Annotated in this window: 114 protein-coding genes and 8 pseudogenes; 64 read left to right on the top strand and 58 right to left on the bottom strand. The window is 53.9% G+C overall.

Annotated features, from left to right (window positions below; genetic code table 11):
* Positions 1–290 (bottom strand): annotated as a pseudogene (locus H7F11_RS11825) (ISAzo13 family transposase); the annotation flags it as partial.
* Between the two features lie 107 nt (positions 291–397).
* Between H7F11_RS11825 and H7F11_RS11820 the strand changes: the two are divergent.
* The 7 genes from H7F11_RS11820 (at position 398) to H7F11_RS11790 (ending at position 8,058) form a co-directional block, all read left to right on the top strand.
* Positions 398–1,435 carry a hypothetical protein gene (locus tag H7F11_RS11820; protein ID WP_193650875.1) on the top strand — a complete coding sequence of 346 codons (1,038 nt, stop codon included), beginning with the start codon at positions 398–400 and terminating at the stop codon, positions 1,433–1,435.
* Between the two features lie 25 nt (positions 1,436–1,460).
* Entirely contained in the window at positions 1,461–1,994 is a 534-nt protein-coding gene (locus H7F11_RS11815) for a hypothetical protein (protein ID WP_193650874.1), read from the top strand.
* A gap of 7 nt (positions 1,995–2,001) precedes the next feature.
* On the top strand, positions 2,002–3,303 hold the full coding sequence (locus H7F11_RS11810) for a PelD GGDEF domain-containing protein (protein WP_193650873.1): 1,302 nt from the start codon (positions 2,002–2,004) through the stop codon (positions 3,301–3,303).
* Positions 3,300–4,223 (top strand): hypothetical protein, encoded by a 924-nt coding sequence (locus H7F11_RS11805; protein WP_193650872.1) that lies wholly within the window; start codon positions 3,300–3,302, stop codon positions 4,221–4,223. The genes H7F11_RS11810 and H7F11_RS11805 overlap by 4 nt, the downstream gene beginning before the upstream one ends.
* Before the next feature lie 86 nt (positions 4,224–4,309).
* On the top strand, positions 4,310–5,650 hold the full coding sequence (gene pelF / locus H7F11_RS11800) for a GT4 family glycosyltransferase PelF (RefSeq protein ID WP_319803361.1): 1,341 nt from the start codon (positions 4,310–4,312) through the stop codon (positions 5,648–5,650).
* A 73-nt stretch (positions 5,651–5,723) separates the two neighbouring features.
* The gene (gene pelG, locus H7F11_RS11795; RefSeq protein ID WP_193650871.1) at positions 5,724–7,100 is read left to right on the top strand and encodes an exopolysaccharide Pel transporter PelG; all 1,377 of its coding nucleotides are present in this window, start codon (positions 5,724–5,726) and stop codon (positions 7,098–7,100) included.
* Positions 7,101–7,122: 22 nt separating this feature from the next.
* Complete coding sequence (locus tag H7F11_RS11790) at positions 7,123–8,058, top strand: NAD-dependent epimerase/dehydratase family protein (protein ID WP_193650870.1); 936 nt, start codon at positions 7,123–7,125, stop codon at positions 8,056–8,058.
* A gap of 116 nt (positions 8,059–8,174) precedes the next feature.
* Here H7F11_RS11790 and H7F11_RS11785 read toward each other — a convergent pair whose 3' ends face one another.
* The gene (locus H7F11_RS11785) at positions 8,175–8,378 is read right to left on the bottom strand and encodes a cold-shock protein (RefSeq protein ID WP_010642828.1); all 204 of its coding nucleotides are present in this window, start codon (positions 8,376–8,378) and stop codon (positions 8,175–8,177) included.
* 190 nt (positions 8,379–8,568) lie between these two features.
* On the opposite strand from H7F11_RS11785, the gene H7F11_RS11780 reads away from it, so the two are divergent.
* The 4 genes from H7F11_RS11780 (at position 8,569) to H7F11_RS11765 (ending at position 12,322) form a co-directional block, all read left to right on the top strand.
* The gene (locus H7F11_RS11780) at positions 8,569–8,844 is read left to right on the top strand and encodes an NAD(P)-binding domain-containing protein (RefSeq protein WP_193650869.1); all 276 of its coding nucleotides are present in this window, start codon (positions 8,569–8,571) and stop codon (positions 8,842–8,844) included.
* Positions 8,845–9,025: 181 nt separating this feature from the next.
* On the top strand, positions 9,026–10,135 hold the full coding sequence (locus H7F11_RS11775) for an S-(hydroxymethyl)glutathione dehydrogenase/class III alcohol dehydrogenase (RefSeq protein WP_193650868.1): 1,110 nt from the start codon (positions 9,026–9,028) through the stop codon (positions 10,133–10,135).
* A gap of 8 nt (positions 10,136–10,143) precedes the next feature.
* Entirely contained in the window at positions 10,144–11,013 is an 870-nt protein-coding gene (gene fghA / locus H7F11_RS11770; protein WP_300252758.1) for an S-formylglutathione hydrolase, read from the top strand.
* Positions 11,006–12,322, top strand: a complete 1,317-nt coding sequence (locus tag H7F11_RS11765) for an MFS transporter (protein WP_193650867.1) — start codon at positions 11,006–11,008, stop codon at positions 12,320–12,322. The genes fghA and H7F11_RS11765 overlap by 8 nt, the downstream gene beginning before the upstream one ends.
* Before the next feature lie 2 nt (positions 12,323–12,324).
* Here the strand turns inward: H7F11_RS11765 and H7F11_RS11760 are convergent, their stop codons facing one another.
* Genes H7F11_RS11760 through hemC form a run of 4 tightly spaced genes read right to left on the bottom strand, consistent with a single transcriptional unit; the run spans position 12,325 to position 15,716 of the window.
* Positions 12,325–13,032 carry an energy transducer TonB gene (locus H7F11_RS11760; protein WP_193650866.1) on the bottom strand — a complete coding sequence of 236 codons (708 nt, stop codon included), beginning with the start codon at positions 13,030–13,032 and terminating at the stop codon, positions 12,325–12,327.
* Positions 13,020–14,012, bottom strand: coding sequence for a porphobilinogen synthase (gene hemB, locus H7F11_RS11755; RefSeq protein ID WP_024893156.1), 993 nt, complete (start codon positions 14,010–14,012; stop codon positions 13,020–13,022). The genes H7F11_RS11760 and hemB overlap by 13 nt, the downstream gene beginning before the upstream one ends.
* Complete coding sequence (locus H7F11_RS11750) at positions 14,005–14,802, bottom strand: uroporphyrinogen-III synthase (protein WP_227485457.1); 798 nt, start codon at positions 14,800–14,802, stop codon at positions 14,005–14,007. Before H7F11_RS11750 ends, hemB begins: the two co-directional genes overlap by 8 nt.
* Positions 14,799–15,716, bottom strand: coding sequence for a hydroxymethylbilane synthase (gene hemC, locus H7F11_RS11745; protein ID WP_193650865.1), 918 nt, complete (start codon positions 15,714–15,716; stop codon positions 14,799–14,801). The genes H7F11_RS11750 and hemC overlap by 4 nt, the downstream gene beginning before the upstream one ends.
* Positions 15,717–15,883: 167 nt before the next feature.
* Here hemC and pal point away from each other — a divergent pair, with 167 nt between their 5' ends.
* Genes pal through queC form a run of 4 tightly spaced genes read left to right on the top strand, consistent with a single transcriptional unit; the run spans position 15,884 to position 18,633 of the window.
* Positions 15,884–16,462, top strand: a complete 579-nt coding sequence (gene pal, locus H7F11_RS11740; RefSeq protein ID WP_193650864.1) for a peptidoglycan-associated lipoprotein Pal — start codon at positions 15,884–15,886, stop codon at positions 16,460–16,462.
* A gap of 21 nt (positions 16,463–16,483) precedes the next feature.
* Complete coding sequence (gene ybgF / locus H7F11_RS11735; RefSeq protein WP_193650863.1) at positions 16,484–17,293, top strand: tol-pal system protein YbgF; 810 nt, start codon at positions 16,484–16,486, stop codon at positions 17,291–17,293.
* A gap of 2 nt (positions 17,294–17,295) precedes the next feature.
* Entirely contained in the window at positions 17,296–17,940 is a 645-nt protein-coding gene (gene queE / locus H7F11_RS11730; RefSeq protein ID WP_193650862.1) for a 7-carboxy-7-deazaguanine synthase QueE, read from the top strand.
* A 12-nt stretch (positions 17,941–17,952) separates the two neighbouring features.
* Positions 17,953–18,633, top strand: coding sequence for a 7-cyano-7-deazaguanine synthase QueC (gene queC, locus H7F11_RS11725; protein WP_227485456.1), 681 nt, complete (start codon positions 17,953–17,955; stop codon positions 18,631–18,633).
* A 107-nt stretch (positions 18,634–18,740) separates the two neighbouring features.
* On the opposite strand, the gene tolB is transcribed toward queC, so the two are convergent.
* From tolB to H7F11_RS11655, 14 genes are all read right to left on the bottom strand, one after another.
* Positions 18,741–20,009 carry a Tol-Pal system beta propeller repeat protein TolB gene (gene tolB / locus H7F11_RS11720; RefSeq protein WP_193650861.1) on the bottom strand — a complete coding sequence of 423 codons (1,269 nt, stop codon included), beginning with the start codon at positions 20,007–20,009 and terminating at the stop codon, positions 18,741–18,743.
* Entirely contained in the window at positions 20,002–21,012 is a 1,011-nt protein-coding gene (tolA, locus tag H7F11_RS11715; protein ID WP_193650860.1) for a cell envelope integrity protein TolA, read from the bottom strand. Before tolA ends, tolB begins: the two co-directional genes overlap by 8 nt.
* Entirely contained in the window at positions 21,009–21,419 is a 411-nt protein-coding gene (gene tolR / locus H7F11_RS11710) for a protein TolR (protein ID WP_193650859.1), read from the bottom strand. Before tolR ends, tolA begins: the two co-directional genes overlap by 4 nt.
* On the bottom strand, positions 21,416–22,117 hold the full coding sequence (tolQ, locus tag H7F11_RS11705; protein ID WP_010641044.1) for a protein TolQ: 702 nt from the start codon (positions 22,115–22,117) through the stop codon (positions 21,416–21,418). Before tolQ ends, tolR begins: the two co-directional genes overlap by 4 nt.
* Positions 22,118–22,123: 6 nt before the next feature.
* Positions 22,124–22,546, bottom strand: coding sequence for a tol-pal system-associated acyl-CoA thioesterase (gene ybgC, locus H7F11_RS11700; protein ID WP_193650858.1), 423 nt, complete (start codon positions 22,544–22,546; stop codon positions 22,124–22,126).
* Complete coding sequence (gene ruvB / locus H7F11_RS11695; RefSeq protein ID WP_193650857.1) at positions 22,536–23,561, bottom strand: Holliday junction branch migration DNA helicase RuvB; 1,026 nt, start codon at positions 23,559–23,561, stop codon at positions 22,536–22,538. The genes ybgC and ruvB overlap by 11 nt, the downstream gene beginning before the upstream one ends.
* Positions 23,562–23,600: 39 nt before the next feature.
* On the bottom strand, positions 23,601–24,182 hold the full coding sequence (gene ruvA / locus H7F11_RS11690) for a Holliday junction branch migration protein RuvA (RefSeq protein ID WP_193650856.1): 582 nt from the start codon (positions 24,180–24,182) through the stop codon (positions 23,601–23,603).
* Positions 24,183–24,203: 21 nt separating this feature from the next.
* A complete protein-coding gene (gene ruvC, locus H7F11_RS11685; protein WP_010641035.1) occupies positions 24,204–24,704 on the bottom strand; it encodes a crossover junction endodeoxyribonuclease RuvC in 501 nt (166 codons plus the stop codon).
* A 26-nt stretch (positions 24,705–24,730) separates the two neighbouring features.
* On the bottom strand, positions 24,731–25,483 hold the full coding sequence (locus H7F11_RS11680; RefSeq protein WP_193650855.1) for a YebC/PmpR family DNA-binding transcriptional regulator: 753 nt from the start codon (positions 25,481–25,483) through the stop codon (positions 24,731–24,733).
* A gap of 75 nt (positions 25,484–25,558) precedes the next feature.
* The gene (locus tag H7F11_RS11675; protein WP_193650854.1) at positions 25,559–26,173 is read right to left on the bottom strand and encodes a lysophospholipid acyltransferase family protein; all 615 of its coding nucleotides are present in this window, start codon (positions 26,171–26,173) and stop codon (positions 25,559–25,561) included.
* Between the two features lie 8 nt (positions 26,174–26,181).
* The gene (gene nadA / locus H7F11_RS11670) at positions 26,182–27,279 is read right to left on the bottom strand and encodes a quinolinate synthase NadA (RefSeq protein ID WP_193650853.1); all 1,098 of its coding nucleotides are present in this window, start codon (positions 27,277–27,279) and stop codon (positions 26,182–26,184) included.
* 45 nt (positions 27,280–27,324) lie between these two features.
* Entirely contained in the window at positions 27,325–27,774 is a 450-nt protein-coding gene (gene nudB, locus H7F11_RS11665) for a dihydroneopterin triphosphate diphosphatase (protein ID WP_193650852.1), read from the bottom strand.
* Positions 27,758–29,548: an aspartate--tRNA ligase gene (aspS, locus tag H7F11_RS11660; protein ID WP_193650851.1), complete on the bottom strand. Its 1,791-nt coding sequence runs from the start codon at positions 29,546–29,548 to the stop codon at positions 27,758–27,760. The genes nudB and aspS overlap by 17 nt, the downstream gene beginning before the upstream one ends.
* Positions 29,549–29,646: 98 nt before the next feature.
* Positions 29,647–29,907: an FmdB family zinc ribbon protein gene (locus H7F11_RS11655; RefSeq protein WP_193650850.1), complete on the bottom strand. Its 261-nt coding sequence runs from the start codon at positions 29,905–29,907 to the stop codon at positions 29,647–29,649.
* A 108-nt stretch (positions 29,908–30,015) separates the two neighbouring features.
* On the opposite strand from H7F11_RS11655, the gene H7F11_RS11650 reads away from it, so the two are divergent.
* Positions 30,016–30,672 (top strand): MarC family protein, encoded by a 657-nt coding sequence (locus H7F11_RS11650; RefSeq protein WP_193650849.1) that lies wholly within the window; start codon positions 30,016–30,018, stop codon positions 30,670–30,672.
* 154 nt (positions 30,673–30,826) lie between these two features.
* Here H7F11_RS11650 and H7F11_RS11645 read toward each other — a convergent pair whose 3' ends face one another.
* Positions 30,827–32,179, bottom strand: coding sequence for an IS1182 family transposase (locus tag H7F11_RS11645; RefSeq protein WP_193650848.1), 1,353 nt, complete (start codon positions 32,177–32,179; stop codon positions 30,827–30,829).
* 156 nt (positions 32,180–32,335) lie between these two features.
* Here H7F11_RS11645 and H7F11_RS11640 point away from each other — a divergent pair, with 156 nt between their 5' ends.
* Both H7F11_RS11640 and H7F11_RS11635 read left to right on the top strand, forming a co-directional pair.
* Positions 32,336–33,082 carry a TrbI/VirB10 family protein gene (locus H7F11_RS11640; protein ID WP_319803383.1) on the top strand — a complete coding sequence of 249 codons (747 nt, stop codon included), beginning with the start codon at positions 32,336–32,338 and terminating at the stop codon, positions 33,080–33,082.
* Positions 33,083–33,120: 38 nt separating this feature from the next.
* Positions 33,121–33,435 carry a hypothetical protein gene (locus tag H7F11_RS11635; RefSeq protein WP_193651759.1) on the top strand — a complete coding sequence of 105 codons (315 nt, stop codon included), beginning with the start codon at positions 33,121–33,123 and terminating at the stop codon, positions 33,433–33,435.
* A 33-nt stretch (positions 33,436–33,468) separates the two neighbouring features.
* Here H7F11_RS11635 and H7F11_RS16760 read toward each other — a convergent pair whose 3' ends face one another.
* On the bottom strand, positions 33,469–33,771 hold the full coding sequence (locus H7F11_RS16760; protein ID WP_227485455.1) for a hypothetical protein: 303 nt from the start codon (positions 33,769–33,771) through the stop codon (positions 33,469–33,471).
* Between the two features lie 767 nt (positions 33,772–34,538).
* Here H7F11_RS16760 and H7F11_RS11625 point away from each other — a divergent pair.
* From H7F11_RS11625 to tnpA (H7F11_RS17280), 11 genes and pseudogenes are all read left to right on the top strand, one after another.
* Positions 34,539–34,785 (top strand): annotated as a pseudogene (locus tag H7F11_RS11625) (transposase); the annotation flags it as partial.
* A 254-nt stretch (positions 34,786–35,039) separates the two neighbouring features.
* A complete protein-coding gene (gene maiA / locus H7F11_RS11620) occupies positions 35,040–35,720 on the top strand; it encodes a maleylacetoacetate isomerase (protein ID WP_193651757.1) in 681 nt (226 codons plus the stop codon).
* 60 nt (positions 35,721–35,780) lie between these two features.
* Positions 35,781–37,358, top strand: a complete 1,578-nt coding sequence (locus H7F11_RS11615; RefSeq protein WP_193651762.1) for a sigma 54-interacting transcriptional regulator — start codon at positions 35,781–35,783, stop codon at positions 37,356–37,358.
* Positions 37,359–37,545: 187 nt separating this feature from the next.
* The gene (locus tag H7F11_RS11610; RefSeq protein WP_193651756.1) at positions 37,546–38,094 is read left to right on the top strand and encodes an OsmC family protein; all 549 of its coding nucleotides are present in this window, start codon (positions 37,546–37,548) and stop codon (positions 38,092–38,094) included.
* A gap of 26 nt (positions 38,095–38,120) precedes the next feature.
* Positions 38,121–39,245, top strand: a complete 1,125-nt coding sequence (locus tag H7F11_RS11605; protein WP_193651755.1) for an acyl-CoA dehydrogenase family protein — start codon at positions 38,121–38,123, stop codon at positions 39,243–39,245.
* Between the two features lie 60 nt (positions 39,246–39,305).
* Entirely contained in the window at positions 39,306–40,691 is a 1,386-nt protein-coding gene (locus tag H7F11_RS11600; RefSeq protein ID WP_193651754.1) for an FAD-dependent oxidoreductase, read from the top strand.
* A 55-nt stretch (positions 40,692–40,746) separates the two neighbouring features.
* Positions 40,747–41,652, top strand: coding sequence for a formate/nitrite transporter family protein (locus tag H7F11_RS11595; RefSeq protein WP_193651753.1), 906 nt, complete (start codon positions 40,747–40,749; stop codon positions 41,650–41,652).
* Positions 41,653–41,701: 49 nt separating this feature from the next.
* The gene (locus tag H7F11_RS11590; protein ID WP_193651752.1) at positions 41,702–42,949 is read left to right on the top strand and encodes an alginate export family protein; all 1,248 of its coding nucleotides are present in this window, start codon (positions 41,702–41,704) and stop codon (positions 42,947–42,949) included.
* 60 nt (positions 42,950–43,009) lie between these two features.
* Entirely contained in the window at positions 43,010–43,453 is a 444-nt protein-coding gene (gene cynS / locus H7F11_RS11585; protein ID WP_193651751.1) for a cyanase, read from the top strand.
* 23 nt (positions 43,454–43,476) lie between these two features.
* Positions 43,477–44,322: a sulfurtransferase gene (locus tag H7F11_RS11580; protein ID WP_193651750.1), complete on the top strand. Its 846-nt coding sequence runs from the start codon at positions 43,477–43,479 to the stop codon at positions 44,320–44,322.
* Between the two features lie 114 nt (positions 44,323–44,436).
* The gene (gene tnpA / locus H7F11_RS17280; RefSeq protein ID WP_193651749.1) at positions 44,437–44,805 is read left to right on the top strand and encodes an IS200/IS605 family transposase; all 369 of its coding nucleotides are present in this window, start codon (positions 44,437–44,439) and stop codon (positions 44,803–44,805) included.
* A 192-nt stretch (positions 44,806–44,997) separates the two neighbouring features.
* Here tnpA (H7F11_RS17280) and H7F11_RS11570 read toward each other — a convergent pair whose 3' ends face one another.
* The 3 genes from H7F11_RS11570 to H7F11_RS11560 form a co-directional block, all read right to left on the bottom strand.
* Positions 44,998–46,074, bottom strand: coding sequence for a DUF3034 family protein (locus H7F11_RS11570; RefSeq protein ID WP_193651748.1), 1,077 nt, complete (start codon positions 46,072–46,074; stop codon positions 44,998–45,000).
* Positions 46,075–46,173: 99 nt separating this feature from the next.
* Positions 46,174–46,674 (bottom strand): group I truncated hemoglobin, encoded by a 501-nt coding sequence (locus H7F11_RS11565; protein ID WP_193651747.1) that lies wholly within the window; start codon positions 46,672–46,674, stop codon positions 46,174–46,176.
* Between the two features lie 20 nt (positions 46,675–46,694).
* The gene (locus H7F11_RS11560; protein ID WP_193651746.1) at positions 46,695–46,976 is read right to left on the bottom strand and encodes an iron oxidase; all 282 of its coding nucleotides are present in this window, start codon (positions 46,974–46,976) and stop codon (positions 46,695–46,697) included.
* A gap of 186 nt (positions 46,977–47,162) precedes the next feature.
* Here H7F11_RS11560 and H7F11_RS11555 point away from each other — a divergent pair, with 186 nt between their 5' ends.
* Positions 47,163–47,777 (top strand): cytochrome b/b6 domain-containing protein, encoded by a 615-nt coding sequence (locus H7F11_RS11555; RefSeq protein WP_193651745.1) that lies wholly within the window; start codon positions 47,163–47,165, stop codon positions 47,775–47,777.
* 39 nt (positions 47,778–47,816) lie between these two features.
* Positions 47,817–48,581, top strand: a pseudogene (locus tag H7F11_RS11550) (IS630 family transposase); the annotation flags it as partial.
* A gap of 174 nt (positions 48,582–48,755) precedes the next feature.
* On the opposite strand, the gene H7F11_RS11545 reads toward H7F11_RS11550, so the two are convergent.
* The 7 genes and pseudogenes from H7F11_RS11545 to H7F11_RS17275 form a co-directional block, all read right to left on the bottom strand.
* The gene (locus H7F11_RS11545) at positions 48,756–49,073 is read right to left on the bottom strand and encodes a hypothetical protein (protein ID WP_193651744.1); all 318 of its coding nucleotides are present in this window, start codon (positions 49,071–49,073) and stop codon (positions 48,756–48,758) included.
* A gap of 74 nt (positions 49,074–49,147) precedes the next feature.
* Positions 49,148–49,564 (bottom strand): lysophospholipid acyltransferase family protein, encoded by a 417-nt coding sequence (locus H7F11_RS11540; RefSeq protein ID WP_193651743.1) that lies wholly within the window; start codon positions 49,562–49,564, stop codon positions 49,148–49,150.
* Positions 49,564–49,911, bottom strand: coding sequence for a YbjQ family protein (locus tag H7F11_RS11535; RefSeq protein WP_193651742.1), 348 nt, complete (start codon positions 49,909–49,911; stop codon positions 49,564–49,566). Before H7F11_RS11535 ends, H7F11_RS11540 begins: the two co-directional genes overlap by 1 nt.
* 124 nt (positions 49,912–50,035) lie before the next feature.
* Positions 50,036–52,219 carry a DNA topoisomerase 3 gene (locus tag H7F11_RS11530; RefSeq protein ID WP_193651741.1) on the bottom strand — a complete coding sequence of 728 codons (2,184 nt, stop codon included), beginning with the start codon at positions 52,217–52,219 and terminating at the stop codon, positions 50,036–50,038.
* A gap of 9 nt (positions 52,220–52,228) precedes the next feature.
* Positions 52,229–52,417: a hypothetical protein gene (locus H7F11_RS11525; RefSeq protein ID WP_193651740.1), complete on the bottom strand. Its 189-nt coding sequence runs from the start codon at positions 52,415–52,417 to the stop codon at positions 52,229–52,231.
* Between the two features lie 193 nt (positions 52,418–52,610).
* On the bottom strand, positions 52,611–53,918 hold the full coding sequence (locus tag H7F11_RS11520) for a toprim domain-containing protein (RefSeq protein ID WP_193651739.1): 1,308 nt from the start codon (positions 53,916–53,918) through the stop codon (positions 52,611–52,613).
* Positions 53,919–54,062: 144 nt separating this feature from the next.
* A pseudogene (locus tag H7F11_RS17275) lies at positions 54,063–54,610 on the bottom strand (phage integrase N-terminal SAM-like domain-containing protein).
* A gap of 205 nt (positions 54,611–54,815) precedes the next feature.
* On the opposite strand from H7F11_RS17275, the gene H7F11_RS11505 reads away from it, so the two are divergent.
* The 4 genes and pseudogenes from H7F11_RS11505 to H7F11_RS11490 form a co-directional block, all read left to right on the top strand.
* On the top strand, positions 54,816–55,259 hold the full coding sequence (locus tag H7F11_RS11505) for a protein tyrosine phosphatase family protein (protein ID WP_193651737.1): 444 nt from the start codon (positions 54,816–54,818) through the stop codon (positions 55,257–55,259).
* A gap of 59 nt (positions 55,260–55,318) precedes the next feature.
* A pseudogene (locus H7F11_RS11500) lies at positions 55,319–56,265 on the top strand (transposase); the annotation flags it as partial.
* A 665-nt stretch (positions 56,266–56,930) separates the two neighbouring features.
* A complete protein-coding gene (gene ltrA, locus H7F11_RS11495) occupies positions 56,931–58,463 on the top strand; it encodes a group II intron reverse transcriptase/maturase (RefSeq protein WP_215880846.1) in 1,533 nt (510 codons plus the stop codon).
* A gap of 81 nt (positions 58,464–58,544) precedes the next feature.
* A pseudogene (locus H7F11_RS11490) lies at positions 58,545–59,153 on the top strand (transposase); the annotation flags it as partial.
* Positions 59,154–59,172: 19 nt separating this feature from the next.
* Here the strand turns inward: H7F11_RS11490 and H7F11_RS11485 are convergent.
* Entirely contained in the window at positions 59,173–59,331 is a 159-nt protein-coding gene (locus H7F11_RS11485; protein ID WP_193650994.1) for a type I restriction-modification system subunit M N-terminal domain-containing protein, read from the bottom strand.
* A 208-nt stretch (positions 59,332–59,539) separates the two neighbouring features.
* On the opposite strand from H7F11_RS11485, the gene H7F11_RS11480 reads away from it, so the two are divergent.
* The 4 genes from H7F11_RS11480 to H7F11_RS11465 all read left to right on the top strand — a co-directional run bounded on the left by H7F11_RS11480 (position 59,540) and on the right by H7F11_RS11465 (position 61,392).
* Positions 59,540–59,818, top strand: coding sequence for a BrnT family toxin (locus H7F11_RS11480; RefSeq protein WP_193650931.1), 279 nt, complete (start codon positions 59,540–59,542; stop codon positions 59,816–59,818).
* Positions 59,815–60,129 (top strand): CopG family antitoxin, encoded by a 315-nt coding sequence (locus H7F11_RS11475; protein WP_193650930.1) that lies wholly within the window; start codon positions 59,815–59,817, stop codon positions 60,127–60,129. The genes H7F11_RS11480 and H7F11_RS11475 overlap by 4 nt, the downstream gene beginning before the upstream one ends.
* 334 nt (positions 60,130–60,463) lie before the next feature.
* A complete protein-coding gene (locus tag H7F11_RS11470; protein WP_193650929.1) occupies positions 60,464–60,841 on the top strand; it encodes a type II toxin-antitoxin system VapC family toxin in 378 nt (125 codons plus the stop codon).
* Positions 60,842–60,924: 83 nt separating this feature from the next.
* Positions 60,925–61,392: a rhodanese-like domain-containing protein gene (locus tag H7F11_RS11465; protein WP_227485454.1), complete on the top strand. Its 468-nt coding sequence runs from the start codon at positions 60,925–60,927 to the stop codon at positions 61,390–61,392.
* Between the two features lie 36 nt (positions 61,393–61,428).
* Here H7F11_RS11465 and H7F11_RS11460 read toward each other — a convergent pair whose 3' ends face one another.
* Positions 61,429–62,232, bottom strand: a complete 804-nt coding sequence (locus H7F11_RS11460; protein ID WP_193650928.1) for a DNA-formamidopyrimidine glycosylase family protein — start codon at positions 62,230–62,232, stop codon at positions 61,429–61,431.
* A gap of 166 nt (positions 62,233–62,398) precedes the next feature.
* Between H7F11_RS11460 and leuS the strand changes: the two genes are divergently transcribed.
* The 19 genes from leuS to rfbB all read left to right on the top strand — a co-directional run bounded on the left by leuS (position 62,399) and on the right by rfbB (position 81,818).
* Positions 62,399–64,864, top strand: a complete 2,466-nt coding sequence (leuS, locus tag H7F11_RS11455) for a leucine--tRNA ligase (RefSeq protein WP_193650927.1) — start codon at positions 62,399–62,401, stop codon at positions 64,862–64,864.
* A complete protein-coding gene (lptE, locus tag H7F11_RS11450; RefSeq protein WP_193650926.1) occupies positions 64,861–65,379 on the top strand; it encodes an LPS assembly lipoprotein LptE in 519 nt (172 codons plus the stop codon). Before leuS ends, lptE begins: the two co-directional genes overlap by 4 nt.
* A gap of 1 nt (position 65,380) precedes the next feature.
* A complete protein-coding gene (gene holA, locus H7F11_RS11445) occupies positions 65,381–66,376 on the top strand; it encodes a DNA polymerase III subunit delta (RefSeq protein ID WP_031572519.1) in 996 nt (331 codons plus the stop codon).
* Positions 66,377–66,499: 123 nt separating this feature from the next.
* Positions 66,500–67,759, top strand: a complete 1,260-nt coding sequence (locus H7F11_RS11440; protein ID WP_227485453.1) for a glutamate-5-semialdehyde dehydrogenase — start codon at positions 66,500–66,502, stop codon at positions 67,757–67,759.
* On the top strand, positions 67,728–68,672 hold the full coding sequence (locus H7F11_RS11435) for a biotin--[acetyl-CoA-carboxylase] ligase (RefSeq protein ID WP_193650925.1): 945 nt from the start codon (positions 67,728–67,730) through the stop codon (positions 68,670–68,672). Before H7F11_RS11440 ends, H7F11_RS11435 begins: the two co-directional genes overlap by 32 nt.
* Complete coding sequence (locus H7F11_RS11430; protein ID WP_193650924.1) at positions 68,627–69,391, top strand: type III pantothenate kinase; 765 nt, start codon at positions 68,627–68,629, stop codon at positions 69,389–69,391. Before H7F11_RS11435 ends, H7F11_RS11430 begins: the two co-directional genes overlap by 46 nt.
* A 79-nt stretch (positions 69,392–69,470) precedes the next feature.
* Positions 69,471–70,358, top strand: coding sequence for an NAD(+)/NADH kinase (locus H7F11_RS11425; RefSeq protein WP_193650923.1), 888 nt, complete (start codon positions 69,471–69,473; stop codon positions 70,356–70,358).
* Positions 70,359–72,038, top strand: coding sequence for a DNA repair protein RecN (gene recN / locus H7F11_RS11420; protein ID WP_193650922.1), 1,680 nt, complete (start codon positions 70,359–70,361; stop codon positions 72,036–72,038).
* 127 nt (positions 72,039–72,165) lie between these two features.
* The gene (locus tag H7F11_RS11415) at positions 72,166–73,671 is read left to right on the top strand and encodes a sensor histidine kinase (RefSeq protein WP_193650921.1); all 1,506 of its coding nucleotides are present in this window, start codon (positions 72,166–72,168) and stop codon (positions 73,669–73,671) included.
* A gap of 71 nt (positions 73,672–73,742) precedes the next feature.
* Positions 73,743–74,195, top strand: a complete 453-nt coding sequence (locus H7F11_RS11410; protein ID WP_193650920.1) for a hypothetical protein — start codon at positions 73,743–73,745, stop codon at positions 74,193–74,195.
* Positions 74,176–75,585 carry a sigma-54-dependent transcriptional regulator gene (locus H7F11_RS11405; protein ID WP_227485452.1) on the top strand — a complete coding sequence of 470 codons (1,410 nt, stop codon included), beginning with the start codon at positions 74,176–74,178 and terminating at the stop codon, positions 75,583–75,585. Before H7F11_RS11410 ends, H7F11_RS11405 begins: the two co-directional genes overlap by 20 nt.
* A gap of 63 nt (positions 75,586–75,648) precedes the next feature.
* The gene (locus tag H7F11_RS11400) at positions 75,649–76,338 is read left to right on the top strand and encodes a DUF502 domain-containing protein (RefSeq protein ID WP_193650919.1); all 690 of its coding nucleotides are present in this window, start codon (positions 75,649–75,651) and stop codon (positions 76,336–76,338) included.
* A 125-nt stretch (positions 76,339–76,463) separates the two neighbouring features.
* Positions 76,464–77,375 carry a UTP--glucose-1-phosphate uridylyltransferase GalU gene (gene galU / locus H7F11_RS11395; RefSeq protein ID WP_193650918.1) on the top strand — a complete coding sequence of 304 codons (912 nt, stop codon included), beginning with the start codon at positions 76,464–76,466 and terminating at the stop codon, positions 77,373–77,375.
* A complete protein-coding gene (gene rfbA, locus H7F11_RS11390) occupies positions 77,365–78,249 on the top strand; it encodes a glucose-1-phosphate thymidylyltransferase RfbA (protein WP_193650917.1) in 885 nt (294 codons plus the stop codon). The genes galU and rfbA overlap by 11 nt, the downstream gene beginning before the upstream one ends.
* Complete coding sequence (gene rfbC, locus H7F11_RS11385) at positions 78,246–78,794, top strand: dTDP-4-dehydrorhamnose 3,5-epimerase (RefSeq protein ID WP_193650916.1); 549 nt, start codon at positions 78,246–78,248, stop codon at positions 78,792–78,794. Before rfbA ends, rfbC begins: the two co-directional genes overlap by 4 nt.
* A gap of 63 nt (positions 78,795–78,857) precedes the next feature.
* Complete coding sequence (locus H7F11_RS11380) at positions 78,858–79,196, top strand: DUF3579 domain-containing protein (RefSeq protein WP_193650915.1); 339 nt, start codon at positions 78,858–78,860, stop codon at positions 79,194–79,196.
* A complete protein-coding gene (locus tag H7F11_RS11375; RefSeq protein WP_193650914.1) occupies positions 79,196–79,702 on the top strand; it encodes a hypothetical protein in 507 nt (168 codons plus the stop codon). The genes H7F11_RS11380 and H7F11_RS11375 overlap by 1 nt, the downstream gene beginning before the upstream one ends.
* 75 nt (positions 79,703–79,777) lie before the next feature.
* Positions 79,778–80,668, top strand: a complete 891-nt coding sequence (gene rfbD, locus H7F11_RS11370) for a dTDP-4-dehydrorhamnose reductase (protein WP_193650913.1) — start codon at positions 79,778–79,780, stop codon at positions 80,666–80,668.
* 13 nt (positions 80,669–80,681) lie between these two features.
* Positions 80,682–81,818 carry a dTDP-glucose 4,6-dehydratase gene (rfbB, locus tag H7F11_RS11365; RefSeq protein ID WP_193650912.1) on the top strand — a complete coding sequence of 379 codons (1,137 nt, stop codon included), beginning with the start codon at positions 80,682–80,684 and terminating at the stop codon, positions 81,816–81,818.
* 56 nt (positions 81,819–81,874) lie between these two features.
* Here rfbB and def read toward each other — a convergent pair whose 3' ends face one another.
* Genes def through rluD form a run of 8 tightly spaced genes read right to left on the bottom strand, consistent with a single transcriptional unit; the run spans position 81,875 to position 87,611 of the window.
* Positions 81,875–82,384, bottom strand: coding sequence for a peptide deformylase (gene def / locus H7F11_RS11360; RefSeq protein ID WP_193650911.1), 510 nt, complete (start codon positions 82,382–82,384; stop codon positions 81,875–81,877).
* Positions 82,384–82,905 carry a glycine cleavage system protein R gene (locus tag H7F11_RS11355; RefSeq protein ID WP_193650910.1) on the bottom strand — a complete coding sequence of 174 codons (522 nt, stop codon included), beginning with the start codon at positions 82,903–82,905 and terminating at the stop codon, positions 82,384–82,386. The genes def and H7F11_RS11355 overlap by 1 nt, the downstream gene beginning before the upstream one ends.
* Positions 82,902–83,531, bottom strand: a complete 630-nt coding sequence (gene mtnB, locus H7F11_RS11350; protein ID WP_193650909.1) for a methylthioribulose 1-phosphate dehydratase — start codon at positions 83,529–83,531, stop codon at positions 82,902–82,904. The genes H7F11_RS11355 and mtnB overlap by 4 nt, the downstream gene beginning before the upstream one ends.
* Positions 83,521–84,177: an HAD-IB family phosphatase gene (locus H7F11_RS11345; RefSeq protein WP_227485451.1), complete on the bottom strand. Its 657-nt coding sequence runs from the start codon at positions 84,175–84,177 to the stop codon at positions 83,521–83,523. The genes mtnB and H7F11_RS11345 overlap by 11 nt, the downstream gene beginning before the upstream one ends.
* Positions 84,177–85,349, bottom strand: a complete 1,173-nt coding sequence (locus H7F11_RS11340; RefSeq protein ID WP_024893559.1) for a RuBisCO large subunit C-terminal-like domain-containing protein — start codon at positions 85,347–85,349, stop codon at positions 84,177–84,179. The genes H7F11_RS11345 and H7F11_RS11340 overlap by 1 nt, the downstream gene beginning before the upstream one ends.
* Positions 85,346–85,897, bottom strand: a complete 552-nt coding sequence (locus tag H7F11_RS11335) for a cupin domain-containing protein (protein WP_193650907.1) — start codon at positions 85,895–85,897, stop codon at positions 85,346–85,348. Before H7F11_RS11335 ends, H7F11_RS11340 begins: the two co-directional genes overlap by 4 nt.
* 6 nt (positions 85,898–85,903) lie before the next feature.
* On the bottom strand, positions 85,904–86,662 hold the full coding sequence (gene pgeF, locus H7F11_RS11330) for a peptidoglycan editing factor PgeF (RefSeq protein WP_193650906.1): 759 nt from the start codon (positions 86,660–86,662) through the stop codon (positions 85,904–85,906).
* Positions 86,652–87,611: a 23S rRNA pseudouridine(1911/1915/1917) synthase RluD gene (gene rluD, locus H7F11_RS11325; RefSeq protein ID WP_193650905.1), complete on the bottom strand. Its 960-nt coding sequence runs from the start codon at positions 87,609–87,611 to the stop codon at positions 86,652–86,654. The genes pgeF and rluD overlap by 11 nt, the downstream gene beginning before the upstream one ends.
* Before the next feature lie 28 nt (positions 87,612–87,639).
* Here rluD and H7F11_RS11320 point away from each other — a divergent pair, with 28 nt between their 5' ends.
* A complete protein-coding gene (locus H7F11_RS11320; protein ID WP_227485450.1) occupies positions 87,640–88,386 on the top strand; it encodes an outer membrane protein assembly factor BamD in 747 nt (248 codons plus the stop codon).
* Positions 88,387–88,525: 139 nt separating this feature from the next.
* On the opposite strand, the gene H7F11_RS11315 is transcribed toward H7F11_RS11320, so the two are convergent.
* The 12 genes from H7F11_RS11315 to H7F11_RS11260 form a co-directional block, all read right to left on the bottom strand.
* Positions 88,526–88,864, bottom strand: a complete 339-nt coding sequence (locus H7F11_RS11315; RefSeq protein ID WP_193650903.1) for a P-II family nitrogen regulator — start codon at positions 88,862–88,864, stop codon at positions 88,526–88,528.
* Positions 88,851–90,512 carry an NAD+ synthase gene (locus H7F11_RS11310; RefSeq protein WP_193650902.1) on the bottom strand — a complete coding sequence of 554 codons (1,662 nt, stop codon included), beginning with the start codon at positions 90,510–90,512 and terminating at the stop codon, positions 88,851–88,853. The genes H7F11_RS11315 and H7F11_RS11310 overlap by 14 nt, the downstream gene beginning before the upstream one ends.
* A complete protein-coding gene (sucD, locus tag H7F11_RS11305; protein ID WP_142089477.1) occupies positions 90,512–91,384 on the bottom strand; it encodes a succinate--CoA ligase subunit alpha in 873 nt (290 codons plus the stop codon). The genes H7F11_RS11310 and sucD overlap by 1 nt, the downstream gene beginning before the upstream one ends.
* Complete coding sequence (locus tag H7F11_RS11300) at positions 91,381–91,725, bottom strand: hypothetical protein (protein WP_024893552.1); 345 nt, start codon at positions 91,723–91,725, stop codon at positions 91,381–91,383. Before H7F11_RS11300 ends, sucD begins: the two co-directional genes overlap by 4 nt.
* A 1-nt stretch (position 91,726) precedes the next feature.
* Positions 91,727–92,890 carry an ADP-forming succinate--CoA ligase subunit beta gene (gene sucC / locus H7F11_RS11295; protein ID WP_193650901.1) on the bottom strand — a complete coding sequence of 388 codons (1,164 nt, stop codon included), beginning with the start codon at positions 92,888–92,890 and terminating at the stop codon, positions 91,727–91,729.
* A 10-nt stretch (positions 92,891–92,900) separates the two neighbouring features.
* Positions 92,901–94,190, bottom strand: coding sequence for an NADP-dependent isocitrate dehydrogenase (icd, locus tag H7F11_RS11290; protein WP_193650900.1), 1,290 nt, complete (start codon positions 94,188–94,190; stop codon positions 92,901–92,903).
* Positions 94,187–96,124 carry an aconitate hydratase gene (locus H7F11_RS11285; RefSeq protein WP_193650899.1) on the bottom strand — a complete coding sequence of 646 codons (1,938 nt, stop codon included), beginning with the start codon at positions 96,122–96,124 and terminating at the stop codon, positions 94,187–94,189. The genes icd and H7F11_RS11285 overlap by 4 nt, the downstream gene beginning before the upstream one ends.
* A gap of 157 nt (positions 96,125–96,281) precedes the next feature.
* Positions 96,282–97,691, bottom strand: coding sequence for a glutamate--tRNA ligase (gltX, locus tag H7F11_RS11280; protein WP_193650898.1), 1,410 nt, complete (start codon positions 97,689–97,691; stop codon positions 96,282–96,284).
* A 99-nt stretch (positions 97,692–97,790) separates the two neighbouring features.
* Complete coding sequence (locus H7F11_RS11275; RefSeq protein ID WP_193650897.1) at positions 97,791–98,270, bottom strand: GNAT family N-acetyltransferase; 480 nt, start codon at positions 98,268–98,270, stop codon at positions 97,791–97,793.
* A 69-nt stretch (positions 98,271–98,339) separates the two neighbouring features.
* Positions 98,340–99,635 (bottom strand): HEPN domain-containing protein, encoded by a 1,296-nt coding sequence (locus tag H7F11_RS11270; protein WP_193650896.1) that lies wholly within the window; start codon positions 99,633–99,635, stop codon positions 98,340–98,342.
* Between the two features lie 125 nt (positions 99,636–99,760).
* Positions 99,761–100,441 (bottom strand): hypothetical protein, encoded by a 681-nt coding sequence (locus H7F11_RS11265; RefSeq protein WP_193650895.1) that lies wholly within the window; start codon positions 100,439–100,441, stop codon positions 99,761–99,763.
* A gap of 86 nt (positions 100,442–100,527) precedes the next feature.
* The gene (locus H7F11_RS11260; protein ID WP_193650894.1) at positions 100,528–101,175 is read right to left on the bottom strand and encodes a hypothetical protein; all 648 of its coding nucleotides are present in this window, start codon (positions 101,173–101,175) and stop codon (positions 100,528–100,530) included.
* A gap of 150 nt (positions 101,176–101,325) precedes the next feature.
* On the opposite strand from H7F11_RS11260, the pseudogene H7F11_RS11255 reads away from it, so the two are divergent.
* Positions 101,326–101,562 (top strand): annotated as a pseudogene (locus tag H7F11_RS11255) (phage integrase N-terminal SAM-like domain-containing protein); the annotation flags it as partial.
* Between the two features lie 370 nt (positions 101,563–101,932).
* The gene (locus tag H7F11_RS11250; RefSeq protein WP_031575767.1) at positions 101,933–102,178 is read left to right on the top strand and encodes a FitA-like ribbon-helix-helix domain-containing protein; all 246 of its coding nucleotides are present in this window, start codon (positions 101,933–101,935) and stop codon (positions 102,176–102,178) included.
* A 169-nt stretch (positions 102,179–102,347) separates the two neighbouring features.
* Here H7F11_RS11250 and H7F11_RS11245 read toward each other — a convergent pair whose 3' ends face one another.
* From H7F11_RS11245 to H7F11_RS11235, 3 genes are all read right to left on the bottom strand, one after another.
* Complete coding sequence (locus tag H7F11_RS11245; protein WP_193650892.1) at positions 102,348–102,611, bottom strand: Txe/YoeB family addiction module toxin; 264 nt, start codon at positions 102,609–102,611, stop codon at positions 102,348–102,350.
* On the bottom strand, positions 102,608–102,850 hold the full coding sequence (locus tag H7F11_RS11240; protein ID WP_193650891.1) for a type II toxin-antitoxin system Phd/YefM family antitoxin: 243 nt from the start codon (positions 102,848–102,850) through the stop codon (positions 102,608–102,610). The genes H7F11_RS11245 and H7F11_RS11240 overlap by 4 nt, the downstream gene beginning before the upstream one ends.
* A gap of 165 nt (positions 102,851–103,015) precedes the next feature.
* Positions 103,016–103,321, bottom strand: a complete 306-nt coding sequence (locus tag H7F11_RS11235; RefSeq protein ID WP_319803363.1) for an addiction module antidote protein — start codon at positions 103,319–103,321, stop codon at positions 103,016–103,018.
* Positions 103,322–103,380: 59 nt separating this feature from the next.
* Between H7F11_RS11235 and tnpA (H7F11_RS11230) the strand changes: the two genes are divergently transcribed.
* From tnpA (H7F11_RS11230) to tnpC, 3 genes and pseudogenes are all read left to right on the top strand, one after another.
* On the top strand, positions 103,381–103,755 hold the full coding sequence (gene tnpA / locus H7F11_RS11230) for an IS66 family insertion sequence element accessory protein TnpA (RefSeq protein WP_193650889.1): 375 nt from the start codon (positions 103,381–103,383) through the stop codon (positions 103,753–103,755).
* Positions 103,755–104,105 carry an IS66 family insertion sequence element accessory protein TnpB gene (gene tnpB, locus H7F11_RS11225; RefSeq protein ID WP_215887811.1) on the top strand — a complete coding sequence of 117 codons (351 nt, stop codon included), beginning with the start codon at positions 103,755–103,757 and terminating at the stop codon, positions 104,103–104,105. Before tnpA (H7F11_RS11230) ends, tnpB begins: the two co-directional genes overlap by 1 nt.
* A gap of 71 nt (positions 104,106–104,176) precedes the next feature.
* Positions 104,177–105,691, top strand: a pseudogene (gene tnpC / locus H7F11_RS11220) (IS66 family transposase); the annotation flags it as partial.
* Between the two features lie 37 nt (positions 105,692–105,728).
* Here the strand turns inward: tnpC and H7F11_RS11215 are convergent.
* A partial coding sequence (locus H7F11_RS11215) for a transposase (protein WP_193658147.1) occupies positions 105,729–106,040 on the bottom strand: 312 nt, incomplete at its 5' end.

Below are 106,040 nucleotides of genomic sequence, written 5' to 3'. Positions count from 1 at the left end.
ACCAAACTCTCCAAGGCCACCAGCAAGTCCGGATCGCGATCCACCAGCCTTTTTCTCCCGCCACCCGATCGACGAACTCTGCCTTGCGGGAGCCTGTTCTCCGGATCCTTGAGCTCTTTGAGACCCGCCATGATGGACCCCCGCGCGACTCCGGTAGCCTCACTCACCCGCTTGACACCGCCATGACCCAGCACCTTCGCTTCTACTGCCGCATATAGCCGTCTCTGCCGCTCATCCAGTATCCCTTCGAGCGCTTGGTGTCGAGCGGCTATCAGTGCGTCTGCTTCCATGCCGCAAGACTATACCCGCTATATAGTGAGTACAAGTTATTTATTTATGAATACTAAGCACCATCCAGACCCTGCTGGACCATCCGGCTGATTTACCGCCAAAGGAGATGTTTCAGGCTGAAGAAGATTTGGGGCGCCCGCGTCAGGCACAATCCCTGGCTATTAAAGCCCTGCAGGTGAATCCCTTTGACCGGGAATTGCGGCGTATGTATGTGGACAGCCTGGCCCATACGGCCAGTTATGCAGGTATTCAGGGGAGCTGGCAAAGCTTCAATGGCCTGCAACTTTATGGACCGGAGCTTAACGCCCGCATTCATACTTCGTCGTTTTGGGGCATACAGATCCAGAGCCAGAACTTATGGCAGAACGCAAATAGCGACACACAGCTGATTACCACCCCGCGACTGCAAAATCGCACCGATGTAGGTGTTTTTTGGGATAGTCGCCGTTGGCAGGGAGATCTCCGTGTTGGCGAATACCGGGGACTGCAAAACAACTGGACCAGCAAGCTGGCAGCAAGCTGGCAATTGACCAGCAGCACCAGCCTTTCAACGCGCCTGGCTTATCACTCCCAGACTTTCCAGAGCCCGGCTTTGGCTGTTGCCGGCATGGCCAATCGTGCAGAAATGCAACTTGCTCAGACCTTCAATGCATGGACGGCCAATGCCGCCCTCGGTTGGAATCAGTATCTTGGCCAGGATGGTATTCAGCAGGGCACTGATACCTATGGTGAATTGGGCGCATTCTGGCGCAGCAACCTTGGACCCTGGGAGTTTCATGTCGGCCCATTTGCGGATTATCACGCACTTCAGCGTCGCGCAGCCCCCAAGGGCGTAATTGCCCGGGCGCTTTCCACAGATGCCCGCAATATGGACAGCATCCTGCCCGGAAGTTATGCCGATTATGGTGTGCGCCTGCAATGGGGAGCGCTGGAGCAGAATTTACATCCCGGCTGGACACCCAATCTGCAACTCAGCGTCTATGACAACTCCCGATTCGGCTTTCAATATCAACTGAACGCCGGGGTCAGTACATCGGTAATAGGGCCAGATCGCCTCAGCCTGGAGTTTTCCCAGGGACAAGGGGGGAATGGTCTGGCATTGAATCAGCGTATTTTCGCTTTAAATTATCGTTTTTATTTTTAATATGATCTGTTGAGGGAGAAAAAATATGTTAAAAACAAAAGGAATCTGGATTCCCATTTTGGCATTCATACTCAGCGGTTGCGCAGGGATGAACGTCCAGTCGGCTAAACCCGTTGCGCTGAGCAAAGGGGCGGCCTGGACGGTATTGCCCTTTGCCAACAACACGGAAACTCCGTTGGCCAATGAACGTGCGGCAGCACTGGCAGCGGGTATTTTACAAAGTGACAATCAGCGCCTTTTGGGTACCCTGCCCATTCGTAGCCGGACCCAGGCATTACTGGGTGGCGACTGGAAAAAAGAGTACGCGACTGCACTCGGTAGCGCCCGCAGTGATGGGGTGCATTACGCCTTGGGGGGCAGTGTTGATGAATGGAACTACCGTGCGGGAATCAACGCCGAGCCTGTTGTGACCATGACACTCTGGATTGTCGATGTGCCTGCGGACAAGGTGATCTGGACGGGGGTAGGCAGTGCCCATGGCGGAAGTCTGGGACGTGGTGGCACCGGCGGACTGGCGCAGGGACTGATTCACCGCCTGATTGATCGTGCCATGAATTAAAGACCCGATGAAAATGCGTGTACAGATAGTGACGGCGCTTCCGCACTGGGGAGCAGGATGGCTGGAAGCCATCCTGCTCCCTGCCCTGGGAATTTTATTGGCCTGGACTCTGGATCCTGGAGACCCTCTGTTATTAAGGCAACCTTTTCCATGGCTTCTGATCATTCCATTACTGATCGCGCTGCGTTATGAGTTAATGCCTGCACTGCTTTCCGTAGCGGCACTTGCCAGCACTCTTTTCTGGCATAAATATCCAGAAATACGAAGCCTGGAAATATTTGCCGGAACCGTACTGGTTATTCTCATTGCGTCAGAATATGCCGGATTTTGGGCCAGGCAGGAAGCGGGACGATCCTTGCAAGAGGAAATTACTGCCACCCGCTTTCGACAGTTATCCGACGATCTGTATGTGACGCGAATTTCACAGGACCGTCTGGAACAAAGTCTGCTTTATCAGCCCATGTCGGTGCGGAGTGCCTTACTCGAAATCAAAAATCAGCTGGCACAAAAACAGGGACGTCTGGACGCTGAACTTGCCTATAATACGCTTTATTTTTTAAACCAGCTGGTTGGGGTTCAGATTGCCAGTCTGTATGATATCCAGTCGGGGCATCATTCTCCGCGTTTAATTGCCGCATTTGGTAATGCACAACCCTGGCAGGAACAGGACCCTGTCCTCAGAGAATCCCTGAATAGTGGCGAAAGTCAGTCTCTGGCTGATCTGGAGATTACCCAGTTTCGCCATTATATCAGCGTACACATACACAGGAGTCTTAGTAGACACGATTATGTACTGACTATTGAGGAAATGTCTTTTTTCGCCATCAACAAAGAAAGCCTGCAAACTATTGAAGTCATTTTTCAGTATCTTTGTACCTATGCTGAGTCCCTTGCCCAGGCTGCCCCCTTGTTAAAAATATGGTCTGACTGTCCTCCAGAGTTTGCGACGGACTTCATGCAATTACAGAAGCTCGCACAACGGGTACCGCAAGTTGGTATCATGGTTCGTTATGATTTTCATACCGGTCCATATGCTGAAAAGGTTTTGGATTATCTGCAGCGTTTACGTCGAGGCCTGGATGTCCTCTGGCTCCACAGAGAAGAGGAGAAACTACAGCTGATTGTATTATTACCTTTCGCAGGCAGCATGGCGGCAGAGGGCCATTTTCAGCGCATGCGGACTGAAAGCAGCTTGCATTATGGTGAAGAATGGGAAAAAAGCTTTATTCACCATAAAATTTTCTCAATCAGCGCGCAGCATTGCGAAAAACAGATCAAACAATTGTTTGACTCAGAAGTGTCCATATGAATTCATTCAGCAGCAACACATCTCTGCTTATTTATGGTCTTTACTGGTTTCTCTGTCTTTTGACCAGTTATCTGATCGTAGCAAAAACCGGGCAAACAGTGGATAAAAGATTTCCTTTATTACTGTTCGTTATTATTGCATCGGTAATACCTTTATTTGGTCCAGCAGTCATACTGGTGTATGCCATTTTTTTGCGGAGTGTCGCATGGCGGCTCCATGAGCCCGAACTTGAGCCAGTCAAACTGCCGCCGGTCATGCGCGACATCCGGCTCACCACATCCACAGTAGCCCCCGGAAGTGTTGCCGCACGTCTTCGCCATTCCCGGGACCCGCGACAAAGATTGGCCGCTGTTTCCCAGATCGCCGAATCACAGTTTTTCAATCAGTCGCAATTGTTGCGTGGAGCACTATCAGACGAGGCGGAAGAAGTGCGTTTGTTGGCCTATGCCGCCCTGGATCGACGTGAACAGGAAAATACCGAATTACTGATACATTTGAATGCGCAACAAACACACGCCCACGAAGCGGGAACCCTACGGCGCATACAGGATTCCAGGCAATGGCTTTACTGGAACATCCACCACACGGAGGCCCGTGAAATGGCTACACCTTCATCGGCAGGCGCGCCAACAAAATGGGAGCCAGACTATGCAAACATGGACCACGATTCTCCGTCCATGAAGCTGCTTATGGGTCTTCATCTACTGGAAACGGGCAAAGTAGATAAAGCCATTTCCGAAATGAAAAATGCTGAAGCAAAAAAGATTGCCAGCAGTATTGTTGCCCCACACCTGGCTTCGGCCTATTTTCGAAGCAGAAATATTGACAAAATGTTCGATATTTACCGGGCACACCCAGAACTGAAACTGTCTCCACGATACGGCCCCTCCTTTTCTTTTTGGACAGGAGGAAAGCCATGATTCCAGTCCGGAAAGCCGATTCAGTAGACATTCTCCTGGTTCTGGAAGGCACCTTTCCCTATGTACGTGGCGGAGTATCGTCCTGGGTGAATCGTCTGATAGTTGGATTTCCTGAATATCGCTTCGGTGTCATTTTTCTGGGCAGCACGATTGAGGACTATACGGCAAAGCCCTATACACTTCCGGATAATATTTGTTACTACGCCGAGTACTTTCTGTATGGAGCCAGTGATCATTCCGGAAATAATCATCATTCCAAAGTCTCAACAAGCGAACTTTCTGCGGTTGCAGATGCTCATCAGGAAATGAAAAAATGTCTTTCAAAATGTGAGGCTGGTGTTGATATAAGCCAGTACGGAAAGGTTTTTAATATTTCTCAAAAAGCCTTTTTTGAAAACAGAAAAGTCTGGGATTATTTCATCGAATGCTACTCAGAAATTCCTGACCAACCCTCTTTTGTAGACTACTTCTGGACGATACGTGGAATGCATGCCCCCCTCTGGTTTCTCCAGATGGCCATGCAAAACGCCCCGGAATCCCGGATTGTTCACTGTCCATCAACAGGTTATGCAGGATATCTTGGAGCTTTACTCAGCAAATCCGGGGATATTCCACTGATCGTTTCAGAGCATGGAATTTATACCAAAGAAAGGCGCATTGATCTCATGCTCGCGCGCTGGATTCATGAGGACGACGAATTCCTCCGTCAGGCTGGCCGAATGCACTATCTGCGCCACTTGTGGATTCGTTTTTTTGAATTTATTGGACGCCTGACCTATCAACAGGCGCAACACATTATCAACTTGTATTCGGGTGTGGTCGAACTCCAGATCGCCGATGGCGCCGATCAACAAAAATTATGTACGATTCCCAACGGAATTCCAGTCGAGAATTTCATAACCTGTCGATTCCCTTTTGCAGAACGTAAAAACATTGTTGCCTTGGTGGGCAGGGTGGTTCCTATCAAGGACATCAAAACCTTCATTCGCGCCGCGAAACTCATTCAACAAATGGAAACAGATACACCTGAATTCTGGATTGCTGGCCCCATTGAAGAGGATGAAGAATATTATCAGGAATGCTTTCTGTTAGTAGAACATCTCGGTTTAAGAGAAAAAGTCAAATTTCTGGGATATGTTCCGGTACAGGATGTTCTCAGCCAGGTACGTCTTACTGTTCTTAGCTCCATTAGTGAAGGTCTGCCTCTTTCTGTTCTTGAGAGTTTTGCTGCTGGAGTGCCTGTAGTAGCCACAGATGTTGGCTCCTGTCGTGAACTTGTTTATGGAACCAGCAAAGAAGATAGTGCTGAACCGGCGGGAAAAATAGTACCCATTGCCAACCCGAACGCATTGGCAAAAGAAATTCATGCTCTACTGAATGATTCTGACACCTGGACGTTCTGCAGTAAAATGCGGTTGACAGGGTAGAAAAAAATTATCGGGAGGAATACATGTTTGCAAGCTATCGCAGCCTTTATCAAGCCGGGATGGCTAACTGAACATGGCCGGCATTGGATTTGAGTTACGCAGGATTCTCAAACGCAGAACCTACTTTTCATTACTACAGGCGTACGGCTTCGCGGGAATTGTTTCTTCAGGACCATGGTTGTTATCTATTTTTGGCATCCTGCTTTTAGGCTTTCTGGCCATGAGCCAGAATGAGCACAGCTCAGCCGTTATTGAGTTTCAGGTTTCGGTAACTTATCTGATCATGTCCTCACTGATTTTTACTGGCCCTGTTCAGTTGCTGTTTACCCGTTATATTGCTGACATGCTTTTTGCCCGGGAAAAAAAAGCCGTCATATCCATCATCCTTATGATGATCGCCAGCATCTGTACCCTCGGTATCATTCTTGCGTACGTCATAGCAACCCTGTTTTTCGGTAATACCCCTATTTTTTATCAGTTCCTGATGGGTACAGGCTTTGTAGAGCTCTGCGGGGTATGGATTCTAACGATTATGGGAACCAGCCTCAAAGACTATAAGGCTCTGGTTGCCTGGTATCTGGCGGCCTACACAACAATTGTCTTGGCAGGCATCTATCTGGGAGCCGATCATGGTCTATATGGTTATTTGCTGGCTTTCGATCTCGGTCAGGGTATTTTGTTAATGAGCCTGGGGGCCATGGTCATTCGACAGTTTCCGGGCATGCTCAGCTTTCCAGGGAGTGTCCTCAGCACTCAGCGCATGTTCTGGTCTCTTGCTTGGGTAGGACTATTTTTCAACGCCGCCGTCTGGGCAGATAAACTCCTGTTTTGGTTCACTCCAGACACCAGTGCTCTGGTCATTGGACCGCTGCGCGCTTCGCCAATTTATGATGTACCCATTTTTCTGAGTTATCTCCTGATTGTACCAGGCCTGGCCATGTTTCTCTTTCGCCTTGAAACTGATTTTGTGGAAGCTTATGAAGCCTATAATCGTGTCATTGTCGAAGGTGGAAATTATTCTGAGCTCCTCATAGCCAAACAGGGGATGATCAACGCCACCAGAACCGGTTTATGGGATATTGCCAAGGTGCAAGGCATAACCGTCATATTTGCCATCGCCTTTACTCCGCAAATACTCAGCTTGCTGGGTTATCCCGTCAGCTATTCACGAATTTTCCAGTTTGACGTTATTGGCGTCAGCTTGCAACTTTTATTCATGAGTATTTTGAATGTTTATTTCTATATGGATTTACGTGGTCGCAGCACTTTAATGACCTTGATCTTTTTTTTAGGAAATGTCATTTTTACCTGGTTAAGCTTACAGGGTGGCCCATTTTTTTATGGCATGGGATTCATGTTTTCTTTGTTTATTGCTGATATACTGGGACTTTTTTTGTTGCAACGAGACTTGCGCGACATCGACTTCATCACCTTCGTTAGATCTCATTAAAATATAAAGGACGTTAAATAACATGAATTCAAAACAGCGTGCAGGAACCATCTTGGTGGTCGGTGGTGCCGGCTTCATCGGCTCCCACACGGTAGAGCTTCTGCTTTCTGAAGGTTATCACGTCCGTGTTCTGGATAACCTCTCCACCGGAAAAAGGGATAACTTACCCGCAAGTCATGACCGTCTGGATTTTATATTGGGCGACATGACCAATCGAATACTCCTGCATCAAGTCTGTGAAGGCGTGACCCACATATTGCATGTTGCCGCCCAGGTTTCCGTCATCAGAAGTCAGGAGGACCCTGTTTTTTCCTGCCAGCAGAACATTCTGGCTTATGTTGGCGTTCTCGAAGAAGCCCGCAAACACCATGCGCGCCTTGTGTATGCATCTTCGGCAGCTGTATATGGTAACCCCACAAAACTGCCTCTGAATGAAGATGAACCAGCTTTGCCAATTTCTCCTTATGGAATGGAAAAATATACGAACGAGCTATATGCAGACCTCTATGGCCGCATGCATCGACTTTCTCATTTAGGCTTACGTTACTTTAATGTTTACGGTCCCCGACAGGATCCCCAATCCCCCTATAGCGGGGTAATTTCCCGTTTTGTGGCTCAGGCGCTTTCCCGGCAGGCGCTGACCATTCGTGGTGATGGCAGCCAGGAACGCGATTTCATTCATGTCAAAGATGTTGCTCAGGCCAACGTGGCAGCACTTGTCGGAAAGGCTCAGGGGACCATCAACATTGCTCGAGGAGAAGCGACTACCATTCTCAACCTGGCAAAAACTATCCAACAACTTGTCAGTGCGCCATCCCATATTGAATGGGTTCCACCCGTAGAAGGAGATATCCTCCGTTCCATTGCGGATAACGGGCGAATGCGCAAGCACTTATGCCAACCTTTCTGGTCTTTATCTGAAGGTATTCAGGATTTATTGCAGGCACGGGTTATCTGACAAGCGGCTATAAGCAGTTGCCGGCTGGCATAAGCGCTCTGACGCCAATTGCACGCGCTCTCGAAAAAAAAAGCGCCGCAATTGCGGCGCCCTGGGCGATAATCATCCGCTAGGGATTAGATCTCGCGCACGTCCTCAGCCTGCATGCCTTTGGGGCCGCGAACACTGTTGAACGATACACGTGCGCCTTCTGCCAGGGTCTTGAAGCCGCTGCCCTGAATGGCGGAATGATGCACGAATACATCTTCTTTGCCATCTTCAGGAGTAATGAAACCGAAACCTTTACTGTCGTTAAACCACTTTACTGTACCTGTTGCCATTTGATGCACTTCCTATTGCGTAAATTCGGACCACGTGTCCAATGGCGAGCATAGGGACTATTCTGGAGACATGCAAGGCATTTCGTAAAAATTTCGCACCAAATCATACATTGTTGACGAAAACAGGGATTCTCACTAAGGTTAGAACCAACCGTCCGGTATGTAACAGATGCAAAACAAGGAGGTCACCATGCAAGTGGGTTTCGTAGGACTGGGGCAGATGGGGTCGGGAATGGCAGCCAGGCTGCTCACTTCCGGAGTCAATCTGAAGATATTTAACCGCTCTCCCGGGAAAATGCAGGCGCTTGTTGATCAGGGCGCAGCGGCGGACAATCTGAATGTTCCATTGCCCCTGGTGAGCCTCTTGCGTGATCGCTTTATTCGCCTTGCTGCGGTGGGCGGCGCCATCCGTGACTGGTCTGCCATCGGCGCATTGGCCGCAGAGGACGCCGGTCTTCTGTCCTGAAAGTCGGTAATGCTTCACAAGGAGAAACCCATGTCTGAGCGATTGGTTACGCCCGCGATGATCGCATGACTTTGTATGCTCACTCCGAACGCATCCAGAAGAATGGGATGCCCGCACTTTCCCCGCTTTGTGATTAACGGTTAAGCTGTTTTCTGTTCGCCAATTTTCAGGAGATCACCTTATGGATGTACGTGCCGCTGTCGCCTATGGCGCCAATCAACCCCTCGTCGTCGAGACTGTGCAGCTGGATGGTCCACGCGCCGGGGAAGTGCTGGTGGAAATCAAGGCGACCGGGGTTTGCCATACTGATGCCTACACACTTTCCGGCATGGATCCGGAAGGACTGTTTCCGACCATTCTTGGTCATGAAGGTGCAGGCGTGGTGGTTGAAGTGGGTGCGGGGGTGCGCTCCCTGAAACCCGGAGATCATGTTATTCCCCTTTATACCCCGGAGTGTCGGGAATGCGAATATTGTCTGAGTGGTAAAACCAATTTATGTCAGGCCATTCGTGAAACCCAGGGTAAAGGCCTGATGCCCGATGGCAGCAGCCGATTTTCCAGTCAGGGCAAGCCTCTATACCATTACATGGGAACCAGCACTTTCGCGCAGTACACCGTGCTCCCGGAAATTGCCCTGGCCAAAATTCGCGAGGATGCGCCCTTTGACAAGGTTTGCTATATCGGCTGCGGCGTAACCACAGGCATTGGCGCGGTGATTTTTACGGCCAAGGTGCGCCCTGGTGACAAGGTGGTGGTTTTTGGTTTGGGTGGTATCGGCCTTAACGTCGTGCAGGGTGCCCGCCTGGCGGGAGCCGACATGATCATCGGCGTGGATATCAATCCCTCCAAAAAAGCTTTGGCCGAAGCATTCGGGATGACGCATTTCGTCAATCCCGAAGAGGTGGAAGGGGATCTGGTCCCGTATCTGGTCAGCCTCACCAAAGGCGGAGCAGACTACAGCTTTGAATGCATCGGTAACACCACGTTGATGCGCCAGGCTCTGGAATGTTGCCACAAGGGTTGGGGAACCAGCGTCATCATTGGCGTCGCCGGAGCTGGCCAGGAAATCAGCACGCGCCCCTTCCAGCTGGTGACTGGACGTAACTGGCGCGGCTCTGCTTTTGGCGGAGCCAAAGGTCGTACGGACGTGCCCAAAATTGTCGACTGGTATATGGAAGGTAAAATCCGGATTGATGAGATGATCACTCATACCCTGCCACTGGAATCCATCAATACCGCCTTTGATTTGATGCACGAAGGTAAATCCATCCGCACTGTGCTGACTTTCTGAGGTATTTCATGCCCGCTCAAGAACTGGAGCTTCTCGAATCGCATGCCTGCTTTGCCGGGCGCATGGAGCGCTATGAACATCCATCCCGGCACTGCCAGGGACCCATGCGTTTTGCGATTTTCATACCCCCGCATCAACCAGGGGAAAAACTTCCGGTGCTGACTTTTCTTGCCGGCCTGACCTGCAGCGAAGAAACCTTCATGATCAAGGCGGGGGCTCAGCGCTATGCGGCAGAACTGGGTCTTATCCTGGTAGCCCCCGATACCAGCCCCCGTAATACCGGCATTGCAGGAGAAAATGACGACTGGGACTTCGGCAGCGGTGCCGGATTTTATCTGGATGCAACGCAAGCCCCCTGGCAGACTCACTATCAGATGTTTTCCTATGTAACCGAAGAACTTCCCGCCCTCATTGCCCGGAATTTTCCCATGAGCGCAGGCGTCCAGGGCATTTGCGGGCACTCCATGGGCGGTCACGGGGCTCTGGTCTGCGGATTACGACGACCCGGGCAGTATCAGTCCCTGTCGGCCTTCGCCCCGGTATCCGCCCCCAGTCAGACGCCCTGGGGACAAAAAGCCTTCAGTCGCTACCTCGGTGCCGATACCCGGCAATGGCTGGCTTATGACAGCCTGGAACTCCTCAAAAGTTCGGACCAACAGCACCCGCCCATCCTGATAGATCAGGGACGCGCCGATCCCTTTCTGGAGGCAGAACTGAAAACCGAATATCTGGAGGCCCTGAATGACCCCCAAATCACCCTCCGCTGGCATGAAACCTATGATCACAGCTATTTTTTCATCAGCAGTTTCATCGGAGAACATCTGAATTTTCATGCCCGCCATCTGGGTGCTGTACCCAGGTCACCCGCTCATGACTGACCGTCGCGGGCATGCGTTGGGGGCAGCCATGTTGGGGATGCTGCTGGATGGCTATGACCTCAGCATCATGGCGGTGGTTCTGCTGCCGCTGAGCAGTGCCTGGCATCTGCAGGCTACGGAAACCGGCATTCTCATGGCCATGGCCCTGCTCGGCTCCCTGATTGGCGGATTATTTGGTGGATTTTTCACGGATCGTTTTGGTCGCCGCCGGCTGCTTTTTCCCAACATTTTTCTTTATGTGCTGGGAGCCTTGATCAGTGCCTTCAGTCCGGATACCGCAGCGCTTTTCGCGGGTCGATTCGTTACCGGCCTCGCCATTGGCCTCGACTACCCACTGGTGGCCACCATCGTTGCCGAATACAGCCAGTCGGCGCAGCGCGGAAACCGCTTTGCCCGGGTCAATCTGGCCTGGTATGTAGGCGCACTGCTCTCCACGCTTGTCGGCTGGGCGCTGTTATCCACCGGACCAGATTCCTGGCGCTGGATGCTGGGCAGCGCCATCGTCCCCGCCCTGGCCTTGCTCTGGCTGCGTCGTGGCTTGCCGGAATCACCGCGCTGGCTGGTGCGCAAAGGGCAATATCAGCAGGCAGAAGAAGCCCTGGCGCAGCTACAGCCAGCTTATTCGCCAGCGCAGCGGCAGACGGAACTCGAAAGTTTTCAGATTCAGCGTCAATCGTGGCGCATTCTGCTCCGTAAGGCCTGGTTACGACGCCTTTTTCTCAGCGTTTTCCCCTGGTTTTGTCTGGACGTGGTCGGCCTCGGGATTGGTCTCTATTTCCCCATGGTTCTGCGTGAAAATGGTCTGGCCAGCAGTAATGCCGCTGCAGCAGCCATCAATGCGGCTTTTCTGATCATTTCGGCCCTTGGAATTGTTTTCATTGTCTCCCGTCTGGATCGCTGGGGACGCATTCCCCTGCAAAGTGCTGGTTTTGGTCTGATGTCCCTGGGACTGGCCGTATTTGCGCTCTGCTCCTGGAACCATTGGATTATGGGCGTGTATCTGGCCGCTGCCGTATATTCTTTCGGGGTGGGTATTGGTCCCGGCGTCACCGTATTTGCTCTGGCAGTGGAAATATTCCCCACCGAATTACGGGCCAGCGCCGCTGGTCTGGCAACGGCCCTGTCGCGGCTGGGGGCCTTCTTTTCCGCCGTACTGTTTCCGATTTTTGAAAAAAGCTGGGGAATTCCTCTGGTGCTGGTAGTTATGTCGGTTGTTGCCCTCCTCGGCTTGCTGGCCACCCTGATTTATGGCGTGGAATCGCGTATGAAAAGCCTGGAGGAACTGGAAAACCTGCCCGCTAAAAACTGAAGCTACTCAAAACTCCAGGTGCGGACGATACGCAAAGGCGTCGGCGGGGATTGCCACAGAGCCGGTAAGGCTGCAAAAGGTACCGCAGCGCGAATAAGGGTTTCCACTGCGTCCACCAGGGCAACATTGTGTGAGCCCTGCAACATGGAAATTTCCAATAAATGTCCATTTGGAGCAATGGTTACTGCCACAACCACTCGTCCTTGCGGCAACGGCCCATGCCCCGGTGCAAACAGCTTTTTCTGGGCGAGCGCCATGATGCGTCCTTCCCAGTTTTTCAGATAGAAGTTATAGGCAGCCTGTCGCTCTGCCGAGGAAACGGCTGGCATTGCCTTATGCGTCACGGCATCTACATCCACCTGGGGACGCGACACGCGCGGATCTACCGGGGCACTGATCCGGGGCTGATGAAAAGTAGGAGTCAGGGAAATTTCCACCAACGAGGTAACCGGATTTCTTTTGGCCAGGGGTGCTGCCAGACCCAATAACAGATACATCCAGACCAGCAAATTGACAAACAACGAAAACAACAGCCAGGGAAACAACTGGTCCATATCACTGGCGCGCAACCGGAAAATCCGGCCAATGGCGATAATGCCTACTGCACCATACCAGCGCAGGAGAAATAACCCATCTTCAAGTAGACTCTCAGATTTTCTCTGGCGCACATTCCGGCCAGGAGGCGTTGAGGACGCTTTTACTCCAGCCATTCCGCCGCATCCAGGGCGTAATAAGTAATAATGGCGTCTGCCCCGGCGCGTTTCATGCCCAGTAAGGATTCCAGCACACTGCGCTGTAAATCCAGCCATCCCGCCCGCGCGGCTGCCTGCAACATGCTGTATTCTCCCGACACCTGATAAGTCAGCACCGGCAGATCACAGCGCTCGCGCAAATCCCGCACCAGATCCAGATACGGCATGGCGGGCTTGACCATGACCATGTCGCAACCTTCAGCAATATCCAGATCCAGTTCGCGGAAAGCTTCGCGGCGGTTGCCTGGGTCCATCTGATAGGCGCGACGATCGCCAAACTGGGGGGCACTGTCGGCTGCATCCCGGAACGGCCCGTAATAGGCGCTGGCATACTTGACCGCATAGGACAAAATACTGACCTCGGAATGACAGGCCGCATCCAGCGCCTCACGAATGGCCGTTACCATGCCATCTACCATGCCCGATGGCGCCACCACATGCACACCCGCCTCGGCATAGGAAAGTGCCTGACGCTGCAGATTTTCCAGGGTCGCGTTATCATCGCGATCCCCTTCGGCATCGAGAACACCGCAATGGCCATGATCGGTGTATTCACAAAAACAGGCGTCTGCTATGACCAGCAGATCGGGGTAGGCAGCGCGGATGGCGCGGGTGGCTTTTTGCACCAAACCCTCGCTATCCCAGGAGGCAGAGCCGCAGGCATCCTTGCAGCCTTCAGCAATTACACCAAACAACAGAACCGCCGAGATACCCCGGGAGACCGCTTCCGCGCAAAGCTTCAGGGCTGAATCAATACTATGGCGAAACACCCCGGGCATGGAAATAATATCGCTGCGGATTCCTTCTCCTTCCACCAGGAAAATGGGCAGGATGAAATCCGCTGGCGTCAGCTGATTTTCCTGCAGCATGGCGCGCATGGCCGGATGGCGGCGCAAACGCCGGGGAGAATGTCGTAAGGAAAGATTATTGTTAGACATCGGCAACCTGCTCCCGGCTTTTTGCCCAGACTTCCAGAGCCGCCATAATCCCTTCGGTACTGGCTTCTTCGGCTACCCAGGGGTCCGGTAAACCCACCGCAGTAATGGCTTCTGCGGTGAGCGGGCTGATGGCAATCAGGGGGGTATTTTTCAACCAGCGCTGGCCGAGCCCGCCAATCATTTGGTAAAAGTTATTGAAAATTTCGGGACTGGTCAGGGTAACGGCATGCAGTTCACCACGGGCCCAGGCGTGCAGGAGAGGGGTTGGATTGGCACCCGGCAGGGTGCGGCGATAACACAGGACCTTGTCCACTTGCGCACCACGTTCGCCCAGCACCTTTTCCAGCAATTCCCGACCCTGATCGCCGACAAAAAGGGCGACGTGGCTGCCCTGCATTTCCGCCAGTTCGGCGCTGTTAAGCAAACCCTCAGAGCTGAATTTTTTGGGTACCAGATCCACTTGCAGGCCAAATTCCCGAAGAGCCTTGGCAGTTTCCCGCCCTACCGCTGCAATGCGCGGCCCCTGGGGCCAGATTAAATTCCGGCTTTGCAGACGACTCAGGGCAAAAGCCACCGCATTGCGGCTGGTAAAAATCACCCAGTCGAATGTATCCAGCCGATGCAGGGCGTCATCCAGAGACTGCCAGTTTTCCGGTGCTTCAATTTGTACTGCCGGAAACAGAATCGGCCGCGCAGCAGCCACTTTCAGCGCTTCCACCAGATCTCCTGCCTGCTCGCGGGGACGGGTAACCACCACCCCTTTGTTCTGTAGTAATCCACTACTCATCATGTCTGAATTTCCTTGATAATTGCGGCAGCACCCTGGGCCAGTAGCTGGTCAGCCACCTCCTGGCCCAGCGCCACCGGATCCGTACCACTGGCTTCTGCCCGCAGCAGGCGGGAACCATCAGGACTGGCTACCAGCCCACGCAGGAACAACTTTTGTCCCTGCCATTCTGCCAGTGCCGCAACCGGCAAGCGGCAATCTCCACCCAGAATCCGGTTCATGCTGCGCTCCGCCAACACACACTGCCAGGTAGGCTGATCCATCAAGGGCTGCAATAACTCCCTTGTTGCCATATCGTCTGTGCGGATTTCAATGCCTACCGCGCCTTGCCCCACTGCAGGCAAGGACTGCCCAACCGGAATGGCGTAGGTAATCCGTTCATGAAGCTGCAAACGTTTCAGACCCGCCACAGCCAGGATAATCGCCGAATATTGGCCTTCGTCCAGCTTGCGCAGCCGGGTAGCTACATTACCCCGTAAATCATCCACCTGTAGTTGCGGATATTTTTGCAATAATTGTGCGCGGCGCCGCAAGCTGGAACTCCCCACTCTGGCGTCCGGCGCAAGTTCCTCCGGATGGTGGACCGTGTTGCTGACGAAGGCATCGCGGACATCCTCCCGCGCCATGATGGCCGCAATTTCCAGGCCCTCCGGCTGCAGGGCTGGCACATCCTTCATGGAATGCACGGCAATATCCACCTGGCGCGCCAGCAACGCTTCTTCTATTTCCTTGACGAACAGCCCTTTGCCACCCAGGGAATGCAAGGGCGCGTCCAGCAGCACGTCCCCACTGGTGCTCATGCGGATGATTTCCACCTGAACATCCGGATGGGCGGCATGCAGGGCATCCCGGACATGCTCAGCCTGCCAGACAGCGAGAGGACTGGCGCGGGTACCAATTCGAATAAGCGGTATCATGGCGGGATAATCATCCTGGAATAACACAAAAAAGCAGGAGCTAGACCCCTTGGCAGGGCAACTTTTCCCGTCAAGGATAATGATGTTTGACCAAAGCAGCAAATAACATTGAAATACTCTTTAACTACAAGATACAATCGCTGCAAATTTAACAGGAGCTCGAAAACATGCGTCACCATCAAATCTGGATAGCCGTTGCAATGACTGGTGCCCTGGCACTGACGGGCTGCGCCCATAATGTAGGTAGTGGCAAACCCAGCACTGTGGGTGCTGTGGCTCCGGTCAATTCCGCTGCCACTGCGGGTTACAATGGCGCAGGCGTCAATAGTCAGGATCTGAATGCCAATGGCCCCATCGGCGGCGGCAACAGCGGCCTGACCGCTGCTGAACTGGCTGCCCTGCCGCAGCATTTGCGTGTGCATTTCGGCTTCAATAGCGAAAGCATGGACGCCCACGCCCAGCAGATTGCTACCCAGAACGCCCAGTTCATGGTTAACCACTCCCATGTCAAGGTCCGCCTGGAAGGTAATACCGATGACCGGGGCACCCAGGAATACAATCTTGCCCTCGGCGAACGCCGCGCAGAAACCGTGAAGCAGTTCCTGGAAGCTCAGGGAGTCAACGCCGCGCGCATCAGCACCGTGAGCTTCGGCAAGGATAATCCCCTCTGCACCACCAACGATGCCGAATGCTGGGCAAAAAATCGCCGCGTTGATTTTGTGTATAGTGGTGGCTACAACGGCTAAACAGCCAAGGAGTATATGTTGATGAAACGCTGGCAATTACTGCCTGTTCTACCGTTGTTGTGCCTGAGCCCGTTTGCCCAGGCAGAATCCACGAGTGACCGGGTCCTCCAGCTTCAACAGCAAATGGCGGTCATGCAGGGCGAGTTGAGCAGTCTCGTTGCAGTTCAGCAAGCGGATAAAGGCTCACAAAGCGCTCTGGCCAGCCTGCTTCAGCGTACTCAACGTCTGGAGCAGGAGGTTCGCAATCTGCGTGGGGAAGTAGATACCAAAACCCATGATCTGCAGACAGAACAGCAGGCTACGGCAAGCAAGGTGCAGGCCCTGGCCGCACAACTTGCCGTAGCTACTCCAGCAACCGGCATAACCGCCAGCACCAGCAGCGTGCTGACCAGCACGCCTGCGGCAGCGGTGGCCAGTGCGGCCAGCAATACGTCCGCACCGTCCATTCAAGGACTGGGGCAAGCTGATTACCAGCATGCCTTCAATTTTCTGCGGGATGGAAAATATGGAGATGCCGTCACCGGCCTGCAGGGTTTCATCCAGAAATATCCACAAAGCAGTCTGGTGCCGGATGCCTATTACTGGCTGGGCCAAGCCCAGTACGTACTAGGGCAAAATGATGCGGCCCTGAAAAGCCTTTATGTGGTGCCTACCCGTTTCAGTCAGAGCAGCAAGGCTCCCGAAGCCATGTTACGCATGGCCGAGATTTATCAGGCCATCGGCAAAAAGAACCAGGCAACCGTGGTTCTTAATAAGATCCTCAAACAATATCCCAGCACCCCGTCAGCACAAAAAGCGGAAGCACAGTTACAGGCTTTGCCGTCTCAGTAAGGATGGACGAACGGCTTCGCATCACTGAAATCTTTCATAGTCTGCAAGGGGAAACCCGCAGCGTAGGCCGGCCCGCAACTTTTGTGAGGCTGACCGGCTGCCCCCTGCGTTGTCAGTACTGTGATACGGCTTATGCGTTTCATGGTGGTGAATGGCAGACTCTGGATGCCATCATGGATGCGGTGCGGGCAGGTGGTAATCGTCTGGTCATCGTTACAGGTGGCGAGCCTCTCGCCCAGCATGATGTTTTGCCGCTCATGACCCGGCTTTGCGACTCCGGCTACGAAGTTTTTCTGGAAACCAGCGGTGCCCTATCCGTCGAAGCGGTAGACCCCCGTGTTATCAAGGTGCTGGATCTCAAAACTCCGGATTCTGGCGAGTCAGACCGTAACCTTTGGGCAAACCTGGCCCGGTTGAATGCCCAGGATCAGATCAAGTTCGTCATCTGCAGTCGCCGGGATTATGACTGGGCCAAGGAAGTTCTGACGCGGGAAGACCTGAGCCAGATCTGCGAGGTTTTGTTTTCCCCTTCCCAGGGAGAAATGCCGCTCCGGGACCTGGCCGACTGGATACTCGCCGACCAGCTTCCGGTGCGCCTCCAGATTCAACTGCACAAACTCATTTGGGGCGATGTCCCGGGACGCTGAACGGTGCCAGAAATGATCGAAGCCAAACCTGCCATTGTGCTGCTTTCCGGCGGCCTCGACTCCGCCACAGTCATGGCGCTGATGCGCCGCGATGGTTATGCCATTCATGCCATGTCCTTTGATTATGGCCAGCGCCACAAGCAGGAACTGCATTACGCCGGACTGGTGGCGCAGGCCATGGGAGTGGCCAGTCATCGCACCGTACGGATTGATCTGGCTGCGTTTGGCGGTTCGGCCCTGACGGATACGCAGCTTGCGGTACCCGAAAGTGGCGTCGTCCCCGGCATTCCCATTACCTATGTCCCGGCGCGGAACACCATATTTTTATCTTTTGCCCTGGCTCTGGCTGAAGTAACGGGGGCACAGGATATTTTCATCGGAGTCAACAGTCAGGATTACAGCGGTTATCCTGACTGCCGTCCGGAATTCATCAGCGCCTTTGAAAAGCTGGCCCAGGTAGCCACCCGTCTCGGCGACGAATCCAGAGGACCGCGCATCCACGCGCCCCTCCAGCATCTCGACAAGAGTGAAATCATCCAGCTGGGAACCCGGTTAGGCGTCGATTACGGCTTGACCCGCTCCTGTTACCAGCTCGATGATCAGGGTCGATCCTGCGGCCGCTGCGACAGTTGCCGCCTGCGCCACGCCGGATTCCTGAGCGCCGGAATGGCTGATCCTGCGCCTTATCAATAAGACGGGCCGTACTGTGGCTGGCGTAGTCCCGAAATAAATACGCTCATTTCGTCCATTGGACGGCTCCTTAGCCAAGTCACGGCTCTGACACAGAGTGCCGGTTTCGTCTACCGTGACCAGGCGGGCTGGCTGTCCTGACCGACGTCACTGTGCAATATGGCCATGGTTTTACCATCCAGACTGACTTCTGCCAAAACCTTGCGGCCACCCCGATGGGTGCCATACAAAATCATCTGACCATTACCCGCGAAACTCGGATGATCGCAGTTGCCCTGGGCATCCAGCACCCGCAGGTCGCTGCCGTTGGGATCCATCACGGCCAAGGCATAAACACCATCCGTGCGATGAATAAAGGCGATGGCATTTCCCGTGGGTGAATATTCGGGTCCGGCATTATAGCCACCGCTGTAAGTCAGGCGATGAATGTTGCCCCCATTGGCATTCATGGCATAAATCTGCGGCCCACCCGCGCGATCCGAAACAAACACAATCTGACTGCCATTGGGTGACCAGGTGGGAGAGGTGTTGATGGCATCATCACTGGTCAGTTGACGCCGCTGCCCGGTCTGCAGATTGGCCACATACAGCTCGGTATGTCCGCCCGAGGAGCGTGCGTAGGCAATTTCCTGACCATTGGGTGAAAAAGCCGGAGCGCTGACAATTTCACCACCCGGCGCGATGGATTGGCGTTTTCCCGTCGCCAGATCCTGCACGTAAATGATGGCGCGGGCATTGGCGTAGGTGACATAAGCCAGACGGTGATTGTTGGGTGACCAGACCGGCGAAAATACCGGCATGATGCCCCGAACAATGGGATGCGGATTCCAGCCATCTGATTCAGCCACCAGCAATTCATAGGTATTACCGGTCTGCCGCACATAGGCAATACGGCTGGCAAAGGGACCGGGTTTTCCGGTGAAAGCCTGATAAATGACATCGGCGACATGATGCGCAGTCATATGCAATTCAGCGGCCGAACAGGTGAAACGCCGCGCCGTCAACTCCTGCCCGGTGCTGACATTGTACACATAGACACTGACCGCATAACCGCCATTCAGGGGCTGCACTGAACCCACCGCAAGGCCGGTAGCGCCCACGGCAGTCCATTCGGAAGCTTTGACGGCTCCCGGGGCGCGGGGATCACTGGGATAACCCGCTGGCTCAATCACCCGAAACAAACCACTGTGGCGCAAATCATTGCGCACCACATCGGCTACTGAAGGCTGTCCCGCCACGCCCGGACCAAAAGAAGGTATGGCAATGGGCAGGGCCGAAGCCACACTTTTGGTGATTTCTACGGTGAGTGCGGCCTGGGCGGGCAACACAAATGCTGAAGCCAGCAGAAACAGGGCCAAAGCCCAGAAGCGTTTAGCCATGATTGAGATCCTCCGCGTTCATTTTGAGGTTAATAGGTGTATTAAAGGCTGAATAAGGCAAACCGATCGGGGGAACAAAAGGCGCAGCTGCTTCCACAGCAGCAATCACCAAATGATCGAAGTGGGCATCGCCACTGGATCTAATAACGACAGGGGTGCCTAGCAGTTGTCCCTGGGGTCCAAGGCGTATCTGTATTTCACAAGCAAGAGCCGAAGAAGACACCGGAACCCAACGCTCCGACACCTGGGTTTTTATGGTGTTTATCAGCATACCTATCATCCGCTGATTTTCCGAGGCCTGCTGGGCGCGGGCAGCAGCCATGTTGGCTTCAGCCTGCAACTTGGCTTTTGCTTCGGCCATGCGCTGCTGCAAGGCTTTGGCGCGTGCGGCAGCCGCTGCTTGGGCCGCCTGGGCCGCCAGTTGTTTTTTGAGTTCTGCAGCGCGGGCCGCCGCCGCTTTTTCCTCGGCAGCTTTAGCCGCAGCCTGCTGCGCGGCTTTCTCCTGAGCAGCCTTTTCCTGAGCGGCTTTTTCGGCCGCAGCCTTGGCTTCTTGAGCGGCTTTTTGCCGTGCGGCCAGCTCTTCGGCATGCTTTTCCTGCTCCGCGCGTGCCGCCGTAATTTGTGCCGCCTTCTGTCTGGCCGCTTTTTCAGCCTTTACCGCTTGTTCAGCGGCAATTTGCGCTGCAGTAGGCGGGGGCGGCGTCACCGGTTTGGGTGCCGGCTTGGGAACAGGCTTGGGAGTTGGCTTAGGAACAGGAACTGGTTTAGGCACTGGTTTAGGCACTGGTTTGGGTGCCGGCTGAGGGGTGGGCGCCGGTTGCGGAACCGGGGCAGGTGCGGGCATAGCGGCCGCAGGCATACTGCTGCTCAGCTGGGCCTGCATGGGTTTGTTGCCACTACTCGGTGGCATCTGCACATGAAAAGTCCAGAACAGGGCAAACAGTATGGCCGCATTGAGAATAATGGCCAGCAGCAAAGGCCAAAAAGACTGACGCTCTTTCAATGACCCTCCGGGCGGGTCAGCAGGCCGACATGGGAAATACCGGCTTCCTGCAGCCGTGCCATCACGGCCATGACCTTGCCATAATCCACATGGGCATCACCACCTACCAGTACCTGCACCTGACCGTGACTGGAAGCGGCAATATGGCGCACATCCGTAGCCAGATCATCCAGCGCCACCGGACTGTGACTGCCTTTGAACTGCACGGAAATGGTCCCTTGCCGCGTTACGGAAATCAGCACCGGCGGGGTTTTGTCGGAGACGGGTTTAGTGACGCCCTTAGGCAGATTCACATTCACACCCTGGGTCAGGAGTGGCGCCGAGAGCATAAAAATCACCAACAGCACCAAGGTCACGTCGATATAGGGAACGACGTTCATTTCCGCCATCAAACGCCTTCTTTTCATGGCTTGGTCTCGGGTACCTGACGATGCAGGATGTTGGTGAACTCATCCATGAACACCTCATACTGGGCATCCAGCTTGTCCAGTTTGTGAATGTAGCGGTTGTAGGCAGCCGTTGCCGGAATGGCCGCAAAAAGACCAGCCGCCGTAGCAATGAGGGCTTCGGCAACCGGGGGGGCGACGGTCGCCAGGGTGGCCTGCCCTGCGACACCAATATGCATGAAAGCGGTCATGATGCCCCAGACGGTGCCCAACAAACCAACGAAGGGGCTGACAGAAGACACCGAGGCCAGAAAAGCCAGACGATTTTCCAGACGGCCCACCTCGCGCATTTGGGCCACACGCATGGCGCGGCGGGCGGCATCGAGGGCATCACTGGGACGAATTTTGCCGCGCTGCCGCTGAAATTCTTCATAACCCGCACAGAAAATACTGCCGGCTCCGGTTTCCAGATTGGTGTTGCCGGAAACATGCTGATAAATCTGGCTCATTTCACCGCCGCTCCAGAAGCGTTTCTCGAAACGGGTCAGGGCCTTGAAAGCACCAGCAAATACCGCCCATTTTTCAAAAATGATGGTCCAGGAAGCAATGGAGGCGATGACCAAAAGTACCAGTATGATCTGGACAACAGGGCTGGCATTCAGAACCAGATGGGCTACGGAAAGAGAAGCTGCGGGATGGGTGACAGTTTGGGGATCCATAAAATCTCACGGGTGAACACTGAGGGGAAAGGCCTGCAGAAGTTCTGCAGGAATGACGTGGGGACGAAAAGTCTCGGCTTCCAGGCAGACCACTTCCACCTCGCCACTGCACAAGTGCTTTTCCTTCACCGAAATATGTTGTTGAAAATTCATACGAACCGGGGTCTTGTGAATGATGGCCGATTTTATCTGAAGCAGGTCATTAAAACGAGCCGGGGCACGGAAATCCAGATGCGCCCGCCGCACCACAAAAAGAATGCCGGGATCGCGTTCCAGTTCATCCAGTTCATATCCTTTTTCGCGCAGCATTTCGGTACGGGCGCGCTCCATGAAGCGTAAGTAGTTGGCATGATACACCACCCCGCCATGATCCGTATCTTCATAATAAACGCGGACCTGAAACACGCTGTCATCCGTATCAGAGTGCATCGAAAAGCCCCCCGCCAGCCTTGGGTTGCGGTAAACCCAACGCCAGATAACTCAGCTCGGTAGCGCAGCGTCCACGCGGCGTACGGATCAGGTAACCACGCTGAATCAGGAAAGGTTCCAGCACATCTTCGATGGTTCCGCGCTCTTCACCAATGGCTGCGGCCAGACTTTCCACCCCCACCGGACCCCCGGCAAAACGCCCGATGACGGCTTGCAGCAGCTTACGATCCTGACCGTCAAAACCATGCTGGTCGACTTCCATCAAGGTCAGCGCAGCCTCTGCAGTGCCTTGATCAATTTCCCCGTTGCCCCGTACCTGGGCAAAATCCCGCACCCGCCGCAGCAGGCGGTTGGCAATGCGCGGGGTTCCCCGGGCACGCCGGGCAATTTCCTGGGCACCCCGTAAATCCTGGGTAGTCCCCAGAATATTGGCCGAACGGGTCACAATCTGGGTCAATTCTGCATCACTGTAAAATTCCAGATGAAAACTGATGCCAAATCGGTCACGTAATGGCGAGGTGAGCAAGCCCGCCCGGGTGGTGGCCCCGATCAGGGTGAAGGGCGGCAGGCTGATTTTAATGGAACGGGCGGCAGGGCCCTCACCAATCAAAATATCCAGCTCGTAATCTTCCAGCGCTGGATAGAGAATTTCTTCGACCACGGGGCTGAGTCGATGAATTTCATCAACAAATAATACATCATGGGGTTGCAGATTGGTCAAAATGGCGGCCAGATCTCCCGGCTTATCGAGAACCGGTCCCGAGGTGACTTTCAGGCCCGCACCCATTTCCTGGGCAATAATGTGCGCGAGGGTGGTTTTTCCAAGGCCGGGGGGGCCGAAGAGCAGGACATGGTCCAGGGCTTCAGCACGGCCCTTGGCCGCATCAATATAAAGACTGAGGGATTCGCGGAGTCGCGCCTGACCAATATAATCCGCCAGCAAACGCGGGCGCAGGGCACGATCCACTGCGTCGCAGTGGATTTCCTGGGGATTGAGAGGGCCTCTGTCCATCATGGGGTTGTGACCATCGCGATGCTGGCGGGTTCCATAAAATCAATGGCGTGAAAGTTGTTGCAAAGCCTGACGGATCAGGTCTTCAAGACTCAATCCATCGCCCAGGTTACCAATCGTCTGACTGGCCTGTGCAGGCTTATACCCTAATGTCAGGAGTGCTGCAACAGCTTCCTGGCGCGGATCACCCGACACGGCTTTGCTGGTAGGCAACGTGCTGATTCCACCCATTTTATCGCGCAGCTCGACCACCAGTCTTTCTGCGGTTTTCGGACCAATACCGGGAATGGCCGTCAGCTGTGCCACATTGCCTTCCGCCACCGCTTGACCGAGCTTTTCTGCCGGCAGACCCGAGAGGCAGGCCAGTGCCACTTTGCCACCAATACCGTTAACGCGAATCAACAGACGAAAAGTATCGCGCTCAGCCACGCTCATAAATCCATAGAGCAGATGGGCATCTTCGCGAATGGTCAGATGGGTATGCACCAACAGGGTTTCGCCCGCGTCTGCCATCTGGTAGAAGCTGGACAGGGGCATTTCCAGCTCATAACCCACCCCCTGGACCTCCAGCCAGAGCCAGGGTGGACGCTTCTGCAGAATGATCCCGCGCAATGAGGTAATCATGGGCGTCCTCTTTCCAAAAAATCAGACATGGCCAGCCGCCTGCCAACGCTGTTGAGTCCGGGCATGATGGGCATGACAAATGGCACAGGCCAGGGCGTCAGCCGCATCGGCCTGAGGATTTTTATCCAGATGAAGCAGCCAGCGCACCATGCTCTGAACTTGCGCCTTGTCTGCATGTCCAGCTCCCACCGACGCTTTTTTGATTTGCAGGGCGGTGTATTCTTCTACCGGCAGCCCCGCTTCCAGCAGTGCCACCAGAGCTGCACCCCGGGCCTGGCCCAGTTTCAGGGCAGAATCCGCATTGCGGGCCATGAAAACCTGCTCAATGGCTGCCGTATCGGGTCGATGCTCGGCCAACACCTGCGCCAGATCCCGGTAGATGGCACCGATGCGCTCCAGAAACGGCCGGCCAGCCACATTCAGGCAGCCATGAGCCACATGCCGCAACTCGCCACGCGCATCCGACTCGATGATGCCATAGCCGGTGCGCAGAGAGCCTGGATCAATACCGATGATGCGCAAGGCCGTTTCCGATTGGACTGGAAAATTCAGGATGCTGCTTCCAGGCGGGCCATTTCCTCATCGCTGATTTCATAGTTGGCGTACACATTTTGCACGTCATCATTTTCTTCCAGAAAGTCGATGAGACGCAGCAGTTTTTCTGCCTCTTCTCCACTCACCTCAATCGTGTTTTCCGGAATCATGGTCAATTCACTTTCTTCCGGCTGCAAACCGGCGGCTTCCAGTGCCAGGACCACACTATGCAAGTCCGTGGCCGCCGTATAGACGACGGTGCGCTCGCCTTCATTGACCACGTCTTCGGCCCCTGCTTCCAGCGCCGCTTCGAGAATTTTGTCTTCATCAGCATCACCGGGAAAAACAATTAGTCCCAGCTTTTTGAACTGATAGGCAACGGAACCGGCGGTTCCCATATTACCGCCGCGTTTGGAGAATATATGGCGGATTTCCGCAACGGTACGGACCTTGTTGTCGGTCATGGTCTCAATCAGAATGGCCACACCCGCAGGGCCGTAACCCTCGTAGGTCACTTCCTCGTAATCCACGCCTTCCAGCTCGCCCGTACCGCGTTTGACGGCGCGCTCAATGGTGTCTTTGGTCATGTTGGCCCCATAGGCCTTGTCCAGAGCCAGGCGCAGTCGGGAATTACTGCCCGGATCTCCGCCCCCGGCGCGCGCCGCAACGGTAATTTCACGAATCAGACGGGTAAATATTTTACCCCGCTTGGCGTCTTTCAGTGCCTTCTTGAATTTGATGGTGGACCATTTACTATGCCCGGACATAACCCACTCCTTGCTTACATAACTGACTTATTCTGGTGAAATACCGGCCATGATAACGCAAAGGCAAGGATGCCGTCATGCGAGTGTGGCAATGGCACTCATGGTCGCCCCCATGACTTCGGCGGCGTCAGCATCACGATGAAAATGCAGGGGCACCCCATAGCGTAACAGGGGATGCTGGCGCCGTAGCCAGGTCTGCAAGTCAGAAGCGGCCTGCCGGGCGCCGCCGACATGAGCCGGCACCACCGGCGCGGCACTTTCGCGCACCAGCCAGGCAACCCCTTTCCGGGTTTCCGAGCGATTGATGCCGCCTTCGGGAAAAATGCCGAGCACCCGACCCTCTTCAAGAACATGGCGGGCCTGCAACAGCGCCCGCACATCGCGACGATCCCGACGCACCGGAATGCTGTAGGTTTGCTCCAGCAACTGGCGCATCAATGGATTGTCGTAGTATTCCCGGGCCACCAGAAAGGACACCACGCGCTGGTTGCTGGCGACCAGCAGTAGGGGATCCAGCACCGACACATGATTACACACCAGAATCGCCGCGCCCTCGGCCGGTACGGTACTGTGCTCCCAATGCGCGCCCTGATAAAAGCGCACATAGGCAGTCAGCAGACGATGCAGATTGCGTTGGGTCAGCGACCATTCGCCCATCACATCAGCCGGCTGCGCAGCAACAGAGGACATGGCGGCCGTCAGGACACCGTCAGCATGCGTTCCAGGGCCAGACGCGCCTGGTCCGCCGTTTCCGGCTCGACCTGAATCCGGTTGCGCACCTGCCCTTCCAGAAGATTTTCCAAGGAGATAGCCAGCTGCTCGGGATCAATGCGGAACATGGTGGAACACATGCACACCATGGGCGACATGAATTCCACACTTTTCCCTTCCGCCCGTACTTCATCAGCCAGACGGGTCACCAGATTGATTTCGGTGCCTACCAGCCATTCACTGCCAGCGGGAGAAGCTTTGACCGTACGCAAAATAAAATCCGTAGACCCGACTGCATCGGACATCTGACAGACTTCAAAGGCTGACTCGGGATGGGCGATGACCTGTCCCCGGGGGTGTTCCCGGCGCCAGCGCTCAATATGCGCAGGCTGGAACATCTGGTGCACTGAGCAATGCCCCTTCCAGAGCAAAATCCGGGCACGGCGAATTTCCTCGGGCGTCAAGCCGCCCAGGGGTAGCGCCGGATCCCAAACCGGCATATCCCGCAAGGGGATATTCAACTGGTGCCCGGTCCAGCGGCCGAGATGCTGATCCGGGAAAAACAAGGCCTTGGGCCGTTGCTGAAAAGACCATTCGAGCACCTTGCGGGCATTGGAAGACGTACAGACCGTACCACCATGCACCCCGCAAAAGGCCTTGATGGCAGCTGATGAGTTCACATAGGTGACCGGAGTGATTTCCGTCTCCACGTCCAGCACCGTCGCGAGTTCGTCCCAGGCGCGTTGGACCTGCGGAATATCAGCCATGTCGGCCATGGAACAACCGGCGTTCAGGTCGGGCAGAATGCTGGCCTGATCAGGACGGCTGAGAATATCCGCCACTTCGGCCATGAAGTGCACACCGCAAAAAACAATGAATTCCGCTTCCTGCCCGGCTGCCGCCCGGGATAGCTGCAGGGAATCCCCATGGAAATCGGCATGACGATAGACTTCTTCGCGCTGGTAATGGTGCCCGAGAATAACCGCACGCTTTCCCAAAGCGGCTTTTGCCCGGCGAATGCGGGTATCCAGGTCGGCCGCTTCACTGCGCCGCAACCCCTGCACCATCACTGTCTCTACACCCATAACCACCCTCTCAGGCGCTGTTGCGCGTGCAAAATGTTCCTTACGTTACGAAGCCGCCTGCTGTACGTCAAGGCGCGCGCCAAAATGGCGATAAATCGCATCCCGGTTGGTCCACGATCCGGTACGTCGGGCCGCTTCGATCGCCGGCAACCAGGCAAAGTTCACATGCTCCTGATGCCGCAGTTGCGGAACCTGAGGCTTGGGCAAAGCCAGGGTGAATATGCGCTCCTCGTTGAACGCCACCTCCGGCGCGTAGCGTTCCCGCCAGGGCGGCACAATGGGAAAGCGATTCCGTACCCCGGTATCCACCAGTCCTTCCGCCGTAAATCCGGTTTCTTCGCGGAGTTCCCTCACGGCCGCTTCCCGCCAGGACTCTCCCGGTTCAAGACTCCCCGTTACCGACTGCCAGAATCCTTCCGGTTGGGCACGCTCCAGCAACAAAACCTGCTGACCGGCGTAGATCATGACCAGAATGGACTCAGGGATTTTGAACATCGGCTCCTACTCCGGGGCGCAGGCGGATACCCAACTCCTGTAATTGCTTGTCGGCCACCACGCCGGGGGCCTCGGTCAACAGACAACCGGCTTTCTGGGTTTTGGGGAAAGCAATGACGTCGCGAATGGTTTCCGCGCCAGACATGAGCATGACCAGACGATCCAGCCCGAAAGCCAGGCCGCCATGGGGTGGCGCACCATAATGGAGGGCGTCCAGCAGGAAGCCGAATTTATCCCGCGCTTCCTCGGCGCCAATGCCCAGGGCAGCAAACACTTTTTCCTGAACTTTTTCCTGATGAATACGAATGCTGCCGCCGCCAATTTCATTGCCGTTCAGCACCAGGTCATAGGCGCGGGCCAATGCTGCCCCCGGATTTTCCGCCAGGCTCTCCAGATGCGCGCTTTGCGGTGCGGTAAACGGATGATGGGTGGAAGTCCAGCTATTATCTTTCTCGTCGAAGTCAAACATGGGAAAATCCGTTACCCATACGGGTCGCCATTCACCTTCCAGCAAATTCAGGTCGGCCGCGACGCGGTTGCGCAGATTTCCCAGCGCCTCGTTGACCACCTTGGCACTGTCGGCACCGAAAAAGAGAATGTCGCCGACGGCCGCGCCACTGCGCTGGAGAATTTCCTGCAGCACCTCGGGAGCAAGAAATTTGACGATGGGCGACTGGAGCCCGTCGGCACCCTGATCCAGTGCGTTGATTTTGATCCAGGCCAGACCCTTGGCCCCATAAATGGCCGCAAACTGGGTGTATTGATCAATTTGTGCACGACTGAGCTGGGCACCACCGGGAACCCGCAGACAGGCGACGCGGCCCCGTGGACGCTCAGCGGCCTCCCGAAACACCTTGAACTCCACGCTGCGCATCAGCTCGGTCAGCTCGGTCAGCTCCAGGGGATTGCGCAAATCGGGGCGATCCACACCAAAACGGTGCATGGCCTCCGCGTAGGTCATGCGTGGGAAAGGATTGGGCAGATCGATACCGAGCACTTCCGCAAACAGTCCGCGAATCATCGGTTCAGCAATACCCATGACGGCTTCTTCATCCACAAAAGAGGCTTCCATATCAATCTGGGTGAATTCCGGCTGCCGGTCAGCGCGCAAGTCTTCATCCCGAAAACATCTGGTAATCTGATAATAACGATCAATACCCGCGACCATCAGCAGTTGTTTGAACAACTGGGGACTTTGCGGCAAGGCGAAAAAATGACCCGGCTGGGTTCGGGACGGGACCAGATAATCGCGGGCGCCCTCCGGTGTGGAGCGGGTCAGAACCGGCGTTTCGACGTCCATGAAACCGCCACTGTCCAGATAACGGCGCACGTAGCTGGTGACCTGATGGCGCAAACGCAGGCGTCCCAGCATTTCCGGACGGCGCAAATCCAGATAACGATATTTGAGACGCAGGTTTTCGGCAATGTCCTCTTCATCCAGAGGAAACGGAACCGGCTCGGAGCGATTCAGAATTTCGATGCGCGTCGCCATGAGTTCGACTTTGCCACTGGGCATGTGCAGATTTTCCGTACCCGCAGGGCGGGCCCGCAACACCCCTTCGACACTCAAAACAAACTCGCTCCGGCATTCATTAGCCGCCGCGAAGGCTTCCGCCTGATCAGGATCAGCAACCACCTGAACCAGCCCTTCCCGGTCCCTGAGATCAATGAAAACCACACCGCCGTGATCACGACGGCGCTGGGCCCAACCACAGAGGCGTACCTTCTGTCCAATCAGGTTCTCGTTTATGCCATTACAATAATGTGTCCGCATGCTGCGTCCCGTGTAGTTATGTCAAATTCCGTCATCAAATAACAAAGGCCGCCTGACCGGCGGCCCGCGAACAATCTATCCCCGCTGCAGGCGCGGCGTCAATGACAGGCGCAACTGCCGCCCGGGCAAGCGGGCGCGGCACTGCTGGCGGCTTCGCTTTTGGTCGAACCACCCTTACTGCCCTTGAAATCTGTCTCGTACCAGCCGGACCCCTTCAGCGCAAAAGCGCCAGCACTGAGCTGCCGCTCCAGGCCCGGTTTGCCGCAGGCCGGACAATCGGTCAGACGGGCGTCACTCATGCGCTGCTCTGCGCTCAAATGATGTCCACAGTCCTTGCATACATACTCATAAGTTGGCATCGTATCCACTCCGTATTAGGTTGTAACTGAATATGCCTATTTAATACGTCTTCAGGCACCATTTTTCAAGCGTTCTGTGCACTGCACAGTCTGTCACGGTAATTTTAAATGTCCATCGCGCCTGAACTGCATAACGCCCTGCAAACCCTCATTGCCCTGCTCGCCATTCTTAATCCCATCGGGGCCATTCCCATTTTCATTGCCTTGACGGCTGACGAAGATCCGGCCCAGCAACTGGCCACCATCAAACTGGCCTCCAGAACCGTCGCCATCGTGTTGCTCATAGCCGCTTTTCTGGGTGAGTACATTCTCCAGTTTTTTGGCATCAGCATTGCCGCCTTTCAGGTAGCCGGGGGCATGGTCCTGATGTTGCTGGCCTTTAATATGTTGCAGGCAAAATCCAGCCGTTACCGCCATACTCCGGAAGAAACGGCCGAGGGCATGAGCAAGGAAGCGGTAGCCGTGGTACCACTGGCCATTCCGCTGATGGCGGGTCCGGGCACCATGATTACGGTGATTATTGCCCATCATAAAAATGCTTCCTGGTTTGCCAGCGGGCTATTGATTCTGGACATCCTGATCATTGCCGGAGTCGCCTACGCGGCGCTGCGCCTGGCCCGGCCATTGTCACGGCGTCTGGGCGTAACCGGCATCAACATATCCACCCGAATTTTCGGGCTGGTCCTGGCCGCCATCGCCGTCACCTTCATTGCCAATGGCCTGGCTGCGCTTTTCCCCGGCCTGGTGCATGTCAGCACCAGCTGATCAGCGCCTCATCCTGGATAACCTACTAGCAGCCCGTCGGTTTTAACTTCGGACTACTGCCAAATTTCGCCACGATTTTTTTGAAATCACTCGTTTTGAGTCTTTTTTGGTCATTATTGCCCTGTTTTTTGCGGTTTATCTGCATTTTCCTGCCCTACAGACGCAATACGGCCATGCGTTTTATGTTCCACGCCAGGCAGACCAGACTCCATTCTCCTTGAACCTGACGCAGGCCGCGCAAGGAGAACTGCCGGAATCCTATCACCGATTTGATAATCCCGAAGACCGGTTCTACCGTTTGTTTGCGCAGACGGTAAACGCTTCGGCCTGCCTGCGTTTTCAGACGATGTATCATCGCCTGCATGCGGGTTGCATTTTCAGGGAGGTCTTCCGGTTCTGTATGCCGTTGCCGCCAGTCGGGATGGTGTTCTTCTCGGGCCACGGCAATGAATGGGGTAATCCCCAGCGCTTCGCAGGCCTCCACATTCTTTTCGCTGCAGTAACCCGTATCGGCCACCAGCGCTTCTATGGGTCCCAGTTGCGCTGTTTGTGCCTGGAGGGTTTTCAACATGGGGATGACCTGTTCCTTGTCATTGGGGGCCTGACTGACTCCGGTGGCTACCACCAGCATTGTCTGGTCATCCACGGCGGCCTGGGCATTATAGGTTTGTTCAAAGCCACCGCCTGAGACCGGCATGATGCGGGATTCTTCATCGGTGAGATTAATCTGGTCTTGCGCTTTAGGCGCCGGGTCCGGTGCCTGGGGGGCTTTGCCTCGGGGCTTTTGTCCCAGGGCTTCTTGTTCCGCACGGCGTGCCATTTGCGTGTCGTACTGCGCTTTCTCTTTGGCATAACGGACCTGTGCCCGCTCGGCAATCTTCGCCTTGGCTATTGCCATCACGGCCAGCCGGTCTTCTCGGCGCTGGATCTCTTCGGGCAGATTCACGCCCTCGGGAATCCCGGACTGATCCGCCTGTTCTGCCAGTGCAAAGAGTTCCTGTACTTCGGCCTGGAGATGACGCTCCATCTGTTCGATATGCCCATGGGACAGGGCTTGATGTTTGGAAGCGTTGGCGTGGATCTTGGTGCCATCCAGACACACCCGGCCGATCTTCAGCAGTTTCATCTCCTGTGCCAGTTCCAGGACCTGCACGAACAATCCTTGCAGTTCGCCCAGAAAACGGCGACGGAAGGTGGCCAAGGTATCGTGATCCGGATGGCTGCCGGCCGCGAGGTAACGGAAAGCCACGGAATCATAGGTGGCTTGTTCCAGTTTACGGCTGGAAAAGACCCCGTTGGCATAGCCGTAGACCAGAATCGCCAGGAGGGTGGCCGGGTGATAGGCCTTATGGCCACGACCCGCATATTGTTGGACCAGCAGCGAGAGATCGAGCTGATCAATGACTTCCACGATAAATCGCGCCAGGTGCCCTTCCGGAAGCCAGTCGTCCATGGAGGGGGGCAGAAGATAATCGGTCTTGCGGTCAGCATCGAGGAAGTGGGCCATAAAATCACTCATCACATTGAATCATAAGTAATTATACGATAATTTTAGGCAAAATGAAAGTCCGACAAGCTGCTAGGCACTGCAACGGGTAACTTCAATGTCAATCCGGACAGCTATCTGCAGGCTGCCCTGAAAGCCATATCCCAGACGGGCACGGTGCCGCCTGACCTGCTGAAGAAAATTCAGGGGTTTGAAGGTGCTGGAGGCCAGGGTGGAAGGGGTTCAGGACAAAATGACAATCAACAGTTTCTGAGCCAACAGAAAAGCGCGAAAGACAAAAACGGGTATCTGGATGAATCGCTGCAAAAGCCACTGAACCGTAATGAGGTCACCGCAGGCAGCATTATTCCTGCCGTCATGGTGACTGGCATCAATTCAGATCTGCCCGGTGAAATAGTGGCCCAGGTGCGGCAGAACGTCTACGACAGCCTGGACCCGGACAGGATTCTGATTCCGCAGGGAACAAAGATCATCGGTGAATATTCCAGTGCCGTAGCCTATGGCCAGAGTCGGGTACTGGTTGCCTGGAACCGGCTGATCTATCCCAATGGCGAAACCATTGCCCTGCAGGGCATGCCGGGTACCAACGGAATTGGGGAAGCGGGATTCCATGATCTGGTAGACAATCACTATTTGCGGATTTTTGGCTCGGCAATTCTGATCTCGCTGATTGGTGCAGGTGCGCAGCTCTCTCAGCCGCAACAGAGTTCGGCATTCCAGAATCCGACCCCCGGCCAGACCGCTGCAGCAGCCATGGCCCAGGAAATGGACAGTGTCGGAACAAACCTGCTCAACAAAAATCTCAACATCCAGCCGACCCTGAGGATCCGGCCTGGATATCTTTTCAACGTACTGGTGACGCGCACCATGATTCTGCCTCCATATCCTGCGGAACAGCCCTGATGCCGGTATATCGCGTCATAAAAGGAGTACCTTACGTCATGTTGATCATGGATACAGAATGGCAGGTAGATCAGGCCATCCGGCAGATGACCACTTATCAGAAAGGCAGTCTGGGCCTTCTGGTCCGGGACCTGCTGGTTCTTGGGCTCCCTGCCCTCGATGATCTGCCTGAAGAACGGCGTAACCAGCTACTGACGCACCGGGCCAAGCTCAAAGTCCGGCTCAGTGCCCATGTGCCGGTCGATCTGGACCAGGATATCCGATATCGGGCCAGGATATGGAATGCACCGATCTATCGGGTATTTACGGAGGCTCTGAAGTTGGGGCTGTCGTTGCGGAACACTCCGAAATAGCCTGCAGTCCAGGCCATTACTTTGCTGATCTAATCACGCAACTTCGCGGTGGCCGTATGCCAGAATCATTAACAGGAGAGTAAATTTTCTCCGACTTCCGACTTCCGGCTTCCGGCTTCCGGCTTCCGGCTCCAGACCAAACCATGGGATGGCGCAAAAGCTAAACCCGCAAAAGGCCAACAACAAACTCCGCAGGGATAGCGGTAAAATCATCAAGGCGTATTTCGACGGATCCATCGCCACCCTGGCCGACAAATACGGAACGATGCCGGCCACGGCCGAACTCGCAGCAACCGCGCGGACCCGGTTCATGTCCGAGCAGGGGCTCAGGAGCATGGATCCATTCGCGATGGCGAAGCCGGGGAGGACGCGATCCGGGCCATCAGCCGTGGCGTCGAATACGAGATATTCAGGGAGCTTCAGATGCGAGGCAGGGCCGTCGAGCTTGTGCGGCTCGTCCTCGGGGACGACCCCAAGGCCCTGACACCGGAAAAGGCACTGCGTTCGATCATCGTCGAGTTCCCGAAGATCGACGCCATGCTGCTCTCGGCGGCCCAGCAGAGGAAGTCACGGGCTGGCTACTCATTCGAGCATCACATTGAAGCGATGATGATCGATGGTGGGTGTACGATGACGCGGGGCGGACGAACAGGGAAGCCCCGGTGCTCTCGGCCAAGACGACCCTGCGCGAGCGCTGGAAGCAGGTCGGGCAGGAAATGAAAAACTGCGACCTCGTTTCTATATCGTCGATTCCTTTTTCAGATCTGAGATTGGGACGGTTCGCTGGCCTCTATGGAAGAGGCAGGGATTGGTTGCTGCCAGACATTGAACTGTAATGTATCAAAATTGTTAACGGACAATAGAGTTTCATCCTAGCGTTGCCCTGAATTAAGTGGGGCTGGATCTGCTTGACAGGCGCACCCGACTCTACCGCGAATAATGCAGGCACGGTCAGGGGGTGGCGGTACTCGGCGAGGCCATTGCTCACGGACGACTGGTTGCCATAGTATTCGCTATGATCCGATGACTGGTAAAGACGGATTGCGGTCATTCACTGCTGATGACCGATTGGTAGTTACCGACTCAAATTGGCCGGTTTATTGAGGCATCCAGAACCGGAAACCCTTCCGAAAAATGTGCCCCCTATGCAAGCGATGATGCATCGTCTAAATACTTAGGCAGGCCGAAGCGTTTACCGTCTGCGCAAACAAACGGTAGAACCGGTCTTCGGTATTATCAAATCGGTTATGGGATTCCAGAAGTTCTCCTTACGCGGCCTGCGTCAGGTTCAAGGAGAATGGAGTCTGGTCCGCCTGGCGTGTAAAACGCATGGCCATATTGCGCCTTTAGGACAGGAAAATGTAGATAAACCAAAAAAACAGGGCGATAACGACAGAAAACGATTCAAATATGACCCCATTTTAAAAAATCTGGGTGAAATTTGGCGGTAGCCCGTAGATAATTCCGACATAAGGGTACCAACATCAGCTCAACCGCATTTTTTCTTGACTCATCGGTCAGCTATAACATAAAAAAGAATCACTGACTTTCCTGCCTGTTAGAGATTCCTTCAGACAGTTTTTTTACCCCTCTCAGGAGTTCTTATGACCCAGCAGCCCCACAATTTCGAACTGTTTTCTTTTTGGCGCTCATCCGCGACCTATCGCGTCCGCGTAGGTTTAAACCTCAAAGGCCTGCAGCCAGCGGAACACTATGTGAATCTCGATGCGGGTGAGCAACGCAGCGAGGCATTTCTTAAAATCAATCCGTTGGGAGCAGTTCCGGCCTTAATCAACCTGGGTGCGGAACAATCCAGCGTCCCCTTGACACAATCATTGGCCATTCTGGAGTTTCTTGAAGATACCTACCCGACTCCCGCGATGTTGCCCCAAGATGGGCTTGGGCGTGCCCGGGTCCGGTCCATTGCCGCCATGCTGGCAGTAGATACCCACCCGCTGATCACCCCGAGAGTAAAAAAATATCTCACAACGGTTGGAAATTTTGATGAAGAAGCATGGCGGGCTTGGCAGATCAATTGGTTTGGCACAGGTCTACGAGCTTTAGAGCAACGCTTATCCAACGAGACCGAGACTGGTACGTTCTGTCATGGCGACATGCCTACTATGGCCGACATATGCCTAGCTAGCATCATCGTTGTTATGCGTACATTCAAAATAGAAATAGTCGACATCCCGACGGTTCAGCGAATTATGGCAAATTGTGAGCAAATAGATGCTTTTGCGATGGCTGATCCCGGCCGTCAACTCGGTGCCCCTACAGGCTAGAATTCATCGCGGGGCTGCTCAGAAGAACTTGGTATGAAGTAGGAGGGTCGAAAATTGGACATGGAGCATCCCGCAGAGCCATCCAATATAGATTCCGAACTGATAGTTGTTCAGGAAGCATCGCGGTTGGTTACAGATGTTATTGACCTGGACCAATCCATCCGTCGAATCTTGCGCTTGTTGTCTCACCTGCACGGACTGAATCGCGGTCGGGTGCTCCTGACGGAAGGGGATGATCCGAAGTTAATTACAATTAAGTATTCCTATGGCCTTACCGCCGAAGAAATAAATAAAGGTAAATATAAAGCTGGAGAAGGAGTGACAGGATATGTTTACAAAACTGGGAAAATCGCATTAGTACAGGATATTGACGAGGAAGAGAAATATTTAACGCGGGCCGTATCAAGAAAGATATTACCAAATGAAATGATGGCTTACATCGCGGTACCCATTTTATGGGGTGAAAAAACTATAGGAGTACTGGCGGTTCACAGATTACGTAAACGTAAGAGACCATTTCAACGTGATATCTCATTACTCAAGGTCATTGCAACATTAATTGGCCAAAGATTACGTATCGAAGAGATGGTGGCATCGCGCACTGCCGACCTGGAGTCTAAAAATCAGCTACTTATAAATAAAATGGAAAGTCGCGGGGCGGCATATGGTATCATAGGTCAGAGTCATCTCCTGCAGGAAGCCGTCCAACAGGCATTTCTGGTAGCCCAGACAAATACGAATGTTTTGTTACAAGGGGAATCCGGCACCGGCAAAGAACTTTTTGCACGAATGATCCATATGGCAAGCGAGCGTTCGGGGGGAGCATTAATCAATATTAATTGCGCAGCCATACCCAACTCGCTCATCGAATCTGAATTATTTGGCTATGAACGAGGGGCTTTCACAGGAGCGGTAGCATCTAAAATCGGGCGTATAGAGATGGCGTCTGGCGGCACACTTTTTTTGGATGAGATTGCAGACCTAGAACTAGCATTACAGGCAAAGCTGCTGCGCGTCATAGAATATAAAACAATACAAAGGGTGGGTGGGACTAAAGACATTGCTGTCGATATACGTATTGTCTCGGCCAGTCATAAAGATTTGCAAATCGCTGTTCAGGAGAATCAATTTCGACTGGATTTATTTTATCGATTAAATGTTTTTCCATTGCAAATTCCTGCTCTTCGGGAGCGTAGAGGAGACATCAGACTACTCGCGCAACATTTCTTGAATAAATCCAATGGTGAATTTTCAAGAGAGATCAAATTCAGCGGTGATGCGTTGGCGGCATTAGAGCGATACGCCTGGCCAGGAAACGTAAGGCAGCTCGAAAATGTTATCAAACGCTTGCTATTGTTGAGTGATCAGGGAGTTATAGACGGCCATCTGGTTGAGGATGTGCTTGCACATGAAATTTCGTCTGAAACTTTGATAAGTCATGCCACACATAACGCTCAACCTGACACGTCATTCGGCGATCTTCGTCCATACATGAAGGTCGTCCCTGATCAAGTAGACGCGATTCAAGAGGCTTTGAGAAAACAGCGGGGTAACAAAACTCGCGCTGCAATGAGCTTAGGACTGACTCCACGGCAACTTTCTTACCGCATGAGCAAATTGAAGATTATAAGCGACTGAACAATTTGATCGAGAAAGGTGCAAAATGAAGGGCGACAAAACAAACAATGTCAACATTGTAGACATTGTCATACTTCGGAGCGCGCCAAAAAAAACAGTAACACCTTGTAATAATTAAAAATAGTACTTTGGCATGCACATTGCTAAGACAAGATTGCTTCACTAACCACTTGTCTTGGAGACCACCATGAACGCAAATGCTGAAACTGTTACCACTTCTGTACAATACCTACGCCCTATTGATTCTGATGGCCTGGTCGCTTTAGGAGAAAAGGGTAAAACCAATCCAGACGCCGTTGTCACTCTTAAAGCTAAGACCGTTTGCGAAGGTCAGTTCCGCATGCAAACGTATGTTCGCGATCTCAAGCCCCTGTTGATTGACGAGCCACCGCACCTTTTGGGTGAAAACAATGCACCGAATCCTTCAGAAGCCGTTCTGGCCACCCTCGGAGCATGCCTCGCTGTAGGCGTGCACGCAAATGCTACTGCCAGGGGTGTGAAACTCACGCGTCTGGAATTAGTGCTAGAAGGCGATATTAATGTGACTGCCGTGTGGGGCACGGGCGATCTTGATCCTAGTAAGGAATTGGGCTTTACCGATGTACGGGTAAAGGTATTGGCAGACGGAGATGCGCCCAAATCTGTGATTGACGAAATCATTTCACATTCAAATGTCTGGTCCCCAGTGGCCAATACGTTAAGGCGGAACGTCAACTTGCTGGTGGAGCCTGTATAACCCCTCGTGTAGGAGAACGATCCATCATGAATCAACTCGCCAGGAATACAATGGACAACGATTGGTCCGGTGCTGCGATGCTAGATGCGGTATCAATAGTTATTCGTCGTGATCTCTGCCCTATAACAACGCAAATTGATCTTGAAGGTATTTATCCCGAGAGGGTAATTCGTAACATCGGTGCCGCAGGGGGATTTTGTCACCACCTGCCAACCTCAGGTTACGTTAACGGCATGAACCTGCCGGCTTCTATCAAGGCCATGAGCAGCATCTCCGAGGAATGTATGTCTACTGGCTTCGCGGTGTGGTGCCAAGACACCTGCGGATGGTATCTGGAGAACGCCGCCAATCCCAAGGTGCGGGATCAATGGATTCACAAGGTAGCATCTGGGAAAACCCTAGGCGGAACCGGGATGTCAAATACCATGAAGGCCTTTGCAGGGATCGAAAAACTACGGTTACAGGGAAAGCGAGTAGAAGGTGGTTATCTGGTCAATGGTAATTTGCCCTGGGTATCCAATCTGGGACCGGAACATGTCTTTGGAACACTGTTTGCACTTGAGGGAGCAGTCCACCACTCGATAATGACGCTCGTTGATTGCGAAATGCCAGGTTTTACCCTCAAACAGATGGCACATTTTACAGCGCTGGAAGGTTCAGGTACCTATGCTTGCATTTTTGAGAATGTTTTTATTCCAGATTCGATGATTATTGATGAAAACGGTGCCGATTTTTTGCGCCGCAGTAAAGCGGGAATAGTGCTACTTCAAACTGGTATGGGGCTGGGCGTAACACAGTCCTGTATTGATATCAGCAGAGAGACAGAATCACTATTGGGTCATGTAAACGTCTACCTGGATGATCGTCCTGATTATCTACAAAATGAGTTAAATGAAATAAAAGAAGCGGTAATGGCTTTGGCAGAAACACCTTATGAAACTGCAAAGGAATATTTTAAGGCAGTTTTGCAGGTGCGCTTGCAGGTAAGTGAGATCTCACTGCGTTCAGCACAATCCGCTATGTTGCATTCTGGAGCTAAAGGTTACCTTCGTACGGCACCCGCCCAGCGTAAGCTCCGCGAAGCCTATTTTGTGGCCATGATAACGCCATCTATGAAACATCTGCGTAAAGAACTAGCGGAGATGAGATAAGACACAGCTTTGTTCTTAATTCAGCCATAGGAAGTTACAAGTTAAGCGAAGAGGAAACCAATGAATTTCAATAATTATGAACGATGGATCTGTGAAGCCTGCGGGTTCATATATGACGAAGCGCAAGGCGATCCGGATTCAGGGTTAGCACCGGGAACACGCTTTGCGGATATCCCTGAAGGTTGGGAATGTCCGATATGTGGTATGCGTAAGAGCGATCTTCGACTGTTGAAAAAATCGCCGCCGGGTGATTTACAAAAAACCAAACACATAAAAAAAACTGAGCAGAATGAATGCCATGGAGGGCCTGAATATATTGTTATTATTGGTGCAGGGTTTGCGGGGTGGTCAGTTGCAGAGAACCTCAGACGTTTGGGATCCTCTGCACCGGTTCTTCTGATTAGCAGCTGCAGAGGAGATTTCTATTCCAAGCCATCTCTTTCTGGGGCTCTGGCTGAGGGAAAGGCAGTCCAGGATCTCATACACGAGGATTCAATTAGCAGAGCGCAACGATTGGACATCGATATTTTTACCGACACGCCCGTGATCAAGTTGGATCCTTCACGGAAGATATTGGTCACTTCGCGCGGTTCAATTGCTTATGGAAAATTGGTACTTGCCCTTGGCGCACACCAACGTGAGCTAGCAATAGACGGCAATGCAGCTCATACCGTGCATGCCGTTAATGACCTCGCGGATTACCGGATACTCCGCCAAAAACTGGACTCCGGTCCTAAATCAGTAACAATTTTGGGTTCAGGACTGATTGGGTGTGAGTTCGCGGATGATATATCTGCTGCCGGACATACCGTAACAATCGTTGACCCTAATCATTGGCCTCTAAACCGGCTACTTCCAGAGGCGATAGGGATAGACCTGCGGAAGCGGTTGAACAAAAAAGGGGTGGTTTTTCATTTTGAAACAGTTCTTAAAACGCTGAAATATTCTTCGAACCGCTATCAGGCCATACTTAAGAATGGGTTAACCTTTGAGACAGATATAGTGGTCACAGCTGCGGGATTAGTACCTAATACGGGCCTAGCAGAGCGTGCCGGTTTGAAAATTGAAAAAGGAATCAGCGTAGATCTTCATTTGCAGTCTTCGGTCTGCGATATATATGCCTTAGGAGACTGTGCCTCCATAAAAGGTACGATATACTCATACATTGAGCCGATAAAACTTCAAGCAGAAGTAATTGCAAGAAATCTGACTGGTCAGTGTTCTATATTCTCGACGAAACCAACAATTATAAGAGTTAAAACCCCCACTCTTCCTTTAGCTATTTGTCACATGAAAAAAACGGAAAACAGAGTATGGAATGTGGTTAGGAGGCAAGAACAGGAGTGCAGAATGGATTTGACAGACGAACACGGAGAACTGGCAGCATTTGCAATATCAGGTTTTGATAAGGTAACAGTCAGAGAATTATCAAATCACTATATATAATAACAACATAATATCATTTTCGATTCAATGCATATTTGCCAATAAAGGAAACAAAATGGATATAGCACAGGAAGAGGTCAAACCTAAAACTGAAATAGGTCTACCACAAAGTTTTATGGAGCCAAAATCAATCAGCGAAACACTTGATACTCTCACAACCATAGCCGTAACAAAATGGTCTCGACCATTAGGATTCTTTTTTCAATCCATTGTGGGTGGTGCGATGGTAGGTTTTGGAGTAATACTTGCAATTGCCGTCGGTGCAGGAATTTCAACTCCAGGCATAGCTAATCTAGTAAGTGGTTTAGTTTTCGGATTTTCATTTGTGGCCATTTTGGTATCAGGAGCATCCCTAATAACTTCTGACATGGCCGCAGGATTTGTTGCCGTAAGCCGCAGAAAATTAAAGTTCATTTCATATATCAAATTCTTACTAGTAGGTTGGATTGGTAACACGGTTGGAATGTTTATTTTTATTGGTATTGTAGCCGCTGGTCCAGGCGCATACGCGAAATCTATATTCCTTGATCGAGCACACATGATAGCACTATCAAAAGTAGGACCAGATGACATATCCGTTTTTTGTATGGCAATTATTTGTACATGGTTATTACAAACTTCTTTCTTTCTCTATGTTAAGGGACGCACAGACATTGGCAAAATGGTGGTGGCTTGGTACGGACCGTTAGCATTCGTATCCGGTATGACTGAGCATTGTATAGCCAACATCGGATTCATCGGTTTACCACTTCTCATGCAAAGTCGATACATTGCCCTAAACAGTACCGCCTTGGCTAACCATGATAGTAAAATAAAACTTCTCACTTGGGGTTTTGGGCATTTTGGCCTCTTGCGCAATGAACTTATCGTTTGGGCCGGAAACTGGATAGGTGGAACCGTTTTTGTAGCAATATTGTTCATGCTTATCTCATGGGCCTATGGAAAAAATAGACCGATATAACGCAAGGAAAACATTGCGAATACTTTATTCACACTACCGGGAATATTATATGAAAAATTCAAAAACTTATAACGTGCAATCTGCATTTCTGACATTTTTAACAATTTTCTCCATAACGTTGCCCGCATATTCTGATCCCCTGACTCAGGCTCTTTCAAAGGGGAGCTATGCCCTTCAGATCAGACCTCGCTATGAATTTGTGCAACAGCCTGGTCTTGATGAAGCCCAAGCATTCACTATTCGTTCAATGTTGGCGCTATCAACCCACCAGGAATATGGATTAACAGGCTATATCCAGTTTATCAATGTGAGCAGTCTGATTAACAAATACAATAGCCTCCTAAACGGAAAGACTCAATATTCGGCCATACCCGATCCAGAAGAAACAGGTGTCAATCAGTTCTATATACAGTACACGGGTTTGAAAGGCATAAGAGCTCGCGTGGGTCGCCAAGAAATCATTTTAAATGATAGCCGATTCGTAGGTAATGTTGATTTTTTTCAAACCCCTCAGAGTTTTGATGCCGTTTCTCTTCATGATAACGTTGATAGGCATGTTCATCTTTTTGGCGCGTATATTTGGCGGATCAAGAATATTCTAAACCAATTAGTAGCATCTAAGACTTTTCTAGCTCAAGCATCATTTACTCAAAGCCAACTTCTTCACGCCGATCTTTTTGGTTATTGGTACGGAAATCAGTCTAAAACACTAATACCTGGTGCTGCAGCTTGTTTATTGTCTGGCGTACAAGCCTGTAACAGCCAAAGCATTGGTATCAGCGTTGCAGGTGTGATACCCATAACCCGTTCATACCATATACAGTACGACGGTAGCTATGCGAAACAAACACCGTATGACGGTGGCAGCCCCTTGGTTAACGCCTCTTACGCGCATGGTGGAGCGGGCCTCACCTGGAGAAATCTTGGTATCCATGCCGATTACATGGTGATGGGCGCTAACAAGAATGGTACATATGGCTTTCAGACGCCTCTGGCTACTAAGCATTTGTTTAACGGTTGGGCAGATGTTTTTCTAACCACTCCAAAAGAAGGGTTAAAAAGTGTTTACATTACTGCGAAAGCACTTTGGATGAATACCAAATTTATGGCGAGATATTATTCTTTTGATTCTAGCTATCACTCAGTACACTATGGGCATGAAGTCGATCTTTCCGTTATTCATCGTTTTAACTCATCTTGGCTTTTAGGAGCGCAATATGCAGACTATATTTCAGCGGATAACTTATTCAAGAATACTCAGGCTGGTTGGATTTTTGTCAACACAAAATTTACATAGATGCATCCAATTTTTTTGGTTGTAATCAGCAAAACTTAGCAACTTATAAGGAGCCAACGAATGAACAGATCAGATGTCACTGCATTGATATTAGAAAAAAAACTTCTTCATGGCCTCAGCTGGAAGGATTTGAGCGCTCGGCTTGGAGTCAGCAAGGAATGGAGCACTGCTGCGCTCTTGGGACAAATGCCGCTATCAGCTGAGCAGGCACGTGTGGTTACTCACTTATTGGAACTTCCTGAGGAAGTTGAACGCATACTGCAGGAAGTTCCTTCGCGTGGATGTCTGCCAACCGCCATTCCTACAGACCCAACCATATACAGGTTTTATGAAATACTACAGGTATATGGAACCACTATCAAAGAGCTGATTCATGAGGAGTTCGGAGATGGAATCATGAGTGCCATTGATTTTTCTATAGATATTTCCAGAGTAACGGATGAACACGGAGATCGCATAAAAGTCACCATGAACGGTAAATACCTGAAATATAAAACTTACTGAAAACTTTTTTAATGAGGTGTGTTATGAAAACTGAAAGCATCCTGGAATGTGCTGATGTGCAAGCATTATTGAATTCCTACCCTGAGGATATCGTACTTATTGATACCCGGTCACCTGAAGCCTATTTAGCAGGGCACCTTCCTGGCGCTCGCAATCTTCGTGAAATTTTTACCTATCTCGCTATGACAGACTATGATGGGTTGGAAAGCCTTACATCTAAATTTTCTGATCTATTAGGAAAGCTCGGCGTACATGCAAATCAAAAAATCGTATTCTACGAACAGCAGATGAATGACGGATTCGGTCAGTCGTGCCGGGGCTGGTATTTGATGCAGTATTTAGGTCATTCTAATGCTGCCGTGCTCCACGGTGGATATCAAAGATGGTTGCACGAGGGGTTGCCAACCACTTTAGATGTCCCAAATCTTATTCCTGTGCAAAATTTTAAAGTACTTAAAAATGAGAACGTCATGGTCACGAAAGACCAAATGCTCGAAGCTTTGAATGATAAGGAAACAATAATACTCGATGTTCGAGATGTGAGTGAATGGATTGGGGAGAGTTCTTCTCCTTATGGCATTGATTATTGTCCGCGTAAAGGTCGGATTCCCGGAGCAAGGTGGATTGAGTGGTATAGATTTATGAAACCAGGAGAATACGGATCTATATTTAAAAATAAAAATGAACTCTTGGCAGAACTACAAACTGCGGGCATTTATTCAAATAGTAACATCATTATATATTGCTTTAAAGGTGCTAGGGCAGCCAATGCACTTCTCGCGATGAAAAGTGCAGGTATTGACAATGTTCGGATGTATTTTGGTTCTTGGAATGAATGGTCTAGAGATCCTCTTTTACCCATTGAATAGCACGCTTCCTGTCTCAACTGGCGGCTAACCTGCAAAGGTTTAGAGTCCCCGATAGGGGATCCGTAAATCCCCCGCCTTTAGGCGGCGGATAAGTCCGGTGGTATAACCACAGCTATGGAATCTTATAAAAGTGGTAGTCACCCGGTTTGGGATTGTAAGTATCACCTAGTCTGGACGACGAAGTACCAATATCAGGTATTGGCCTGGGATGTAGGGCTACGATGTCGGGAATTGCTGCGAGAGATAGCGCGTAGTAAGGAAATGGTGATCTATGCGGGGTCGATTAATAGGGATCATGTACATCTATTGATAGGGATACCGCCGAATCTATCGGTATCCAAGGCGGTACAGTATTTGAAAGGGAAGAGCTCGCATCGGTTGCTGACGGAGTATGCGAAGTTACTCAAGAGATACTGGTGCCAACATTTGTGGGGGCGGGGCTATTGGGTCGCGAGTAGTGGGAATGTAACAGATGAGGTTTAGCAGGAGTACATCAAGAATCAAACCCCACCAGATCCAGACGATGACTTTCATGTCGTGTAGCGACAGCCGTCGGCCTCAGTGCCGACCGATCCGGCTTCCAGCCGTAACCTGAAGCCACCGGCTTTTAGCCGGTGGAGTATTCACAAAATTGTCATGGTATAGATGACGGAGAAAATGTACTCATAGATGCGGTTAGAAGCTGCTGGTCAGAGACAGATAAAGACCGTTCTGGCTTTTCATGGTAGCGATGGTACCGAGATCCACATAGGCCGCCGTCACAGATAGCTGCTTGTAGGGGAACCAGGCGACATAAACGTCTTTCCAGGCACTGGTTTTGGACACCTGATCACCCAGTGCACCCAATAATTTATTACTAGACGGTGCTATCAACTGATTCTGGGGCATATCCCGATATTCAGCACCCAATACGACATGCCGGTTCAGGAAAACCCCCACCGAGGCCGCTGGCAACACTTTATAGCCCATGCCATCTGCACCACCAAAGCCCAACAAACCTTGCTGATTGGCATTAGTCACATCAATGTTCACATCCGCCAGGGTGGTCAGACCGAATATTCCGTTGAGCCATACCTTTGTGGCAGAAAGATAATAACTGACACCGTTCCGCGCCACATGCAGCGTGGTAGCCAGGTTTTTCGGCATTTCGTTGTGATGAAAATCCACACCAACAGATACTTCCGGCTCCCACCAGTTCTGGTCATACACCACATTACCAAACAGTCTGGCCTTGATCCCAACAATGTCCTGGTTCAATTCATAGCTGTTGCCAAAAAAAGCCGGGCCAGGGGTTGTAAGACCATGAGCAACAAGAGCCGTGTAAGCCGGGGCGTTGAGTTCTTCAGCATTAGGCGTTACCCCAAGCTTACCATAGGCGTACCCGTTAATGGCCTGATCCAAAGCCGCTCCGGTATTTCCTAACCCAAAACTCTGGCGGGCAAAAGAAAGCTCAATACGATTGAATAGTCCGACCGATGCGCCATAGGCGTCCATATTATAGTTGTTCAGCAATACATGTGAATAAAAAGCGGTCGCGCCAATTTGCTGGTTGGTGCCGTAACCCGAAATTACTGCCCAGGGGTTGATACCACCACCGGCAGCACCGTCTATCGCTGTTACTGCTCCGGTGCCCAAAATACGGCCCTGGCCAAATAGACTGGCAGCCCCGATCGCTGCATTGGCGGTTAGCGGCAATGCAGCGAATGCACAAGCAATTGCAACGGCTAATCCTTTACTCTTCAGTGTATTCATAATCTCTTCCTAAACTTAGGATTTTTGGTTCCCATTAAGCGTATCTACCAAAAAAGACATGCTTAATGGCGTGGTGGACATACTTGCGGGCCATTAAACTCAGCCCAAAGGGCCACTGGCCGTGACTACCTGTGGTTCCATAGCGGCCAGTTGTGCTAACAGGTAATTCTGCGCAGGCTTGGCGATTCCCCGCTTGTCCATGGCCTTAATCATGTCTTGTGCCAGATAATTGAAAGCGGCAGTGGTGACATGCAATCCTTTGTGCGTGGCGGTCATGGTAGGGCCTGTGTATTTGCAGGGCCCACCCACTACCTCACAAACCTGTTGGGTCAGATTATATTTGAGGGCCTTGATGTTGGTGTGCGCAAAGTAATAATTGATGTGGGGATCTGCAGCGACATAACCCACAAAAGTACTAATCAGTGCTTTTACGCCCGATGGGCCACCAAAGTCACCAATGTAATTCTGTATAGGCAGCTTGATGTCAGCACGCTGAATGGATGCCGCATTTGGTGAGGCGATTGCCAAAGGTGCTGCCAAGCCCATGGTGAGGGCGAGACCAGCCAATATAGCAGCGTTTTTCAGTTTGAACCTTTTCATTTAAACCTCCTGACTGATGGTTACGATTTGGGTGTATAGGCGTAGCAGTAACCGTGAGGGCTGATTTTTCCCGCCACCACTTTGCAAGTCCCGTCTGCGGTAGGGCTTGAGCCTGGAATGAAGTGCATACAGTTGCTACACATATCCTTGCCCGAAGGATGATCCTGATAGCTGACGGAAGCCTTGCTCGAAAGCGTGCCGGCTTCCGCCAGAGGCGAAAAAACTAGGGGAGCTACAGCCGCAACTGCCGCAATTTGAGTGCTCGTTTTTAACCATTCACGACGATTCATCGATTTTTTCATAGAGATTGTCCTCAAAGCTGGCGGTGATAAGGAAATAGAACTTCACGCATATATGTATACGACAGCTTTTACAATCTGGATGCACCCGCCTAACAGATTTTTTTTGCATCTACATCAGGAGGTTATTCGTATATCCACCAAACAGGTTTTTTATACAGGGATTAACTTTGATGAGGTACGCTGTGTATGTCGATCATTCATGTTACCGCTCCATATAGCCGCGTCCATGACAGCAGGCCCAATCGTGCCAAGCTGCTCCATCTCTTGCTGCTTTCTACCGTTACCTTTCAAATGATTACGGGGCTCATGGGCTGGTTATTTGGATGGTTTCCCTTTGAATGGCACATTATCGTGGGTCAGGTGCTGATCGTGGTCCTGCTTTTGCAATGGGGTTGGCTGATGTTGAGCCGCAGTGGACGCATTACGTTGCGTTATTTGTTTCCCCTGAATCCCGTCGGATTAAGAGTAATTGTCCAAGACATCAGGGGACTATCTCAAGGGATTTTAGCGCCTCCCGGCCCACGCGCAGGACTGCCTGGATTGATGCACGGAGTATTTCTTCTCACGGTCACTCTGGTTGCCACTGCTGGTCTGACACTCTTAGGCGGGTTTCGCGGGTGGTGGTCCGGAATTCCATTTGGATGGTTATTGGACATCCTTCGTTGGGGGGCTGTTGCAATTGCTTTGCAGTGGATTGGGCACGTCGGGATGGTGTTCCTGCATGTTCTTGCAGGTGACCCACTCTGGAATATGTTTAAGCTACGTTTAGCACATAAAGGATGCGCCCCAAAAAACAAATGACAGGACGTTATGTTTAGAGTTGGCTGTACTTTGGGTTCCTGGAGTACGCGCAGTATGGCGGCAGAACTGGGTGTCAGTGCCGCCAGTGTGTCGCGGCATTGGCGCAAGCATGGCCTCAAGCCCCATCTGCTGCGTGGTTTCAAAGTGTCACGTGATCCGCATTTAGTGGAAAAGCTGGAAGATATTGTGGGGTTGTATATGTCTCCCCCGGAACATGCTTTGGTGCTCTGCGTGGATGAAAAAAGTCAGGTACAGGCCCTGGACCGGACCCAACCGGGACTCCCCCTCAAAAAGGGCCGCGCAGAAACGATGACCCACGACTACAAACGTAATGGCACCACGACCTTGTTTGCCGCACTCAACGTGCTGGATGGTCAGGTCATCGGACAGTGTCAACAGCGCCATACCCATGTGGAATGGCTGAAGTTCCTGAAGAAAATTGATCGGCAGACGCCCAAGGACAAGGCTCTGCATCTGATTGCCGACAACTATGCAACCCATAAACACCCGGTAGTACAGGCGTGGCTCGACAAGCACCCGCGTATTCACATGCACTTCACGCCCACTTCGGCATCCTGGCTCAACATGGTCGAGCGTTTCTTTCGGGATATCACGACCCAGCGGTTACGTCGTGGGGTGTTCACCAGTGTGCCTGAACTCATCCAGGCCATTGAGGGGTACATCGACCACCACAACACCCATCCCAAACCCTTCATCTGGACCAAAACCGCCCGCGACATCCTGCAAAAGGTCATTCGCGCCAACAGCCACTTAAGCAGCAAACAGAATGCAACACTACACTAGTTAGTTCACTGAATGGCCGCTTCCGCTGCTTATGTGTCATTGGGTGTAGCGCAAGCACAAGGGATGTCCTTAGGCGCCAGGATGAAAAGGCAAAGGTGGGGCGCCACCCAGGATGATACTTTTTTGTCCGTTAACAACTGGATAACCAGAAGATAGATCTGGCACCCGATAAACTTAAGCGAATTTTCTTTGTGGTTCCGGAGGCAGGGTTTCTGTTGCCTTCGTGAGTCGTAACCGATAGTGCCAGTATGCCCATGACTGTGGACGAAACCAACCAGGTTCCGCATGCCGCAACATTTCAATCAACTGATCCTTTCCCAGTAACCGGGTCAGACTCTGAATATCCTCAAAGGTGCCGATATCCATGATTTGTGCAATAAGGCGATCCGGAAACCGCAGGGCATCTTCAGGAGACTTCCACCAGACGTATCTGGGAGCAAGCAATTTGAGAAAAGCTGATGCACTGACATTTTCGGACTTTGATCTATCCATGTCTTTTCCTGCACTGGAAGTTAGGGTTTAACCACGCCTTTATTGAGTTGTGCATAATCATGGCCATACTGGCATCAACCCGAAGATATATTATAGGGTATTTTGACCTTCCCAACACCTGCAGAGCGCACCAGAAGCGGGTGAATTACCGCACCAGACCGTTCCGCTAGCCAGTGGGATCCTGGATAACTCCTACCTGTTTCGATGCCGCCTTCCGGAAACAGGCAAACCCACCCGCCAGCACGCAGGTAACGCAACATCTCCCGCAGCCCATAGCTGGAACCGGGAGTCATGGGCGTCATCCGGCACATGGTAATTTGTCCAATACCCAGCAGCATGGAGCGCCATGGTGCTCGGGTTGAGAATTCCAGATCCACCCCAAAGAGGATGGGTCTGGGTGCAAGCATGGCCAACACCGGCCCATCCAGATAACTGGTATGGTTTGGGGTGATAATTGCCGGCTTTGTCAGATCCGGCCAGAACGCATGCATTACCCCTCCGGAACCAGAACCACAGCCGTGCCATAGGCCGTGACTTCTTCCATGACCTGACCCTGTCCAGAGTCGAATTCTCCGGAATCGAAACGCATACCCAAAACGGCGTTGGCTCCAGCTGATTCCGCACTTTGTAGAAGTTGGGCCAGCGCATCGTCACGGGTCTGGTTGATCATGTTGCCAGCCCCAGTCTGGCGCCCTCCAAAAATGGCGGCAATTCCACCCATGCGATTACCGATAAAATTCCTGGATCGTACGGCGGTGCCATAAACAGTTCCCATCACTTCGCTGATACGGTAGCCGGGGATGCTTTCAATGGTCACAATTAGGACCTGACTGCTCATGATTGACCTCCGGCAATTTCGCCAGCGGCATCAATGATGTCCCGCTCGCCATTGATGATGACACCCTTGGCCCGCTCTTTTTCGACCAGAGCTATTTTTTCACTCAATTGCATGATGGTTCTCCTTACTTGCGTCCTGATTTCCCGCTGTTACGGGGCTTGTCTTCCCACTTCTTTCCCAATTTCCCATTATCGTCCCACCAGGAACCATGCCCTTGGAGACAACGGTAATAGCCATGGCCCTTTGCAGTTGAAAAACGGCCAGTGAGCGTGTTGCATATGAGGCAGGCAGGCCCTTCAGATTCGGGCGTTTTGGTCTCCGGGTCACCTATGCGCGCTCCCGGCTTACCGTCTTTCTCCTGAAAAAACGCGGCATGGCAGTCTGTACCAAGGCAGGAAAAAAAAGGGGTTCCCCTGCGGCTGGTCCTCTGAACCAGCGCACTTTGGCATAGAGGACAGGTGAACCCGGATGCTTTGGGGGCCATACCGGGCAGTTCCGCATCCAGTATCCGTCTGGTAATGGAACGCACGGCCTCCATCTGTTTTTGCATGAAAACCTGTGCATTGAGTCGGCCCACCGCAATGCTGGCCAACCCATCCTCCCAGATGGCTGTCGTGCCTGGGTCAACGACCGTCGGGGCAACCGTGCGCAGCATCTGAACCAGCTGCACGCCCTGCTCAGTAGCACGTAATTCCTTTTTTCTCCGCTCGATGTATTCGCGTTTCAGCAGGGTTTCGATGATGCCTGCCCGGGTAGCTTCGGTACCAATGCCAGATGTTTCCCTGAGCCTTGCCTTCAGTTTTGGATCATCCACAAAAGCATGAACCCGGGTCATTGCCGCAATCAGTGTGCCGTCCGTGTACGGTTTGGGCGGTTTTGTGGTTCTTGAAACCACTTCAGCCTGCTCGCAGTGCGTCTTTTCATTTTTCTGGTACATCGGAATATTTCCGCCTTCTTCGTCATCTGCCGGCTTTTCTTCTCCATCTTCCTCTTTTGACGCTTTCCCGAGGCTGGTCCAGCCCGGATCGGTAATGACTTTCGATCGGGCAATAAAAGTCTCACCAGCAATCTCAAAGCTGGCTTCGCGCTGCTCAAAGGTTTCTGGTGGGAAAAACAGTTGCCCGTAAGCAATCCGGATCAGCCCATACACATTCGCCATGGCCTGGCTGGCAGTCGCAGGGAGCGGCTGGCCAGTGGGAATGATGCCGTGATGGGCTTCAACCTTGGCGGTATTCCAGGCGGGATGGTGGCGTTGTGGGTCGGCTCCGCTGATGCCCAACGCCTGAAGGATTCTGGACGCATCTGCATGCTGTTCTTCGGGCAGATAGCCGCAATCGGTTCTGGGATAGGTGGTTATGCCCGCTTCATAAAGTTTTTGTGCCGCCTCCAGTGCCTGCGCGGCAGACAGTCCATATCTGGCGCTGGCCGCTTTCTGCAGATCAGACAGGGCAAAGGGAAGCGGAGCTTCGCGCTTGCCTTCCTTCCTGGTAAAGGCCGTGACGGTGGCCTGCTGGCCTGAAACTTTCCGTGCAATGGCCTCGGCTGGCAAGCGGTCAGTCAGCCTGCCTTCCTCATCAAGGCCTGCCTGATCTTCCGGCATCTGCCATCTGGCGCGAACACCATTTGAGAGATGTGCCACGACCAGAAAGAATTCCCGTGACCGGAAATTGCGCAGTTCTTCATCCCTGCGGACAATCAGGACCAAAGTGGGGGTCTGTACCCGGCCAATGGACCAAATACCAGAGCCACCTTTGGCCTGGATATTTCTGGACAGGGCAATACTGGCATTCATGCCGACCAGCCAGTCAGCCTGAGAGCGTGCTTCTGCAGAACATGATAGGGCCTGCATGGCTTTGTTGTCCTTCATGGATACCAGCGCCTTCTTCACGGACTCCGGGTCCACCGCTGAAAGCCAAAGCCGCCGGGTCAAGCCATTCCAGCCAAGATACTGGAGGACCTCATCAACCAGTAATTGTCCCTCCCGATCCGGGTCTCCTGCGTGAACCACTTCCCGTGCATGCTTCAGCAGGTTACCGATCTTACGGACCTGCTTTGCTGCATCCGCATCACGGGGGCGCAGCCGAAAAGGGGAAGGCAGGACAGGAAGAGCACTGGCAGGAATGGACTGCTTTTCTCCCGGTTTGCCAGACATGACTTCTTCCGGAGTCCAGAGTGTTAGCAGATGACCATAACACCAGGTGATGTTGTCATCCCCGACCTTCAGAAAACCATCCATTTTTTGTGGGGTACCCAGTCCCTGAGCAATGGCTCTGGCTACTGAAGGTTTTTCGGCAATGAACAGACGCATAAATTTCTCCTAATGCTTTTGAAAATCGGCGAGGATCGGAACCTCTTTGCCGTTAATAAACAGAAAAACATCTTTGCCAATCTGTCTTGCCAGTTGCCGCGCAGCCATCCTGACCGGCATTTCCAACCCGGGCGGTACCTGATCGACGCGCAGCGTGATTTTGGGGTTATCCAATCCCGGATGCTGTGCTTTCGTCAAAGTCGAACTCCCCTGGATTTGCGACCCAGCCAGAACCAGAGAGCCGCGATTATCAGGACGGTAAATAAAAGGGATCCAGGCAGGCCGATCAGCTGGAATATCCTGAAAATCAATCCATAGATCAGCCCATGAATGATGGCTGAAACCAGCATGTGTCCTATCCCGTAATCGTGGTGGTAATACATCGGTGCTCCTATATCTCCAGATTATTCTCAACGTCTTCTTCGGGGTCGGGAAAAGGCTGTGCAGGGATTGTTTCTACGAATACCCCTTGCTTTCCCTGTTCATCGGGCGCGTATAGCGTGCCGGTTTTTATTTCTCCACCAGAAGAAAGCATCAGATTCTGCTGTTCAAAATCGAGACCCAGAATATGCACATCACTTGTTCCAGGGAGCGGTAATCCGACAGCCGATACATGTAACTTGCCCGTGTGCATATCCCGAATGGTCGCGATGACGTCTTCCTGCGTCTGGTCAATGGTTTCAACTTTGAACGTGTGCAGATGCGGTTGCCCGGAAAACTGTTGCAGCAACTCGTTCCAGTCTTTGGCCCCTTCTGGAAAGACCGTGATAATCTCGTAATTCTTTCCGTTACTGTCACGATGCTGGGTCAGCAGGCTCTGAAGTTCAGCGGATTTGGTGCGACCGGTTTCGTCTGCGTCCAGGCCGATGACAATGCCTTGCGGTTGTTGACGCTCAATCAGGGCGGTCAGTGCCCGTTCTGTTTCTCGTCCCCATCCGCCGCCTAAAGAAACATAAAAATCCTGTCGGGGCAGTTCGTCCAGCTGCGCCTTGCTCAAGGCATCAATGCTGGCCTCGCAGAGATGAATCTGAGCAGTCGGCTGATTGGGATCCCGATCCTTGTGAGCGAAAACGGCAATCCCTTTGTTTCCGGAGAATCCTGAGAAAGATTTGCCATCCCGCCCGGGGCCTTTGCGCTCCCAACCTGATATCTGAAAAATATTTTGACTTTCCAGAAAACGGACATGTGCGAACGCTATGTTTTCATGGTGTTTGATACGCTCCGTCCGGATGGAGCGGGCATAGGTTTTCAGGGTTTCCGGACGAAGATCCCGCGCCTGCAAATAATTGCTGGCTTTGCCCTGTAACGGGGGCAGGCTTTTCCATTCAGAACGAAGCTCTGTTTTTTCTTCCCGTTCACCGGCTGTTGGTGACGTCATCAGATTTCTGGGAGGAGACCAGTTCTGTGGTTCGCCCAGATACGGCCGGAGCATCTGGCGTACATGACCAAGATTGGGGTCAATATGGTTGAGTCCAAAATTGACAATGGTGCCATTGTCCTCTTTGTTTAGTGGATTGAAATATACCCATCGCCCCTCTTTCTGGCCCACGATGAGCACATCGTTTCCGGCCCGATATTTCATGGCGTTGCGGCTGCTTTCCCTGCGGTCAAGTTCCCATCCGTTATCCTCCAGCAGACGGGGCAGGGGGATGTCACGGATGAAACATTGCAGTTCATCGCGATTTCTGGTGTTTTCCATGATTTTCTCCAGAGCCAGAAGGTCAAAACGGCGTCTGAGAGAGAATCGGAAGGACGGGAAAAGGGAAGTTATCTATATTTGGATAAAGGTTACCTATAAATTTTAAATTGTTGTCTGGCAGGTCACCCCTTTTACTGACACTTTTTATTGGTCGAGTGGGCTGATAATACCGCGACCACCCTTGTTCAGGACGTGGGTATAAATCATGGTGGTACTCACATCCTTATGGCCCAGTAGTTCCTGAACGGTGCGAATATCATAACCCGCCTGCAGCAAATGGGTGGCAAAAGAATGCCGTAACACATGGGGTGTGACCGGCTTTACAATACCTGCCCGACTCGCCGCCGTGCGTATGGCTCTCTGCACCGACGCCTCGTGAATATGATGGCGTCTTTGTGCACCAGAACGGGCAGATGCTGCGAAGGCTTGGCATTGGTAATGTTATCCAACCAGGGCAGATCTATATTCAGCACCTGCTTGTACAAAAAAAGCAGAGCTGCCTTGGCCTGATTTTGAGTGGATGACGAAACGTGACGCTCATTGGCGAGGTAACTCAGAAAAGCCTCCACCTCAGCGGCCCCCATATTTTGAGGATGGCGCTTCCGATGGAACAAAATAAAACGCCGCACCCAATCAGTATAAGCTTCTTCAGTGCGGATACTGTAATGCATCGTCCGGATGCGGGCGCGCAGCTAATCCAGGAGCTTGGGCGGGTTGCTGGGATCTGGTTGGGTGTTTTTCATCTGGGAAATTTTAGGCTGTTAAATTATTGCGCAATGGGAAATATCGTTAATATACAGCATGTTGATTGCTACTGATATTGCATTAGACAATGCTTTGGTGGTAGCATTTCAGAATCTAAATTGCGTTGGGCGTAAGAATTAAGTAGAGCGAAGCATGGACATCGAAGCGAGTTACAACTTTCGCAGAATCACCGAGAGGCTGACAACATCCGGGATTGTGCATCCTGATGGGCTGAAGGCCCTTCGGGGGCAAGGTTATGAAGTCGTCGTCAACCTGCTTCCGGACACAAGTGAGTACGCCATTCCGTATGAGCGGGATACCGTTGAATCGCAAGGGATCGAGTACATCTATATACCCGTTGACTTCAAGCGGCCCACATCCTCGAATTTTTTGCAGTTCTCGGAAGCGCTCGATCGGGTTCATGAAAAGAAGGTCCATGTGCACTGCGCTGCCAATTACCGAGTCAGTGCCTTCTGCTCCCTTTACTTGGTCAGTCGCGACCGCTGGGGCGCTGAACAAGCCATGGAGTTCATCCGCAGCATATGGCAGCCGACCGAGCATCCCGGCTGGTCAGAGTTCCCCCCGGTGTCAGGGTAGTTGTCGCCTCTCTGAAATGGAGTCAGGTGTAGGGTGGGGGCGGAAAGTGGATTATCGAGATGAAGAGTTATTCAGCAGAACGTAAGGCCGCTGTATTGCAGAAGATGTTACCGCCCACCAGTTTATCTGTGCCAGAACTGGCCAAACAGGAAGGGATTTCTGATGTGACGCTGTACCATTGGCGTAAGCAGGCGATAGCGAGTGGGACGATGAGTGCAGTGACCAAGAAGACCGCAGAGTGTTGGTCTGCCGAGTCCAAGTTGGCAGCGGTGGTGGAAACGGCACTGCTGTCCGAGGTGGAGTTGAGCGCATATTGCCGGGAGAAAGGGCTGTATCCAGACCAGGTAAAAGGGTGGAAACATGCCTGTATCGTTGGGCAGCAGACCGCCACCCAACAGAAACAGACAGCGGGTGCGCAAGGTCGTGCAGACCAGAAACGGATTCGTGAGTTGGAGCGGGAACTGCGTCGCAAAGACAAGGCCTTAGCCGAGGCGGCTGCGCTGCTGATCTTGCGAAAAAAATTGAACGCCCTCTGGGGGGACGACATCGGGGAAGATTAACCCCGGTCCTGGAGCGGCAACAATTGATCGCCTGGATACAGGAAGCGGCTGACAGTGGTGCGCGCCGGTCGCGGGCCAGCACAGAAGCGGGCTTATCATTACGTACCGTCCAGCGATGGACAGAGGAGCAGGGAATGGTGAAGGCGGATGCCCGCACGACGGTGGAACGACCGGCACCCAGCAACAAGCTGAGTGAAGCCGAGGTGCAGGAAGTGCTGGACGCCTGTCATCGTCCGGATACCGCACACCTGCCACCCACCCAGATCGTGCCACGGCTGGCGGATGCGGGGGTTTATCTGGCATCAGAGTCCACTTTCTACCGGATCCTCAAGGCCGAAGGTATGAACGCACGACGGGGTCGTGCGCACCCGCCCCGCAAAGGGAAGTTACCCACCACCCATACGGCCACCGCAGCCAATACCGTCTGGTCTTGGGATATCACGTACTGTACGCCCAGCCAGCGTAGCCCGCCCTTTTGGGGGTAAAGCTGCTTGAGCATGTTTGGAATGCAGAGCCCAATGTGTTTGTTACTGTAATCACTGGGTCTGCCCTTTCTCTGCTGTGAGAGGAAGTGAGCCGAAGCGGCGGTGACTTGCCGACACTGGCAAGGTGACGAAGTCCGTGGGAAACGGGGCTTGCGGCGAAGCGGTTACGCCAAGATGAGCTTCTAGGCTGAGCATGGGACGGTTGAGGAACACGAACCTGTTTACACGCATCTGAGGGTTGAAATGTCACCACTGCCTACACCGCTTATGAGGCAGGGCGTGGGCTGTCGCTGGGTACAAGTATGGCTCGGCGATGCGAATGCTGGCTGGACATGTATGCCGGACAGCACGGAACCACGGGGAGCGCGCAGCTAGACCGTGGTGCCCGCGACGACTTGCGGCAAGCAAGGATAAAGACTGCGACAGGCAACCTCGCCCATGCGTTGAGTCCGGCATGTGAACTGGGGAAGGTCTGTACAGATGCCAAGGGAGTAGGTCCCCGATGCTGTGCAGATTGGCGGAGCCCCTGTAGTAGTCCGAGATCGGGAAAGCCGGTCACATGGCGAAGGGGGGCAGTTGAAGTGGTTTGCTGGGTGGATTAACTGACCATAGTGAGGTGAAGACCTTTGATAATCAGTGAAATGCAAAGCAAACTGGCGACATGGTCGACGGAGAACAAAGAGCGCAAGTTCAATCGACTCCTGAGACTGATTGCTGGCCAGGATTGGCTGAGTGAAGCGGCTCGCATTACGCTGGCCTCCAGCGGAGCCCGCACACCGGGTGTGGATGGGGTCGATAAGCGCATGATGGAGCGGAATCTCCAGCAGGAGCTGACGGCGATACGCGAAGAGCTGATGATGGGCACCTATAGCCCGCTACCGGCACGGCGCGTATATATCCCCAAAGCAAACGGCAAGCTCAGACCGCTCGGCATCCCGAGTCTCAGGGATCGCATCGTGCAACGGGCCATGCTGATGGCGATGGAGCCGATCTGGGAGAGTGACTTCCACCCGGCGTCATATGGCTTCAGACCAGCCCGAAGCGTACACCACGCGATCCGTACGGTGAAGCTGCAATTACAGGACGGTGATGAACAGAGTACCGCCGGACGCTGGGTTATTGAGGGTGACCTCTCCAGCTACTTCGACACAGTTCACCACCGTTTGCTAATGCGTGGAATCCGCAAACGGATTGCCGATCAGCGCTTCCTTGCCCTGCTCTGGAAGTTCATCAAAGCAGGTTGCGTTGATCGCGGTTTATTTCGTGCTGCCAGTGAAGGTGTTCCGCAAGGCGGTGTCATCTCACCGCTATTATCCAACATCATGCTGCATGAATTCGATGCGTGGATGGAAGCGAACTATCTGAACAAGAAGGTACGGAAGGACCGGTGGGCGTGGAACTTCGGCATTCTCAAGCAACGGCCCATCGCTGCGAGAGAGAACCGGCAGTGGAAACCAGCAGTCTCCTACTGTCGGTATGCAGATGACTTTGTCATCGTGGTCAAGGGAACTCGAGCACATGCCGAAACCATACGTGAGGCATGCCGGGAATTCCTCGAAGGCGGATTGAAGCTCACGCTGAATATGGAAAAGACCCATATCACGCATGTGAACGATGGTTTCGTCTTTCTTGGCCACCGAATTATCCGCAAGCGCGGACCACGCGGCCGCATGCGGCCTGTGACGACCATTCCGTGGGAGAAGTATCGGGGTTTTGCCGCGCGATTAACCAAACAACTGTCGGGCAATTACAGCATGAACCGGATGGATCTGGTGGAAAGCCTGAATCGGCAACTTGTCGGCTGGGCTGCCTTTTACCAATATACCGACTACACGGCGACCCTGTTTAGCCGTCTGGACCGCGTCGTCTTCTGGAAATTCGGCCATTGGCTCGCGCGAAAATATCGGCGAAGTTTTAGATCGCTGATGCGTGACCATATCCGGGCGCCGGAGCCGGGGCGGGCTAAGACCTGGGTGATGCAGGGCCAGAATAGTCGGGGATGGTATGGGGTGGTGGCGCTTCGGCGCCTTGTCACTAGTCGAAAAGGTCGCTTTACATGGCGTAATCCCTCGGAAAATCCGTACATCATGCGCGACGAAATATGCCGTACCATCGAGTCGAGATATAAGGATGTCGCCTTTGCTATGAGCAACACTTGAACGGAGAGCCGGATGCGCTGAGAGGTGCAAGTCCGGTTCGGGGAGGAGAGGCGGGGAAATAGTTTCGACTACGCCCCGTCTCTTACTCTACTGCCGTCGCCGGTGCGGGGGCAGTACTACTATCTCTACCTCTTTGAGGATTTATACAGCCGCAAGGCGGTGGCCTGGGAGGTCCATACGGAGGAGAGTGGCGAGTATGCCGCTGCGCTCATCCAAAGGGGCTTTATGGTGGAGCAATGCTGGCGGCAGCCATTGGTCTTGCACTCCGACAATGGTGCCCCGATGAAATCATCCACCCTGCTGGCCAAGCTTTATGATCTGGGGATCACGCCATCCCGTGGCCGACCACGGGTCAGCAATGACAACCCGTATTCAGAGTCGCTGTTCCGGACGCTGAAATACTGCCCACAGTGGCCGGAAAGCGGCTTTGCAAGCCTTGAAGCTGCCCGGATCTGGGTGCGTGACTTCATCGCCTGGTACAACCATGAGCATCGTCACAGCCGCATTCGCTTCGTCACCCCCGCCCAGCGCCATCGGGGCGAGGATCATGCACTGCTGACGAGGCGCCATGACCTCTATGAGGCGGCCAAGGCGAGAAACCCAGCGCGCTGGTCAGGCCACACACGCAATTGGACACCCGTCGGTGCGGTAGATCTGAACCCGCAGCGGCAGGATAAAAAGGTTACTTAAAAAATGGGGGACGCGACAACTACCTTGACAGACGCCGCATGGCCCGGTCCTGCTCCAGAGCATCCAGGTATTTTAAAAACAGCAGCCAGGAGGTCTGTTCGGTGTAATCAAGTTCGCTGGAGGAGCCTGCATCTTTGTGGAGGATGTCATCGATATTCTTGAAGGCCTGCTCGAACATGCGTGTCTCTTGCGGTCAGTGGTTGTTATGTATGTGACCTGAATATAAGGCATTGGAGGCACGGCGGGAAGGCGCGCGGTGGAATATTCCCAACAATACCATTGCGCAAATTGTACAGCCCCTAATCATGTAACTTTCGATCTCGCTCATACCTTAAAACCCTCCAGCCTGATGCCAAAAGGCACACATTTGGGTTATACTGTACGTCATGAAGCCGATCAACTGGAATCCTGAGAAAAACCAACAGCTTATTTCAGAGCGTGGGGTTTCGTTTGAGGACGTCGTTTTCTATTTACAGCAAGGCGCATTGCTGGACGATATTGAGCATCCAAACAGAGACAAATATCCGAGTCAACGTATATTTGTGATCGACATAGATGGTTATGTGCATCTTGTACCCTATGTAGAAAACCGAAAAGAGATTTTCTTGAAAACAGTAATTCCGAGCAGAAAGGCGACCCAACAGTATCTTGGAGAGAAATCATGACTGAGCCTAAACTAAGCAAAGAGGAAGAAGAAATTCTCGAAGAATTTGAAGCGGGAGAGTTCAAATCTGTGCTCACGCCCGGGCGTATAAAAATGCTGCAAGCGGCTGCCGAGGAAACATTCAAAAAGGATAAGCGGATTAACATCCGGATTTCCAGCCATGATTTAGAGTCACTTCAAAGGCGAGCCCTTGAAGAAGGGATTCCATATCAAACATTGGTATCCAGCGTCCTGCATAAATATGTGTCTGGCGGACTTCGGGATTTAATGGCTAACAAAGCATCCCAGCGGACGCAAAAATCACGCCGCTGAATTTTCCCGTTGGGCAAACACTGAGAACCTCTTGTCTTCGCTGACAATGTAAGTATACAGTTGCAGTGTATACTTATTGAGGCTGCAAGTGTGGAAGCATCGTTCGTTGACCTGCGAAAAAAATCTGCAGAAATTATCAAGGCATTGAGCCGAAAGGAGCGTGTCACCGTTCTTTATCGTGGAAAGCCCGCCGCTGTCATGGAGCCTATTGATAATAGGATACCCGGAAAAAGCGTCTCGGCTTCGCAGCATAAGGCTTTTGGCCTATGGGCCAAGCATTCAGATTCAAGCACCGTTGAAGAGCAGGTTCAGAGCCTGAGACGTCGGAGACACGATGATCTTTGATACTGATGTCCTTATTTGGTACTTCCGAGGCAACATCAAAGCTGCCGAAGCCATTGATGCAGAAGAAGTTCGTAATATCTCCTTGGTGACTTACATGGAATTGTTGCAGGGTGCAAAAAACAAACAGGAGGCTCATACAATTAAAGGTTTTTTAAAGGATTTTGGTTTTTCAACCCTTCCACTGTCAGAGAACATCGGTCACAGGGCGTCAATCTACATTGAGGAATACACCTTGGCAAACGGAATTGGTGTGGCAGATGCTCTACTGGCCGCAACAGCCGTTGAGGAAGGTGAGGTTCTTTTTAGTGCAAATACCAAGCATTTCAAATGCGTCAAAGAACTTCAGCAAAAACAGTTTCGGCCGTGAGGTCGCCTTAAAATTCAGCAGGGCGTGCTATATTTGACAATGAAAGGCAGGGATAAGCATGATCCCGCTATGAGGAGATCGACATGAACATGACAACCGCCATGAGTACCGCAGAAATTCTTGAAAAAGCCCATAAACGCGCCAAGGCTGCAGGCAAACGCCATGCCGGGGATATGACCCCTGCAGAAGCCCACGCGCTGCTTCGCGAGCATCCCGACGCTGTGCTGGTGGATGTCCGCTCGCATCCGGAGCTGGATTTCGTGGGTATGATTGAAGGGAGTAAACATATTCCCTGGCAGAATTATCCCGGCATGACGCCCAATCCGGATTTTGACCAGCAGATCAAAAAAGAAGTGACGCCCGACCATTTCCTGCTGCTGCTTTGCCGTACCGGCGGCCGCTCGCTGGCGGCTGCCGAGCATCTGGCTGGCTTGGGTTATCACCACTGCTACAACATTCTGGGGGGCTTTGAGGGTAAGCCGGACCACCAGGGTCAACGCGGCAAAGTCGAGGGCTGGAAAGCCAGCGGTCTGCCGTGGAAACACAAGTAAGGTCGGGCAGACGCTACCAGACCGGGACAGATTGACTCAGCTTTGACAGGCCGGGCAAAACAGCGCGTTTTTACCACCTACCGACAGGGTTTCGAGGGCGGCACCGCAGCCGGGACACTGGTTGTCTTCCCGGTGCCGGGTGAGAAAGGTTTTGGGTAGCAAATTGGTTTTGGCCTGACAGCGAACTGCCCGGTCCAGCACCTTGGGAATTTGCTCCAGAAAACGGTCGCGCTCTTCGTCCATCAGACTGGGGGCGGTGCGATCAGGGCGTAGGCGCGCCTGATACAGGATTTCATCGGCCCATATGGCACCAATACCCGGCGCAAAAGCATCATCCAGGAGAATATTGCGCAGGGCGCTGCGGCGACGAGACAATGCTTCACGCAAAACCGCCAGCCCTTCGCCATGCACCATCAAAGGATCGGGCCCAAGCTTGGTCAGAAAATCCACATCGCTGTTTTCGTCGAGCATCCGCAGGCGATTACCTAACTGCGTGCCATGCAGACGTAAGCGCTGATATCCATTAATCTGAATTTCGAGAACGGCCCGCGCTTCTTCTTCGCTTTCTGCCTGGGCAGGCCCGCGCTCCAAATCGACAGTGAGTTCGCCACCCAGCTGCATGGCCAGAATATCTTTGCGCGCCAATTCCAGAAACAGGTACTGACCATAGCGATGCAAATCGGTAATTGGTTTGCCCTTGAAAGCGGCTTCTTCAATGCCTGCGCCATCAGTCAGCAACTCGCCTTTGGCGTTGTGCACCTGCATGACATTGACCCGCTTGTTGAGGATGTTGCGGCGTAATTTTTGTTTCAGTAATTCCAGTTCTGGCAATTCAGCCATGTTTTCTCCAAATTCGATATTTTAATTGCTGTCGGAGGTTAGTCTAACCTGCATGGGACAATGCGCCAATGGCAGGGGACCGTTCCTCGCGCTGGAACATTGCGCCACTCGGGTGCCTGTGGCAACCTTTGTGCCACTTCAACATATCGGCTGAACAACAGAATCCATGGATATACCCGCCTATTCCCCCCAAGACCTTGAGCCGGCAGTGCAAAAACGCTGGCAAGACCAGCAGTCTTTCCGTGCAGCCAGCGTGCCCGGCAAGGAAAAATTCTATGCTCTGGCCATGTTTCCGTATCCTTCGGGACAACTGCATATGGGCCATGTGCGCAATTACAGCATTGCCGACGCCATCGCCCGTTATCAGCGCATGCGCGGCAAGGATGTCCTGCAACCCATGGGCTGGGATGCCTTTGGTTTGCCTGCCGAAAATGCGGCTCTCAAAAACGGTCTAGCCCCGGCCGAGTGGACCATGGACAACATTGCCCACATGCGCGGGCAGTTGCAGCGGCTGGGATTATCCTACGACTGGTCACGGGAATTGGCGACCTGCACCCCCAACTATTATCGCTGGGAACAATGGCTGTTCCTAAAGCTCTGGGAAAAGGGTCTGGTTTACCAGAAACTCAGTACCGTCAACTGGGATCCGGTTGACCAGACGGTGCTGGCCAATGAACAGGTGGTGGATGGTTGCGGCTGGCGCTCCGGTGCCCCCGTCGAGCGGCGCGAAATTGTTCAGTATTTTTTGCGCATTACCGCCTACGCCGAAGAATTGCTGGAGGGTCTGGATACCCTGAATGAAGGCTGGCCGGAACAGGTGTTGACCATGCAGCGCAACTGGATCGGGCGCTCTGAGGGGGCGGAAATTCATTTTCCCCTGGCGAGCGGAGAAGGGGTTATCAAGGTCTTCACGACGCGCCCCGACACCCTGATGGGCGCCACTTATCTGGCCGTAGCGCCGGAGCATCCGCTGGCCCTGCAGGCGGCAGAGCAGAATCCGGCTCTGGCTGAATTTCTGGAGCGTTGCCGGCATGGCTCAGTTTCCGAAGCCAGCATCGAAACCCAGGAAAAAGAAGGACACCCTCTCGGCCTGTTCGTCAAACACCCCTTGACCGGCGCTGAACTGCCGGTCTGGACGGCCAACTTCGTGCTGATGGGTTATGGAGAAGGGGCCGTGATGAGCGTGCCCGCCCATGACCAGCGTGACTTCGAGTTTGCCCAGAAATACAGGCTGCCCATCCAGATTGTCATTGCGGCAGAATCTGCGCCGCTTGAAGCAGCCGCCATGACTGAAGCCTACACAGGTGCCGGAACTTTGCTGCATTCGGGAGACTTCAACGGTCTGGATAGTGTGCAGGCAAAAACCCGCATCACCGAGGCCGTTGCCGAACGGGGTCTGGGCCAGAAAACCATCAATTACCGTCTGCGGGACTGGGGAATTTCCCGTCAGCGTTACTGGGGTACGCCCATCCCCATGATTCATTGTGAACATTGTGGCGTGGTGCCGGTTCCTGAGCAGGACTTGCCGGTCGTGCTCCCCACCCATTATCAACTCAAGGACCCCCGCTCTCCCCTGCTGGATGATCCGGAGTTTCTGAATGTGCCCTGTCCGCGCTGCGGGGCTCCGGCGCGGCGTGAAACCGATACCATGGATACTTTTGTGGAAAGTTCCTGGTACTACGCCCGTTTCGCCTGTCCTGATGCTGATACCATGCTGGATGCGCGCGCCGCCGAGTGGTTACCGGTGGATCAATATGTAGGCGGGGTGGAACATGCCGTACTGCACCTTCTCTATGCCCGTTTTTTCAATCGCCTGCTGCGGGATGTGGGATTGTTACCTGCAGATGCTGTGCACGATGAACCCTTCAAGCAGTTGCTCACTCAGGGCATGGTGCTGAAAGACGGCAGTAAAATGAGTAAATCCAAGGGGAACACCGTTGACCCTCAAGGACTCATTGATCGCTATGGTGCGGATACTGCCCGTCTTTTCATTTTGTTTGCGGCCCCCCCCGAACAACATCTGGAGTGGTCTGATGCGGCTGTAGAAGGGGCGCATCGCTTTCTGAGCCGTATCTGGCGTCTGGTCCATGAATATGGGGCAGAGAATCTGATGGTACCGGCAGAATTATCTGACGAGGCGAAAGATCTGCGTCGTGCTGTTCATCAGTGTATTGAACGCGTCAGCCGCAATATGGAAGGTCGTTACCATTTTAATGTGGCTATTGCCGCCATCATGGAACTGAGTAACGGCCTCATGAAAGTCGGTGCTGATGCGCCCAAAGACTTGCGTGCCGTACTGGGCGAGGGATTGCGTGCCATTGTGCTGATGCTCTCGCCTTTTGCCCCGCACATGACTGAAACACTTTGGGAAGTATTGGGCCAGAAAAGCAATATCATCCATACCCCATGGCCCAGCGCCGACCCCGAGGCACTCAAGTCAGACACGCTGACCCTGGTCATCCAGGTCAATGGGAAATTGCGGGAACGAATGGATTTTCCGGTCGCAGCGGACAATAAGGCCATCGAAAAGGCGGTGCTGGCCAGCCCCGCCATGCAGCGTCATCTGGAAGGTAAAACCGTGCGCAAGGTCATTATCGTGCCGAGCCGCCTCGTTAATCTGGTGCTGGGATGAAAGCATGGCGCCAGCGTGGCATTTACGGGTTGTTGAGCCTGCTTTTGCTCGCGCTGGCAGGTTGCGGGTTTCATTTGCAGACCGGATCAACCGTTCCGGCCAAGTTGCAGGGGATACGTGTCTCTGGCAGCGGTCCCAGTGGCGGCACCCTGGCCGCAGCCGTTCACCGCGAATTGCAGCGCGACGGTAATTACAGCCGTGCGGATGGTCCTGTCCTGCACATTGATAATGCCTATGTCTCGCAAAGGATTATCAGCATCAGCCCCAGTAGCGGCGTGGCTCTGGAATTTCTGGACACCCTCCATGCGCAATTCAGCGTCATGGATCATCAGAAAAAAATCATTCTTCCCGCCCAGTCGCTGCTGGTGGAAAACAGTTTCAGTTATAACAGCGGGAACCCTCTGGCTACCAATGAGCAACAAATTCGCATGGAAAGATTGCTGATGGAGCAGGGTGCCCGGCAGATTCTCCGGCGGGTTCTGAACAGTCCGGTCGTCCGTCAGTCCGGCGGCTGAGATGCGACTCAAGCCGGGACAGTGGTCAGGACACCTGCAGGGTAAGCTGGCGTCCGTCTACGGTTTGTTCTCTGATGAACCGCTGCTTTTGCAGGAAGCTGAAGAAGCACTCTGCCAGGTTGCTGCAGAACAGGGTTTTGCCCAACGCCAACGGCTGAATCATTCCTCCGCCCCTTGGGATGCGCTGCGGGATGAGCGGGATGCTGGCTCGCTTTTCGCTGAACAACGCCTGCTCCTCCTGCGTCTGGACAGCATCAAGCTGCCCAAGGAAGGCGTCAGCGCCCTGCAGTACTGGCTGGCTTCGCCGCCCCCCGATGCCCTGCTCGTCTTCAGCGGCCCACGCCCCGATGCCAGCGTCCAGAAAACGCAATGGTTCAAGGCCCTGGAAAGCCACGGCCAGACCCTGTTGTTGTATCGTCCCGAAGGCGCGGACTGGATCCGCTGGATAGAACAACGCCTCAAACTGCAAAAAATGTCGGCAGATGACGAGGCCATCCAGTTGCTGGCGGATCTGAGTGCGGGCAATCTTGGGGCCTGCCATCAGGCCATTTTACGGCTGCAGCAGATTTATCCGGGGCAGGCGGTGGATGTTGCCGCTATTCGTAACGTACTGGCCGACAGCAGCCAGTTCAATATTTATGATCTGGCGGATGCGACGCTGCGCGCTGAACCAACGCAAATTCTGCGCATTATTGATCGTCTGCGCAGTGGCGACGGTGAACCGGCCCTTTGTCTCTGGGCACTCCACAAGGATTTGCGGATACTGGCGGAATTACGCGCTGCCCATGTGGACGTTGATCAGGTTTTTCGCCAGAACCGGGTATTCCCTCCCCGCCAGAACTGGTTCCGCGCGGCGGCGCGGCGTTTGCCGGGTCATAGCCTGCTGGCGGGTATCCGTGAATGCCTTGAAATTGACGCCCGCATCAAGGGTCAGGACCCTACTCCGGTCTGGCCCGCCCTGACCGATTTATGCCTGCGAATTGCCGGATCAGCCTGAGAACGGCACAATAGATCCAATATCCGCGCGAATGAATCCCCAATTGGCAGGCCATATATTGCCCGACACGAAAGGTTCTTCGCTGAACTCATGTCAGCCAGACTGACACGAAAGAGGAGACTGATGATGGATTTGCACCAGGAAATGGAAAAAATTGGCGAACGGGCCCGCAGCGCCCAACGGCGTCTGCAAAGCGCCGATAGTGCCGCCAAGGACCAGGCCTTGCGCCTGATGGCAGAATTTTTACGGCGTGATGCCGATAATCTGCAGCGTGCCAATCGCAAGGATCTGCGCAGTGCCGAAGAGGCGGGCAAGGATGCTGCCTTTATTGACCGTTTACGACTGGATGAGACGCGCATTGAGGCAATGGCCCGGGGCCTCGAAGAAATTGCCGCACTTCCCGATCCTGTTGGTGAAATCACGGATTTGCGTTATCGCCCCAGCGGTATCCAGGTCGGTCATATGCGGGCGCCGCTGGGGGTGATTGCCATGATTTACGAGTCACGTCCCAACGTCACGGCTGATGCCGCCGGTCTCTGCGTCAAGTCGGGCAATGCGGTCATTTTGCGCGGTGGCTCGGAATCCCTGCACAGCAACATGGCTATTGCCGAACGCTTGCGGGCGGCTTTGGGTAAGTCGGTATTACCTTTGGATCTGGTGCAATACGTCAATACGGCAGACCGGGAAGCCGTCGGCATGCTGATCAGCATGGATGCTCATGTGGATGTGGTCATTCCGCGCGGCGGCAAAGGACTGATTTCCCGCATCAAGGCTGATGCCACAGTGCCGGTGATTATGCATCTGGACGGCAACTGCCATGTTTATGTCGATGCCGATGCGGATGCCCGCAAAGCACTGAAAGTGGTGGTCAACGCCAAAACCCAAAGACTGGGCACCTGCAACACCGCCGAAAGCCTGTTGATCCACAAGGATCGCATGGAAGATCTGCTGCTTCCTATCGTCACGGCACTGCAGGAAAAAGGCATCGAAGTCCGGGCCTGCGAACGGAGCCTGCCACGCCTTGCAGGTGCCGTGGCAGCTACGGAAGATGATTACGGCACGGAATATCTGGCGCCCATCATTTCCCTCAAAATCGTTGACGATCTCGACGCCGCTATTGCGCACATCAATCGCTATGGGTCCCAGCATACCGAATCCATTCTGACTGAAAATTATACCCACGCCCGACGCTTTTTGCGTGAAGTCGACGCCAGCTCGGTGATGGTCAATGCCTCCACCCGCTTCGCAGATGGATTTGAATATGGTCTGGGGGCGGAAATTGGCATTTCCACCAATCGTCTGCACGTCCGTGGTCCGGTTGGTCTGGAAGGGCTGACCTTGCAAAAATGGATTGTATTGGGAGACGGCCATATCCGCTCCTGAAGCCCCCACAGCGGCACTGCAAAAACTGCTGGACATTCTGGCTGATACCGAGTGCGTTAATGATGCGGGAGAGCCTACGGCCCTGCTTCAGGAAGCTGAGCATTGGGGGGTACCCCTGCGCCAGACTGCAGAGGGTCTGCAGCTGGATTATCCTCACGCGCCCCTTTCCCGCCCGGAAATTGCCGCTTTTGCCAACATTCCGGAAGCGCAAATCCGGATACTGCCAGCCTGTGCTTCGACCAACAACGAAATGCTGGACAGCGAAGCCAATCCCGGTATTTGTCTGGCAGAAAGTCAGTGGGCCGGGCGCGGGCGGCGGGCGCGTCACTGGTCTTCACCCTTTGGCCGGCATCTGGCCATGAGTTATGGCTGGACGCAGGCGGCCCGCATTAACCCTGCCCTGACCCTGGTGGCTGGTCTGGGGGTTTTTCAGGTACTGCAAAAAAGTATCAGCGGATTGTGGATCAAATGGCCCAATGACATTTGGATTGGCGGGCAAAAACTGGGGGGACTGCTGCTGGAAGCGCGCCGCCTGCCCTCCGGGCAAAACCGCCTGGTGCTTGGTCTGGGCCTGAATGTGCACGACGACCCTACCCTGCCGGACTCTGCCACGAGTCTGGCGCAACAGCAGGTCAACCTGTCCCGCAGCCATCTTGCCGGGCAAATCATTCGCCGCTGGCAGGAGGATTTCGCCCGTTTTGATCACGACGGCCTGGAACCCTTTCTGCCGCTCTGGAATGAAGCGGCAGCGCCCATGATGCGCCAGATCGTACAAATCAGCGATGTGCGGGGACATTATCCGGCAGAAGTGCTGGGCATTGGGGAGGATGGCCGCCTGCAGGTACAGGAGCCGGACAAAGCCCCGGTATGGTTGAGTGCTGGCGACGTCAGCCTGCGGCCATTGGCATCATGATATTCATCGCCGTTGGCAATACCCGAACCCTGCTGGCACAGAGCAACGATGGTCTGCATTTTCAGAGCATCAGCGCCGCAACCGCCCTGCATCCTGCGCATATTTTACAGCAGTGGGAACAGCTACGCCCTCATGCAGAGGAAGAGACTTTTGCGCTGGGAGGGGTCGTGCCGGAGGCGTTGCAAACCTGGCGGGAATTATTGCCCGAAGCACGTCTTCGCGAACCTGATCTGGCGGTATTCAACCAGCGCGTCCCCAACGCCTATGTCCCCGGCGAAACGCTGGGGTTTGATCGACGCTGCTGCCTGCTCGCTGCAGCTCAGGATTACCCCGCCCAAAGCAGCATCATCATTGACATGGGTACGGCCATTACCATTGACCTGTTTGCCGATGGCCGCTTCCAGGGCGGCAGAATCCTTCCGGGAATCACCATGAGCCTTCATGCCCTGTTTCTCGGCACGGCACTTCTCCCCGATATGGATTTGCCCGTACCCGCCGCAGCCCTTGGTAACAGTACGGGTGCAGCCATCCAGTCCGGCGTGTTTCATTTATTTGCCGACGCCTTGCAGGGCGCCATCACCCATTTTCAGCAGATGTTTCCCGGCGCCCGGGTGCTACTGACCGGGGGTGATGCGGCACTCTGGCAGGCGCAAATCCCCAACAGCCAGCATGTTCCCGATCTTCTGCTACGCGGTTTTTATGGATGGCTGCAGGCGTAATTATTGCCCTGAACTCCCCTACCCTGAAAACCGCCATTTTCCTCTTGGCGTTTGTAGCGCCCCCATGTAGGCTACTCCCATGACCAAGCCCTTCCAGCGCGTCCTGCTCGTCAGCAAATACCGTGATCCTTCGGTACTTCCGGGATTACGCCTGTTGCGTGATTTCATTCAATCCCAGGGGCGGGAAGTTTTTATCGAAACCCAATGTTCTGGCGAGATCAATGATACCCTCGGCCTGAAGCTGATGGCTTTCAGCGAAGCCCGCGCGGAAACGGATCTGGTTATTGCCATTGGCGGCGACGGCACCCTGTTAGGAACGGCCCGAAATACGGCCAGCAGGGGCATAGCCATTCTCGGCATTAATCAGGGACGGCTGGGCTTTCTGGCGGATCTGTCCATCGACCAGATAGAAAGCGCCTTGCCGCCCATTTTGCAGGGGCATTATCAGCAGGATCAACGCCGGGTCCTGCATGCCGAATTGTGGCGCGACAATCAACAAATGCACAGCGGTCTGGCCATCAATGAAGTATTTATCCACAAAGGCGGCGGCGAAAGCATGATTGAACTGAGCGTCCATATGGATGGCCGTTTTGTTTATACCCAGCGCGCTGATGGGGTCATCATTGCCACCCCGACGGGTTCGACCGCCTACGCACTGTCAGCGGGTGGCCCCATTTTATCCCCCAGCCTCGAAGCCCTGCTGCTGGTGCCGATCTGCCCGCACACCCTCACCGCAAGACCGCTGGTCGTCGCCGATACCGTGGCCATCCGTGCCCGCCTGACCGCCAGCCGTCAGCCTGCAGCCCTCAGCCTGGACAGTCACTGTAGCATTCCTCTGGCTGTCGGCGATGAAATTCACATCCGCCGTGCCCCCTGCTCGGCACGTTTTATTCATCCAGAAGAGAAAAACTTTTTTCAGATTCTTCGGGAAAAACTGCATTGGGCCGAATCACCGGGAGAAGATTAAATGCTGCTCAGCCTGCAGGTTCGCAATTTTGCCCTGATTGACAGCGTCAGCATTGATTTTGATGCGGGTTTGACCGTACTCACCGGAGAAACCGGTGCGGGCAAATCCATTCTGGTGGACGCCATCGCCCTGCTCCTCGGAGACAAGGGCCATGCAGACAGTATCCGCCATGGTGCCGAGCAGGCCGAAATCAGTGCGGAATATGCCCTTGCCTCCGAACATGCCGCCCGCCAATGGTTGCGCGATCAGGATATGAATGCAGATGAACCGGTGTGTGTACTGCGCCGGGTCCTCCAACGCAATGGCCGTAGCCGGGCTTTTATCAATGGCTGCAACGTCACCCTTACCCAGCTGCGGGAGTTTGGTGAGTATCTGATTGAGCTGCTGGGACAACATGAACATCAGAAGTTGCTCCACGCCGATCGCCAACTGGCCCTGCTGGACCGTTTTGCCGGGTTGGAAACCAGGCTGGGTCAGGTGGCTGAAGCGCATCGGCTGTGGCGGGAACAGACGCTGCACTGTCAGCAATTACGTGCGGAGCAAACCCGTCAGAATGAGCAGGCCGATTGGCAACGCTTTCAGCTCCAGGAGCTGGAAGCCGCGCAGTTGCAGGAAGAAGAATGGGAAAGCCTGCGCAGCGAGGAACAGCGTCTCGGGGCGGTAGAGAAATTGCGCGAACACCTCCAGGCAGCGCTGGAAGGCCTGGAAGGGGAAGCGCATCCAGCCAACCGCGCCCTGGCCGAAGCCCAGCGTCATCTCGGCGTGGCTTCCCAGCATGATGCCCTCCTGCAGGAAAATGAGGCCTTGCTCAATGCCGCGCTCATCCAGGTCGAAGAAAGCATTTCCAATGTGCATAGCTATCTGGCCGATCTGGAAGCCGACCCCGAACGTCTGGAAGAAATTGCCCGACGCTTGCAACAGTTGCAGGATCTTCAACGCAAATATCATTGTGACTTGCCGGGCTTAATCGCCAAACGCGATACCCTGCGTCAGGAACTGCAGGGAACAGAAAATCTGGAAAGCACACTGCTCGCCGCTGAGCAGACTTTACTCAAAGCCAAAACGACCTATGTTCAACACAGCCATGCTCTCACGACGGCCCGGCAAGCCCGTCAGCAAGCTCTGGCTGACGCTGTTGCCGAACAAATCCATCAGCTGGGCATGCCCCATGCTCAGGTTGAATTACGTTTATCCAGCCACCCGGAAGAAGAAAAATTCTGGCGTGACTCTGGCTGGGATCAGGCAGAAATCTGGATTACCGCCAACCCCGGCCATCCGGCTCAGGCCCTGGCCAAGGTAGCTTCCGGCGGAGAACTCTCGCGTATCAGTCTGGCCTTGCAGGTCATTCTGGCTGCACCTGAGCGCATTGACACCCTGATTTTTGATGAAGTGGATGTGGGCATTGGTGGAGCCGTTGCCGAACGCGTAGGACGCCTGCTCCGCCGCCTTGGCGCGCAGCAGCAGGTGCTTTGTGTCACCCATCTTGCCCAGGTGGCGGCACAGGGCCACCACCACCTGCACATTGAAAAACAGGTGCAGGATGGTCAAACCCTCAGCGCCATAAACCCCCTGCAAGCGGCACAACGTCAGCAGGAAATTGCCCGCATGCTTGGCGGCATTGATCTCAACACGGCCGTATACGAGGCGGCGGCGACGCTTCTTGCCAATGTGGACGCATAACCCAAAAAACGGCGCGGGCTTGGGGGCTGTAGCCGATAATCTACACTAGGCCGCTGGCCCTCAGTCGCATACACTGGTTTCCGGCAATGCGCTGCCCATGTTCAGGGCAACCGGCATGGAGGAGTGGATGGCTGCGGACTTTATGGAAGAACAGAACACCGGACAAAAGATCATGGACTCCCCGGCTAAAGATCATCGTGGCGCCATTTCGATTCCCCGAAGCGTCCTGTTTTTTGCCATTATCATCCTGTTTCTGGTCGCGGGGGTCGTATTTGCGGCCATCCAGGCGATTCATACCCTGGGCGACAGCAGCAATACACTGATTGAAATTGGCTTGCCACTGCAAAAGCAATTACTGGAAATTCATGGACAACAACGTCAGGCCGAATTTTATCAGGATCTGGCGCAGGTCCTGCCCCACTCTGGTTATGAAGCCACCTTTGCCCACCTGATTCATCACGAGCAAACGTCATTACAGACACTACAGACCGGCGCAACAGCCTACCCCCAACTTGCCAACGCACTCCAGCAACTACAAGTGAGTCTGAGCAATTATTTGCAGTCCGCAAATGCACCAGGCTCAGGGCAGGCGGCGGTGCTCGACGGCAAAGCCAGCCGGATGGCTGTAGAGGCGCGTTTTCATGACGTTCATCAGGCTATGCAGTCCCTACTGCTCAGCCAGGGAGAGGCGGCAGCGGCAGCGCGTTCTCAGGCCGTGCAACTGCTTTATGCACTGGTAGTCATCACGGCGCTGCTCAGCCTGTTGATACCCTGGCGGGTTGCCACGGCCTTGACCCGGCCATTAAAGGACTTCCGTCTGGCCCTGGAGGACATCGGGGCGGGTAAAGTCGCCCATGTTGCCAGTGATGGACCCCAGGAATTGCGCGATCTGGCCCGCAGTATCGACAGCATGCAGGCCCGCCTGCGGGAAGAAGAGCGCCTGCGCCACCAATTTCTCAGCCAGGTCTCTCACGAACTGAAAACCCCTCTGGCCTCAGCCCGTTCCGGCAGTGAATTACTGCTCAGCGAGCGCATCGGCCCGCTTCTGCCACGGCAACGCGAAGTCCTCGAAATTGTCGTCCGTCAGGTCAAGGAATTATATGCGGCTATTCAGGAAATGCTCGACATGCATGCCTTACAGGCGCAATCCCTGGATTTTTCACCCCAAACTGTCAAAGTATCCGAGATTCTCGAAGATCTGCTAAAACGCATGCAGCCATTGACTGAAAAAAAGCAGCAAACCCTGATTTGTGAGAGCCATGCACCGCTGGAAGTGTACGCCGACCCACAACGCTTGCGGCAAATTCTCAGCAACCTGGTCAGCAACGCCAACAAATACAGCTCAGCCGGCGGACAAATCCGCGTGCAGGCCATTGCCGAACAGCAGGGCGTTCTGTTCCGGGTAGAAGATGAAGGCCCGGGTATTCCTGAAGCCTTGCTGGAACGGGTATTTGAACGTTTTTATCAGGTTCCGGTCAGTAACAGCTTACCCCGGGGTACCGGATTGGGATTAGCCATCACCCGCGAACTGGTAGCCGCTCAAGACGGCTGGATACGCATTCAAAACCGTCCACAGGGAGGGCTCAGCGCAGAAATCTGGCTACCCTCTTCTCCTCAGAAGGCAGCTCATTGATGTACCGATTATTGCTTGCGATCCGCTCACTCGGCACCTTCAGTATCCTATTGTTTCTGGGAGCCTGTGCAATGATTCATCCGGCAGCACCTGCTCAGCCCAAAGCCGCGCCGCTGCCGCTCTCGGAAACGCCCCGACCGGTTCTGCTCAAGGCATTGCATGACTGCGGACCCGCTACCTCCGCCAGTTGCGCCAATATTCATCTTGCGCTGGCAAACAGTTATCTCAGCAGTGGCCCCCTCAATAAAACCGTCCTGGGCAACGCCGCCCGGGAGCTGGAAATGGCTTCACAAAACAGTGTGTTGGCCAGTCAGACCCTGCCGCTCAGGCGCAGCGTCAACGCTCTGCTGGAAAATATCGCCACCCTGCAACACTACAGAGCCCGCATTCAGCAAAACAAAGCTCAGGCTATCGCTGCACAAAATGCTGCAGATACCGCACAAGCGCGGCTTCAACGTCTGAAATCCCTGCTGCACCAGCATGCAGAAAAAACCCTGGAAGCGCATGGCGCGCCCTTACCCTGAGATGCGTAAAACCATGCCCACCATTCTCATTATTGATGATGATCCGGATTTCTTGAGGCTGCTGGGTTTGTGGCTGGAAAGTGAAGATTACCGGGTACTGAGCAGCAACAATCCGCTGCAAGGTCTGGAGCTTCTGGATCAGGAAAATGTGGATTTGCTGATCACCGATTTACGCATGCCCATCATGGATGGAATGGCAGTCCTTGAAAACGTTCAGTCCCGAGACCCCGATCTTCCGGTTATTTTGCTTACTGCCCATGGCACCATTCCTAACGCTGTAGAAGCCATGCGTGCCCAGGCTTTTGGTTATCTCAGCAAGCCGTTCAGTAATGACGAATTACAAACATTATGCACGGCGGCCCTGGCACAACGCCTCGCTGGCCGTGAACTCAGCAAGTTAAGGGCTGACCTGCGCGCTCAGGCTGGGCAAAGCATCCTCCACCGCAGCCCGGTCATGGCCAGTCTGGTCAACGAAATTACCCGCATAGCCACTTCCCAGGCCAGTGTTTTTCTTTCTGGAGACAGTGGGTCGGGTAAGGAACGTGTCGCCAGAGCTATCCACGAAGCCAGCGCCCGTAGTGACCATCCTTTTGTCGCCGTCAACTGTGGCGCCATTCCCTCCGAACTGGCCGAAAGTGAACTGTTTGGTCACGTCAAGGGGGCTTTTACCGGAGCCACTCAGGACCATATCGGGCTCATTCGCAGCGCTGATCAGGGTACTTTGTTCCTGGACGAAATCGGCGACCTCCCCCTGGCCTTGCAGGTCAAACTGCTGCGGGTATTACAGGAAGGGACGTTACGTCCAGTCGGAGCAAAAACGGAAATATCCGTGGATTTACGCATCATCAGTGCCACCCATCAGGATATTCATGCGCTGACTGCCAGCGGCGCCTTTCGGGAAGATTTATATTATCGCCTGCACGTCATTCCCCTACGGGTTCCCAGCCTCAGCGAGCGTCCCGAAGACATCCTGCTGCTTGCCCAATATTTTCTGGATCGGGAAAGCCAGCGCCTGGAACGCAATATTCCCGGTTTCAGCCCCGAAGCCATGGACAAACTGATGCAGCGACCCTGGCCCGGTAATGTTCGAGAGCTGGAAAATGCCATTACCTTTGCCGCCGCCGTCACCGAAAAAGGCTGGGTCTCGGGAGAAGCCATTCCCGATGCCGGCCGCCAGGGTGGATCCAGTGCCTTCCCGCCCTTGCAGGATGCCAAAACAGCCTTTGAACGGGTGTACCTTGAAAATCTGCTGCGTGCCACCGATGGTAATATTTCCCGGGCCGCACGTATTGCTGGCCGACATCGCACCGATCTTTACAAGCTCATGCGCAAACATGGTCTGGCCCCGCAACTATTCAAAAACCAGGAGGATCGCGATGAGGCCCCGTAATTATCCACAACTTTCTGGCATTTTTTGTTATGCTGTTGAGGTCTTTGCTAAAACGGGGTCCCAATGACACTGCCAGTACCCGTTCAACCGCCTTCACGTTTTCAGCATCTGCATTTACGCCGCTGGTTTGCCCAGGGCCTGCTCATCTCTCTTCCCATCGGCCTGACCATTTATGTGGTGTTATGGATTGGCGGCTGGCTCAATAACTTGTTTGAAGCGCCGATCAAGGCCATTTTCGGAATCGACATCCCCGGTCTGGGACTGCTCCTGACCTTGCTGACCATTCTGGGCGTTGGTTTTCTGGCTTCCCATGTCTTGACCGCATGGATTTTTGACTGGATGAACAAGGCGCTGGCACGAATCCCTGTTCTGCATAGTCTTTACAGCACCATTCAGGAAACGGTGGGATTACTTTTTGGTGGTGCAGACCGGGGCTTTCGCAGTGCTGTACTGGTCCGGCAAGGAGGAGATATGGGCTACATCATCGGGCTGGTCACCCGTGACACCCTGCATGAACTACCGCACCTCCCCGAAGACTGTGTGGCCGTTTTTATTCCCATGAGCTATGGCGTCGGCGGCTTCACTTGCCTGGTTCCCAGAGACAAAATCATCCCGCTTCCGGACATGACACCCCAGCAGGCTTTACGTTTTGCCATGGCTGGTGGCGTCGGTGGTGGAAAAATCGCCCGGGAAAGGCCGGAAACCGGCATTCAGCACGACGTTTCTGAATCCGACGTCGATTCTTCTTCATGAAGCTAAAACGGCCATTGGCCTGGGCGATTTGCAGCGAATTTGACCCGAGCTGTTCATGAAGTCAAACACTTTGCGGGAGGCGGGGTGTGTTCGTTATACTCGCCGCATACCAAAGGAGAACATGTATGGCTGAAGTGCGTAAAGCAGTTTTCCCCGTGGCGGGCCTGGGTACCCGATTTTTACCGGCCACCAAAGCCAGCGCCAAGGAAATGATGCCGGTAGTGGACAAACCTCTGATCCAGTACGCCGTAGAAGAAGCCATTGCGGCAGGCTGCGATCAGTTGATTTTCATCAGTGGCCGGGGAAAACGGGCCATTGAAGATCACTTTGACGTCTCCTACGAACTGGAAAACGAACTGGAAAAGCGCGGCAAAAAAGCGTTGCTGGAACAGGTGCAAAGTATTTTACCCAGGCATGTGAGTACCATTTTTCTGCGTCAGCCATATCCTCTCGGGCTGGGTCACGCCGTACTGATGGCCAAGCCGGTTATCGGTGATGAACCGTTTGCCGTGCTGCTGGCCGATGATCTGATGCTCGGTGAACCACCTGTATTGGCGCAAATGGTCGAACAGCACCATCGCTATCAGGCCGGCATTCTTGGCGTCGAAGAAATCCCCCGTGAACACTCTACCCGTTATGGAGTGGTAGACGCCCGCCCGTGGGACGAACGTATTTTTCAGGTCAGCGGCATTGTCGAAAAACCCCAGCCCGAAAAAGCGCCTTCCAATCTGGGGGTGGTTGGTCGGTATATACTGCCCGCCCGTCTCTTTCATTTTCTGGAAAACACCCAGAGTGGCGCAGGAGGCGAAATCCAGTTGACGGATGCCATCGCCCATCTGCTCAGCGAACGTCAGGTGCTGGCCTATCGTTTTGCCGGTCAGCGCTTTGATTGTGGTGACAAACTGGGCTATCTCAAGGCCACCATTGCCTTCGGCAAATTACATCCCGAAGTGGGCGCCGATTTTACCGAGTACATGAACAGCCTGTGCCAGAGCCAGGGTAAAGCAGAAAATCCTGAGACTGCTCATGAAGCGTAAGGGTATTCTCCTCGCCGGGGGTTCGGGTACCCGTCTGTATCCGCTGACCCAGGCAGTCAGCAAGCAGCTGATGCCGGTTTATGACAAGCCCCTGATTTATTATCCGCTCGCCACCCTGATGTTGGCTGGAATCCGCGAAATCCAGATTATTTCCACACCCAACGATCTTCCACGTTTCCAGCAGCTTCTGGGTGATGGTCGGCAGTGGGGGATGGATTTTTGCTATGCCGAACAGGCGCATCCTGACGGCCTTGCGCAAGCCTTACTGATTGCCGAAAACTTTCTGGCGGGGAGCCCTTCAGCACTGGTGCTTGGCGACAATGTTTTTTATGGACACGATCTCAGTGAATCCCTGCAGCAAACCAACCGGGCCGATAACGGGGCAACGATTTTTGCCTACCACGTTGCCAATCCCAAGGCTTATGGCGTGGTAGAGTTTGACCGTCAGGGGATTGCCATTGGACTGGAAGAAAAACCTGCCAAACCCCGCTCTTCTTTTGCGGTCACCGGCCTGTATTTTTATGATGCAGACGGGAGTCGTCTGGCCCGGGAAATCCGTCCTTCACCACGGGGAGAGCTGGAAATTACCGATCTGAACCGCCTTTATCTTGAACAAAAACGTTTGCATGTGGAAGTGCTGGGACGCGGCACGGCCTGGCTGGATACCGGCACACACGCCGACCTGCTCAGCGCCGGACAATTCATTCGCACCCTGGAAGAACGCCAGGGCCTGAAAGTTGCCTGCCCTGAAGAAATAGCCTACCGCATGGGTTATATTGATGCAGACACACTTACAGAACTTGCCGCCCCACTGAAAAAAAGTGGTTATGGAGAATATCTGCTGCGCATCATTGAAGAAGGGTCTCCGTTTTGATCATTGAAAAATTGCGCATCCCGGAGGTACTGCTCATTACCCCCAAAGTATTTGGCGATGCCCGGGGATTTTTCATGGAAAGCTGGAACCAGCGGCAGTTTGCCGATGCCGGCCTGAATCTCACCTTTGTGCAGGATAACCACAGCCGTTCGCAGCAGGGCGTGCTGCGTGGCCTGCATTATCAGATTCATCACCCCCAGGGAAAGCTGGTACGCGCTGTTTCAGGTGCTGTTTTTGATGTGGCCGTAGATTTGCGCCGATCATCATCCACATTCGGTCAATGGGTCGGGGCCACACTCTCTGAAGAAAATCAGCAGATGCTCTGGGTACCACCCGGATTTGCGCATGGCTTTTACGTACTGAGCGACACCGCCGACTTTCTCTATAAAACGACTGAATTTTACGCCCCGGAAGCCGAGCGTTGTATTGTCTGGAATGATCCGGATATCGGCATAGACTGGCCCCTCCTCACGCATTCGAAACCCCAGCTGGCCAGCAAGGATGCAGCCGGATGCTCTTTCGCACAGGCGGAAACCTATTCGTGAACCCTTCATTCTCCATGCGAAGAGCGTTATTATCGCCCCCTTTCCTGAGGAGCAGCGGTATCCATGATCATCATTGATGGCGTAACCGAAAGCGGGGGCAAATTTCGTCCCTCAGCATGGGCTGAAATGCTCATAGAAGGGGTAGGACTCGCCCATTTCGGTGCCGACCATAAAATTCATTACTTACCATTGATCGAGCCCGCCAACATTAATGGCAACGCGGCCATCATCATGGATGAAAGCCTGGAGCAACTCCGCCCCGAGGCCTTTGCGGAAATCATGCGCTTTGCCGCCGAAAATCGCTTGCAGGTCCGCCATGAAGAGGGCGCGGTAGCCGATCGGCAACAGGGCAAAAATTCCGGGCATCGCCGGACCCGCCCCGCCCAGCGGCGCCCTTCCTGATGGCAAGTCGTCCTGCCAAATCCAGTCGGCGTCGCTTTGCCTGGGTGCTCGGCGCGGTCATCGTCATTTATGGCATACTGACCGTCATTCTCAGTGTCCATGTCATTGATCAGCAGAGTGGTGCGCGCACTGATTTGTATGTGGCGCTGGAAACTCTGGACCAGATGCATCATGAAGCCATGGCATCAGCCAGCACGCCCACAGAACGCAAAGTCATTGCCGATGCCTGGCGGAATGAACGGGCTTTTGCGGCCAGGTCTCCACAGCAAGCACAGCAGATAGCTGATCAGCTTATCGTCAGCCTGAATCAGGAATATCCGCATAATTCCTGCGGACAAAAAGGATCCTCTTTCGTGGCCGCCTCTGCTCTGCCTCAAGAGCATGCCTGCATGGTCGCGGTGGGCACTCATAATGATCAGGTAACAGTGACGGGCTATGATACCCAGGGCATTGCCATGGACAACTTCTATGAATTTCTTTATGCCCCAACCGGCCGTTCTGACTGAATATCCCGAGGAAAATCCCATGAACGCTAACAGGCCCCTTTGCATAGGTCTTCTGCAAGGAAGCAGGAGCCAGGCATGAGCACCACCTCTTCCAGAAGCAAACGCGTCCTGCTGTTTGGTGCCAACGGGCAGTTAGGCTGGGAACTCCAACGCCACCTCCCTGAATCTGTTGAACTGCGCGCCTTGTCTCGCGCCCAGGCAGATATCGCCATTCAAAAACAGCTAGACCAGGCTGCCGAGGTTTTTCAGCCCGACCTCATCATCAACGCCGCCGCTTATACTGCCGTTGATCTTGCCGAGTCGGAACCGGAAACAGCCTATGCCATCAATCGGGATGGTGCCGTTCATTGTGCAGAGGCTGCCCGTAAACATTCTGCCCGGCTTATTCATGTTTCCACGGATTTTGTATTTGATGGGAGTCAGGCGACCCCTTATCAGCCCGACAGTATCCGTCATCCGCTCGGCGTATACGGTGCCAGCAAAGCTGCCGGCGAGCTAGAGATTGTCCGTATTCTGGGGAGCAATGCGCTCATTTTACGGACCGCCTGGGTATATAGCGCCCACGGTAAAAATTTTGTCAAAACCATGTTGCGGCTGATGTCAGAACGGGACTCCCTGGGGGTGGTTGGTGACCAGATTGGCAGTCCTACCTGGGCGGCAGGTTTGGCGGCTGCCATCTGGCGAGCCTGCGAACAACCGGAATTCAACGGCATTCAGCATTGGACGGATGCCGGAGTGGCCTCCTGGTACGATTTTGCGGTCGCGATTCAGGAAGAAGCCCTGGCTTTGGGTCTGCTCCAGCGTAGCATCCCCATCCTGATGATTCCCGCCAGCGCCTACCCAACCCCGGCCCGCCGCCCCGCCTGCGCAGTACTGGATAAAAGTATCAGCTATGCGGCGTTAGGTGCTGCTCCACATTGGCGTCAGGCACTGCGGCAAATGCTCACCGATACCGATTCTGATTAGACAAGGAAACCCCATGACCGCAACCTCTCCTGCATCGCCCGCTGAAAAACGCCTGCTGGTCACCGGTGCCGCCGGCTTTATTGGCAGCAATTTCTGTCACTACTGGCTGAAGAATCATCCCCAAGGCACGCTGATCGCTTATGACGTCCTCAGCTACGCCGGTAACCGCCATAATCTCGACGGACTGGAAACGCATCCCGATTTTCATTTTGTTCAGGGTGACATCAATGATGCGGCATTGCTTGAAAGCAGCCTGCGTGCCCATGAAATCAATGTCATTGTGCACTTTGCTGCGGAAAGCCACGTCGATCGCTCCATTCATGATCCTGATGCTTTTATCCAGACCAATATCGTCGGCACCCATACGCTCCTCAAAGTGGCAAAATCGCTCTGGCTGGATGGTCCTGAAGGCCCTGTTCCCCATCGTTTTCATCATATTTCCACCGATGAAGTCTACGGCACCCTCGGACCCCAAGACCCTGCCTTTCGCGAAGACACGCCTTATGCGCCCAATTCTCCCTATGCCGCCAGCAAGGCGGGCTCCGACCATCTGGTCCGCGCCTATCAGCATACTTACGGATTACACACCACGACCAGCAACTGTTCCAATAATTACGGACCTTATCATTTTCCTGAAAAACTTATCCCGCTGATCATCGTCAATATTCTTCACAATAAAGCCCTGCCCATTTATGGTGATGGTCAGCAGATCCGTGACTGGCTCTATGTGGAAGATCACTGCCGGGGGATCGCCGCTATTCTTGGTGAGGGCCGGGAAGGCGAAAGCTACAATATTGGTGGTTGTAACGAATGGGCCAATATCGACATTGTGCAACTGGTCTGCCGGAAGATGGACACATTATTCGCCAGTAATCCCCGCTGGGCCGAACAATACCCCCAGGCCGCCCCGGCACTGGGACGCCACTGCGAGGAACTGATTCAGTATGTTCGTGACCGCCCCGGTCATGATCGCCGCTATGCCATTGATGCGGAAAAAATCACCCGGGAATTGGCTTTTGCACCTGCGGTGGATTTTCCCACCGGCATTCAGCGCACCATCCTCTGGTACCTGGAGCATCCGCAATGGTGGCAACAGGTCATGGATGGCAGTTATCGTCACTGGCTGGATACCCAGTACGGAGCCGACTAAGTCCGGCTTATGCAGATCGACGCACAACCCCCGGATCATCATAACCAGGATGCTGGTTATTGGGATTTCTGATAATTCTTGCGACGGAACAGATCGGTTTTCCGTGAAACCAGACGGTCCAGAAACAGAAACCCATCGAGATGATCCATTTCGTGCTGCACCGCCCGCGCTTCAAAGCCTTCACATTCATAACTGCGCTCGCGTCCCGACACGTCCTGAGCCTGCACCTGAATGCGCTCGGCGCGGATAACATTGCCGGTAAAATCCGGGACTGACATACAGCCCTCGCGGCCCACCGCCATGCCTTCCCAGGCCACCAGTTCGGGGTTGATGAGCACCATCAGACCATGGCAATCATCCCCCAGTTTGGGACGCACATCGACAATGACAATACGCTGATGGCGATCTACCTGAGGGGCAGCAATACCGACGCCTCCCGGACCGGCGTACATGGTTTCGGTCAAATCCCCGACAAATTTCTGCAGCTCATCGTCAAAAACCTGGACGGCTTCGGCCTTGCGCTGCAGCCGCGCATCGGGATAGGTGAGGATGGACAGTACCGTCATCAGAATACGGCCGCTTCAATGGGGTGGACACCCACTTCTACCCCTTGTTTTTCCCGCAGGGGCAAAACCGCCTTGCGCACGCTTTCAATGCCATCGGGGGCATAACCCTGAATGACCATGACGTACAGTGGCCGCTCGGCGCTTCCGGAGCTTTCGCTTTCCAGATCAATCACATTAAAACCGATGGCAGCGAGGGCAGCCGTCACCCCGGCCACAATACCCGGATGATCGGCCCCATAAACTGTGACCCGGGTGTTGGGCTGATCGGCCGCAACCGCAACACTGGAGATAGGATCCAGGTGTACCCGTAAACTCAGGCGCTTGATGGCAGGATCCAGGGCCATTTCCACGGAGCCCAGGTCCCTGCTGTAATCGATGACCTGCATGATGGTGAAATAGCCGCCCAGACGCATCATGGAAGCGTCACCAATGGAGCAATCCGCCGTATACAGGGCCTGGGTGACGGCTGCGACAATACCGGGGCGATCTTCGCCGATGACGGTGAGAAGCGCTTGACTCATGCCTGAACTCCTATAGCGAGGGCTTTAGCCTGTACGAGATAACGAAAACAATATTCCAGCAATTCCAGGTGATGGCGTGCAGACAATAAATCCCTGCCCCAGGCAGTGACGCCATGCTGGTGAATCAGCGCACCAGGCACCGGAGGAATGGCTTGCGTAAAAGCAGTATCCATATCTTTGGCAATGCGGGCAACATCCTGATGATTGGCAAAAACCGGCAGATCAATTTCGGGTTCCGCATCGGGAACCCCCAGTCCCTTGAGCATCTCCAGAGGCGGCAGACGGAGTTGCCCGTTTCTGGCGAAGTGCCCGCAGAGATTGGCCTCAATGGAATGCACATGAAAAACCACCCGGGCTTCAGGAATATGTTGATAAATCACCTGATGGATGGAAGTTTCTGCCGAAGGTTTACGTCCGCTGGGAGCAAGCAGCACCTCCCCCTGGAGGTTTACTGAAACAAAATCTCCTGTGTCCAGCAAATCCTTGGGACGGCCACTGGCGGTAATCCAGAAAGCCTCTTCAGCCATCCGCGCCGATAAATTACCGGCTGTTCCCAGCATCCAGCCTCTTTCGTAAAAGCTTCGGGCAGCCAGTGCCAGCTCCTGTCGCAAATCTTCATGGTGCATCGGCACCCTCCTTCCACCAACCGCGTGCCGCCAGTGCGGCATTGACGTCATCCAGCGTTTCAAAAGGAATGAAAGCCTTACCTTCTTCCAGCAGATATTGCGCCAGCCGATCACGGGCACAAACCAGAGGGCAATCGCGCGCCACCCGCAGATCAGTGATGGAATCGCCAATACAAAGTGCCGTCCCGGGCTGATAGTGGGCGAGCACCTGACGCTTGGCGACCAGTTCATGATCATCCTGCCAGGGCGAAAAAACCCGCAAAGTCGGGCCGGAGCAATCCACTTCCAGCCCGTGAATCGCGTGAATATCGGCGCGATAAGGTTCCAGGACGATTTCTGCCATGCGGGTAAAGCCACCCGTCACTACAATAAAAGGCACAGCAGCCTGGCGGGCGGAAGCCAGTAAATGTTCCAGACCGGGACGCAAGGCTGTACCCCGGACAAAGTCTTCCATTTCCGGCCAGCGTTGGGAAGGAATGCCTTCCAGGATCCGGGGTAATCCTTCCCGCAGCCCCAAGCGTTGCGCATATATTTCCGGAAGAAGCTGCGCGGCAGCCTCCGGGGCGAAATGCCGCATCAAGGCCACAAAAATCTCCTGCTCCGTGATGGTTCCATCAAAGTCACAGAAAATGGCTTTGGACAGCATCAGGCGGCCCCCCATTTTTCAACGGCCGCCCGCAAAGGCCCGGCGGGCAGATCGGACAGTTTCAGGGAAGCGCCCTCCTGCCAGCGTTCCAGCCCCTCATGAAAAGCCAGCACGCCGCTGGAGGGGCCCATGGGATGATCCATAATCCCGGTACCGGCGTTGAGAATAAGCTCCGGGCCGTAATCTTCCAGAATGGCATCCAACATACCGGGGTGCACCCCCGCCGAGGGAACTGGCGCCACGCCCCGCGCCCGTAAGGCCGCAACAATGGCCTGCTCGTCCGCCTCCGGAAAAGGCAAACTGCCATAATGGGCCGGATAAAGAACCGCATCCGCGCCGGCATGGGCCATCGCCGTCCCCAGTATGGCCGCATAGGCAAAACCATGATCGGGTGCAGCACACCAGGCCCCGGCCAGAGCCGGATGCGCAAAAATCGGGACGTTCACCTCCGGATCTGCTGCCAGGGCTTCCAGCATGGGGAATCCATAGGCAAGCACATTCAGGAGCAGGGCGTTGGCCCCCCGGGCAACCAGTTGCCGGGCCAGTTCGTGAACCTGCCGGGCATCGCCGGAAAGATTCATGGCGTAAAGTAGATCCCGCCCGGTCCGATCACGACGCGCCTCAATGATAGGTGCACAGGCTTCCCAGCGGGCCAGCGTCGCGGCTGAGGGCAGGTCCGGCAGAATTTCATCATCCTTGATGATATCCAGACCAGCCATCGCCACTTCTGCCAGAATTTCGGCATGGTCCCCGGCGCTCAGCCCCAGAGCGGGCTTGAAAATGGCCATAATCAGGGGACGCTCGGCTACGTTCAGTTTTTCGCGGATACCCGCCAGACCAAAGCGACAGGATTGCCCATACCCTTCAGGTAAGCGTATGGACATGACCTTGGCCGGGCCCGCCAGAGAATATTTCCCGAAAATCATGGTCAGCAGGCTACCCATGCGTCCATCCACATTTTCGGCGGGGAAACGGATGGTCGCCAGGTGTCGCCCCTCGGGTAAGTCATGTACTGCCCGCACTTCAGCAAGATGCCCGCGAAGCTGTTCTTCCCGATGCTGAAAGCGCGCGTCCCAGCTTCCGGCAGTCTGCCCGATGGCAATGGCCTGAGCCTGCCGCTGCGCATCAACCCCGGCAGGAAACTGGTAATCCACCTCTATGTAGGCACTCATAAATCGTGAAAACTCTGCAAGGGACGTTCCGTATAATGGGGAGTCCATCCGCCTCGGGCACTGAAGTAACGGACCGCCTTGATCCGCTGGAATTGATTGAGGCGGAACCAGTGCTCCACATCTGCCGGGACATGAATATAATCGCCCGCCACCACCGTCAGCTCGACCTGCTGCGCATCGGGCAGCACAAAGCCAAAAACGCCCTCGCCATCGACGATGTAACGCACCTCTTCATCGTCATGGGTGTGAATCCGATGAAAACGGGCGTTGAGTGCCTCCAGCTGGGGATGGCCGGGATAAAGCACGACCAGATCCCGGTCCTGATACCCTTTTTCGGATTGTAAGCGCCGAAACACCGCATCCAGAGTCTCCAGCAGCATTCCCTGATCGTCGCTACCGAGTTCTGCCTGGGCCAACAGGGAGCGGCTGCTGTCCGTTGCGGGAACAGGAAGCTTTTCCAGAAGCACACCCAGCGGAGCCAACAGCCCGGCAATGATGTCGGGGTCCGTAACCAGCGCCGGATCACCGGCTCTGCGTAAAGTCGCCATGATGACTTATTCCCTCCAGATCAAAGATGCCATTCGTCCGGTCACTGCATCGCGCCGGTACGAAAAAAATTCGCTATCACTGAAAGTACACAGGCCCCCACCATAAATGGCCGTGACCCCAACCCGGTGCAGGCGCTGCCGGGCAAGCTGATAAATATCCGCCAGCCAGCGATCCCCTGGCCCGGCACGAAAGGCGCTGACAGCCTGCGGATCTTCCGCAACAAAAGCTGCCCGCAACTCCGGGCCTACTTCAAAAGCTTCGTGCCCGATGGCTGGTCCCAAGTATATCAGAACTTCCTTGCCGGGCACGGCCAACGCCGCCACCCCTTTTTCGAGAATGCCAGCCAGCAGGCCCCGCCAGCCGGCGTGAAAAGCCCCGAGATGCTGACCATCACGACTGCAAGCCAGCACCGGCAGACAATCAGCCGTCAATACCGCCAACACTTGTCCTGGAAGATGGGTCACCGCCCCATCAGCTTCGGGAAGCGGAGAGAGGTCTTGAGCAGCTGGAATCTGCAGTAATTCCGTACCATGTATCTGGCGCAGCCATTGTGGTTCTTGCGGCAATTTCAGCAAGGTACGCAGCAGCTCGCGATTTTTAGCCACGGCCTGTGCCGCGTCTCCCACATGATCGCCCAGATTGAAGGAGCGATAAGGACCTTCACTGTAACCCCCGTTGCGTCGTGTAATCGCACTATGTACCCCGGCGGGCAGCGGCCAGTCAGGGATTAGAACAGATGGAATAGATGCTGCCTCAATGGGCACGGCGGGCCTGCCGCAACAAATCCAGCAGTTTTTCCATTTCCTCCGGAAGTGGACTTTCCCAACTCATCAACTCTTCCGTTTCCGGATGGTACAACTTCAAGCGCCAGGCATGCAGGGCCTGTCGCCGAAACTGCTGCCAGTAAGCCAAGCCTTCAGCATCCAGCCCCTGGGGCACGCTCATGCGCCCCCCATATACCGGGTCCCCGACCAACGGGTGACCAATATGGGTCATGTGCACCCGGATCTGATGGGTGCGCCCGGTGGCCAGGCGCAAACGCAGGAAGCTGTGGCGTGGGAAGCGCTCCACCAGACGAAAATCCGTTTGCGCAGGGCGCCCGTCGGCACGCACCGTCATCCGCAGCCGGTCATGAGCATGGCGGCCAATGGGCTCATCCACCCGACCACCACCAGTCATCGGGCCATTCACCAGGGCCAGATACTCCCGGTGCATGGTGTGGTCACCCAACTGGTCTATCAGCGACTGCCGCGCCATTTCGGTTTTGGCCACTACCAGCAAGCCGGTGGTGTCCTTGTCCAGGCGATGGACAATACCACCCCGGGGCAGATAGGCATTATCCGGTAGATGCGCCAGCACCCCGTTCACCAGGGTACCATCCGCATGGCCGGCACCGGGATGGGTCAGCTGCCCGGCCGGTTTGTGGAGGATCAGAATGTGCGCATCTTCATACATGATATGCAGAGGAATATCCTGGGCCAGCCAGACACTGGGTTCGCTTTCCGGCCAGTCAATGTCTACCGCTTCGCCACCCTGGATGCGCAGGCTGGGTTTTTCAACGGCGCCGTTCACCCGAATATGGCCGTCTTTCAACAGGGTCTGGATCCGGCTGCGGCTGATGTCCGGAAGCAGGCCACTCAAAACCGCATCCAGTCGTTCACCGGCTTGATCCACTGGCAAAATCATGGGAAGTCCCGTAGTATCGTCGCTCATGGCTCGCCACTATAGACTATTGTCCTTCATGCGCAAACGCTTACTTATTTCATTTTGTTGTACTGCCATTCTGGCCGGTTGTGCCAGCACTCCCCACAAAGGTGATCAGGCTGCGGAAACCCACGAATCGGCCGCCCAGATGTATCAGCCCGCCAAGCAAGCCATGGAACGCGGAGATTACACTTTAGCCATTCGCCATTATGAAGAACTGGAAACCCGCTATCCCTACGGTCCCTATGCGGAACAGGCGCAACTGGATACTGCATACAGTTACTACAAGAGTGGCGATTCCGAAGCCGCTGCAGCAGCCGCCGAACGTTTTATCAAGCAGCATCCGGCCAATCCCCATGTGGATTATGCATGGTATTTGAAAGGCATTGCCTACTATGAAGGCATCCAGGGCGCTGAATGGAATCCCAAACCCGCCGAAGAAGCCTTTAGCACTCTACAAACTCTGGCCACACGCTGGCCCCATAGTCCCTATGCTGTCGATGCCCGGCTGCGTATGGCCAAAATCATCGATATTCTCGGCAAGCGCAACCTGGACATCTGCAAGTTCTATTATGTGCGTCACGCTTACGTTGCGGCGGCCAATCGCTGTGACAATGTGGTCACCCGCTATCAGCTCAGCCCTTCAAGGGAAGAAGCCCTGTACTATCTGGTCCGCTCATACCGGCATCTCAACCTCCAGAATCAGGCAGAAACCGTAAGCAAGGTGCTCTCCTACAATTATCCCAAAAGCAAATATCTGGGTGATCTGGGCACTGGCCACTGAGCAAGGCTTCCTGAAACAGCACCTGGCCTGGGAGACCTGACCGCGACCTTGTCCGGGCTGCTCGCGTCAACAGCCCCCAGACCAACAGCCGAATCAGATAATCGCTGAGGGAGCAGCTGGCTGTCCCTGGTGAGCAGGATCAGACCGCCTCGGCACCTTCTTCACCAGTACGGATGCGAATCACCCTTTCCACAGCACTCACAAAAATTTTGCCATCGCCAATTTTGCCAGTACGTGCCGACTGTTCGATGGCTTCAATGGCGCGATCCGCCATGTCGTCGTCGACGACCACTTCCAGCTTGAGCTTGGGCAGAAAATCCACCACATATTCCGCCCCCCGGTAGAGCTCGGTATGCCCTTTTTGCCGTCCGAAACCCTTCACTTCCGTTACGGTCATTCCGGCCAGACCAATTTCCTGCAATGCCTCACGCACATCATCCAGCTTGAAGGGCTTGATGATCGCCTCAATTTTTTTCATGGTGTTGCTCCTCGTTCAGCTTATGATGACCACCCCAGGAAGCGTAGCCGTTGGTAATAGGATAGCGCCGATCTTTTCCAAATGCGCGGGTGCTGATGCGCACACCGGGAGCCGCCTGTCTTCTTTTATATTCGGCACGGTCAATCAACTTCAATACCCGCTGCACCGTGTCGACTGCAAAACCGGAGGCAATCAGTTCTGCCGCAGAACGATCCTCCTCTACATAGGCCGCAATGATGGCATCCAGCACCTCATAGGAGGGCAGACTATCCTGATCCCGTTGATCAGGCGCCAGCTCCGCCGAGGGCGGCCGACTCAATACCCGCTCGGGAATGACAAGGGCATCTTGGTTGCGGTAGCGGGCAAGACGATAGACCAGGGTTTTGGGGATATCCTTGATGACCGCAAAACCACCCGCCATATCACCATATAAGGTGGCATAACCCACCGCAATTTCACTTTTATTGCCGGTGGTTACCAGCAGGTGCCCAAACTTGTTGGAGTAGGCCATCAACAACCCGGCACGCACCCGCGCCTGCAGATTTTCCTCGGTGGTATCCACCGGGCGTCCCGCAAACAGCGGCGCCAGGGCCTGCAAATAGGCCTGGAAAACCGGCTCGATGGAAATCAGATCGTAGGAAACCCCCAGACTTTGCGCCTCGGCAATGGCATCTGCAACGCTCATTTCGGCGGTATAACGGGAGGGCATAATCAGGGCATGCACCTGCTCCGCTCCCAAAGCATCCACAGCGATTGCCAGGGTCAAGGCTGAATCCACCCCGCCCGAAAGGCCCAGCACAATACCCGGAAAATGATTTTTACGCACATAATCGCGGACCCCCAGAGTCAGGACCGCATAAACCTCGACCTCCGTATCGGCTGCCGCAATGAGCGCTGTATCGCCTTTAACCTGCAAACCCTGAGTGGTTTTTTCAAAATCCGTGAGGATGACCGCCGTTTCACAAATCGGCCCCCGGGCCACCAACCGACCCTGTGCATCCACCACAAATGATCGACCGTCAAAAACCAGCTCATCCTGACCACCCACCAGGTTCGCATAGCAGATGGGCATTTGTGTCTGAGTCGCCAGCGCCGCCAGCCGACCTTCCCTTTCCCCCTGCTTGTGCCGGTGGTAAGGGGAGGCATTGAGGACCACAAGTAACTCCGCGCCCTGGTCTCTGGAGGCTTGGGCCACTTCGGAACCACACCAGACATCTTCGCAAATGGCCACGGCGCAGGAGACTCCCGCACAGTCAAAAGTCAGGGGCTGGGTACCTGGCGTAAAGTAACGCAGTTCATCAAATACTGCGTAATTGGGCAGACAGTGCTTGTGGTAAACCGCTTCTACCTGACCATTTCGCAACAAGCTGGCACAATTATAAAGCCGCGTGTTGACGCGCTGGGGATGCCCCAACAACAAGGGTAAAGGCGTTTGCGCTGCCAGGGTTTTTACCGCTTCTGCGCAGGCCTGCACAAAGTCTTCACGCAGCAGCAGATCTTCGGGAGGATAACCGCATAAAGCCAGCTCCGGGGTTACCAGTAAATCGGCACCCCCAGCTTTTGCCTCCTGTGCTGCCTTCAGGATCAATGCCACATTCCGGTCGATGTCACCGACCCAGACATTGCACTGCGCCAGAGCGACGCGCATTAACGGCTCAACAAAGCTGCGGCGCGCATACCCAGTTCAGCCGGAGAATGCACACAATGTACCCCCGCCGCCTCCAGTACCGCGTATTTTGCCGCAGCAGTTCCGGCATTGCCGTCAATGATCGCGCCGGCATGGCCCATGCGCTTGCCCTTGGGCGCCGTTGATCCGGCAATAAAAGCCACCACTGGCTTGCTGACACTGGACTGAATATAGTGAGCCGCTTCTTCTTCCATGCGCCCGCCGATTTCGCCAACCATGATAATCAGCTCGGTTTGTGGATCCGCCTCAAAGAGCGCCAGCACCTCGACAAAACTCATGCCGATCAGTGGATCGCCACCAATGCCGACACAGGTACTCTGGCCGAGACCCAGGCGGGTGGTCTGCTCAACCGCCTCGTAGGTCAGGGTGCCAGAACGGGAGACGATGCCGACCTTGCCCGGACGATGGATGGAACCGGGCATAATCCCGATTTTTGACTGTCCGGGAGTAATAATACCGGGACAGTTGGGACCAATAAGACGCGCCGTCGAACCCGCCAGATAGTGTTTCACCATTAACATGTCATGCACCGGGATTCCCTCGGTAATGCAGACAATCAGTTCAATGCCCGCCGCAGCCGCTTCAATAATGGCATCGGCCGCAAAGGGAGAAGGCACATAAATCACACTGGCTTCGGCGCCGGTTTCCTGCACCGCATCAGCCACCGTATTAAAAACCGGCAAATCCAGATGGCGGCTGCCCCCTTTTCCGGGTGTGACCCCGCCAACCATGCGGGAGCCATAAGCCACGGCCTGCTGCGAATGAAAAGTTCCCTGCTTGCCGGTAAACCCCTGGCAGATAATACGGGTGTTCTGAGACAGCAATATGCTCATATATGCACCAACACAAGAATCAACAGTAAAATAATGACGGCTTCACCCAGCAACAAAAGCAGTATGTAAGGATTGCGCCGGACAACGGGCTGGGTATGATTCACATCGCTACGCAGCGCTGCGAGATCTTGACGGAGACCCTCCAGATCATCCACCTGGGCCACCGTTTTCAGTCGCTCGTCCAGAATCTGATCCAGCAGCACCGCCATTTCCGCCATGCGCTCGGCAGATTTTTGATCTGCGCCGCGTTTTACGTAGGCATCGGCCAGGCGTGAAATCAAGGGGCCGGAATTGCGCAACACCGGCCACAACCGCTGCAACCAGAAAATATTGATGGACACCTTAGCCCTGAGCGGCAGCCACCGCTTTCACAGCGGCATCCGTCAGACCATCGGCAGAAATCAATGACAGGCCACTTTCTCTCAACAAAGCCATCCCTTCCTCCTTGCGGGTTCCCTCCAGGCGCACCACTACCGGCAGATGGATGCCCACCTCGGCTGCGGCCTGAATAATGCCTTCTGCCAGCAAATCACAGCGGGTGATGCCTCCAAAAATATTGACGAGAATGGCTTTGACCCGGGTGTCGGACAAAATCAGCTTAAATGCCTGGGTGACCTTGTCTGCCGCCGCACCACCACCTACATCCAGAAAGTTGGCGGGTTCCCCGCCATGCAGCTTGATCATGTCCATGGTCGCCATAGCCAGTCCGGCACCATTGACCATGCAGCCGATATTTCCCTCCAGGGAAATATAATTGAGCCCAAACTGTCTGGCGACAATTTCCCGACCATCCTGCTGGGTGGAATCAAACAATTCGTCAGATTCGGGATGCCGGTACAAGGCATTGTCATCCATAACCAGCTTGACATCCAGCGCCAGCAGACGGCCATCACTGGTGACCGCCAGCGGGTTGATTTCGACCATCAACGCATCCAGCTTCTGGGCAAGACGATACATGCCCTGCATGATGCGGGTCAGCTGCTGCACCTGACTGGTATCCAGACCAAACTCAAATCCCAGCTGTCGGGCCTGAAAGGGCAAAAATCCGGTGCTGGGATTAACAACCAGCTTTTTCAAGGCTTCCGGCCGGGTTGCGGCCAGTTCCTCAATATCCATGCCGCCTTCCCGGGTGGCGAGAAAGGTAATTCTGGCCTGTGCCCGGTCCACCATCAGCGCCAAATACAACTCACGGGCGATACTGCTCGGTTCCTCAATCAGCAAAGCCGCCACATGCTGGCCCTGCGCACCGGTCTGGGCGGTAACCAATGGTTTTCCAAGCAGCTCCTGGGCGGTTTTTTCCACTCCGGCAATACTGTGGACTACCCGCACCCCCCCGGCTTTGCCCCGGCCTCCGGCATGCACCTGGGCTTTCACCACCCAGGCCGGGCCGCCCAGTTCACGCGCCTGATTCACGGCTTCACGCACCGAAAAAGCGGGAATGGCGCGGGGGACCGGAATCCCCTCTTCGGCCAACAAACGCTTGGCCTGATACTCATGCAGATTCATGAAAATTCCTTTAAAAACGGCGGATCAGCGCTGCCGTAAACTCTGTGGTGCTCAGTGCCGGCACATCACCCCGCAAGGCCGCCAGATCACCGGTGACTTCACCAGCCGCAATGGTGGCATTCATGGCCGCCACAATCGCCTGAGCAGCTTCTCCCCAGCCCAGATGCTCCAGCATCATGACAGCCGACAAAATCAGCGAGCTGGGGTTGGCTTTGCCCTGCCCGGCAATATCCGGTGCCGTACCATGGGTGGCTTCAAAAATCGCGTGGGTATCAGAAAGGTTAGCACCGGGTGCCATGCCAATACCCCCAACTTCTGCGGCCAGGGCATCAGAAACATAGTCACCATTCAAGTTCAGCGTGGCAACCACTGAGTAATCTTCCGGGCGCAGCAAAATCTGCTGCAGAAAATTATCGGCAATCACGTCCTTGATGATCAGCTTCCCGTCGGCAATGGCCTGCTGCTCAGCTTTTTGTCCTGCCGCCTTACCTTCTGCCTTGCTGATGGCGGCCTTTTGCCTCCAGGTAAATACCCGTCCGGCGAACTCCCGCTCCGCCAGGGCATAACCCCAGTCACGGAAACCGCCTTCGGTGAATTTCATGATATTACCCTTGTGCACCAGACTCACAGAGGGCTTGCCATGTTCCAGAGCGTATTGAATGGTACGCCGGATCAGACGTTCCGAACCTTCCGTCGATACGGGTTTGATGCCAATGGCAGAGCTGTCGGGAAAGCGGATTTTTGTGACGCCCATTTCTTCCCGTAGAAAACGGATGATTTTTTCTGCTTCGGGACTACCCGCAGGCCATTCAATACCGGCGTAAATGTCCTCGGAGTTTTCGCGAAAAATGACCATATCCACTTTTTCCGGATGCCGCATGGGGCTGGGCGTCCCCTCAAAATAACGCACCGGCCGGAGGCAGACATACAAATCAAGATCCTGACGCATGGCCACATTCAGGCTACGAATCCCCCCGCCCACCGGAGTTTCCAGAGGACCTTTGATGGCGACTTTATATTCCCGAATGGCGGCCATGGTCTCATCGGGCAAATACTGCCCTTCACCATACAGTTGCACGGCCTTCTGACCTGCAAACAACTCCATCCAGGCAATCTGCCGCTGTCCTCCATAGACTTTGGCCACTGCCGCATCCACCACACTGCGCATGGCCGGGGTTACATCACAACCAATTCCGTCGCCTTCAATGAAGGGAATAATGGGTTGATCAGGCACCTGCAACACCCCATTCAGCAGCGTCAAGGGACTGCCTGTTGCGGGTTTCTGAATATGGGTCGTCATGACACCTGCTCCAGTTGTTCGCTCGCCCAGGACAAGGCCCCACCCTTCAAAATCAATTCCAGATCACGGGCGCTGGCAAGTTGCGGCATCGCTTCAATATCCAGACCCTGCGTCTCATCGCGCAACATCAGGGATTTCCCCAGAGTCAGGCCCGACAGATCGAGGCCCAGCTGATCACCCGCCTGCACCTTGGCGTAATCTTCAGCATGCACAAAAGTGAGCGGCAATATCCCGAAATTAATCAGATTGGCGAGATGAATCCGGGCAAAAGACTGTACCAACACCCCCCGAACGCCCAGATAGCGCGGTGCCAAAGCAGCATGTTCGCGGCTCGACCCCTGACCATAATTATGACCCGCCACAATAAAACCGCCGCCGGATGCCTTGGCCCGACTCGGGAAAGTTTCATCCACCATATGAAAAACAAATTCGGAGATTGCGGGCAGATTGGAGCGCAACGGCAGCACCTTGGCCCCCGCCGGCATAATATGATCGGTCGTGATATCGTCTTCGAGACGAATCAGCACCTCGCCTGCCAGATGCGCGGGCGCGGCCTTACCTGCCGGTAACTTGGCAATATTCGGACCGCGAATAATTTCAACCTCCGTGCCCTCAGGCGCAGGGGCCAGCACCATGCGATCATCCACCAGGAACTGTCCTGGCAAATCGACGTGAATAGGTGCCAGGCCCAAATCGCGGGGATCAGTAATCTCGCCAGTCAGAGCGCAGGCCGCACAGGTTTCCGGACTCGCCAGATAAACCTCGGCGTTTTTGGTGCCGGAACGCCCGTAGAAATTACGATTGAAGGAGCGTACGGAAACCCCCTGGGTGGGTGGTGCAAACCCCATCCCGATGCAGGGTCCGCAGGCAGATTCCAGAATACGTGATCCGGCACCAATAAAGTCCAGCAACCCGCCATCCTTGGTGACCATTTCCATGACCTGACGGGAACCCGGAGAAACTCCCAGACTGACGCCGTCGGCAACCACCTTGCCCTTGAGCATCTGGGCGACGGTCATCAGGTCGGTGTAGGAGGAATTGGTACAGGAACCGATGGCCACCTGGGCCACCTTGGTTCCGGCCACTTCCCGCACTTTTTTGACATTATCCGGGCTATGCGGACAGGCAATCAGGGGCTCCAGCGTATCCAGATTGATTTCGAGCACTTCGTCGTAACTCGCATCCGCATCAGCCACCCACTCGGACCAGGTCGCTCCACGCCCCTGGGCAGCAAGATAGTCCCGGGTAACGCTATCACTGGGGAAAACACTGGTGGTAGCCCCCAGTTCCGCCCCCATGTTGGTGATGGTCGCGCGCGCAGGGACACTCAAATGTTCCACACCCGGGCCGAAATACTCAAAGACCTTGCCCACCCCGCCTTTGACGGTTTTCAGACGCAGTACTTCAAGAATGATGTCCTTGGCACTGACAAAGGGCTGTAATTTTCCCGTCAGTTTGACGCCCACCACTTCCGGCATATTCAGGTTGAAGGGCAAACCACCCATGGCCAGGGCAATGTCCAGTCCGCCCGCGCCAATAGCCAGCATTCCGGCACCGCCAGAAGTCGGCGTATGGGAATCCGAACCCAACAAGGTACCACCCGGCTTGGAAAACCGTTCGAGATGTACCTGATGGCAAATGCCATTGCCCGGCCGACTGAAATGGACCCCGTATTTCGCGGCAAAGCTCTGCAGAAACCGGTGATCGTCCGCATTTTCAAAGCCGGACTGCAGCATATTATGATCGACATAGGAAACAGACAGTTCAGTGCGCACCCGAGGCAGACCCAACGCCTCAAACTGCAAATAGGCCATGGTTCCGGTGGCATCCTGGGTGAGCGTCTGATCAATACGGATAGCTATCGGACTCCCCGCCTTGAGGGTGCCACTCACCAAGTGCGCGGCAATAATTTTCTGGGTGACGTTCATAGCCATGAGCTGATCTCCTGAGCTGGAAAATACGATCGGGAACTGCGCTTGACTCCATCATCGCAAATGAACCGCCCGACGCCAAGTATCAGCAGCTGCTAAAATCCCTGAAAATTGGAAGGATGCGCGTATATCACCCAACCCAAATTGCTTGGGACTGCGCTCAGACCGCCTCAAGCCAGCTGCGAGCATGACGGATACGGGCAAGCGTCTCGTCTTTTCCCAACAGCGCCAGGGTACCATCAATAGGCGGGGAAACCGCGCGCCCTGCCACGGCAACCCGTAAGGGCTGGGCGATTTTTCCCATTTTCCCCTCGGCATGACTGACTGCCAACTCCTGAATGGCGCTGTGAATGGCCGCCGCCGTCCAGACCGGCAAGGCTTCCAGATGCTGGAGGAGACTCTCCAGCAAAGCGCCCTGACCATGAAGATGTTTTTCTACATCCTTGACCTCACCCGTCACTGGCGCCAGATAAAACATGCTGGCGGCCCCGGCCATTTCTACCAGGGTCTTGGCGCGCTCCTGCAATAAGGCGACAACCGCAGACAAGTCAGGGCCTTGGGCCAGACTCGCCTCGGTGATGCCCTGGGCGTCCAGATATGGCCGTAAATGCTGAGCCAGGCCCTCGGGACTCAGCCGTTGCATGTGCTGGGCATTAATCCACAGCAATTTTTCCGGGTTAAACGCCGAAGCCGCTTTATTGACGGTATCAATCTGAAAAAACTCAATCATTTGTTCGCGACTGAATATTTCTTCGTCACCATGCGACCAGCCCAGACGAATCAGAAAATTCAGCAGGGCGTCCGGCAAAAATCCCTGCTCCCGATATTCCAGCACACTGACAGCACCGTGACGTTTGGAAAGTTTCTGCTTGTCCGGCCCGAGAATCATCGGTACATGGGCGTAAACCGGAAGATTTGCACCCAAGGCCTGCAAAATCTGCATTTGTCTGGGAGTATTATTGAGATGATCATCGCCCCGGATAACATGGGTAATGCCCATATCCCAGTCGTCCACCACTACACAGAAATTGTAGGTAGGCGTTCCATCAGAGCGGGCGATGATCAGATCATCCAGTTCACTGTTCTGAAAGCTGACACGACCATGAATCAGGTCTTCTACCACCGTTTCGCCCGTATCCGGACTGCGAAAACGGATAACCGGTGCCACCCCCTCACGGGCGGCACTGCGTGTCCGGCAACGCCCGTCATAACGGGGCTTTTCACCGCGCGCGCGTTGCTCTTCACGCATGGCATCCACTTCTTCACGGCTGCAATAACAGTAATAGGCAGTCCCTGCTGCCAACATCTGCGCCAGCACTTTCCGATAACGATCCATGCGTTGTGTCTGGTAAAAAGGGCCTTCGTCCCAATCGAGCCCCAGCCAGGCCATGCCCTCAAGGATAGCCGCTGTTGCTTCAGGCGTAGAGCGCTCCAGATCCGTATCTTCAATGCGCAGCACAAAACGCCCCCCCTGGCGGCGGGCATGTAACCACGAATACAGCGCGGTGCGGACACCCCCAATATGTAAATAACCAGTAGGACTCGGCGCAAAACGGGTACGAACAGACATGAGCAATCAACCTGCAGCAGTAAACCTAGAGTCGAATGATAACAGGCACGCTCTGGCTTCGGTATCCTTGTAAACAATCCGATACGTTAGGCTGGCAACTCACAGAACCACCTTTAACTTACGGCCACCAGAAATAGCGAAGCCTTCACGCTCATAAAACGCCAATGTTTTATCAAACTGTGGCAGCGGTGGCGTCGTAACTTCTAGGCGCTTCCAGCCCCGAGATACGCCAAAAGATTTCGCTTGGGATACGAGGCGGAACCCCACATTGTTTGAGCGGTATTCGGGGCGGACATAAAGCTCTGGTATGGTTCCAAAAGAGCCTTCAGCGTAAAGGGCGTGGCTTTCATACAGTGCAAGGAACCCGACTGCTTTTTTGCCTTCATCGTGAGCGATAAATACGAAGTATTTTTCGCGATTGAGAAAGTCCCTGAGCCTGACAGTTGTTTCTTTCAGATCGAAGTTGAATGCTTGAACACCAATAGTGTTCATTATTTCACTCAGCAACTCGCCAACCATGACGGCGATTTCATGGGAATCGCCCGGTGTAGCTGTTTTGATGGTTATGTTCGCGTTCATCTCGTGCGGCCTAACGCCCAGGTTAACCGGCAAAAATGCGGAGCATTTTTGTCCGCGTTGAACCTACAGTTAGGTTTCTTCGCTACTGTCCGCCTCATGGCCGACGTTAGGTCCGATTTCCGTGTTTGCAAGCCCGTTTTCAGAAACTTCGTAAATTTTTCTCTTTAGAAGGTTAATGAAATATTGTGTGCGAGAAACATTCTCTGAAATTGCTGCGGGAGGCACTATAACGCTTGGTTCATGAACCATATAATTCCTCAGTCGGAACAAATTTCGAATATCTTTTCTTTCACCGCGAGAAAGAATCCTGAAGTCTCGCGTAATTATGTTGACGAGGCTGCTAACATTTGTCCCCCTGCTTTTTATAAGCTCCTCTCTTTCGGCCGCCCCTGACAAAAGGATGACTAGCTTGTATAGAAGCATATGAAACTCGTTCCACTTGCTTATGAATTCATTGTAGCTGTCATTCTTTGTCGTTGCTACGTTCTCGGACACCAACTCTCTGTCGTCCTCAGTGATTTTTAGTTGATCGAGATTTTCAATAGCTTGAGTAAATTTTGGTGCTAGTTCATCTCTGAGACGCACAATCTCTTCGAATTCTGGTCTGCCAATAGGTCGATTATGGGCAATTTGATTCCGTCGCTCATACAGTTTGTCCCATCTGGATCTAAGGTATTCATTTTCGCAATTTACAACTTTGGAGAAAAATCGGTCCCAATTAGATCTGGGTATCGCTTTTTTTAACTCTTCTAGATCTAAGTCCTCAATCTTTGTTGCTTGGCGAAGGCGGTCAATGATGGCGGAAGGATTTGTGGTCGCATACTCTTTGAAGAGGAAATTAGAAAGTTGGATGAAGTCCACCTCGTAAAGGTAATCATTATCCAGCTTGGCATCCTTTGTTCTAACGGATTCCTGCACCTCTTTAGGAATGGCCTCACGAGTCCAGCCTAGACCAACATTGATTAGCATGAATTTTGTTATTAACTTCCTTAGTGTATTTTCAATTTCATGCACTATTGGGTAAGCATTCTTGGCATAGTTGGAGCTAACCCCATCCCAAAGAACTTGCGGAGGCCTCCCGCCAGCTTTTGATAAAACGCCGCGAACACTCCTCAAGAACTCCTCAAACTTCTCTATTTTGCTGTCGTCGGTTAAGGTGAATTTGACGTGAAAGAATCGCTGTTTATCGCGCTGAATTTCCCCATCCTGAACGTCATATTGAACTTTGAGAGTTGACCAGGTCAAGTCTGAGTTTTGTATGGCAACGCCTTCTATTGTCTTGACCAAGTTGTTGAATCCTATGATTGTTTTACAAAATTGGTCTTTTTTATCAATAGTTATCAGATACTCGACTCTATGTGTCACTTAAGTTCTCCTGGAATTCGTGCGCGTACGACTATGTGTCTTGGAAACCTAACGTTCAAGGTCAGGGGCCTGGCGCGACTTTATGCGCCAAGTCTCCTGCACCGCAGTATTTAGCCATTGGCGGCTCAAATATGTGGTTGCAGATCACAGTAAATTTTCTCGACGTTCTTTAGCGACGTTTCTGTGAATGGAAGAACTGACATCCCGTTATCCTTGAAGAGGAAGTCCACCCAAGTAATGACTTGTGTTTGAGCCACGTTATTCGGGACAAGCATTTGGGTTCTCGGGTCGATAGGCACGCCCATGACGCTGACACCACCACCAAACGTCACGCCCTGCCCCCAAGAAACAGTACCTCCACCCCGTGAAACCGTTACTTGGCGTGATTCGGTTCTGGTTTGCTCGACTAGGTCTTGGTGCTTGTTGTCATTGTTCAATCGATTGAACTGACCGAGCCACGGATCACGGTATGGCTGAACACTTTCCAGAATGCCGAAGACGACCGTGCTTGTTGCTTGCAGACCCGGATAGTCACGACTTACGGCTTGATTAAAATCGGTTGCAGTTGCCCGAATGGGAAAGTAGAGCCTGTCCGGTGATTTCGCCGAAGGACAATGCGTTTCAAAAATGTCATGCGCAAGATAATCGAGACAAGAGCGGAGATTCTCAAAAATGTTTTTGATATCGACCTTCAAGTCTTCGCGTACGTGCTTTTCGTGAAGCGATGCGTCGTATGCGCGTTTGAGATCAGCGAACACGGTTTGAGATTTTCGCAGCAGAGCTTCAATGCTAGACGCGCGTTTCATCTGTGATCTCCTATGGCTAACGGGGAGGTAACCGGCCTGCGCCGCTTTTCGCGCAGGTCCAGTTGACCGAAAGGTTATGCGTCGCGTTAATCAAGGCGCACCATCAATGCACCAGGACCTTCGGGTTTTGAGAATTCAATATGCGATGCAAGACGATCGAGTATGGCGGTAGCCTCGCGATAAATAGCACCAATATCGACACTCCACTTCATGTTATAGAATTTGCGCTCTGAGGAGATGTAAACCCGAATTGGATATACGCGCGGGCTAAAAGCCTCCCAATGTGAGAGCACCATATTATAAGCGGCCATTGGAGACGGCGCGCTTTTAGCCGTGGTTAGCGAGACGTTCGCTTCATCGAGGTATTCATCAAAGTGTTCAAGCGTATTGCGTACCTTTGCGTTCAGCATCTCCGTGAGAGGAATTCCATCGAGCGATTGCCGTAGCGCGGACGCTCTGGCTTTCCTTAATCGGAACTGCCTTCCAGACTCACCGTTTAGCCTTGCGCTCGGCGTCACAACGAGCTTCTTCAAGTTTGCGGCATCCGAAAGAAGCGATGCAATAACAGCGTGCAATTCTGGACTTACCTGAAGTAAATACCCCTGCTCGGGCACATTGGCTTCAGCAAATAGTCGATCAGCCTTTGTCTTGATTCCGTGTGCCAGCCACCATAGCTCATGGAAATAGAGCGAGAACAACTTTGTGTCTTCAAGTTTCAGGTCAGGACGATTCATTACCGGTTACCGTAGAGACGCATAACGTATTTTAGATTCCAGAATGCTACCACCCAAGCATTGTCTAATACAATATTAGTAGTAATCAACATACTGCATATTCATGACACTTCCCATTGCGCAATAATTTAACAGCCTAAAATTTCCCAGATGAAAAACACCCAAGCACATCCCAGCAACCCGCCCAAGCTTCTGGATCAGCTGCGCGCCCGCATCCGGACGATGCATTACAGTATCCGCACTGAAGAAGTTTATACTGATTGGGTGCGGCGTTTTATTTTGTTCCATCGGAAGCGCCATCCCCAAAATATGGGGGCCGCTGAGGTGGAGGCTTTTCTGAGTTACCTCGCCAATGAGCGTCACGTTTCGTCATCCACTCAAAATGAAGGAGCTTTCCACGCAAGCAATAGCAGAGTTTGATGCCGAAACCCGCTTTAGGGCCATGACCGCTAGAGGTGATGTAACTAAAGGCCTTGCCGTTCTCGATATGCTCGACAGTGCTTTCTCGCTCTAACGCCTGGGCTCGTGCGTGTGGCCGCCGACCTGGCTTTCTGATTCAGCGACCTCTTGTTCCTCGCCAACTACGAGGACGTGACCCTGATGACTTTTGTCCGATTGGTGAAGTCAGTTATTCAACGCGCCACTTGTCAGAAGGTGTCCCTTTGACAGAGAGGTTAGCCTCTGCCTGCGAAGGGCACCGCCGTTGACCTGAACCAAGACCGAAACCATAATGGTGCCAATTTGGTTGGAGATTGGCATGCCTACGACTTTGACCCTGAAGGGTATCCCGGACGACGTATACGCGCGCTTGAAGGAGACAGCCGAAGTACACCGGCGCAGCCTTAACAACGAAGCAATCTCGGTGCTTGAGACGGCGCTGCTGCCGCGCAAGGCGACTGCTTCGGACAGGATCACGCGCGCACGCGCGTTGCGCGCACCACTGGAGCAGGGGGCATTTGCAGCGAAGGACATTGATGAATTCAAGCGGCAAGGGCGGCGATGATCGTAGTTGACTCGAACGTTATTGCCTAATTGATGATCTCCTCGTGATGAGCATGAACCAAAGCCAACGCCTCATTGATCTGCTTATGAGAAAGCCCTTGATTCAACGCCGAGTTAAACGGTGCCCCGGGCGCAGCCCGGTAATCCATTTAACGATTTGTTATGTTTCTTTATTCATAATGTGTCCATAGTCGCAAAATCTTGACGATATGCTCCTGCTCCAGGACTTCGTACACAATGCGGTGCTGGATATTGATTCGGCGGGAATATGCGCCGGCAAGATCACCAACGAGTTTTTCGTACGGCGGTGGATTTTGATAAGGATTCTCCTCAAGCATCTTCAACAAGTTCACTGCCTTTTCCTTCAGGCCTGATGCAGCGAGCTTCTTCGCATCTTTTTGCGCGTGCTGGATATAAACCAGCTGCCACCTCACCAATCGAGATTCTTCGCACATTCAGACGCTGGCGTTTTCATGCCCTCTTGAATCGACTCGCGCATTCCCGGGACGGCAAGCAAATGGAGTGTTTCAGATATCGCATTCCAATCTTCTTCCGAAATCAGAACAGCGTTACCGCGTTTGCCTTTTATGACAATGGGTTGATGAGAATCTGCGGCTTCATCGATAAGGCTGTACAGCTTCGATCTCGCCTCTGTCGCGTTGAGTATGGTCATGCTTCCCCCTCCCTGGATTTAAGCGTACGCTATTACGCACGTTTGCTCAAGGCCGATTTTTTAACATGACGTTCAACGTAACCGGCGACCAGGGCCTGAAGGACAGAGGGAACTTGCCAGCGTAGCTGGCAGGGCGTCCGGTTGACAGAGTGGCCGGGCACCTTGTTACGAGCGACTTGCCTCGGCATGAAGCTTCAAACCGAGAGCGCCGACGACCTTGAGAATTGTGTCGAAGCCGGGACTGCGTTCGCCGGAAAGCGCCTTATAGAGGCTTTCGCGAGAGAGTCCCGCATCGCGGGCGACTAGGGCCATGCCTCTGGCACGGGCAATATCGCCAAGGGCCTTGGCGATAAAAGCGGCATCTCCGTCCGCCTCTTCAAGACAAGCTTCGAGATAAGCGGCCATCTCTTCTGGGGTTCGGAGATGTTCTGAAACGTCGTAGCGAGGTAACCGGTAACTGAGCGGCGTTATATCCTGAAATTTTCAGAGGTGCAGAATAATCTTCCAGGACATGACTGAGGAGAAAATACATGGTGCCATCAACACCGCCCAGGAGATCCCCGCGCCGCAGCGCCCAAGCCTGGCAGGCATTACTGGATGAACAGGCAGAAAGTGGTGTGACGGTGACGGCTTTTTGTCATAAGGCATGCATTAGTCCGGCCAGTTTCTATCGTTGGCAAGGACGGCTGCGCAAGGGATTACCGGATACCGGAGGGAATTCCGCCGGGACGCTGAGTCCTGCTATTCCGGCTGTCACCGCCCCTCAGCCTATCCCTGATTTTGTCGATTTGGGCGCGCTGGAAGACCTGCCCTCTCCGGCCCGACGGGAAGCAGACGCTGCGCATCGACTGGAACTCTGTCTGGATCTGGGCGATGGCCTGATTCTGCATCTGGTGCGGGGCTGATGTTTTTCCCGGAAGGTCGGGTACGGGTGCATCTCTGCGGCCAGCCGGTGGATATGCGTAAGTCTTATGATGGGCTGTATGCGCTGACCCGCAGCGTCCTGCGCCAGAACCCCCTGTCTGGACACCTCTTTGTGTTCATCAACCGGCGGGCGACCCAGATGAAGGTGCTGTATTGGGATCGCACCGGATTCTGCCTGTGGGCCAAGCGTCTGGAGCGCGGTCGTTTTCTCCCGGACTGGCAGAAAGTGGTGACCCGGGAGATGGATTGGACGGATCTCAAGCTGCTGCTCGAAGGGATTGTGCCGGGCACGCAGCGCAAGCGCTATCAGGTACCGGAACCAGCGGAATAACATGCTTTTTTTACGCCGTTTCGAGGCCTTTTTTATGGACAGAATCAGTGATTATTGCTATGATTTTACACATGAAAAATGTCACGGCAGCGGCCTTGTTCCCGATCCCCTTAAGCCTTGAAGAGGCCGCCGCCCTGTCCCCGCAAACCGTCCTCCTGGCCGTGCAGGGATGGCTGCATACCGAACAACAATTAACGGCCTTTCAGCAGCAAATGACCGCTTTCCAGGCACAGATCGACGCACTCAAACATCAACTGGACTGGTTCAAGCGCCAGACCTTCGGCCAGAAGAGCGAAAAGCGGATTCCCGAAGCTCCGGCCCAGCAGCTGACCCTGGCCGAGGCGCTGGGCATAGCCACCCCGGTACCCCCGGCAGAAGCGCCCACCCGCCGCATTCCGGCCCATACCCGCAAAAGCCCCTGCAGCAAGGCCGAAGACCGGGCCGAAGCGGTCCCCTTCTTCGATGCCGATCAAGTCCCGGTCACCACCATTGAAGTCCCCAACCCCGAAATCGCGGGCCTGACCCCAGAGCAATACACCGTCATCGGCACCAAGGAAACCTACCGTCTGGCCCAGCAGCCCGGCAGTTATGTGGTGATCAAATATGTCCGTCCGGTCATCAAGCGTCTCGACACCCAGGTTATCCATTGCCCCGCCGCCCCCGTAGGCGTCCTTGAAGGCAGTCGCGCCGACGTCAGCTTCGCCGCCGGAATGGTCGTCGATAAGTTCCTCTACCATCTGCCGCTCTACCGGATTCATCAGCGGTTACAGGATGGCGGTTTTACCCTGAGCCGACCGTGGCTGACCCGGTTGATACAACAGATTGTGGGGCTGCTGGAACCCATCTATGACGCGCAGTTGGCCTCCATCCGCACCTCCCGGGTGAAGGCCATGGATGAAACCCCCATCAAGGCCGGTCTGAAAGGGCCGGGCAAAATGAAACAAGGGTACTTCTGGCCGGTGTATGGCGAGCAGGATGAGATCTGCTTCCCCTACTGTGAAAGCCGCCGGGCAGAGCATGTGGATCAGCTCCTGGGTCTGACCGCCCCTCCCGGATCGATCCTGCTGACGGATGGTTATGCGGCCTACAGCCGTTATGTCCAAAAAACGGAAGGACTCACCCATGCCCAGTGCTGGGCGCATACCCGCCGGGAATTCTACGAGAGCCAGGATGTCGATCCACAGCGGGCTGCCGTCGCGCTGGACCTGATTGGCCAGATCTATGCAGTGGAAGCCGAAATTCGGGAGCAGGGCCTGAAAGGCGCGCAAAAGCACGCGCTCCGGCTGACGAAAGCGAAGCCTTTGGTCGAAGCCTTCTTCACCTGGGTGGCGGATACCGCCGCCGATACCGGCCTGCTGCCCAGCAACCCCCTGAGCAAAGCCTTGGCCTATGCCCACAAACGCCGGGCAGGGCTGGAAGTCTTCCTCAGTGATCCGGAGGTGTCCATGGACACCAACCATCTGGAACGCGGACTCCGGGTAATCCCCATGGGAAGAAGAAACTGGCTGTTCTGCTGGACGGAACTGGGGGCCAAACAGGTGGGTATTGTGCAAAGCCTGCTCGCCACCTGCCGCCTTCACGAGCTATAGTCAAATCTGGTGTATGAGTATTTTCTGACATAGATCAGGCGGCGGTCTGTTGATCATCCGGCAGGGTGAGGTTAGCCGGTATGCCATCGATAAATTTCACCCCTGCAAAAAGCTGCAGGACTTTCTCTGGAGCATAAATCCCAATCCAGCGTTTTTCAGCCTGCTGCAGCATCTTGAAACCCAATCCCAGAAAGCTGCTGCGTGATACACAGTTCTTCGTCCGGGTAGTCCGGTGGCGTACCGTAGCGAAGGTGGACTCAATGGCATTGGTGGTCCGGATATGCCGCCAGTGTTCGGCCGGAAAATCATAGAAAGCGAGCAATTCCTGTCTCTTATACACATCACG

The organism is Acidithiobacillus sp. HP-2, assembly GCF_015100155.1.
In the GTDB taxonomy this organism is placed as follows: domain Bacteria; phylum Pseudomonadota; class Gammaproteobacteria; order Acidithiobacillales; family Acidithiobacillaceae; genus Acidithiobacillus.
This window is presented reverse-complemented; position numbering and strand designations above follow the sequence as displayed.

What these genes read in the sequence shown, in the direction of transcription:
- H7F11_RS11820 (WP_193650875.1), top strand. Translation starts at nt 398, where the DNA reads ATGTTTCAGGCTGAAGAAGATTTGGGGCGCCCGCGTCAGGCACAATCC.
- H7F11_RS11815 (WP_193650874.1), top strand. Translation starts at nt 1,461, where the DNA reads ATGTTAAAAACAAAAGGAATCTGGATTCCCATTTTGGCATTCATACTC.
- H7F11_RS11810 (WP_193650873.1), top strand. Translation starts at nt 2,002, where the DNA reads ATGAAAATGCGTGTACAGATAGTGACGGCGCTTCCGCACTGGGGAGCA.
- H7F11_RS11805 (WP_193650872.1), top strand. Translation starts at nt 3,300, where the DNA reads ATGAATTCATTCAGCAGCAACACATCTCTGCTTATTTATGGTCTTTAC.
- pelG (WP_193650871.1), top strand. Translation starts at nt 5,724, where the DNA reads ATGGCCGGCATTGGATTTGAGTTACGCAGGATTCTCAAACGCAGAACC.
- H7F11_RS11790 (WP_193650870.1), top strand. Translation starts at nt 7,123, where the DNA reads ATGAATTCAAAACAGCGTGCAGGAACCATCTTGGTGGTCGGTGGTGCC.
- H7F11_RS11785 (WP_010642828.1), bottom strand. Translation starts at nt 8,378, where the DNA reads ATGGCAACAGGTACAGTAAAGTGGTTTAACGACAGTAAAGGTTTCGGT.
- H7F11_RS11780 (WP_193650869.1), top strand. Translation starts at nt 8,569, where the DNA reads ATGCAAGTGGGTTTCGTAGGACTGGGGCAGATGGGGTCGGGAATGGCA.
- H7F11_RS11775 (WP_193650868.1), top strand. Translation starts at nt 9,026, where the DNA reads ATGGATGTACGTGCCGCTGTCGCCTATGGCGCCAATCAACCCCTCGTC.
- fghA (WP_300252758.1), top strand. Translation starts at nt 10,144, where the DNA reads ATGCCCGCTCAAGAACTGGAGCTTCTCGAATCGCATGCCTGCTTTGCC.
- H7F11_RS11765 (WP_193650867.1), top strand. Translation starts at nt 11,006, where the DNA reads ATGACTGACCGTCGCGGGCATGCGTTGGGGGCAGCCATGTTGGGGATG.
- H7F11_RS11760 (WP_193650866.1), bottom strand. Translation starts at nt 13,032, where the DNA reads ATGGCTGGAGTAAAAGCGTCCTCAACGCCTCCTGGCCGGAATGTGCGC.
- hemB (WP_024893156.1), bottom strand. Translation starts at nt 14,012, where the DNA reads ATGTCTAACAATAATCTTTCCTTACGACATTCTCCCCGGCGTTTGCGC.
- H7F11_RS11750 (WP_227485457.1), bottom strand. Translation starts at nt 14,802, where the DNA reads ATGATGAGTAGTGGATTACTACAGAACAAAGGGGTGGTGGTTACCCGT.
- hemC (WP_193650865.1), bottom strand. Translation starts at nt 15,716, where the DNA reads ATGATACCGCTTATTCGAATTGGTACCCGCGCCAGTCCTCTCGCTGTC.
- pal (WP_193650864.1), top strand. Translation starts at nt 15,884, where the DNA reads ATGCGTCACCATCAAATCTGGATAGCCGTTGCAATGACTGGTGCCCTG.
- ybgF (WP_193650863.1), top strand. Translation starts at nt 16,484, where the DNA reads ATGAAACGCTGGCAATTACTGCCTGTTCTACCGTTGTTGTGCCTGAGC.
- queE (WP_193650862.1), top strand. Translation starts at nt 17,296, where the DNA reads ATGGACGAACGGCTTCGCATCACTGAAATCTTTCATAGTCTGCAAGGG.
- queC (WP_227485456.1), top strand. Translation starts at nt 17,953, where the DNA reads ATGATCGAAGCCAAACCTGCCATTGTGCTGCTTTCCGGCGGCCTCGAC.
- tolB (WP_193650861.1), bottom strand. Translation starts at nt 20,009, where the DNA reads ATGGCTAAACGCTTCTGGGCTTTGGCCCTGTTTCTGCTGGCTTCAGCA.
- tolR (WP_193650859.1), bottom strand. Translation starts at nt 21,419, where the DNA reads ATGAAAAGAAGGCGTTTGATGGCGGAAATGAACGTCGTTCCCTATATC.
- tolQ (WP_010641044.1), bottom strand. Translation starts at nt 22,117, where the DNA reads ATGGATCCCCAAACTGTCACCCATCCCGCAGCTTCTCTTTCCGTAGCC.
- ybgC (WP_193650858.1), bottom strand. Translation starts at nt 22,546, where the DNA reads ATGCACTCTGATACGGATGACAGCGTGTTTCAGGTCCGCGTTTATTAT.
- ruvB (WP_193650857.1), bottom strand. Translation starts at nt 23,561, where the DNA reads ATGATGGACAGAGGCCCTCTCAATCCCCAGGAAATCCACTGCGACGCA.
- ruvA (WP_193650856.1), bottom strand. Translation starts at nt 24,182, where the DNA reads ATGATTACCTCATTGCGCGGGATCATTCTGCAGAAGCGTCCACCCTGG.
- H7F11_RS11680 (WP_193650855.1), bottom strand. Translation starts at nt 25,483, where the DNA reads ATGTCCGGGCATAGTAAATGGTCCACCATCAAATTCAAGAAGGCACTG.
- H7F11_RS11675 (WP_193650854.1), bottom strand. Translation starts at nt 26,173, where the DNA reads ATGTCCTCTGTTGCTGCGCAGCCGGCTGATGTGATGGGCGAATGGTCG.
- nadA (WP_193650853.1), bottom strand. Translation starts at nt 27,279, where the DNA reads ATGGGTGTAGAGACAGTGATGGTGCAGGGGTTGCGGCGCAGTGAAGCG.
- nudB (WP_193650852.1), bottom strand. Translation starts at nt 27,774, where the DNA reads ATGTTCAAAATCCCTGAGTCCATTCTGGTCATGATCTACGCCGGTCAG.
- aspS (WP_193650851.1), bottom strand. Translation starts at nt 29,548, where the DNA reads ATGCGGACACATTATTGTAATGGCATAAACGAGAACCTGATTGGACAG.
- H7F11_RS11655 (WP_193650850.1), bottom strand. Translation starts at nt 29,907, where the DNA reads ATGCCAACTTATGAGTATGTATGCAAGGACTGTGGACATCATTTGAGC.
- H7F11_RS11650 (WP_193650849.1), top strand. Translation starts at nt 30,016, where the DNA reads ATGTCCATCGCGCCTGAACTGCATAACGCCCTGCAAACCCTCATTGCC.
- H7F11_RS11645 (WP_193650848.1), bottom strand. Translation starts at nt 32,179, where the DNA reads ATGGCCCACTTCCTCGATGCTGACCGCAAGACCGATTATCTTCTGCCC.
- H7F11_RS11635 (WP_193651759.1), top strand. Translation starts at nt 33,121, where the DNA reads ATGTTGATCATGGATACAGAATGGCAGGTAGATCAGGCCATCCGGCAG.
- H7F11_RS16760 (WP_227485455.1), bottom strand. Translation starts at nt 33,771, where the DNA reads ATGCTCCTGAGCCCCTGCTCGGACATGAACCGGGTCCGCGCGGTTGCT.
- maiA (WP_193651757.1), top strand. Translation starts at nt 35,040, where the DNA reads ATGACCCAGCAGCCCCACAATTTCGAACTGTTTTCTTTTTGGCGCTCA.
- H7F11_RS11615 (WP_193651762.1), top strand. Translation starts at nt 35,781, where the DNA reads ATGGAGCATCCCGCAGAGCCATCCAATATAGATTCCGAACTGATAGTT.
- H7F11_RS11610 (WP_193651756.1), top strand. Translation starts at nt 37,546, where the DNA reads ATGAACGCAAATGCTGAAACTGTTACCACTTCTGTACAATACCTACGC.
- H7F11_RS11605 (WP_193651755.1), top strand. Translation starts at nt 38,121, where the DNA reads ATGAATCAACTCGCCAGGAATACAATGGACAACGATTGGTCCGGTGCT.
- H7F11_RS11600 (WP_193651754.1), top strand. Translation starts at nt 39,306, where the DNA reads ATGAATTTCAATAATTATGAACGATGGATCTGTGAAGCCTGCGGGTTC.
- H7F11_RS11595 (WP_193651753.1), top strand. Translation starts at nt 40,747, where the DNA reads ATGGATATAGCACAGGAAGAGGTCAAACCTAAAACTGAAATAGGTCTA.
- H7F11_RS11590 (WP_193651752.1), top strand. Translation starts at nt 41,702, where the DNA reads ATGAAAAATTCAAAAACTTATAACGTGCAATCTGCATTTCTGACATTT.
- cynS (WP_193651751.1), top strand. Translation starts at nt 43,010, where the DNA reads ATGAACAGATCAGATGTCACTGCATTGATATTAGAAAAAAAACTTCTT.
- H7F11_RS11580 (WP_193651750.1), top strand. Translation starts at nt 43,477, where the DNA reads ATGAAAACTGAAAGCATCCTGGAATGTGCTGATGTGCAAGCATTATTG.
- tnpA (WP_193651749.1), top strand. Translation starts at nt 44,437, where the DNA reads ATGGAATCTTATAAAAGTGGTAGTCACCCGGTTTGGGATTGTAAGTAT.
- H7F11_RS11570 (WP_193651748.1), bottom strand. Translation starts at nt 46,074, where the DNA reads ATGAATACACTGAAGAGTAAAGGATTAGCCGTTGCAATTGCTTGTGCA.
- H7F11_RS11565 (WP_193651747.1), bottom strand. Translation starts at nt 46,674, where the DNA reads ATGAAAAGGTTCAAACTGAAAAACGCTGCTATATTGGCTGGTCTCGCC.
- H7F11_RS11560 (WP_193651746.1), bottom strand. Translation starts at nt 46,976, where the DNA reads ATGAAAAAATCGATGAATCGTCGTGAATGGTTAAAAACGAGCACTCAA.
- H7F11_RS11555 (WP_193651745.1), top strand. Translation starts at nt 47,163, where the DNA reads ATGTCGATCATTCATGTTACCGCTCCATATAGCCGCGTCCATGACAGC.
- H7F11_RS11545 (WP_193651744.1), bottom strand. Translation starts at nt 49,073, where the DNA reads ATGGATAGATCAAAGTCCGAAAATGTCAGTGCATCAGCTTTTCTCAAA.
- H7F11_RS11540 (WP_193651743.1), bottom strand. Translation starts at nt 49,564, where the DNA reads ATGCATGCGTTCTGGCCGGATCTGACAAAGCCGGCAATTATCACCCCA.
- H7F11_RS11535 (WP_193651742.1), bottom strand. Translation starts at nt 49,911, where the DNA reads ATGAGCAGTCAGGTCCTAATTGTGACCATTGAAAGCATCCCCGGCTAC.
- H7F11_RS11530 (WP_193651741.1), bottom strand. Translation starts at nt 52,219, where the DNA reads ATGCGTCTGTTCATTGCCGAAAAACCTTCAGTAGCCAGAGCCATTGCT.
- H7F11_RS11520 (WP_193651739.1), bottom strand. Translation starts at nt 53,918, where the DNA reads ATGGAAAACACCAGAAATCGCGATGAACTGCAATGTTTCATCCGTGAC.
- H7F11_RS11505 (WP_193651737.1), top strand. Translation starts at nt 54,816, where the DNA reads ATGGACATCGAAGCGAGTTACAACTTTCGCAGAATCACCGAGAGGCTG.
- H7F11_RS11485 (WP_193650994.1), bottom strand. Translation starts at nt 59,331, where the DNA reads ATGTTCGAGCAGGCCTTCAAGAATATCGATGACATCCTCCACAAAGAT.
- H7F11_RS11480 (WP_193650931.1), top strand. Translation starts at nt 59,540, where the DNA reads ATGAAGCCGATCAACTGGAATCCTGAGAAAAACCAACAGCTTATTTCA.
- H7F11_RS11475 (WP_193650930.1), top strand. Translation starts at nt 59,815, where the DNA reads ATGACTGAGCCTAAACTAAGCAAAGAGGAAGAAGAAATTCTCGAAGAA.
- H7F11_RS11470 (WP_193650929.1), top strand. Translation starts at nt 60,464, where the DNA reads ATGATCTTTGATACTGATGTCCTTATTTGGTACTTCCGAGGCAACATC.
- H7F11_RS11465 (WP_227485454.1), top strand. Translation starts at nt 60,925, where the DNA reads ATGAACATGACAACCGCCATGAGTACCGCAGAAATTCTTGAAAAAGCC.
- H7F11_RS11460 (WP_193650928.1), bottom strand. Translation starts at nt 62,232, where the DNA reads ATGGCTGAATTGCCAGAACTGGAATTACTGAAACAAAAATTACGCCGC.
- leuS (WP_193650927.1), top strand. Translation starts at nt 62,399, where the DNA reads ATGGATATACCCGCCTATTCCCCCCAAGACCTTGAGCCGGCAGTGCAA.
- lptE (WP_193650926.1), top strand. Translation starts at nt 64,861, where the DNA reads ATGAAAGCATGGCGCCAGCGTGGCATTTACGGGTTGTTGAGCCTGCTT.
- holA (WP_031572519.1), top strand. Translation starts at nt 65,381, where the DNA reads ATGCGACTCAAGCCGGGACAGTGGTCAGGACACCTGCAGGGTAAGCTG.
- H7F11_RS11440 (WP_227485453.1), top strand. Translation starts at nt 66,500, where the DNA reads ATGATGGATTTGCACCAGGAAATGGAAAAAATTGGCGAACGGGCCCGC.
- H7F11_RS11430 (WP_193650924.1), top strand. Translation starts at nt 68,627, where the DNA reads ATGGTTGAGTGCTGGCGACGTCAGCCTGCGGCCATTGGCATCATGATA.
- H7F11_RS11425 (WP_193650923.1), top strand. Translation starts at nt 69,471, where the DNA reads ATGACCAAGCCCTTCCAGCGCGTCCTGCTCGTCAGCAAATACCGTGAT.
- recN (WP_193650922.1), top strand. Translation starts at nt 70,359, where the DNA reads ATGCTGCTCAGCCTGCAGGTTCGCAATTTTGCCCTGATTGACAGCGTC.
- H7F11_RS11415 (WP_193650921.1), top strand. Translation starts at nt 72,166, where the DNA reads ATGGCTGCGGACTTTATGGAAGAACAGAACACCGGACAAAAGATCATG.
- H7F11_RS11410 (WP_193650920.1), top strand. Translation starts at nt 73,743, where the DNA reads ATGATTCATCCGGCAGCACCTGCTCAGCCCAAAGCCGCGCCGCTGCCG.
- H7F11_RS11405 (WP_227485452.1), top strand. Translation starts at nt 74,176, where the DNA reads ATGGCGCGCCCTTACCCTGAGATGCGTAAAACCATGCCCACCATTCTC.
- H7F11_RS11400 (WP_193650919.1), top strand. Translation starts at nt 75,649, where the DNA reads ATGACACTGCCAGTACCCGTTCAACCGCCTTCACGTTTTCAGCATCTG.
- galU (WP_193650918.1), top strand. Translation starts at nt 76,464, where the DNA reads ATGGCTGAAGTGCGTAAAGCAGTTTTCCCCGTGGCGGGCCTGGGTACC.
- rfbA (WP_193650917.1), top strand. Translation starts at nt 77,365, where the DNA reads ATGAAGCGTAAGGGTATTCTCCTCGCCGGGGGTTCGGGTACCCGTCTG.
- H7F11_RS11380 (WP_193650915.1), top strand. Translation starts at nt 78,858, where the DNA reads ATGATCATCATTGATGGCGTAACCGAAAGCGGGGGCAAATTTCGTCCC.
- H7F11_RS11375 (WP_193650914.1), top strand. Translation starts at nt 79,196, where the DNA reads ATGGCAAGTCGTCCTGCCAAATCCAGTCGGCGTCGCTTTGCCTGGGTG.
- rfbD (WP_193650913.1), top strand. Translation starts at nt 79,778, where the DNA reads ATGAGCACCACCTCTTCCAGAAGCAAACGCGTCCTGCTGTTTGGTGCC.
- rfbB (WP_193650912.1), top strand. Translation starts at nt 80,682, where the DNA reads ATGACCGCAACCTCTCCTGCATCGCCCGCTGAAAAACGCCTGCTGGTC.
- def (WP_193650911.1), bottom strand. Translation starts at nt 82,384, where the DNA reads ATGACGGTACTGTCCATCCTCACCTATCCCGATGCGCGGCTGCAGCGC.
- H7F11_RS11355 (WP_193650910.1), bottom strand. Translation starts at nt 82,905, where the DNA reads ATGAGTCAAGCGCTTCTCACCGTCATCGGCGAAGATCGCCCCGGTATT.
- mtnB (WP_193650909.1), bottom strand. Translation starts at nt 83,531, where the DNA reads ATGCACCATGAAGATTTGCGACAGGAGCTGGCACTGGCTGCCCGAAGC.
- H7F11_RS11345 (WP_227485451.1), bottom strand. Translation starts at nt 84,177, where the DNA reads ATGCTGTCCAAAGCCATTTTCTGTGACTTTGATGGAACCATCACGGAG.
- H7F11_RS11340 (WP_024893559.1), bottom strand. Translation starts at nt 85,349, where the DNA reads ATGAGTGCCTACATAGAGGTGGATTACCAGTTTCCTGCCGGGGTTGAT.
- H7F11_RS11335 (WP_193650907.1), bottom strand. Translation starts at nt 85,897, where the DNA reads ATGGCGACTTTACGCAGAGCCGGTGATCCGGCGCTGGTTACGGACCCC.
- rluD (WP_193650905.1), bottom strand. Translation starts at nt 87,611, where the DNA reads ATGAGCGACGATACTACGGGACTTCCCATGATTTTGCCAGTGGATCAA.
- H7F11_RS11320 (WP_227485450.1), top strand. Translation starts at nt 87,640, where the DNA reads ATGCGCAAACGCTTACTTATTTCATTTTGTTGTACTGCCATTCTGGCC.
- H7F11_RS11315 (WP_193650903.1), bottom strand. Translation starts at nt 88,864, where the DNA reads ATGAAAAAAATTGAGGCGATCATCAAGCCCTTCAAGCTGGATGATGTG.
- H7F11_RS11310 (WP_193650902.1), bottom strand. Translation starts at nt 90,512, where the DNA reads ATGCGCGTCGCTCTGGCGCAGTGCAATGTCTGGGTCGGTGACATCGAC.
- sucD (WP_142089477.1), bottom strand. Translation starts at nt 91,384, where the DNA reads ATGAGCATATTGCTGTCTCAGAACACCCGTATTATCTGCCAGGGGTTT.
- sucC (WP_193650901.1), bottom strand. Translation starts at nt 92,890, where the DNA reads ATGAATCTGCATGAGTATCAGGCCAAGCGTTTGTTGGCCGAAGAGGGG.
- icd (WP_193650900.1), bottom strand. Translation starts at nt 94,190, where the DNA reads ATGACGACCCATATTCAGAAACCCGCAACAGGCAGTCCCTTGACGCTG.
- H7F11_RS11285 (WP_193650899.1), bottom strand. Translation starts at nt 96,124, where the DNA reads ATGGCTATGAACGTCACCCAGAAAATTATTGCCGCGCACTTGGTGAGT.
- gltX (WP_193650898.1), bottom strand. Translation starts at nt 97,691, where the DNA reads ATGTCTGTTCGTACCCGTTTTGCGCCGAGTCCTACTGGTTATTTACAT.
- H7F11_RS11275 (WP_193650897.1), bottom strand. Translation starts at nt 98,270, where the DNA reads ATGAACGCGAACATAACCATCAAAACAGCTACACCGGGCGATTCCCAT.
- H7F11_RS11265 (WP_193650895.1), bottom strand. Translation starts at nt 100,441, where the DNA reads ATGAAACGCGCGTCTAGCATTGAAGCTCTGCTGCGAAAATCTCAAACC.
- H7F11_RS11260 (WP_193650894.1), bottom strand. Translation starts at nt 101,175, where the DNA reads ATGAATCGTCCTGACCTGAAACTTGAAGACACAAAGTTGTTCTCGCTC.
- H7F11_RS11250 (WP_031575767.1), top strand. Translation starts at nt 101,933, where the DNA reads ATGCCTACGACTTTGACCCTGAAGGGTATCCCGGACGACGTATACGCG.
- H7F11_RS11240 (WP_193650891.1), bottom strand. Translation starts at nt 102,850, where the DNA reads ATGACCATACTCAACGCGACAGAGGCGAGATCGAAGCTGTACAGCCTT.
- tnpA (WP_193650889.1), top strand. Translation starts at nt 103,381, where the DNA reads ATGGTGCCATCAACACCGCCCAGGAGATCCCCGCGCCGCAGCGCCCAA.
- tnpB (WP_215887811.1), top strand. Translation starts at nt 103,755, where the DNA reads ATGTTTTTCCCGGAAGGTCGGGTACGGGTGCATCTCTGCGGCCAGCCG.